The organism is Streptacidiphilus alkalitolerans, assembly GCF_042511045.1.
Classification (GTDB): Bacteria; Actinomycetota; Actinomycetes; order Streptomycetales; family Streptomycetaceae; genus Streptacidiphilus; species Streptacidiphilus alkalitolerans.
This window is the reverse complement of the sequence record NZ_JBHEZX010000025.1, coordinates 1-106,312: the sequence shown is the minus strand read 5'-3', so window position 1 is coordinate 106,312 and position 106,312 is coordinate 1. Positions and strand designations below refer to the sequence as shown.

Annotated in this window: 100 protein-coding genes, 5 tRNA genes and 1 pseudogene; 76 read left to right on the top strand and 30 right to left on the bottom strand. The window is 71.6% G+C overall.

The genetic code is table 11. The features are described 5' to 3' along the window. The 8 genes from ACEZDG_RS35640 to ACEZDG_RS35605 all read right to left on the bottom strand — a co-directional run. Positions 1-414: GTP-binding protein (locus ACEZDG_RS35640; RefSeq protein WP_380518408.1), on the bottom strand; the 414-nt coding region annotated here is incomplete at its 3' end. After that, complete coding sequence (locus tag ACEZDG_RS35635) at positions 395-1,057, bottom strand: DUF742 domain-containing protein (protein WP_380518405.1); 663 nt, start codon at positions 1,055-1,057, stop codon at positions 395-397. The genes ACEZDG_RS35635 and ACEZDG_RS35640, both read right to left, overlap by 20 nt. 87 nt (positions 1,058-1,144) lie before the next feature. Further along, complete coding sequence (locus ACEZDG_RS35630) at positions 1,145-1,558, bottom strand: roadblock/LC7 domain-containing protein (RefSeq protein WP_370084116.1); 414 nt, start codon at positions 1,556-1,558, stop codon at positions 1,145-1,147. 11 nt (positions 1,559-1,569) lie between these two features. Continuing rightward, positions 1,570-4,578 carry a sensor histidine kinase gene (locus ACEZDG_RS35625; protein ID WP_380518403.1) on the bottom strand — a complete coding sequence of 1,003 codons (3,009 nt, stop codon included), beginning with the start codon at positions 4,576-4,578 and terminating at the stop codon, positions 1,570-1,572. A gap of 370 nt (positions 4,579-4,948) precedes the next feature. Further along, complete coding sequence (locus ACEZDG_RS35620; RefSeq protein WP_380518400.1) at positions 4,949-5,560, bottom strand: GTP-binding protein; 612 nt, start codon at positions 5,558-5,560, stop codon at positions 4,949-4,951. Then, a complete protein-coding gene (locus ACEZDG_RS35615) occupies positions 5,541-5,987 on the bottom strand; it encodes a DUF742 domain-containing protein (RefSeq protein WP_380518395.1) in 447 nt (148 codons plus the stop codon). Before ACEZDG_RS35615 ends, ACEZDG_RS35620 begins: the two co-directional genes overlap by 20 nt. A gap of 86 nt (positions 5,988-6,073) precedes the next feature. After that, entirely contained in the window at positions 6,074-6,496 is a 423-nt protein-coding gene (locus tag ACEZDG_RS35610; RefSeq protein ID WP_034090093.1) for a roadblock/LC7 domain-containing protein, read from the bottom strand. A 5-nt stretch (positions 6,497-6,501) separates the two neighbouring features. After that, on the bottom strand, positions 6,502-9,801 hold the full coding sequence (locus ACEZDG_RS35605; RefSeq protein ID WP_415860289.1) for a sensor histidine kinase: 3,300 nt from the start codon (positions 9,799-9,801) through the stop codon (positions 6,502-6,504). 778 nt (positions 9,802-10,579) lie between these two features. On the opposite strand from ACEZDG_RS35605, the gene ACEZDG_RS35600 reads away from it, so the two are divergent. The 12 genes from ACEZDG_RS35600 (at position 10,580) to ACEZDG_RS35545 (ending at position 18,387) form a co-directional block, all read left to right on the top strand. After that, positions 10,580-10,780: a hypothetical protein gene (locus ACEZDG_RS35600; RefSeq protein WP_380518388.1), complete on the top strand. Its 201-nt coding sequence runs from the start codon at positions 10,580-10,582 to the stop codon at positions 10,778-10,780. A 110-nt stretch (positions 10,781-10,890) separates the two neighbouring features. Continuing rightward, positions 10,891-11,673 carry a fumarylacetoacetate hydrolase family protein gene (locus ACEZDG_RS35595; RefSeq protein WP_380518385.1) on the top strand — a complete coding sequence of 261 codons (783 nt, stop codon included), beginning with the start codon at positions 10,891-10,893 and terminating at the stop codon, positions 11,671-11,673. Continuing rightward, on the top strand, positions 11,666-13,177 hold the full coding sequence (gene gltX, locus ACEZDG_RS35590; protein ID WP_380518383.1) for a glutamate--tRNA ligase: 1,512 nt from the start codon (positions 11,666-11,668) through the stop codon (positions 13,175-13,177). Before ACEZDG_RS35595 ends, gltX begins: the two co-directional genes overlap by 8 nt. Positions 13,178-13,181: 4 nt before the next feature. After that, on the top strand, positions 13,182-13,919 hold the full coding sequence (locus tag ACEZDG_RS35585; RefSeq protein WP_380518380.1) for an HAD family hydrolase: 738 nt from the start codon (positions 13,182-13,184) through the stop codon (positions 13,917-13,919). 77 nt (positions 13,920-13,996) lie between these two features. Continuing rightward, positions 13,997-14,068: transfer RNA gene (locus ACEZDG_RS35580), tRNA-Gln, on the top strand. Positions 14,069-14,079: 11 nt separating this feature from the next. Further along, a tRNA-Glu gene (locus ACEZDG_RS35575) sits at positions 14,080-14,152 on the top strand. A 24-nt stretch (positions 14,153-14,176) separates the two neighbouring features. Continuing rightward, positions 14,177-14,252 (top strand) — tRNA-Glu (locus ACEZDG_RS35570). A 78-nt stretch (positions 14,253-14,330) separates the two neighbouring features. Next, a tRNA-Glu gene (locus ACEZDG_RS35565) sits at positions 14,331-14,403 on the top strand. A 142-nt stretch (positions 14,404-14,545) separates the two neighbouring features. After that, positions 14,546-14,617 (top strand) — tRNA-Gln (locus ACEZDG_RS35560). 61 nt (positions 14,618-14,678) lie between these two features. Continuing rightward, a complete protein-coding gene (locus tag ACEZDG_RS35555; RefSeq protein WP_380518378.1) occupies positions 14,679-15,407 on the top strand; it encodes an ABC transporter ATP-binding protein in 729 nt (242 codons plus the stop codon). Beyond that, complete coding sequence (locus ACEZDG_RS35550) at positions 15,404-17,116, top strand: DUF6297 family protein (RefSeq protein WP_380518375.1); 1,713 nt, start codon at positions 15,404-15,406, stop codon at positions 17,114-17,116. The genes ACEZDG_RS35555 and ACEZDG_RS35550 overlap by 4 nt, the downstream gene beginning before the upstream one ends. A 35-nt stretch (positions 17,117-17,151) precedes the next feature. Continuing rightward, positions 17,152-18,387, top strand: a complete 1,236-nt coding sequence (locus tag ACEZDG_RS35545; protein WP_380518372.1) for a glycosyltransferase family 39 protein — start codon at positions 17,152-17,154, stop codon at positions 18,385-18,387. 65 nt (positions 18,388-18,452) lie between these two features. Here the strand turns inward: ACEZDG_RS35545 and ACEZDG_RS35540 are convergent, their stop codons facing one another. Further along, the gene (locus tag ACEZDG_RS35540; protein ID WP_380518370.1) at positions 18,453-19,166 is read right to left on the bottom strand and encodes an IclR family transcriptional regulator; all 714 of its coding nucleotides are present in this window, start codon (positions 19,164-19,166) and stop codon (positions 18,453-18,455) included. 159 nt (positions 19,167-19,325) lie between these two features. Here ACEZDG_RS35540 and leuC point away from each other — a divergent pair, with 159 nt between their 5' ends. From leuC to ACEZDG_RS35520, 4 genes are all read left to right on the top strand, one after another. Beyond that, positions 19,326-20,750 (top strand): 3-isopropylmalate dehydratase large subunit, encoded by a 1,425-nt coding sequence (gene leuC / locus ACEZDG_RS35535; RefSeq protein ID WP_380518368.1) that lies wholly within the window; start codon positions 19,326-19,328, stop codon positions 20,748-20,750. Between the two features lie 4 nt (positions 20,751-20,754). After that, on the top strand, positions 20,755-21,351 hold the full coding sequence (gene leuD / locus ACEZDG_RS35530) for a 3-isopropylmalate dehydratase small subunit (protein WP_380518365.1): 597 nt from the start codon (positions 20,755-20,757) through the stop codon (positions 21,349-21,351). Between the two features lie 182 nt (positions 21,352-21,533). Beyond that, positions 21,534-21,812 carry an SCO5555 family protein gene (locus ACEZDG_RS35525; RefSeq protein ID WP_380518362.1) on the top strand — a complete coding sequence of 93 codons (279 nt, stop codon included), beginning with the start codon at positions 21,534-21,536 and terminating at the stop codon, positions 21,810-21,812. Positions 21,813-21,943: 131 nt separating this feature from the next. Further along, positions 21,944-22,681 (top strand): HU family DNA-binding protein, encoded by a 738-nt coding sequence (locus tag ACEZDG_RS35520; protein WP_380518361.1) that lies wholly within the window; start codon positions 21,944-21,946, stop codon positions 22,679-22,681. A gap of 133 nt (positions 22,682-22,814) precedes the next feature. Here ACEZDG_RS35520 and ACEZDG_RS35515 read toward each other — a convergent pair whose 3' ends face one another. Together ACEZDG_RS35515 and cofC are read right to left on the bottom strand one after the other, a co-directional pair. Continuing rightward, entirely contained in the window at positions 22,815-23,018 is a 204-nt protein-coding gene (locus tag ACEZDG_RS35515; protein WP_380518359.1) for a hypothetical protein, read from the bottom strand. Positions 23,019-23,027: 9 nt separating this feature from the next. Further along, the gene (gene cofC, locus ACEZDG_RS35510) at positions 23,028-23,672 is read right to left on the bottom strand and encodes a 2-phospho-L-lactate guanylyltransferase (protein ID WP_380518357.1); all 645 of its coding nucleotides are present in this window, start codon (positions 23,670-23,672) and stop codon (positions 23,028-23,030) included. Positions 23,673-23,791: 119 nt separating this feature from the next. Between cofC and ACEZDG_RS35505 the strand changes: the two genes are divergently transcribed. The 3 genes from ACEZDG_RS35505 (at position 23,792) to ACEZDG_RS35495 (ending at position 26,822) form a co-directional block, all read left to right on the top strand. Further along, entirely contained in the window at positions 23,792-24,571 is a 780-nt protein-coding gene (locus ACEZDG_RS35505; protein ID WP_380518355.1) for a lysophospholipid acyltransferase family protein, read from the top strand. Next, on the top strand, positions 24,568-25,572 hold the full coding sequence (locus ACEZDG_RS35500) for an NAD(P)H-dependent glycerol-3-phosphate dehydrogenase (RefSeq protein WP_380518353.1): 1,005 nt from the start codon (positions 24,568-24,570) through the stop codon (positions 25,570-25,572). The genes ACEZDG_RS35505 and ACEZDG_RS35500 overlap by 4 nt, the downstream gene beginning before the upstream one ends. Positions 25,573-25,658: 86 nt before the next feature. Beyond that, entirely contained in the window at positions 25,659-26,822 is a 1,164-nt protein-coding gene (locus ACEZDG_RS35495) for a D-alanine--D-alanine ligase family protein (protein WP_380518351.1), read from the top strand. Between the two features lie 4 nt (positions 26,823-26,826). On the opposite strand, the gene ACEZDG_RS35490 is transcribed toward ACEZDG_RS35495, so the two are convergent. Both ACEZDG_RS35490 and ACEZDG_RS35485 read right to left on the bottom strand, forming a co-directional pair. After that, positions 26,827-27,345 carry a DUF3515 family protein gene (locus tag ACEZDG_RS35490; RefSeq protein WP_380518349.1) on the bottom strand — a complete coding sequence of 173 codons (519 nt, stop codon included), beginning with the start codon at positions 27,343-27,345 and terminating at the stop codon, positions 26,827-26,829. A gap of 19 nt (positions 27,346-27,364) precedes the next feature. Continuing rightward, complete coding sequence (locus tag ACEZDG_RS35485) at positions 27,365-27,598, bottom strand: Lrp/AsnC family transcriptional regulator (protein WP_380518347.1); 234 nt, start codon at positions 27,596-27,598, stop codon at positions 27,365-27,367. A gap of 198 nt (positions 27,599-27,796) precedes the next feature. Here ACEZDG_RS35485 and ACEZDG_RS35480 point away from each other — a divergent pair, with 198 nt between their 5' ends. The 3 genes from ACEZDG_RS35480 to thiD all read left to right on the top strand — a co-directional run bounded on the left by ACEZDG_RS35480 (position 27,797) and on the right by thiD (position 30,694). After that, positions 27,797-28,762, top strand: a complete 966-nt coding sequence (locus tag ACEZDG_RS35480) for a thiamine-phosphate kinase (protein WP_380518345.1) — start codon at positions 27,797-27,799, stop codon at positions 28,760-28,762. Between the two features lie 78 nt (positions 28,763-28,840). Next, positions 28,841-29,866, top strand: a complete 1,026-nt coding sequence (locus tag ACEZDG_RS35475; protein WP_380518342.1) for an ATP-dependent 6-phosphofructokinase — start codon at positions 28,841-28,843, stop codon at positions 29,864-29,866. Positions 29,867-29,890: 24 nt separating this feature from the next. After that, the gene (gene thiD, locus ACEZDG_RS35470; RefSeq protein WP_380518340.1) at positions 29,891-30,694 is read left to right on the top strand and encodes a bifunctional hydroxymethylpyrimidine kinase/phosphomethylpyrimidine kinase; all 804 of its coding nucleotides are present in this window, start codon (positions 29,891-29,893) and stop codon (positions 30,692-30,694) included. A 144-nt stretch (positions 30,695-30,838) separates the two neighbouring features. Here the strand turns inward: thiD and rpmB are convergent, their stop codons facing one another. Beyond that, a complete protein-coding gene (gene rpmB / locus ACEZDG_RS35465; RefSeq protein ID WP_084717743.1) occupies positions 30,839-31,024 on the bottom strand; it encodes a 50S ribosomal protein L28 in 186 nt (61 codons plus the stop codon). Positions 31,025-31,293: 269 nt separating this feature from the next. Between rpmB and ACEZDG_RS35460 the strand changes: the two genes are divergently transcribed. From ACEZDG_RS35460 to mutM, 10 genes are all read left to right on the top strand, one after another. Then, positions 31,294-32,961 (top strand): DAK2 domain-containing protein, encoded by a 1,668-nt coding sequence (locus tag ACEZDG_RS35460; protein ID WP_380518337.1) that lies wholly within the window; start codon positions 31,294-31,296, stop codon positions 32,959-32,961. A gap of 54 nt (positions 32,962-33,015) precedes the next feature. Further along, positions 33,016-35,196, top strand: coding sequence for an ATP-dependent DNA helicase RecG (gene recG / locus ACEZDG_RS35455; protein ID WP_380518336.1), 2,181 nt, complete (start codon positions 33,016-33,018; stop codon positions 35,194-35,196). A gap of 118 nt (positions 35,197-35,314) precedes the next feature. After that, positions 35,315-35,830, top strand: coding sequence for a hypothetical protein (locus ACEZDG_RS35450; protein ID WP_380518335.1), 516 nt, complete (start codon positions 35,315-35,317; stop codon positions 35,828-35,830). Positions 35,831-35,880: 50 nt separating this feature from the next. Beyond that, the gene (rsmD, locus tag ACEZDG_RS35445) at positions 35,881-36,495 is read left to right on the top strand and encodes a 16S rRNA (guanine(966)-N(2))-methyltransferase RsmD (protein WP_380518426.1); all 615 of its coding nucleotides are present in this window, start codon (positions 35,881-35,883) and stop codon (positions 36,493-36,495) included. A 27-nt stretch (positions 36,496-36,522) separates the two neighbouring features. Next, complete coding sequence (gene coaD / locus ACEZDG_RS35440; protein WP_380518423.1) at positions 36,523-37,005, top strand: pantetheine-phosphate adenylyltransferase; 483 nt, start codon at positions 36,523-36,525, stop codon at positions 37,003-37,005. Positions 37,006-37,061: 56 nt separating this feature from the next. Next, positions 37,062-38,168: a DivIVA domain-containing protein gene (locus ACEZDG_RS35435; RefSeq protein WP_380518333.1), complete on the top strand. Its 1,107-nt coding sequence runs from the start codon at positions 37,062-37,064 to the stop codon at positions 38,166-38,168. A gap of 255 nt (positions 38,169-38,423) precedes the next feature. Further along, positions 38,424-38,981 (top strand): YceD family protein, encoded by a 558-nt coding sequence (locus ACEZDG_RS35430; protein ID WP_380518331.1) that lies wholly within the window; start codon positions 38,424-38,426, stop codon positions 38,979-38,981. A gap of 2 nt (positions 38,982-38,983) precedes the next feature. After that, entirely contained in the window at positions 38,984-39,157 is a 174-nt protein-coding gene (gene rpmF / locus ACEZDG_RS35425) for a 50S ribosomal protein L32 (protein ID WP_380518329.1), read from the top strand. A gap of 19 nt (positions 39,158-39,176) precedes the next feature. Then, positions 39,177-39,944, top strand: coding sequence for a ribonuclease III (gene rnc / locus ACEZDG_RS35420; RefSeq protein WP_380518420.1), 768 nt, complete (start codon positions 39,177-39,179; stop codon positions 39,942-39,944). A 7-nt stretch (positions 39,945-39,951) separates the two neighbouring features. Then, positions 39,952-40,818 (top strand): bifunctional DNA-formamidopyrimidine glycosylase/DNA-(apurinic or apyrimidinic site) lyase, encoded by an 867-nt coding sequence (gene mutM / locus ACEZDG_RS35415; RefSeq protein ID WP_380518327.1) that lies wholly within the window; start codon positions 39,952-39,954, stop codon positions 40,816-40,818. Positions 40,819-40,825: 7 nt separating this feature from the next. Here the strand turns inward: mutM and ACEZDG_RS35410 are convergent, their stop codons facing one another. After that, entirely contained in the window at positions 40,826-41,899 is a 1,074-nt protein-coding gene (locus ACEZDG_RS35410) for an aldose epimerase family protein (RefSeq protein WP_380518324.1), read from the bottom strand. A gap of 97 nt (positions 41,900-41,996) precedes the next feature. On the opposite strand from ACEZDG_RS35410, the gene ACEZDG_RS35405 reads away from it, so the two are divergent. After that, positions 41,997-43,031 carry a LacI family DNA-binding transcriptional regulator gene (locus ACEZDG_RS35405; RefSeq protein WP_380518322.1) on the top strand — a complete coding sequence of 345 codons (1,035 nt, stop codon included), beginning with the start codon at positions 41,997-41,999 and terminating at the stop codon, positions 43,029-43,031. Between the two features lie 17 nt (positions 43,032-43,048). Here ACEZDG_RS35405 and ACEZDG_RS35400 read toward each other — a convergent pair whose 3' ends face one another. The 6 genes from ACEZDG_RS35400 to ACEZDG_RS35375 all read right to left on the bottom strand — a co-directional run bounded on the left by ACEZDG_RS35400 (position 43,049) and on the right by ACEZDG_RS35375 (position 49,719). After that, the gene (locus tag ACEZDG_RS35400; RefSeq protein WP_380518319.1) at positions 43,049-44,077 is read right to left on the bottom strand and encodes an ABC transporter permease; all 1,029 of its coding nucleotides are present in this window, start codon (positions 44,075-44,077) and stop codon (positions 43,049-43,051) included. Continuing rightward, positions 44,074-45,045: an ABC transporter permease gene (locus tag ACEZDG_RS35395; RefSeq protein ID WP_380518316.1), complete on the bottom strand. Its 972-nt coding sequence runs from the start codon at positions 45,043-45,045 to the stop codon at positions 44,074-44,076. The genes ACEZDG_RS35400 and ACEZDG_RS35395 overlap by 4 nt, the downstream gene beginning before the upstream one ends. Then, positions 45,042-46,670 (bottom strand): sugar ABC transporter ATP-binding protein, encoded by a 1,629-nt coding sequence (locus ACEZDG_RS35390; RefSeq protein WP_380518313.1) that lies wholly within the window; start codon positions 46,668-46,670, stop codon positions 45,042-45,044. The genes ACEZDG_RS35395 and ACEZDG_RS35390 overlap by 4 nt, the downstream gene beginning before the upstream one ends. A gap of 101 nt (positions 46,671-46,771) precedes the next feature. Beyond that, positions 46,772-47,884 (bottom strand): ABC transporter substrate-binding protein, encoded by a 1,113-nt coding sequence (locus tag ACEZDG_RS35385; RefSeq protein WP_380518310.1) that lies wholly within the window; start codon positions 47,882-47,884, stop codon positions 46,772-46,774. A gap of 285 nt (positions 47,885-48,169) precedes the next feature. Further along, the gene (locus ACEZDG_RS35380) at positions 48,170-48,868 is read right to left on the bottom strand and encodes a hypothetical protein (protein WP_380518307.1); all 699 of its coding nucleotides are present in this window, start codon (positions 48,866-48,868) and stop codon (positions 48,170-48,172) included. Positions 48,869-48,882: 14 nt separating this feature from the next. Then, positions 48,883-49,719, bottom strand: coding sequence for a CAP domain-containing protein (locus ACEZDG_RS35375; RefSeq protein WP_380518304.1), 837 nt, complete (start codon positions 49,717-49,719; stop codon positions 48,883-48,885). Between the two features lie 142 nt (positions 49,720-49,861). Here ACEZDG_RS35375 and ACEZDG_RS35370 point away from each other — a divergent pair, with 142 nt between their 5' ends. The 4 genes from ACEZDG_RS35370 to ftsY all read left to right on the top strand — a co-directional run bounded on the left by ACEZDG_RS35370 (position 49,862) and on the right by ftsY (position 55,898). Further along, positions 49,862-50,143 (top strand): acylphosphatase, encoded by a 282-nt coding sequence (locus tag ACEZDG_RS35370; RefSeq protein ID WP_380518301.1) that lies wholly within the window; start codon positions 49,862-49,864, stop codon positions 50,141-50,143. Positions 50,144-50,500: 357 nt separating this feature from the next. Continuing rightward, complete coding sequence (locus ACEZDG_RS35365) at positions 50,501-50,704, top strand: hypothetical protein (protein WP_380518298.1); 204 nt, start codon at positions 50,501-50,503, stop codon at positions 50,702-50,704. Between the two features lie 233 nt (positions 50,705-50,937). Further along, positions 50,938-54,630, top strand: coding sequence for a chromosome segregation protein SMC (smc, locus tag ACEZDG_RS35360; RefSeq protein WP_380518296.1), 3,693 nt, complete (start codon positions 50,938-50,940; stop codon positions 54,628-54,630). 95 nt (positions 54,631-54,725) lie between these two features. Beyond that, positions 54,726-55,898 (top strand): signal recognition particle-docking protein FtsY, encoded by a 1,173-nt coding sequence (gene ftsY, locus ACEZDG_RS35355; protein WP_380518294.1) that lies wholly within the window; start codon positions 54,726-54,728, stop codon positions 55,896-55,898. A gap of 67 nt (positions 55,899-55,965) precedes the next feature. Here ftsY and ACEZDG_RS35350 read toward each other — a convergent pair whose 3' ends face one another. Further along, positions 55,966-56,505 (bottom strand): DNA primase, encoded by a 540-nt coding sequence (locus ACEZDG_RS35350; RefSeq protein ID WP_380518290.1) that lies wholly within the window; start codon positions 56,503-56,505, stop codon positions 55,966-55,968. Positions 56,506-56,932: 427 nt separating this feature from the next. On the opposite strand from ACEZDG_RS35350, the gene nsdA reads away from it, so the two are divergent. From nsdA to ACEZDG_RS35330, 4 genes are all read left to right on the top strand, one after another. Further along, positions 56,933-58,393 (top strand): transcriptional repressor NsdA, encoded by a 1,461-nt coding sequence (nsdA, locus tag ACEZDG_RS35345; RefSeq protein WP_380518287.1) that lies wholly within the window; start codon positions 56,933-56,935, stop codon positions 58,391-58,393. 366 nt (positions 58,394-58,759) lie between these two features. Beyond that, on the top strand, positions 58,760-60,109 hold the full coding sequence (locus ACEZDG_RS35340; protein ID WP_380518284.1) for an ammonium transporter: 1,350 nt from the start codon (positions 58,760-58,762) through the stop codon (positions 60,107-60,109). Further along, positions 60,106-60,444: a P-II family nitrogen regulator gene (locus tag ACEZDG_RS35335; protein ID WP_380518281.1), complete on the top strand. Its 339-nt coding sequence runs from the start codon at positions 60,106-60,108 to the stop codon at positions 60,442-60,444. Before ACEZDG_RS35340 ends, ACEZDG_RS35335 begins: the two co-directional genes overlap by 4 nt. Before the next feature lie 117 nt (positions 60,445-60,561). Next, the gene (locus ACEZDG_RS35330) at positions 60,562-63,066 is read left to right on the top strand and encodes a [protein-PII] uridylyltransferase (protein ID WP_380518278.1); all 2,505 of its coding nucleotides are present in this window, start codon (positions 60,562-60,564) and stop codon (positions 63,064-63,066) included. Here the strand turns inward: ACEZDG_RS35330 and ACEZDG_RS35325 are convergent. Next, positions 62,982-63,542: a serine O-acetyltransferase gene (locus ACEZDG_RS35325; RefSeq protein ID WP_380518276.1), complete on the bottom strand. Its 561-nt coding sequence runs from the start codon at positions 63,540-63,542 to the stop codon at positions 62,982-62,984. The genes ACEZDG_RS35330 and ACEZDG_RS35325 overlap by 85 nt on opposite strands. 207 nt (positions 63,543-63,749) lie before the next feature. Between ACEZDG_RS35325 and ffh the strand changes: the two genes are divergently transcribed. The 3 genes from ffh to ftsH are packed head-to-tail and all read left to right on the top strand — an operon-like array spanning position 63,750 to position 67,854. Next, positions 63,750-65,300 (top strand): signal recognition particle protein, encoded by a 1,551-nt coding sequence (gene ffh / locus ACEZDG_RS35320; protein ID WP_380518274.1) that lies wholly within the window; start codon positions 63,750-63,752, stop codon positions 65,298-65,300. Between the two features lie 37 nt (positions 65,301-65,337). Beyond that, complete coding sequence (locus ACEZDG_RS35315; RefSeq protein ID WP_380518272.1) at positions 65,338-65,868, top strand: GNAT family N-acetyltransferase; 531 nt, start codon at positions 65,338-65,340, stop codon at positions 65,866-65,868. A 60-nt stretch (positions 65,869-65,928) separates the two neighbouring features. Next, a complete protein-coding gene (gene ftsH, locus ACEZDG_RS35310) occupies positions 65,929-67,854 on the top strand; it encodes an ATP-dependent zinc metalloprotease FtsH (protein WP_380518270.1) in 1,926 nt (641 codons plus the stop codon). A 4-nt stretch (positions 67,855-67,858) separates the two neighbouring features. On the opposite strand, the gene ACEZDG_RS35305 is transcribed toward ftsH, so the two are convergent. Next, positions 67,859-68,755 carry a class I SAM-dependent methyltransferase gene (locus ACEZDG_RS35305; protein WP_380518267.1) on the bottom strand — a complete coding sequence of 299 codons (897 nt, stop codon included), beginning with the start codon at positions 68,753-68,755 and terminating at the stop codon, positions 67,859-67,861. A 186-nt stretch (positions 68,756-68,941) separates the two neighbouring features. Here ACEZDG_RS35305 and proS point away from each other — a divergent pair, with 186 nt between their 5' ends. From proS to ACEZDG_RS35215, 18 genes are all read left to right on the top strand, one after another. Continuing rightward, positions 68,942-70,354, top strand: a complete 1,413-nt coding sequence (proS, locus tag ACEZDG_RS35300) for a proline--tRNA ligase (RefSeq protein WP_380518265.1) — start codon at positions 68,942-68,944, stop codon at positions 70,352-70,354. 286 nt (positions 70,355-70,640) lie between these two features. Continuing rightward, a complete protein-coding gene (locus ACEZDG_RS35295) occupies positions 70,641-71,246 on the top strand; it encodes a hypothetical protein (protein WP_380518262.1) in 606 nt (201 codons plus the stop codon). 194 nt (positions 71,247-71,440) lie between these two features. Beyond that, positions 71,441-71,890, top strand: coding sequence for a 30S ribosomal protein S16 (gene rpsP, locus ACEZDG_RS35290; protein WP_380518260.1), 450 nt, complete (start codon positions 71,441-71,443; stop codon positions 71,888-71,890). 2 nt (positions 71,891-71,892) lie between these two features. Then, entirely contained in the window at positions 71,893-72,132 is a 240-nt protein-coding gene (locus ACEZDG_RS35285; protein ID WP_380518259.1) for an RNA-binding protein, read from the top strand. 122 nt (positions 72,133-72,254) lie between these two features. Further along, entirely contained in the window at positions 72,255-72,815 is a 561-nt protein-coding gene (rimM, locus tag ACEZDG_RS35280) for a ribosome maturation factor RimM (RefSeq protein ID WP_380518257.1), read from the top strand. 11 nt (positions 72,816-72,826) lie between these two features. Continuing rightward, a complete protein-coding gene (gene trmD / locus ACEZDG_RS35275; protein WP_380518255.1) occupies positions 72,827-73,651 on the top strand; it encodes a tRNA (guanosine(37)-N1)-methyltransferase TrmD in 825 nt (274 codons plus the stop codon). 161 nt (positions 73,652-73,812) lie between these two features. Next, positions 73,813-74,163, top strand: a complete 351-nt coding sequence (gene rplS, locus ACEZDG_RS35270) for a 50S ribosomal protein L19 (protein WP_380518253.1) — start codon at positions 73,813-73,815, stop codon at positions 74,161-74,163. Between the two features lie 37 nt (positions 74,164-74,200). Further along, positions 74,201-74,950, top strand: coding sequence for a signal peptidase I (gene lepB, locus ACEZDG_RS35265; protein WP_380518251.1), 750 nt, complete (start codon positions 74,201-74,203; stop codon positions 74,948-74,950). Beyond that, positions 74,934-75,902: a signal peptidase I gene (gene lepB / locus ACEZDG_RS35260; RefSeq protein ID WP_380518249.1), complete on the top strand. Its 969-nt coding sequence runs from the start codon at positions 74,934-74,936 to the stop codon at positions 75,900-75,902. The genes lepB (ACEZDG_RS35265) and lepB (ACEZDG_RS35260) overlap by 17 nt, the downstream gene beginning before the upstream one ends. A gap of 30 nt (positions 75,903-75,932) precedes the next feature. Next, positions 75,933-76,952 carry a signal peptidase I gene (lepB, locus tag ACEZDG_RS35255; protein WP_380518246.1) on the top strand — a complete coding sequence of 340 codons (1,020 nt, stop codon included), beginning with the start codon at positions 75,933-75,935 and terminating at the stop codon, positions 76,950-76,952. 139 nt (positions 76,953-77,091) lie between these two features. Further along, complete coding sequence (gene lepB / locus ACEZDG_RS35250) at positions 77,092-77,805, top strand: signal peptidase I (protein ID WP_380518243.1); 714 nt, start codon at positions 77,092-77,094, stop codon at positions 77,803-77,805. A gap of 16 nt (positions 77,806-77,821) precedes the next feature. Then, positions 77,822-78,340, top strand: a complete 519-nt coding sequence (locus ACEZDG_RS35245; protein WP_380518240.1) for an NUDIX hydrolase — start codon at positions 77,822-77,824, stop codon at positions 78,338-78,340. 13 nt (positions 78,341-78,353) lie between these two features. Further along, positions 78,354-78,680: a DUF2469 domain-containing protein gene (locus ACEZDG_RS35240; RefSeq protein WP_034090139.1), complete on the top strand. Its 327-nt coding sequence runs from the start codon at positions 78,354-78,356 to the stop codon at positions 78,678-78,680. A 162-nt stretch (positions 78,681-78,842) separates the two neighbouring features. Further along, positions 78,843-79,214, top strand: coding sequence for a YraN family protein (locus ACEZDG_RS35235; RefSeq protein ID WP_380518236.1), 372 nt, complete (start codon positions 78,843-78,845; stop codon positions 79,212-79,214). A 1-nt stretch (position 79,215) separates the two neighbouring features. Then, a complete protein-coding gene (locus ACEZDG_RS35230) occupies positions 79,216-80,829 on the top strand; it encodes a YifB family Mg chelatase-like AAA ATPase (RefSeq protein ID WP_380518233.1) in 1,614 nt (537 codons plus the stop codon). A gap of 41 nt (positions 80,830-80,870) precedes the next feature. Then, positions 80,871-82,013, top strand: a complete 1,143-nt coding sequence (gene dprA, locus ACEZDG_RS35225; RefSeq protein ID WP_380518230.1) for a DNA-processing protein DprA — start codon at positions 80,871-80,873, stop codon at positions 82,011-82,013. 446 nt (positions 82,014-82,459) lie between these two features. Then, complete coding sequence (whiG, locus tag ACEZDG_RS35220) at positions 82,460-83,302, top strand: RNA polymerase sigma factor WhiG (RefSeq protein WP_380518418.1); 843 nt, start codon at positions 82,460-82,462, stop codon at positions 83,300-83,302. A 120-nt stretch (positions 83,303-83,422) separates the two neighbouring features. Then, entirely contained in the window at positions 83,423-83,992 is a 570-nt protein-coding gene (locus ACEZDG_RS35215; protein ID WP_380518415.1) for a TetR/AcrR family transcriptional regulator, read from the top strand. Between the two features lie 77 nt (positions 83,993-84,069). Here ACEZDG_RS35215 and ACEZDG_RS35210 read toward each other — a convergent pair. Further along, positions 84,070-84,510 (bottom strand): annotated as a pseudogene (locus tag ACEZDG_RS35210) (peptidoglycan DD-metalloendopeptidase family protein); the annotation flags it as partial. Between the two features lie 444 nt (positions 84,511-84,954). Between ACEZDG_RS35210 and rpsB the strand changes: the two are divergent. From rpsB to rlmN, 7 genes are all read left to right on the top strand, one after another. Next, positions 84,955-85,884 (top strand): 30S ribosomal protein S2, encoded by a 930-nt coding sequence (gene rpsB, locus ACEZDG_RS35205; protein ID WP_380518228.1) that lies wholly within the window; start codon positions 84,955-84,957, stop codon positions 85,882-85,884. 141 nt (positions 85,885-86,025) lie between these two features. Then, positions 86,026-86,862: a translation elongation factor Ts gene (gene tsf / locus ACEZDG_RS35200; protein WP_380518226.1), complete on the top strand. Its 837-nt coding sequence runs from the start codon at positions 86,026-86,028 to the stop codon at positions 86,860-86,862. A 170-nt stretch (positions 86,863-87,032) separates the two neighbouring features. Then, positions 87,033-87,788 (top strand): UMP kinase, encoded by a 756-nt coding sequence (pyrH, locus tag ACEZDG_RS35195; protein ID WP_380518224.1) that lies wholly within the window; start codon positions 87,033-87,035, stop codon positions 87,786-87,788. Positions 87,789-87,863: 75 nt separating this feature from the next. Then, positions 87,864-88,421: a ribosome recycling factor gene (gene frr, locus ACEZDG_RS35190; protein ID WP_380518222.1), complete on the top strand. Its 558-nt coding sequence runs from the start codon at positions 87,864-87,866 to the stop codon at positions 88,419-88,421. A gap of 110 nt (positions 88,422-88,531) precedes the next feature. Continuing rightward, a complete protein-coding gene (locus tag ACEZDG_RS35185) occupies positions 88,532-89,680 on the top strand; it encodes a phosphatidate cytidylyltransferase (RefSeq protein WP_415860288.1) in 1,149 nt (382 codons plus the stop codon). Positions 89,681-89,968: 288 nt separating this feature from the next. Beyond that, positions 89,969-90,322, top strand: coding sequence for a DUF805 domain-containing protein (locus tag ACEZDG_RS35180; RefSeq protein ID WP_380518220.1), 354 nt, complete (start codon positions 89,969-89,971; stop codon positions 90,320-90,322). A gap of 106 nt (positions 90,323-90,428) precedes the next feature. Further along, positions 90,429-91,553 carry a 23S rRNA (adenine(2503)-C(2))-methyltransferase RlmN gene (gene rlmN / locus ACEZDG_RS35175; RefSeq protein WP_380518217.1) on the top strand — a complete coding sequence of 375 codons (1,125 nt, stop codon included), beginning with the start codon at positions 90,429-90,431 and terminating at the stop codon, positions 91,551-91,553. A gap of 40 nt (positions 91,554-91,593) precedes the next feature. On the opposite strand, the gene ACEZDG_RS35170 is transcribed toward rlmN, so the two are convergent. From ACEZDG_RS35170 to ACEZDG_RS35155, 4 genes are all read right to left on the bottom strand, one after another. Beyond that, entirely contained in the window at positions 91,594-92,718 is a 1,125-nt protein-coding gene (locus ACEZDG_RS35170; RefSeq protein ID WP_380518215.1) for a hypothetical protein, read from the bottom strand. Then, a complete protein-coding gene (locus ACEZDG_RS35165) occupies positions 92,697-93,542 on the bottom strand; it encodes an ABC transporter ATP-binding protein (protein ID WP_380518213.1) in 846 nt (281 codons plus the stop codon). The genes ACEZDG_RS35170 and ACEZDG_RS35165 overlap by 22 nt, the downstream gene beginning before the upstream one ends. Before the next feature lie 130 nt (positions 93,543-93,672). Further along, positions 93,673-95,049: an aspartate aminotransferase family protein gene (locus ACEZDG_RS35160; protein WP_380518210.1), complete on the bottom strand. Its 1,377-nt coding sequence runs from the start codon at positions 95,047-95,049 to the stop codon at positions 93,673-93,675. Further along, positions 95,046-95,519: an Lrp/AsnC family transcriptional regulator gene (locus ACEZDG_RS35155; protein WP_380518410.1), complete on the bottom strand. Its 474-nt coding sequence runs from the start codon at positions 95,517-95,519 to the stop codon at positions 95,046-95,048. The genes ACEZDG_RS35160 and ACEZDG_RS35155 overlap by 4 nt, the downstream gene beginning before the upstream one ends. Positions 95,520-95,693: 174 nt before the next feature. On the opposite strand from ACEZDG_RS35155, the gene ACEZDG_RS35150 reads away from it, so the two are divergent. After that, a complete protein-coding gene (locus ACEZDG_RS35150) occupies positions 95,694-97,130 on the top strand; it encodes a gamma-aminobutyraldehyde dehydrogenase (RefSeq protein ID WP_380518208.1) in 1,437 nt (478 codons plus the stop codon). Positions 97,131-97,172: 42 nt separating this feature from the next. Here the strand turns inward: ACEZDG_RS35150 and ACEZDG_RS35145 are convergent, their stop codons facing one another. Continuing rightward, a complete protein-coding gene (locus tag ACEZDG_RS35145) occupies positions 97,173-98,831 on the bottom strand; it encodes a PucR family transcriptional regulator (RefSeq protein WP_380518206.1) in 1,659 nt (552 codons plus the stop codon). A gap of 210 nt (positions 98,832-99,041) precedes the next feature. Here ACEZDG_RS35145 and ACEZDG_RS35140 point away from each other — a divergent pair, with 210 nt between their 5' ends. The 6 genes from ACEZDG_RS35140 (at position 99,042) to ACEZDG_RS35115 (ending at position 106,003) form a co-directional block, all read left to right on the top strand. Next, positions 99,042-100,571: a gamma-aminobutyraldehyde dehydrogenase gene (locus tag ACEZDG_RS35140; RefSeq protein ID WP_380518204.1), complete on the top strand. Its 1,530-nt coding sequence runs from the start codon at positions 99,042-99,044 to the stop codon at positions 100,569-100,571. A gap of 42 nt (positions 100,572-100,613) precedes the next feature. Next, the gene (locus ACEZDG_RS35135) at positions 100,614-102,008 is read left to right on the top strand and encodes an NAD(P)/FAD-dependent oxidoreductase (RefSeq protein ID WP_380518202.1); all 1,395 of its coding nucleotides are present in this window, start codon (positions 100,614-100,616) and stop codon (positions 102,006-102,008) included. A 209-nt stretch (positions 102,009-102,217) separates the two neighbouring features. Further along, positions 102,218-102,679, top strand: coding sequence for a hypothetical protein (locus ACEZDG_RS35130; RefSeq protein ID WP_380518199.1), 462 nt, complete (start codon positions 102,218-102,220; stop codon positions 102,677-102,679). Between the two features lie 121 nt (positions 102,680-102,800). Next, on the top strand, positions 102,801-104,324 hold the full coding sequence (locus ACEZDG_RS35125) for a CoA-acylating methylmalonate-semialdehyde dehydrogenase (RefSeq protein ID WP_380518197.1): 1,524 nt from the start codon (positions 102,801-102,803) through the stop codon (positions 104,322-104,324). Positions 104,325-104,450: 126 nt separating this feature from the next. After that, complete coding sequence (locus tag ACEZDG_RS35120; RefSeq protein WP_380518194.1) at positions 104,451-105,101, top strand: LmrA/YxaF family transcription factor; 651 nt, start codon at positions 104,451-104,453, stop codon at positions 105,099-105,101. Between the two features lie 56 nt (positions 105,102-105,157). Continuing rightward, entirely contained in the window at positions 105,158-106,003 is an 846-nt protein-coding gene (locus ACEZDG_RS35115) for an MBL fold metallo-hydrolase (protein ID WP_380518192.1), read from the top strand. Positions 106,004-106,312 lie beyond the last annotated feature (309 nt).

Here is a 106,312-nt window from a genome sequence, read left to right as displayed (position 1 = left end):
TCCGCTGTTTTCGAAGTAGTCGATGGCGGGGAAGCAGTCGGCGAGGCGTCGGGTGTCGACCAGGACGACGGCGCCGATGGCGCCGCGGACGAGGTCGTCCCACATGAACCAGAAGCGGTCCTGGCCGGGGGTGCCGAAGAGGTAGAGGATCAGGTCCTCGTCCAGGGTGATCCGGCCGAAGTCCATGGCCACCGTGGTGGTGGTCTTCCCGGCGACATGGCTGAGGTCGTCGATGCCGGCCGAGGCGCTGGTCATCACCGCTTCGGTGCGCAGCGGGTTGATCTCGGAGACCGCCCCGACCAGGGTGGTCTTGCCCACCCCGAAGCCGCCGGCCACGACGATCTTCGCTGAGGTGGTCGTGCGGCGGGCTCCGTTGGCAGCCGGTGGGGCGGGCCTAGAGCTTGCGAAGTCCACTGAGCACCCTTTCGAGCAGTGTCACGTCTGGCGTGCCACCGGATTCGCCTCCGGCGGCCGGTTGGTGGATCGCCACCAGGCCGGATTCGGCCAGGTCGGCGACGAGGATGCGGGCCACGCCGAGCGGCATGGAGAGCAGAGCCGAGATCTCGGCCACGGACTTGATGTCCTGGCAGAGATTGCAGATCCGCTGGTGCTCGGGGAGCAGCGAGACGATCCGCTCCGGCGCCGCGGTGGTGGAGACCAGCGCCTCGATGGCGAGCTGGTAGCGGGGACGGGTCCGGCCGCCGGTCATGGCGTACGGACGGATCAGCGGCTCCTCGTCCGGCTCGGGCTCCTGCGGCGGCTGGTGCTTCCAGTCGTCCGCGTAGGACGGCCGGCTGGGGTAGCCGGATCCGGTGCCGCTGGTGGTGGGCGCGTTCGGGGCCGGGTTGGCCGTGCCGCCGTTGGCGTACGGGTTGTCCTGGTAGCCCGGGGAGGGCTGGCTGCCGTAGCCGTGCCGCTGGTCCTGCTCATGGCCGTAGCTGCCCGCGTAGTTGGGCGCGGGCGGGTAGCCGCCGCCGCCCGGACCACCGAACGCGTCGTGGCCTGTACCGGGATAGCCGGTGCCGTACTGGCCGTTCTGGTCCTCAGGCGGTGTCACGGTTCCTCCTCACAGTGGAGCGACAGGTGCGTTGTGGCTCTTGCTGGTGGTACGTGGTGCGTGTCGGCCGGTCGGTGGAGCAGTCGTTCAGTGGAGCAGGCTGCCCTGGAGCTCGGCCCGGAGGGCCGGGGTGAGCACCGTTCCGGCGCGGTCGACCAGGAGGGCCATTTCGTAGCCGACCAGGCCGATGTCGCTGTCGGGTGAGGCGAGGACGGCGAGGGAGGAGCCGTCGGAGACGGCCATGATGAACAGGAAGCCGCGTTCCATCTCGACGACGGTCTGGGTGACCCGTCCGCCCTCGAAGATGCGTGAGGCGCCCTGGGTGAGCGAGGTCAGCCCGGAGGCCACCGCGGCCAGCTGGTCGGCACGGTCCCGGGGGAAGCCCTCGGACATGGCGAGCAGGAGGCCGTCGGCGGAGACCACCACCGTGTGCGACACCCCGGGGGTGTTGTCCACGAAGTTGGTGATCAACCAGTTGAGGTTCTGTGCCGCCTGGGACATCTGACTCACTGCTAACGCTCCGGGTGGTTCGGGCTGCCGAAGAGATCGGCGCCGCCGTGCTGGTCGGGGGAGGGTGCGTCGCCCGCGTTGTGTCCCTGCTGGATGCCGCGGCGCAGGTTGGTGAGCCGGCCGCGGACCTCCTCGGGGGATCGGGACAGCTGGGGCGACGCGGCAGGTGCGGCCGTGCTGGGCTCCGCGACATTGCCGGGGAGCAGGTTCTGCCGCGGCACGCGGCGGGGGAGTCCGGCCGGGGTGGTTCCCCCGGTGGCGGGCTCGGCAGCGGTGGCCGCGGGCGCGGTGGGGACGGGAGCGGACGGCGCGGCCTGAGCCTGGTCGTCCTCCTCCTCGCGGGCCCCGGTGAACCAGTTGGGACGTTCGCCGGCTTCCCGGTCGCCGATCGCCCGACCGCCGCCGAGGGCTTGGCCGGGACGGCGGGTGGGGAGCGTGCCGAACGACCCGTTGGCGGCCGGAGCGGGCGCGGAGGACGGCCGCTGAGGCAGCGCGGGCGGTGTAGTGGAGGCGGGTCGGGGTGCGGGGGGCTGGGGGGCCACGGGCGCCTCGGAGGCGGGTGCGGGGGCGGGGGCGGACTGCGGGGGCTCCGCGTAGTACGGGTGACCGTACTGGGGCTCGGCCTCGGGCTGGTACTGCTGGTACTGCTGGTGTTCGTACTGCTCCGCGCCGTACTGCTGCTGGGCTCCGTACCCCTGGGCGGGGTAGGGGTCCTGGGACGCGAAGGGGTCGGGGGTGGGGTACGCGGCCGGGTACGGGGCCTCGGGGTAGCCCTGCTGGGGACCGCCGAAGGCCTGGTCGAAGGCCCGCTCGTCGAACTCCGGGACGTACGGCTCGTAGGGCTCGGCCTGGTACGGCTCCTGGTAGCCCTGCGCCGGGGCCTGCTGCTCGGCCGCCGCCTGCTGGGCCGCCGCCTGCTGGGCCGCCGCCTCCTGGGCCGCGGGCTCCAGCGCCGCCTGCTCGCGCCGCTGGCCGAGTCGCATGGTGCGCTGCATCAGGTCGGGGCCTGCGCCGACCTCGGCCACCGGGCGCTCGTAGCGGCTGTCGTCGAAGCCCAGCTCGCTCGCGGTGCGGTCGTCCGGGTCGGCGTAGGTGCCGTTCTCGGGCTCCCCGTAGATCCGGGAGACGGTGAACTGCTCCTCCGGCTCGGAGATCCGGGGCACCTGGGTCAGGTGGTCCGGGACCATGACCAGCGAGGTGGTCCCGGCGGACTCGCCGGACGGGCGGAGCTGGACCCGGATGCCGTGCCGCTCGGCCAGCCGGCCGACCACGAACAGGCCCATCTGCCGGGAGACCGAGGCGTCCACGGTCGGCGGGTCGGCCAGCTTGCTGTTGATCGCGGCGAAGTCCTCGGCGGTGAGGCCGATGCCCTTGTCGTGGATCTCGACCAGCACCCGCTGGTCCGGCAGCCGGGTCGCGGTGACCCTGACCCGGGTCTGCGGGCTGGAGAAGGTGGTGGCGTTCTCCAGCAGCTCGGCCAGCAGGTGGACCATGTCGGTGACGGCGGGGCCGATCACATCGGTCTCGGGGATCCCGCTCAGCTCGATCCGCTCGTACTGCTCCACCTCGGAGGCCGCCGCGCGCAGCACGTCCACCAGCGGGATCGGGTCGGCCCACTCGCGTCCGGCCGACTCGCCGGCCAGGACCAGCAGGTTCTCGCCGTTGCGGCGCATACGGGTGGCCAGGTGGTCCAGCTTGAACAGGCTCTCCAGCTGGTCCGGGTCCGCCTCGTTGTTCTCCAGCTCGGTGATCAGCCCCAGTTGGCGTTCGATCAGGCCCTGGGAGCGGCGGGAGAGGTTGGTGAAGATCGCGTTGACGTTCCCGCGGAGCAGGGCCTGCTCGGCGGCGAGCCGGATCGCCTCGCGGTGGACGTCGTCGAAGGCGCGGGCGACCTCGCCGATCTCGTCGCGCCCGGTCAGCGGGATCGGCTGGACCGTGGTGTCGACCCGTTCGGGGTCGGTCTTGGAGAGCTTGCGGACCAGGTCCGGCAGCCGCTCGGCGGCGATGTCCTGGGCGCTGTCGCGCAGGGTGCGCATCCCGCGGACCATGGAGCGGCCCATCAGGTAGACCAGGATCCCGGCGACCAGCATCAGCGCCAGGGCCTCGGCGGTGATGGTCAGCGCCTGCCGGTCGGCGTCGCTCTGGGCCTGCTTGGCGTCGGCGACGATCTGGTCGGTGACCGTGGTCTCCACCTTGCGGATCTGCTTGATGCGGACCGTGGCGGTGTCGTACCAGGACGGGGCGGTGATGCCCGAGGACTTGAGCGACTTCGCGCCGATCATGCCGACCAGGGTGTTCTCCTGGGCGTCGATGTCCTGGCCGATGACGGTCTTCTTGTAGAGCGCCACGTCGGCGGGCACGCCGGCGAGCTGGAACTGCCCCACGGTGGTCGCCGTGAGCCGGTTGGCGACCTGGATCGCGACGGCCAGGTCGGCCGGCATCTTGTCGTACATCAGCGCGATGGTGACCAGGTTGCGCTCGGTCGCCGTGGATTCCTTCTCCAGGGAGAGCGTGTAGAGCTCGCGTCCGCGGCTGTTGAGGTTCTTGTCGCCGAAGCCGAGCTCGTTGTCCAGGCCCAGCAGACCCAGGTAGATGTTGGAGTACAGCACCTCGGTGTCGACCGGGTCGAAGGTCTTGCTGCGGACGTCGTTGCCCTTGCTGCGCAGGTCCCCGAGGCTCTTGGTGACCTGGCTGTTGAAGGCGCCCAGGTCGGTGGTGATCTGCAGGTCCGGCTTCACCTTCGCGGCGTCGACGTTCATGAGCGCGATGTCGGTGTTGGTCTGCTTGCGGGCGGCCAGCAGACCCGCGTCGTTCTGGATGCCCTGCATCTGCGGGATGACCGCGAGGTCGCGCTCGGTCTGCATGTCGTCGGCCACGGTGGTGGCGTCGCGGACCAGGATCGCCACCTTCTCGTTCTGGGCGGCGGCGTCGGCCAGGTCCAGCTGGTCCTTGACGCGCAGCCCGGCGAAGGCCATGGCGGTGAGCACCGGGACGAGCACGATGGCTGTCAACCGGGTGGGCACCCGCCAGTGGCGGAAGCCCCAACGGGAGCCTCCGTCGTCCACGGGGAGGGGAACGGCCTGCCTCGGTCCGGGGTCTGCCTGCTTCTGCCTCACTCGACAACAACCTCTCGGCCGGGCGGCCATTTCTGAACGTGCTACTGATCTGCGCGGATCGCAGGAATTTCAGCACGTACGCGGTGTACGGGCCAAACACCTGTGCCAGGTCCACGTCCTGACGATAAATCGGACATAAAGCCCCACCTGCGGCGAATGCCCACTCTTTGCTCAGCGCAGTGTGCACATCCGCTCACAAGGGGTGAAACTTGTGCAGGAATTACGTGTTGAAATGTTATGCAAACGGGCCTCGGAGCCGCCCGTTTCAGCGCAGCCGTGCCAGCAGCGCGTGCTCGACCAGGGTGATCAGTGCGGATTTGGCGCTGTCTCTGCGTCGGGCGTCGGTGGTGATGACGGGGGTGTCGGGGCCGAGTTGGAGTGCTTCGCGGACTTCTTCGGGGTTGTGGGTCTGGTTTCCGTCGAAGGCGTTGAGGGCGACGACGAAGGGGAGTCCGCTGTTTTCGAAGTAGTCGATGGCGGGGAAGCAGTCGGCGAGGCGTCGGGTGTCGACCAGGACGACGGCGCCGATGGCGCCGCGGACGAGGTCGTCCCACATGAACCAGAAGCGGTCCTGTCCCGGGGTGCCGAAGAGGTAGAGGATCAGGTCCTCGTCCAGGGTGATCCGGCCGAAGTCCATGGCCACCGTGGTGGTGGTCTTCCCGGCGATGTGGGTCAGGTCGTCGATGCCCGCGCTGGCCGAGGTCATCACGGCCTCGGTGCGCAGCGGGTTGATCTCGGAGACCGCCCCGACCAGGGTGGTCTTGCCCACCCCGAAGCCGCCGGCCACGACGATCTTCGCCGAGGTGGTGGCCCGCCGGGCGGGCGCGGGTGGCGTCGGCGCGAAGGGCGCCGCGGGCCTAGAGCTTGCGAAGTCCACTGAGCACCCTTTCGAGCAGTGTGACGTCCGGCGTGCCGCCGTTCTCGACGGCTGCGGCCGGTTGGTGGATCGCGACCAGGCCGGCTTCGGCCAGGTCGGCGACGAGGATGCGGGCCACGCCGAGCGGCATGGGCACCAGCGCGGAGACCTCCGCGACGGACTTGACCTCACGGCACAGCTGCACGATCCGGGCGTGCTCGGGGAGCAGCGACCCGGCCCGGTCGGCGTTGGCCGTGGTGGAGACGAGTGCTTCGATCGCCAGTTGGTACCGGGGTCTGGTCCGGCCCCCGGTCATCGCGTACGGACGCACCAGCGGCTGCCGGGCCGGATTCTGCGGACCGCCGTGCGGACCGCCACCGTGCGAACTGCCGTAGGAGTTGCCGTACGCGTTGCCGTACGGACCGGTGGAGCCTTGGGGCGGGGTCATCTGTCCTCCTTGAGCTGCAGCGGTCCGTCGTGCCACTCCGCGGCTGGCTGGTCGTGCGTGAGGGGGTGGTGGTGCGGTGGCGCCGATCAGTGGAGCAGGCTGCCCTGGAGCTCGGCCCGGAGGGCCGGGGTCAGGACGTCCCCGGCGCGGTCGACCAGGAGGGCCATTTCGTAGCCGACCAGGCCGATGTCGCTGTCGGGTGAGGCGAGGACGGCGAGGGAGGAGCCGTCGGAGACGGCCATGATGAACAGGAAGCCGCGTTCCATCTCGACGACGGTCTGGGTGACCCGTCCGCCCTCGAAGATGCGTGAGGCGCCCTGGGTGAGCGAGGTCAGCCCGGAGGCCACCGCGGCCAGCTGGTCGGCACGGTCCCGGGGGAAGCCCTCGGACATGGCGAGCAGGAGGCCGTCGGCGGAGACCACCACCGTGTGCGACACCCCGGGGGTGTTGTCCACGAAGTTGGTGATCAACCAGTTCAGATTGTGTGCCGCTTGGGACATCTGGCTCATCTGAGTCAACGCTCCTGGGGGTTGCTGCCGTACGGGCCACCGCTCTGGTTCGGTTGGTTGGCCTGGTTCGGAGTGGCCTGGTTGTGGTTGTCGCTACCTGCCTGACGGCCCTGCTGGATGCCGCGGCGCAGGTTGGTGAGCCGCCCGCGGACCTCCTCGGGAGAACGGGAGACCTGGGGCTGCGGGCCCTCGGCCGGGGTGGACTCGGCCATCCCGGGCACCAGGTTGGCCTGCGGCACCCGGCGCGGCAGCCCGGACGGAAGGACTCCGCCGGCGCTGGGCTCGCGCACCTGCTCGGCCCGGCGCCAGACCTCGTCGTTCGCCGACGCCCGCCACGGTCCCGCGGCGGTGGCGCCGGAGGGCACGCCCTCCGCGGTGCCGCGCTGCGGCACCGGACGCTGCGGGGGAGCACCGAACGGGGCCCGGTCGGCGCCGGACGGCGCCGGCACGGCCGAGGTGGACGGCCGCTGCGGCTGGTACGGCTGCGGCCGGCCCGGAGCCTGCTGCTGGGGCGCCTGCGGCGGCTGTGCGGACTCCTGCCCGTACACCTGCACCGCGCGCATCCGGTCGGCCCGCCCGCTGCGGAACCAGTTGGACTCCATCGCCTCGAAGATCGGCGAGCTGCCGGCCCCGGCCTCGGCCGGCGGCAGGGCCCGGGTCAGCGGGTGGTTCGCCAGGTCTTGAGACTGCGGAGTCTGGGACTGCGGAGCCTGCGGCTGCGGAGCCTGCGGGAACTGCTGCGGCGGGAACTGCTGCTGCGGCGGCATCGGCTGCTGCTGCGGGGGCCTGCCCTGCGGCGGCTGGGGCGCCTGCGGACGCTGCGGGGCGAACTGCTGCGGCTGCTGCGGCGCGGGCCGCGGCGGGATCGGCCGGGCCGGCTCCTCGTCGAAGTGCGGCCGGGCGAACTGGGCGGTGCTGTCGGCGCTGCCCAGGGCGTCCGCGGGCTGCGGACGGCCGAGCGGCGAACCGTGCTGCGGCTGCTCGGCCCACAGGGTGCGCTCGTCCAGCGGGCCGGTCGGCTGCGGGGCCGCGGGCGCCGTCGGGGCCTGCGGGCGCTGCGGCTCCTGCGCCTGCACCGGCTGCGGGGCGGGCTGCGGCGGCTGGGGTGCCTGCGGACGGCGCGGGCCGCCCTGCTGGCCGCCCATCGGCGAGGAGCCCTGCGGCAGTCCGGGGGCGTTGCCGCGGCGCGGCAGGCCGGGCTGCTCGGGCGACTGCGGGGGCAGCGAGGGACGGCCGGGGGCCTGCGGCACCGCGCCGCGCTGCTGCTGACCGCGGACCGGGGGAGCGCCCTGGCCCTGCTGCATCGAGCCCTGCATGGCGCTCTGCGGTCCCTGCGGACCGCCGGGAACGCCGCCCTGGGGACCGCCCTGCGGGCGCTGCTGGCCGGGGGCCTGCGCACCGCCGCGGCGCTCGGCCGCGTTGGTGACGTCCACCGGCAGCATGACCAGCGCGGTGGTGCCGCCGGAGTCGCTGGGGCGGAGCTGGATCCTGATGCCGTGGCGGAGCGAGAGTCGACCGACCACGAAGAGGCCCATCCGGCGGGAGACGGAGACGTCCACCACCGGCGGGTTCGCCAGCCGCTCGTTGATCTCGGCCAGGTCGTCGGGGGAGAGGCCGATGCCGGTGTCGTGGATCTCGACCAGCACCCGGCCGTCGGGCAGCGCGTGCCCGGTGACCCGGACCCGGGTCTGCGGGCTGGAGAACGAGGTCGCGTTCTCCAGCAGCTCGGCGAGCAGGTGGACGAGGTCGTTGACGACTCGTCCGGCCACGTCCGCGGTCGGCACCGAGGCCAGTTCGATCCGCTCGTACTGCTCCACCTCGGAGGCGGCGGCACGGAGCACGTCGACCAGCGGGACCGGACGGGTCCACCGGCGGCCCGGGTCCTCACCGGCGAGGACCAGGAGGTTCTCACCGTTGCGGCGCATACGGGTCGCCAGGTGGTCCAGCTTGAAGAGGCTGGCCAACTGGTCCGGGTCGGCCTCGCGGCTCTCCAGCTCGGAGATCATCGACAGCTGACGCTGGATCAGGCCCTGGGAGCGGCGCGAGAGGTTGGTGAACATCGCGTTGATGTTGCCTCGGAGCAGGGCCTGCTCGGCGGCCAGGCGCACCGCCTGCGCGTGGACCTGGTCGAACGCGCGGGCCACCGAGCCGATCTCGTCCGTGGTGTTGATGCCGATCGGGGCGACCGAGGTGTCGACGTCCTGCGGGTCCGACTCGGAGAGGATCCGGACCAGTTCGGGCAACCGGTGCTCGGCGACGTCCTCGGCGGCGGACTGCAGCGTGCCCAGGGTGCGCACCATGGAACGGGCCACGATGGCCGCGCCGATCACCGCGACGAGCAGGACCAGGGCGATCAGGGCCGCGTTGATGATGGCGTCCTGCTGGGCGGAGCTGCGCAGCGAGAGCACCTTGCTGTTCAGCTGCTGGACCAGGATCGACTCGTCCGCGTTCATGTTGGTGATCTGGGTGGTCGCCTCGGCGTTCCAGTCGTTGTACGTGGGGGGAGCGCTCGAACCTCCCCAGCCGTCGGTGGCGTTCACCACGCCCTTGACCACGAGACCGGCACGGGTGACGTTGATCGCGTTCAGCCAGGCGCCGTCGAGGTTGTTGGCCCTGGTCACGCCGTAGAGGCCCTCGAAGGTCGCCTTGGTGCTGTCGGCGCTGGCACTGGCCGAACGCACGAACGCCCGGTCACCGGGGCTGAGCTGGGTGGGGCCGTGACCTGCCTTGATCGACCGGTCGTTGGTGGCAAGACCGGCCGCGATGACGGCGCGGACGACCGACTGGTCGTCCTTCCACTTGGAGAACTCCTGCAGCGACCGGGTGGCCTGGACCAGCTCCGAGTTGGAGGAGGCCAGCGCGAGGTCCTGGCTGAGTGCCAGCAGCGGCTGGATCAGGTTCTCGTACGCCTGGACCGTCGGCTCCGCCTCGGTGCCGGTCTTGGCGTTGCTGAACGCGTCGGTCCGGATCTGGTTCAGCTGGTTGAGCTTGGTCTCGATGTCGGTGATGTCGGCGCCGTCGGCCGGCAGGGTCGACTTGTCGAGCGACTCCACCAGCTTGGTGAACGCGGTCTGCCGGGTGTCGGTGGTCTTCTGGTCCTGGGTGATCTCGTCCGAGTCGGCCGACTGGGTGTACATCACCGTGCCGGCCATCTCGTCGCGCTCGGCCTGCAGCGCGGTCGCGAGCAGCGTCGCCGCCTGGGCGACGTTACCCAGCTGGGCGACCCGCCCCAGCTGGTCCTGGGTCTGCAGCGAGGACTGGATGCGGAAGCCACCGAGGACGATGGCCGCGACCACGGGCAGCACCAGCAGCGCCGTCAGCCTGGTCCGGATACGCCAGTTGTTCAGGGCGTAGCGCTTCGCGCCGGAGACCCGAACCGGGGCGACGCGTCCTATTCGGGCCTGCGCGGCGTCCGCCGATCTCTGTCGGCTGTTCGTCGCGCTGTCCCGACCGGTCTCGATTGGGGGAGTCGCCGATGACTGCTGGCGAACGGCTGCTTCGCGGTCCGCCGGGTCGCCCGGGCCGCCGCCACCCCTCTTGATACGTCCCTGCACTAGCGTCGCAACCTCTGGACCAGGCGCCCCCCGCGAGAACGCGGACAGGACGGTGTCGAGTTTCGGGCGGGCAAGGGTCCTTGCTGTGGACCCTGTTGAGTGCCCGTGTGCCGCCTTTGGAATGGGCCCCGGCGCTGGCAGTGGCGCAGTGGAGGGGTGGCCTCCGGCGGTCCGTGGAATTTCAGCACAGTGCCGGACCAGCAACAAGGGGCGACACAGGGTAGTCAGTTCAGCTACTCTCTGCATCACCCCCTTGACAGATTGTGCTTCATTCCCCCTGGAATACTGCACCTTTCGGACAGCTGACTGATCCTTGCACTCCAGGGAAGGTGACGCCCCGTGATGATTTTGTCCACTCTGTACGAGATGTCGGATTTTCGATGCAGAGCACAATGTCGTAACTGTCGGAACTCACTGCCATATAAGTGACCAAAATCACAGAGGGGGAGGTAGTGCGAGGGGGCTCGTATGTGGAATGAGATCCTGATGAGCAACCTGTCCGAGCTTCTGCCCCTGTGAGGTAGTCCGCGTGTCCACCAAGACGACGATGAGTTCCCGTCCGACCGCCAACCCGCGTCGGACCACTCTCGCCTCCCTGCCCGCCGACGGGGCCCCGGCCCCGCACAGCTCCGCCGTCGACGGGGCCGAACTGCCGCGGCAGACCGCCAACCCGCGCCGCACCAACCTCATGGTGGCCCCGATCCGGGCGGCCGTCCCCGAAACGGTCTGAGACGTACCTTCCAAGGGGCCCTGCCGGAATCCTTCCGGCAGGGCCCCTTCGGTGCCTGCGGATAGGCTGGCCGCATCCAGTCCGCGAGTTCCGAGGGGACAGCAGCCACCGTGCGTATCGCCAGGTTTTCCAGCGAGGGGACCGTTTCCTTCGGCGTCGTCGAGGGCGACGCCGCCCAACCCGAGACGTTGACCCTGCACGTCCTCTCCGGGCACCCCTTCGGCGAGCTGCAGCCCACCGGCCAGGTGCTCCCGGTCAAGGAGGTCCGGCTGCTGCCGCCGATGCTGCCCAACAAGATCGTCGCGGTGGGCCGCAACTACGCCGCCCACGCCGCCGAACTGGGCAACGAGGTCCCCGAGGTCCCGCTCACCTTCTTCAAGCCCTCCACCGCGGTGATCGGCCCCACCGAGAACATCGCCTACCCGCCGTTCTCCGAGGACGTCCAGTACGAGGCCGAACTGGCCGTGGTGATCGGCCGGATGTGCCGCGAGGTGCCGCTGGAGCGGGTCCCCGAGGTGGTCTTCGGCTACACCTGCGCCAATGACGTCACCGCGCGCGACGTGCAGAAGCGCGAGGGCCAGTGGGCCCGGGCCAAGGGCTTCGACACCTCCTGCCCGCTCGGCCCGTGGATCGAGACCGAGCTCGACCCGGCCGACCTGGCCATCACCTGCACCGTCAACGGCGGACTGCGCCAGGCCGGACGCACCTCGCAGATGGTGCGCTCGGTGGCCGAGCTGATCGTCCACATCTCCGAGGCGATGACCCTGCTCCCCGGGGACGTCATCCTCACCGGCACCCCCGCGGGCGTCGGACCCCTGAACATCGGCGACGAGGTCGCCGTCTCCGTCGAAGGCATCGGCACTCTCACCAACAGGGTGATCAAGCGTGGCTAACACCGTCAGCGACCCCGACCCGGCCGTCCGGGTCCGGTTCTGTCCCTCCCCGACCGGGAACCCGCACGTCGGCCTGGTCCGCACGGCTCTCTTCAACTGGGCCTTCGCCCGCCACCACGGCGGCAAGCTGGTCTTCCGGATCGAGGACACCGACGCGGCCCGCGACTCCGAGGACTCCTACGACCAGCTGCTCTCCGCGATGCGCTGGCTCGGCTTCGACTGGGACGAGGGCCCCGAGATCGGCGGCCCGCACGCCCCTTACCGGCAGTCGCAGCGGATGGACGTCTACGCCGACGTGGCCGCCAGGCTGCTCGCGGCCGGACACGCCTACTACTGCTACTGCTCCACCGAGGAGCTGGACGCCCGCCGCGCCGCGGCCCGCGCGGCCGGCAAGCCCTCCGGCTACGACGGCCACTGCCGCGCGCTGACCGCCGAGCAGGTCGCCGGGTACCGGGCCGAGGGCCGCGCGCCGATCGTCCGCTTCCGGATGCCCGAGGGCGCGATCACCTTCACCGACCTGGTGCGCGGCGAGCTGACCTTCACCCCGGAGAACGTGCCCGACTACGGCATCGTCCGGGCCAACGGCGCTCCCCTCTACACCCTGGTCAACCCGGTGGACGACGCGCTGATGGGGATCACCCACGTGCTGCGCGGCGAGGACCTGCTCTCCTCCACCCCGCGGCAGATCGCGCTCTACGCCGCGCTCGCCGAGATCGGCGTGGCCGACGGCCCGGCGCCGCGGTTCGGGCACCTCCCCTATGTCATGGGCGAGGGCAACAAGAAGCTGTCCAAGCGCGACCCGGAGGCCTCGCTCAACCTCTACCGCGAGCGCGGCTTCCTGCCCGAGGGCCTGCTCAACTACCTGGCGCTGCTGGGCTGGTCGCTGGCCGAGGACCGGGACCGCTTCTCCATGGCGGAGCTGGTCGAGGCCTTCGACATCGGCAAGGTCAACGCCAACCCGGCCCGGTTCGACCTCAAGAAGGCCGAGGCGATCAACGCCGAGCACCTGCGCGCCCTGGCCCCGGCCGAGTTCGTCCGCCGGCTGGTGCCGTACCTGGTCGCCTCGGGCCACTTCGCTCCGGAGGGCCCGACCGACGCCCAGCTGGACCTGCTGATCGCCGCCGCGCCGCTGACCCAGGAGCGGATGGTGGTGCTCGGCGAGGTCTCCGGCATGCTCGGCTTCCTCTTCACCGCCCCCGAGGACTTCGCCCTCGACCCGGCCGACGCCGAGAAGGTGCTCACCGCCGACGCCCGCCCGGTGCTGGCCGCCAGCATCGACGCGCTGGACGCGCTGGAGGGCTTCGACCCGGACGAGATCCAGGCCGCCCTGCGCGCCGCCCTGGTCGAAGGGCTGGGCATCAAGCCCAAGTTCGCCTTCACCCCGCTCCGGGTCGCGGTCACCGGCCGCCGGGTGTCGCCGCCGCTGTTCGAGTCCATGGAACTGCTCGGCCGGGACGAGACCCTGCGCCGTCTGCACGCGGCCCTGGACGGCCTGACAGACTGACCGCATGGGGATAGCCAGGCTGCTCTGGGACATTGACGACACGCTCTTCGACTACACCACGGCAGAACGCCTCGGCGTCCTCCAGCACCTCTCCGACGAGGGCCTGCTCAGCGAGTTCGACTCGCCCGAGCGGGCCCTCTCGCTGTGGCAGCAGGACATGGAGTACGCCTACGCCCGCTTCCTGGCCGGGGAGCTGGGCTTCCTCGAGCACCGCAGGGAACGGGTCCGGCTCTTCCTGGGGAGGACCGGCCGCTCGCTCCCCGACACCCGGGCCACCGACGCCTGGTTCGGCCGCTACGTCCGCTGCTACGAGGACCACTGGCGGATCTTCCCCGACGTGCTGCCGGTGCTGGACGCCCTGCGGCACCGCTACCGGCACGGCCTGCTCTCCAACTCCTCGACCCCGCACCAGCACCGCAAGCTCAAGAAGCTGGGCCTGCGCCGGCGCTTCAGCTCACTGGTCTGCTCGGACGAGATCGGCTGCGCCAAGCCCGCCGCCGAGGCCTTCGCGGCCGGCTGCGCGGGCCTGCGGCTGCCCGCGGACCAGGTCGCCTACATCGGCGACAAGCTCACCACCGACGCCCTCGGCGCCCTCGGCGCGGGGCTGCTCCCGGTGTGGATCGACCGGCCCGCGACCGACCCGGAGCCGGCCCCGTCCGGCGTCCACCGCATTCACACCCTCGCTGACCTGCCGGGACTGCTGGAAGTTATCGATTTTGGTGCGGTGCCCCCCATCGGGTAATGTTCTTCTTGTTGCGCCGCCCGGGAGGGACGGTGAGAGAACCAGAAACTCTCATCAAGATCACCTGGACAGGCCGATGGGGTATGGTGTAATTGGCAGCACGAGTGATTCTGGTTCATTTAGTCTAGGTTCGAGTCCTGGTACCCCAGCGTAAGATCTCGCCCCCGTTGTGTAGCGGCCTAGCACGCTGCCCTCTCACGGCAGTAGCGCCGGTTCGAATCCGGTCGGGGGTACGCAGTACAGAAGCAAGGCACCAAGCCCCCGTTGTGTAGCGGCCTAGCACGCTGCCCTCTCACGGCAGTAGCGCCGGTTCGAATCCGGTCGGGGGTACCAGATCCTCCACCCTCTCCATCGGATCGACGAGTCTTCGGACGGAGTCTCCGAGGCGACGAAGCAGGATCACCAAAGCTTGCCCCCGTTGTGTAGCGGCCTAGCACGCTGCCCTCTCACGGCAGTAGCGCCGGTTCGAATCCGGTCGGGGGTACGTGAGGACAGCAGGCCCCCGGCTCCGGTCGGGGGCCTGCTGCGTTCCCCTTCATTCCCTCGTCGAGTGTTATTGATCATGGTCCTGATCAGGTACTGTTCTCCACGGAGCGTCCATCCCTGAGACCGGGGTGGATTTTCTTTGGGGTATGGTGTAATTGGCAGCACGAGTGATTCTGGTTCACTTAGTCTAGGTTCGAGTCCTGGTACCCCAGCAGGTCAGTAAAGCGAAGGCCCGAGAGGGCCTTTTCGTGTTTTGAGAGGCCGGCAGCGCGCATGGCAAAGGGCAAGAAGGTCGCACGTCCACCCCTGCTGGCGCTCAGTCAGGTCAGCCGCCACTACGGCGGCAGGGTCGCGCTGCAGCCGATCAACTTCAACCTCGCCGCGGGCGAGTGCGTCGCCCTGGTCGGCCACAACGGCTCCGGCAAGTCGACCATGCTGCGGCTCGCGGCCGGCCGGGACACCCCCACCAGCGGCACGGTCAAGCTCGACGGCGTGGTCATGGACGAGAACGATCCCCGGGTCCGCGCCCGGCTCGCCGTGGTCGGCGATCTCTCGGCCTGCTACCCGGATCTGACGGTCCGTGAACACCTGGCCCTGGTCGCCGTCTCGCACGGCGTGGAGGAGCCGCTGACCTGGGTCGACCGCGCCCTGGCCGACCGCGGCCTGGCCGAGCACGCCGAGGCGCTGCCCAACTCGCTGTCCTCAGGACAACTCCAGTCGCTGCTGCTGGCCTGCGCCCTGGTCCGTCCGCGCGACCTGCTGATCCTGGACGAGCCCGAGCAGCGGCTCGACCCCGGCGCCCGGCAGCGCCTCGCCGACCTGCTGAAGGCCGAACTCGCCGACGGCGTCGCGGTCCTGCTGGCCACCCACCACCCGGACCTGGCGATGCACGTCGCCGACCGGGTGCTGCTGCTGGAGGACGGCGCGCTGCTGGCGCAGGGCGCCCCCGAGGCCGTACTGCCCACCGCGTTCCCCGGCCTGGCGGCGGGGAGCACCCGGTGAGCATCGCCGACGGAGCCCCGCAGGAGGAGCGGGAACTGTCCCCGGAAGCGGATCCGGAGAAGGAGCCGCAGCCGGAACCCGAGGCCTGGGCCGACGACTGGACCGGCGACACCCTCGCCCTGCTGCGCGCCCTGCGCGCCCCGCACCGCCGCTCCCGGGCCGGCCAGATCGGCTATGTCGTCTACGTCGGCGTGATGATGGTGCTGACCTGGGGCGGCCTGCTCTCGATCGGCGCGTTCGCCAACGCCTCGATGGGCGCCGACTACACCGGGCACGACGCCCAACTGCTGGCCGCGCTCCCGTCCGGGGTCTGTGCGCTCGGCCTCGGACTGATCCTGGTGGTGGCCAGGGACGCGCTGTGGCGCGGCCCGGTGGTCGCCCCCCGGGCCACCGTCGACTGGCTGCTGAACCAGCCGGTCCGGCCGGGCCCGGTGCTGCGGCCGTGGTTCTGGATCTCCTGTGCCATCGCGCTGGTGCCCGGGCTGCTGGCGGCGGCCGGGGCCGGGGTCGCGCTCGGACTGATGGACAGGACCGGCTTCCTGCCCGCCTTCGGCTGGGCGCTGATCGGCGGCGTCTGCGTACCGCTGCTGGCGACCTGCTGCGGGGTGGCCGTGGAGCGCTACGAGGGCGCCGCCCGCTTCGTCCGCCGGGTCTCGCCGCTGGTGGCGCTGCTGGTGCTGCTGCTCGCTGTGCAGAGCGTGCTCGGTTGGACCGGCCACGGCAACTCCACGCTGGAACTGGCCGAGATGTGGTCCGGGCCCTGGGGTTGGGCCGCGCTGGTCGGGCTGACCCCGACCACGGCCGCCGTCTCCGGCGGCTGGCTGGCGCTGGTGCCGCTGCTGCTGCTCACCGCGGTGGCCCTGGTGCTCGGCTACCGGGGCGCGGCCGGCATCCGGCTGGGCAGCCTGCGGGAGCGGGCCCGTACCGCGGCCGGGGTCGCGGCGGCGCTGCGGACCGCCGAACTGCGCTCGGCGCGGATGGTGCTGGCGCAGAACCAGCAGAGCGGGCGCCGGGCCCGGCTGCGGATCCCGCCGCCCAGCCGGGCCTGGCTGGCCGTGCCCTGGCGGGACGCCACCGCGCTGCTGCGCGCCCCGTCCAGGATCGGCCGCGCGGTGCTGTTCTCGGTCCCGGCGCTGCTGCTGGTCCCCGCCGTCGCGGCGGCCAGCGGGGTCGACCGGCTGCTGCTGACCGCGGTGACCGTCTCCTTCGGCTACCTCGCCGCCGCGCAACTCGCGGAACCGGCCCGGGTCGAGGCGGACGACCCGCGCCGGGCGGGCTGGTCCCCGTACCCGTACGGCGAGCTGATGCTGCGTCACGCGGTGGTCCCGGCGCTGTCCGCGGTGCTGCTCGCGGCGCTCGGGGCCGGTGTGGCCGCCGCGCTGGGGGCCGGGGCCGCGGTGTGGCTGGCCCCGGTGGCCGCGCTGCCGCTGACGGCCGCCGCCATGGTGAACGCCTGCCGCGGGCCCTCCCGGGTGGAGCTGATGTACACCCCGACCGGGATGGGCAGCATGGGCCCGTTCATCTTCCTGGCCTGGTACGCCGCCGGGCCGGTGACCCTGGTCCCGGCGCTGGCCTTCGCGCTCGGCCTCGGCCACGGCCCGAGCGCGGTCACCGGCGTGTTCTGGTGCCTGCTGTTCGCGGGCGTCCTGTTCTACTGGTCCTACCAGCGCGCGCTGACCCTCTCCGGCCGGCACCGGCCCAAGGACTGAGTCCAGGAGCCTCCGATGACCTATCTTCTTGTCGTGTGATAGACGCAGCCCTGTCCGCGACCCGAACCACCGGAACGGGTCGGGGGGAAGCAGCCCCGGCCCCCACCCACCGGTCCGAAGCCCTGCGGAGCGCCCTGCGGGACGCCGTTCCCGCGCTGGTCGGTTATGCCGCCGTGCGGATGGTCGGCCTGGCGCTGGCCCTCTGGTACGCCGCCGGGCACGACAAGCAGACCCTGGTCCGGCTGGGTACCTTCTGGGACGCGGGCTGGTACGTCCGCATCGTGCAGACCGGCTACAGCGTCGGCGACGGCTTCATCGGGATGCACAACATCCCCTACTCGCCGCGCGCGTTCTTCCCGCTCTTCCCCTGGCTCGCGGACATGGTCCGCTGGGTGCTCCCGGTCAGTCCGGGGACGGCGCTGGTGCTGGTCTCCACGCTGGCCTCGCTCGCCGCGGCCTGGGGGATCTTCGCGGTGGGCCGGGTCTGCTACAGCCGCAGAGCCGGGACCATCGCCGCGGTGCTGTGGGGGGTGCTGCCGCTGGCGGTGCTGGAGAACACCGCCTACTCCGAGGCCCTGTTCACCGCCCTCTCGGCCTGGACCCTGTACGCGGTGCTGACCCGCCGCTGGCTGACCGCGGGCCTGCTGTGCCTGCTCGCCGGCCTGAGCAGGCCCAGCGCCATGGCGCTGACCGCGGCGGTGGGCCTGGCCGCGCTGGTGGAACTGGTCGCCTGCCTGCGCGGACGCGGCTCCGGGCACTGGGCCCGGCCGCTGCTGGCCGGTCTGCTATCGCCGCTGGGGTGGGCCGGCTACATGCTCTGGACCGGCTGGGTGCTCGGCTCCTGGGGGGCCTACTTCCACATCCAGCAGGCCTGGGCCACGACCTTCGACGGCGGCGGGACCAGCCTGCACTGGTTCGAGGACCTGCTGTTCGGCGGCCGTGCGGTCTCCGGGATCCCGCTGTCGGACGCGGTGATGGCGCTCACCCTGGCCGGCTACCTGGTGCTGTTCGTGATCACCCTGGTGCACCGGCAGCCGCTACCGCTGCTGGTGTTCAGCACCGTGCTGCTGGTGATCGACCTGGGCAACGCCTCGCCCGCCCCGCCGTTCGCCCGCTTCCTGCTGCCGGCCTTCCCGCTGCTGTACCCGCTCGCGGTCTCGCTGGGCCGGCTCCGCTCGCTGCGCACGCTCGCGGTGGTGCTGGGCTCGGCGACGCTGCTCTCCGGGCTCTACGGGGTCTTTGTGCTGTTCCTCGGCGGGGCGCCGGGCTGAAGGCCCGTACGACCGCGGGGCCCGTCCTGTTGGTCAGGACGGGCCCCGCGGTCGTCGGTGGTCGCTCAGGCCCGGCGCAGCGCCTCGGTCAGCCGCCCGGCGGCCTCGATGATGGACTGGGCGTGCAGCCGCCCCGGGTGCCGGGAGAGGCGCTCGATCGGTCCGGAGACCGAGACCGCGGCCACCACCCGGTTGGACGGGCCGCGGACCGGCGCCGAGACCGAGGCCACACCGGGCTCGCGCTCGCCGATCGACTGGGCCCAGCCGCGCCGCCGGACCCCGGACAGGGCGGTCGCGGTGAACCGGGCCCCCTGCAGGCCGCGGTGCAGCCGCTCCGGCTCCTCCCAGGCGAGCAGCACCTGCGCGGCCGAACCGGCCTTCATCGGCAGGGTGCTGCCGACCGGTACGGTGTCGCGCAGGCCGGAGAGCCGTTCGGCGGCGGCCACGCAGATCCGCAGATCGCCCTGACGGCGGTACAGCTGGGCACTTTCGCCGGTGACGTCGCGCAGGTGCGTCAGCACCGGTCCCGCGGTCGCCAGCAGTCGGTCCTCGCCCGCCGCCGCGGAGAGTTCGGAGAGTCGGGGGCCGAGAATGAAACGGCCCTGCATGTCACGGGTCACAAGTCGGTGGTGTTCCAACGCGACGGCCAGCCGGTGCGCGGTGGGCCGCGCGAGACCGGTGGCTGCCACCAGCCCGGCCAGGGTCGCGGGGCCTGACTCCAGCGCGCTCAGCACCAGAGCAGCCTTGTCGAGAACGCCGACGCCACTAGAGTTGTCCATGCGCTGATATTGCAGTCTCAGATCGCGAGACGCAAGTTCATTCTTCTGGGATCTGCGCCACTCTTGGCTCAAGCAGCCCGGGAGCATCGCCGCAGGGCACCGTCGCGGGCGGCCAAAACGACACGTAGACCGACATAGTTGCCGGTCGGAGGGATTGTGATGGGACGCACACTCGCGGAGAAGGTCTGGGACGACCATGTCGTCAGGCGCGCCGAGGGCGAGCCGGACCTCCTCTTCATCGATCTGCACCTGCTGCACGAGGTGACCAGCCCGCAGGCCTTCGACGGGCTGCGGCTGGCCGGCCGCAAGGTCCGCAGGACCGATCTGACCATCGCCACCGAGGACCACAACACCCCCACCCTGGACATCGACAAGCCGATCGCGGACCCGGTCTCCCGGATCCAGTTGGAGACGCTGCGCGCCAACTGCGCCGAGTTCGGGGTGCGACTGCACTCGCTGGGCGACGTGGAGCAGGGCGTGGTGCACGTGGTCGGCCCGCAGCTGGGCCTGACCCAGCCGGGCACCACGGTGGTCTGCGGCGACTCGCACACCTCCACCCACGGCGCCTTCGGCGCGCTGGCGTTCGGCATCGGCACCAGCCAGGTCGAGCATGTGCTGGCCACCCAGACCCTGCCGCTGGCACCGTTCAAGACCATGGCGATCACGGTCGAGGGCGAGCTGCGGGAAGGCGTGACCGCCAAGGACCTGATCCTGGCGATCATCACCCAGATCGGTACCGGCGGCGGCCAGGGCTACGTCCTGGAGTACCGCGGTTCGGCGATCCGCAGCCTCTCCATGGAGGCCCGGATGACCATCTGCAACATGTCGATCGAGGCCGGCGCCCGGGCGGGCATGATCGCCCCGGACCAGACCACCTTCGACTACCTGGAGGGCCGCGACCACGCCCCCAAGGGCGCGGACTGGGACGACGCCGTCGCCTACTGGAAGACCCTGGCCACCGACCAGGACGCGGTCTACGACGCCGAGGTCTTCATCGACGCCGACGCGCTGACCCCCTTCGTGACCTGGGGCACCAACCCCGGCCAGGGCGCCCCGCTGGGCGCCAACGTGCCCGACCCGGCTTCGTTCGAGGACCCGCAGGAGCGGGTCGCCGCCGAGAACGCGCTGCGCTACATGGGCCTGACCGCCGGCACCCCGCTGCGCGAGGTCTCCGTGGACGCCGTGTTCGTCGGCTCCTGCACCAACGGCCGGATCGAGGACCTCCGCGCCGCCGCCGCGATCGTCGAGGGCCGCAAGGTCGCCGACGGGGTGCGGATGCTGGTCGTCCCCGGCTCGGTCCGGGTCGCCCTGCAGGCGATCGAGGAGGGCCTGGACAAGGTCTTCACCGCCGCCGGAGCCGAATGGCGGCACGCGGGCTGCTCGATGTGCCTGGGCATGAACCCGGACCAGCTGGCGCCGCAGGAGCGCTGCGCCTCCACCTCCAACCGCAACTTCGAGGGGCGGCAGGGCAAGGGCGGGCGCACCCACCTGGTCTCCCCGCAGGTGGCCGCCGCCACCGCCGTGCTGGGCCACCTGGCCTCGCCGTCCGACCTGTCGACCGCCCGTGCGACCGTGGAGGTCTGAGCACATGGACAAGTTCACCACCCACACCGGCCGGGTCGTCCCGCTGCGCCGCAGCAACGTCGACACCGACCAGATCATCCCGGCGCACTGGCTGAAGAAGGTCACCCGCACCGGTTTTGAGGACGGCCTCTTCGAAGCCTGGCGGAAGGACGAGAACTTCGTCCTCAACCAGCCGCAGTACGCCGGGGCCAGCATCCTGGTCGCCGGGCCCGAGTTCGGGACCGGATCGTCCCGCGAGCACGCCGTCTGGGCGTTGGAGAACTACGGCTTCCGGGCCGTCATCTCCTCCCGCTTCGCCGATATCTTCCGGGGCAATTCGCTGAAGAACGGCCTGCTCACGGTCATTCTGCCGGCCGAGACGGTGGAGCGGATCTGGGCCCTGGTCGAGGCCGACCCCACCGCCGAGGTCACGGTTGACCTGGAGGCCCGCGAGGTCCGGGCCGAGGGCATCAGCGAGCCCTTCGAGTTGGACGAGAACGTCCGCTGGCGGCTCCTCAACGGGCTGGACGACATCAGCATCACGCTCGCCCAGGAGGCGGAGATCGTCACCTACGAGGCGAACCGTCCGGCCTTCAAGCCGAGCACCCTCCCGGTCGCCTGAGCGAACCTCAGCAGCACCCCCGGAACACGGTTGAGAGAACGTCACCAACCGTTCCGCCCACGGCCTCCCGCCCCGGTCAGACGACCTGGACGGGGGGCCGTTGCCATGTCTGATGTGACTCTGTGTAAGGTTGAACCAAGTCTGCGGAGGGCGTAATCCACCGCAGATGGCACAATCAGTACATGAGCCCGACCGTCCCTCCCTCCCAGGAGCCCCCCGTCGGGGGCCCCGGGGAGCCCTCGGAGGTCGAGCTTTACGCGCTTGTGGCCGCACGGCTGAAGGAGGCGCACGCCCGAGTGCGTGCGCTGGACGTGTCGGACGGCACCCGGGCATCGCTCGTCCGTTCGTTGCTCCTGGTAACCGAGGCGGCGAAACGCGATCTCCCGGAAGCAGCACGGAGGTTGGGCCGGTTTGTGGACGAGCTCGACAGTGGGGTCCCCCCGCTGCCGAAGGCGCCCTGAAAGCCGAACCCATTGCGACACAAGGGTGATTCGGACGTTTGGTATTTGAATTGCCGCATATACATGCCTAACGTGCGAAAAGCCCGGATGAAACAGAATCGTCCGGGCACTGGGTTTCCGAAGGGGAAGACGTGAACAAGGCGCAGCTTGTTGAAGCGGTGGCCGAGCAGCTGGGTGGCCGTAGGGCCGCCGCAGAAGCAGTGGACGCTGTGCTCGACACCATCGTCCGTGCCGTGACTGCCGGGGACCGGGTATCGGTCACTGGTTTCGGCACTTTTGAGAAGGTCGACCGCTCAGCGCGGTTCGCCCGCAACCCGCAGACGGGTGAGCGGGTCAAGGTCAAGAAGACGGCGGTTCCGCGGTTCCGCCCCGGCCAGGGCTTCAAGGACCTGGTCAGCGGCTCCAAGAAGCTGCCGAAGACCGGTCCGTCGGTGAAGAAGGCCCCCAAGGGCTCGCTCACCCCCGGCAAGAGCGGGATGACCGCGCCGGCCGGCTCCCCGGCCGCCAAGAAGGCCGCGGCGAAGAAGACCACGGTCAAGAAGGCCACGGCCACGGTCAAGAAGGCAGCTGCGGTCAAGAAGACCACCGCCGCCGCTGCCGCGAAGAAGACCACCACCACGCCGGTGAAGGCAGCGGCCAAGACGACCGCGGCGAAGACCACGGCCGCCAAGCGGACCCCGGCGAAGAAGGCCACCACGGCCAAGAAGACCTCCGCGGCGGTCAAGTCCCCCGCGAAGAAGACGGTCACCGCCTCGGCGAGCCGTCCGGTCGCGAAGAAGGCCCCGGCCAAGAAGGCCGCCACCACGGCCGTGAAGTCCACGGCCACGGCGAAGAAGGCCGCCACCAAGCGGGCCGTCAAGAAGGCCTGAGGCACCGCAGGACACGCAGGACACGCAGGACACGCAAGGCGCTGGCGTACGGGCCGGACGGCGGGAGCGATCCCGCGGTCCGGCCCGTCCGTCGTCGGGCCGTCAGCAGGCCCTCAGCGGGCTGTCTGCGGGCTCAGAAGGTCTGCAGGGTGAGGAACACCACGCGGCGGTCCGCGCCCTCGCCCTCGGTCTCGATCCGCAGCCGCTGCCCGGGCCGCAGCAGCAGCAGCCCGCCGGCGTCGAAAGCGGCGCTGCCGAACGGCAGCGGGGTGCCGTCGTCGAGCAGCACCGAACCGCTGCGGGTGTCGGGGGAGTACGTGAACGCGGTCGCCTGCATGCGCTCAGATTAGCCAGGTGAGAGCCGGACCAGGCCGGCCAGGGCCGAGGTGCGCGGTCCGGTGCCGAGCCGCAGCGCGGCGCGGAGGTCGTCCGGGGTGTCCACGTCGCGCCGCACCGAAGGGACGTCGGCCAGGGTCAGCTCATGGGCGCCGGAGGCCGCGTGGCGCAGCCGCGAGCCGCCCTCGAAGCGCGGGGCCAGCGCCAGCCCGGGCCCGGCGCCGAGCAGGGTGGTGCCGACCAGTTGGGTGTCCGCCAGGAACGCCCGCGGATACCCCGCCGCGGCGCGCAGCACCCGGCCCAGCTCCTCGGCCCGCAGCGCGGGCAGATCGGCCGACATCGCGGCCACCCGGCCCTCGCCGTAGCGGGCGCCGGCCAGCCCGGCGCCGTGCGCCAGCGCCGCGTTGAGCCCGGCCCCGGGCGGGTCGGGGACCAGGTCGGCGCCCAGCGCCACGAGTTCGGCCCCGGCCGCGGCGTCGTCGGTGACGACCAGCACCCGGGCCACCTCGGGACAGTCCAGCGCAGCCGCCACGGTGTCCAGCGCGAAGGCCAGGGCCAGCTCCGGCCGCAGCGCTCCGGCGGCCTCGGCCAGCCGGCTCTTGGCCCGCGCCAGCGGCTTCAGCGGTACGACCAGGGTCCAGCTGGGAAGGCTCACAACACGTCATTCTGCCCTCTCCGCGGACCTCCGGGCGGGGGTGCCTCGACAGCCCGTCCGGGGCAGGGGGACACTTGTACGGTTCGGATCAGGTGAGTTTTGTGCAAGGAGGAGTGCGCGTGCCAGGCAGGAGTACGAAGGCGGCCCGTCGCAGATACGGCTTCTGGTACCGCCTCGCAGCGGCCATCGGCAAACCGCCGCTGTTCCTGCTGACCAAGCGAGACTGGCGGGGAATGGAGAACTTCCCGGAGACGGGCGGCTTCCTGACCGTGGTGAACCACAACTCCTATCTGGACCCGCTGGTCTACGGCCACTTCCAGTACGACTCGGGCCGTCCGGCCCGGTTCCTGGGCAAGTCCGGGGTGTTCAAGGTCCCGGTCATCGGCCGGATCCTGCACGGCGCGGGCCAGATCCCGGTCTACCGCGGCTCGGCCGACGCCGCGCACGCCTTCCGGGCGGCGGTGGCGGCGGTGGAGCAGGGCGAGTGCGTGGCGTTCTACCCGGAGGGCACCCTCACCCGCGACCCCGGGCTGTGGCCGATGACGGCGAAGACCGGCGCCGCCCGGGTCGCGCTGATGACCGGCGCACCGGTGATCCCGGTGGCCCAGTGGGGCGCGCACGAGATCATCCCGCGCTACGCCCACGGCGGGAAGGGCGACCGCAGGTTCCAGCCGTTCCCCCGGCACACCGTGCAGGTGCTGGCGGGCCCGCCGGTGGACCTCAGCGCCTTCGCCGACCTGCCGATCACCGGACCGGTGCTGCGCGACGCCACCGAGGTGATCATGGACGCGATCACCGCCCTGCTGGAGGAGTTGCGCGGCGAGAAGGCACCCCCCGTACGCTACGACGTGCAGCGCGCCGCGAAGGAGCAGCGCCAGGAGAGGGAGGCCGGTCGGTGACGACCCGTTGTGCCGTGTTCGGAACCGGGGCCTGGGGCACCGCCTTCGCCATGATCCTGGCCGACGCGGGCTGCGAGGTCTCGCTGTGGGGCCGCCGCCCCGAACTGGTCGACGCCATCAACGCCGGCCGCCGCAACCCGGACTACTTCCCGCACCTGGAACTCCCGCCGGGCATCACCGCGACCAGCGATCCGGCCGAGGCCGCCGACGGCGCCGAGTTCGCCTTCCTGACCGTGCCCTCGCAGACGCTGCGGGCCAATCTGGCGGTCTGGTCCGGGGTGATCGCCCCGGAGACGGTGCTGGTCAGCCTGATGAAGGGGGTCGAACTCGGCACCGCCAAGCTGATGAGCGAGGTGATCGCCGAGGTCGCCGACGCGGCCCCGGAGCGGATCGCCGTGGTCTCCGGGCCCAACCTGGCCGGCGAGATCGTCCGCCGCCAGCCCGCCGCCAGCGTGGTCGCCTGCAAGGACGAGACGGTCGCCAAGCGGATCCAGGCGGCCTGCCACACCGGCTACTTCCGCCCGTACACGGTGGCCGACGTGGTCGGCTGCGAACTGGGCGGCGCGGTGAAGAACGTGATCGGGCTCGCGGTCGGCATCGCCGACGGGATGGGCCTCGGCGACAACACCAAGGCCTCGCTGATCACCCGCGGCCTGGCCGAGACCACCAGGCTGGGCCTGGCCATGGGCGCCGACCCGTACACCTTCGCCGGGCTGGCCGGGATGGGCGACCTGGTCGCCACCTGCTCCTCGCCGCTGTCCCGGAACCACACCTTCGGCACCAACCTGGGCCGGGGCATGACGCTGCAGCAGACCATCGCGGCGACCAAGCAGACCGCGGAGGGAGTCACCTCCTGCGAGTCGGTGCTCGACCTGGCCCGGCGGCACGGGGTCGACATGCCGATCACCGAGACCGTGGTGGAGATCGTGCACGGCGGGAAGCCGCCGCTGGTCGCGGTCAAGGAGCTGATGTCGCGTTCGGCGAAACCCGAACGCCGCTGAAGAGGGCCCGGCCCGCTGGGTGCCACGCCGTGTTCGACCGGGGCGCAGCGCAACCGCCAGGTCCGAACGGTAGTCTCCATGGGGATATGAGCACTGAGCCCTCCTCCCCAGTCCCGGCTGCCGCTCCCGCCGCAGTCAGCAAGCCGCGTGTGGCGATCGTCTTCGGCGGTCGCAGTTCCGAGCACGCCATCTCCGTGTCCACCGCCGGAAGCGTGCTGCGGGCCATCGACCGCACGGCCTACGAGGTGCTGCCGATCGGCATCACCACCGACGGCCGCTGGGCGCTGACCGCCGACGAGCCGTCCCGGATGGCGATCACCGACGGCCGGCTCCCCAGCGTCGACGACATCGCCGAGTCCGCCGACGGCCAGGTCAACCTGCCGGTGAACCCGGTGGCCCGGGGCGAGGTCGTCTACACCGAGCCGGGCGCGGTGCCCAAGGCCCTCGGCGAGGTGGACGTGGTGCTGCCGCTGCTGCACGGCCCCTGGGGCGAGGACGGGACGGTCCAGGGCCTGCTGGAGCTCTCCGGGGTGCCGTACGTCGGCTCCGGCGTGCTGTCCAGCGCGGTCGGCATGGACAAGGAGTACACCAAGCGGGTGCTGAGCTCGTTCGGCCTGCCGGTCGGCCCGTACACCGTGGTCCGGCCCCGGGAGTGGGCCGACGAGGCGCGGCGCCCGGAGGTCCGGGCCAGGATCGCCGAACTCGGCTTCCCGGTCTTCGTGAAGCCGTCCCGGGCCGGCTCCAGCATGGGCATCACCAAGGTCTCCGACCCCGCGCTGCTGGACGCCGCGATCGAGGAGGCCCGGCGGCACGACCCCAAGCTGATCGTCGAGGCCGGCCTGGTCGGCCGCGAACTGGAGTGCGGAGTCCTCGAGTTCGAGGACGGCCCGAGGGCCAGCCTGCCGGCCGAGGTGCTGGTCGGCGAGGGCTACGACTTCTACGACTTCGAGGCCAAGTACATCGACTCCAGCGATGTGCAGATCCCGGCCGCGCTGACCGCCGACGAGACCGAGCGGCTGCGGACCCTCGCGGTCGAGGTGTTCGAGGCGCTGGCCTGCGAGGGCCTGGCCCGGGTCGACGTGTTCCTGCTGGCCGACGGCTCGTTCGTGGTCAACGAGATCAACACCATGCCGGGCTTCACTCCGATCTCGGCCTACCCGCGGATGTGGGAGGCCACCGGCGTCCCGTACCCGGAGCTGATCGACCGGCTGATCCGCGCCGCGCTGCGCCGCAGCACGGGGCTGCGCTAGCGCGTCAGACGCAGGCGAAGGGGCGGTCCCGCACAACCGGGTCGGCCTTCAGGACCGCCCCGGCCAGCAGGCCCACCGGCGACTGGCCGCCCGCGTACGCGGCGGGCAGGGTCAGTTCGACCGTCGCCTGCTGCCGGACCGTGGTGAAGCGGAAGCCGCCCCCGGCGGTCTGCTCCGACACCCAGCACACCCCGCCGCTCTCCTCGATGTCCGCGTTCAGGTCGTAGGCGGGGGAGTGCGGGTCGAGGACGGCCGCCGTGCCGACCCCGCAGCGCAGGGTGATCGCCGGGTTGCCCCAGGCCGCCGTGTTCGCCGACTCCGGCGTGGTGTCGCGGAGCTTCCGCCCCTGCAGCGTGGCGGGCAGCGCCGCCTTCAGCGCGGCGCACTGCTCGGCGGTGCTGCCGGTCGTGACCGGGGCGGCCACCCTGACGCTGCCGCCGCCGGAGCAGCCCGCCAGGGCCAGCGCCGCCAGCAGGGCGGTGGCGGGCAGCAGCGCACGGCGTATCGGCGGATTCTGGGTCACCGCACGATCGTAGAGGCCGCTACAGATGGACCACCGGGCAGGTCAGGGTTCTGGTGATGCCCTCGACCTGCTGGATCTGGGCGAGCACCAGTCGGCCCAGGTCGTCCACGGTCCTGGCCTCGGCGCGGACGATCACGTCGTAGGGCCCGGTGACGTCCTCGGCGTGCAGCACCCCGGGGATCTCGGCGATGACCTGGGCGACCGAGGTCGCCTTTCCGACTTCGGTCTGGATCAGAATGTATGCCTGTACCACAGTGGGACCTTCCGGCGGCTCGGTGCGGAGATCGTGCGAGGGCTGTGGTTCCCCGCTTCGGCACCCCACAATCCCCCTCATGGCGCCGGATTCGCGGCGTGGACAGAGCGAGGGGACGCAGTACCGCGCAGGCGGAGGGCGTACGCTGCGCGCGGGACCTGAGAATGTTGCTGATGTCGGAAGGCCGGAAGGACACACATGCAGGGCACCGTCGGTGAGCTCGGCGAGTTCGGACTGATCCGCGAGCTGACCTCCAGGCTGCCGCGGACCGCTGCCGTGGAGCTCGGCCCCGGCGACGACGCTGCCGTGGTCTCGGCCCCCGACGGCCGGGTGGTCGCCAGCACCGACGTCCTGCTGGAGGGACGGCACTTCCGCCGCGACTGGTCCACCGCCTACGACGTGGGCCGCAAGTCCGCCGCGCAGAACCTCGCCGACATCGCCGCCATGGGCGCGACCCCGACCGCGCTGCTGCTCGGCCTGGTCGCCCCGGCCGAGCTCCCGGCCACCTGGGTGCTGGAGCTGATGGACGGCATCAGGGACGAGTGCCAGGTGGCCGGGGCGGCCGTGGTCGGCGGGGACGTGGTCCGCGGCGACACCATCACCGTGGCCATCACCGCGCTGGGCGACCTGCAGGGGCGGGCACCGGTGACCCGCTCCGGCGCGCGTCCCGGGGACGTAGTCGCGGTGACCGGCTGGCTCGGCTGGTCGGCGGCCGGGTTCACCGTGCTGTCCCGGGGCTTCCGCTCGCCGCGGGCCTTCGTCGAGGCGCACCGCCGCCCGGAGCCGCCGTACCACGCGGGTCCGGCCGCCGCGCAGCTCGGCGCCACCTCGATGATCGACGTCAGCGACGGCCTGGTGGCCGACCTGGGGCACGTCGCCGAGGCCAGCGCGGTCCACATCGACCTGCGGGCCGCCGACTTCGACGTCCCGGCGCAGATGGCCGACATCGGCCAGGCGGTCGGTGTCGACCCGCTGACCTGGGTGCTCTCCGGCGGCGAGGACCACGCCCTGGTCGCCACCTTCCCCCCGGACACGCACCTGCCCTCGCGCTGGCGCATCGTCGGCGAGGTCACCCGGCCGGCCGGGCTGTCCCGGACCGGCACGGTCACCGTCGACGGCGCCCCGTGGGACCGGGCCGGCGGCTGGGACCACTTCGGAGCTTGATCCACTGCTTCGGCCGACCGCGTGTCAGTGGTTGGGACGAACCAACATATAGCGGTGGTTTCTGCTTAGGCTTGGAGCATGCGAATCGGCGTGCTGACCAGTGGCGGAGACTGTCCCGGACTCAACGCGGTGATCCGCTCGGTCGTGCACCGGGCGGTCGCCGACCACGGTGACACGGTGGTCGGCATCGAGGACGGCTTCCTCGGCCTGATCGAGGGCCGCAGCCGCCCGCTCGCGCTGGACGACGTGCACGGCATCCTGACCCGGGGCGGCACCGTCCTCGGTTCGGCCCGGGTGGCCAGGGAGCGGATGCGGGACGGGGTCTCCCGCGCCGCCGAGCTGGCCGCGAACCTCGGCATCGACGCGCTGATCGCCATCGGCGGCGAGGGCACGCTGACCGCCGCCCAGCTCTTCAGCGACGCCGGGCTGCCGGTGGTCGCCGTCCCCAAGACCATCGACAACGACATCGACGCCACCGACGTGACCTTCGGCCACGACACCGCCGTCCACGTCGCCACCGAGGCCATCGACCGGCTGAAAACCACCGCCGAGTCACACCAACGGGTGATGGTGGTCGAACTCATGGGCCGTCACACCGGCTGGATCACCCTGCACGCGGGCATGGCCGGCGGCGCCCACGGCATCCTCATCCCCGAACGGCCCTTCGACGTCGAGGAGGTCTGCCGGATGGTCGAGGAGCGCTTCGCCCGCGGCAAGAAGTTCGCCATCGTCGCGGTCGCCGAAGGCGCTCATCCGCTGCCCGGCACCATGCGCTTCGCCCACGGCGAGACCGACGCCTTCGGCCACCAGACCTTCGGCGGCATCGGCACCCGGCTGGCCGGGGAGGTCGCCCAGTGGCTCGGCAAGGAGTCCAAGCCGGTGATCCTGGGCCATGTGCAGCGCGGAGGGACGCCCACGGCGCTGGACCGGGTGCTCGCCACCCGGTTCGGCTGGCACGCCGTGGAGGCCGTCCACAAGGGCGCTTACGGCCATATGACGGCGCTGCGCGGCACCGAGATCCGGCTGGTGCCCATCGTGGACGCGGTGACCCGGCTGAAGACCGTCCCCGAGGACCGCTGGATCGAGGCCGAAGCGGTGCTCTGAACGGCGATCTGTAGATTGACTGGCATGTCGACCCCCACCACCGCCCCGCCCCGGGTGCTCACCGTCGCCGGCTCCGACTCCGGCGGCGGCGCGGGCATCCAGGCCGACCTCAAGACCATGCTCGCCCTCGGCGTCCACGGGATGAGCGTGATCGCCGCCGTCACCGCGCAGAACTCGGTCGGCGTCCAGGGCTACTGGGAGCTCCCCGCCGAGGCGGTGCGGGCCCAGTTCCGCAGCGTGGTCGACGACATCGGCGTCCAGGCGGTGAAGACCGGGATGCTGGCCTCGGCCGAGTTGGTCGAGACCGTCGCCGAACTGCTCGGCGGCGTCGACGCCCCGGTGGTGGTCGACCCGGTGGGGGTCTCCAAGCACGGCGACGCCCTGCTCGCCGTCTCCGCGGTCTCGGTGCTGCGGGACCGGCTGCTGCCGGCGGCCACCGTCGCCACACCCAATCTGCACGAGGTCGAGCAGCTCACCGGCCTGGTGGTGACCCGCGAGGCCGAGATGTCCGACGCCGCCAAGGCGCTCCAGGACCTCGGTCCGGCCTGGGCCCTGATCAAGGGCGGCCACCTGGACGGCGAGGCCGCCGACCTGCTGCGCGGCCCGGACGGCTCCGAGCGGTGGTTCCGCGCCCCGCGCTACGACAACCAGCACACCCACGGCACCGGCTGCACCCTGGCCAGCGCCATCGCCTCGGAGCTGGCGCTCGGCCTGACCGTCCCCGAGGCGGTCGCCGCGGCCAAGGAGTACATCACCGGCGCCATCGCCGGCGGCTTCGCGCTCGGCGCGGGCATCGGCCCGGTCGACCACGGCTGGCGCTGGCGCTAGCGCCGACCGGCAGCGTCCGGGCACAGCAAGAGCCCGGTCCACCGTGAGGTGGACCGGGCTCCTGGAAGCCTGAGCTAGGTGGCCGCGTCAGCGCGACACCGGATCACCCTCGCATCGGCGAGGCAGGCATCGCGCAATTACCGACTAACGCGAAACCTTGCCGGCCTTGATGCACGAGGTGCAGACGTTGAGCCGCTTCGGCGTACGTCCGACCACAGCGCGCACCGTCTGGATGTTGGGGTTCCAACGACGACGGGTACGGCGGTGTGAGTGGGAAATACTGTTGCCGAAGCCCGGCCCCTTGCCGCAGACGTCGCAGTTGGCAGCCACGGGAGTCACTCCAAAGACTTCAGATGCACTTACGTTGACAACCCCGGTGGCGCGGAGGCCGTGGTAGCGACAGAGCTGTTGGGCGACTGCGCTGCTACCGAGGGGTGGCCCGGAGGGATCCGGGCAACCGGAGCAGCATACATCGGCTTACTCCGTACAACGAAACTACCACGGAGACCCGGATAGCTCCGCATCCTGCTGGGGCGGAGGGTACGGATAACCTGCCCAGGAAGCCTCGCCGCAACGCGCGTACCCAAGGAGACACCCAGGTGCTGGACACCCTCGACGCTCCCGCCGTCCGCACCTGGTGCCGCCTCTCCCTCGCCGCCCTCGGCGAAGCCCGCGAGGAGATCGACGCGCTGAACGTCTATCCGGTCCCGGACGGCGACACCGGCACCAACCTCTACCTCACCGTCGAGTCCGCCGCCGAGGAGGTGGACGGCCTGTTCGGCGCCGACCGGGCCGCCCCCTCGCTGCCGCAGGCGCTGCGGGCGATGGCCCACGGCGCGCTGCTGGGCGCCCGCGGCAACTCCGGGGTGATCCTGGCCCAGCTGCTGCGCGGAGTCGCCGCCGCCCTGAGCGTCGGCCCGGCTGACGGCCCCGCCCTCGGCCGGGCCCTGCGCCGCGCCGCCGACGCCGGGTACGAGGCCGTGGCCAAACCGGTGGAGGGCACGGTGCTGACGGTCGCCGCCGCCGCGGCCGAGGCCGCCGAGGCCGTCACCCGGCTCGACCCCGGCGTCGCCCTCTCCGCCGTCGCCGAGACCGCCTACGAGGCGGCCCGGGTCGCGCTGGCCCGTACCCCGCTGCTGCTGGAGGTGCTCGGCCGGGCCGGCGTCGTGGACGCCGGCGGACGCGGCCTGGTCACCGTCCTCGGCGCGCTCGCGGACGCGGTCAGCGGGCACACCCCGATGGGCCCGCTGGCCCGGGCCGGCAAGGACCCGCTGCCGGCCTGGGCCGCCGAACCCGCCCTGTCCCACGCTTCCCACGCCGATGCGCACCTCGCCGAGGCGGGCGGCCCCGGCTACGAGGTGATCTACCTGCTGGACGCGGCCGACGACGCGCTGCCCGCGCTCCGCGCGGCGTTGGCCGCCCTGGGCGACTCCCTGGTCGTGGTCGGCGGCGAGGGCCTGTGGAACGTCCATGTGCACGTGGACGACCCCGGCGCGGCCGTGGAGGCCGGGATCGAGGCAGGCCGGCCGCACCGGATCAGGATCACCCACTTCGCCAGCGCCGCCGCCTCCGCCGCGGTGAACCCGGACGCCGACGCCGCCCCCGGATCGCGCGGGGTGGTCAGCGTGGTGCACGGTGAGGGCCTCGCCGGACTGTGCGCCGCCGCCGGGGCCACCGTGCTGCACGCCGACCCGGACCATCCGCCGTCCAGCACCGAACTCGCCTCGGCGATCCGCCGGTCGCACGCCAGCGAGGTGGTGCTGCTGCTCAATGACGCCGAACTGCGGGCGGCGGCGGGCGCCGCGGCCGAGCAGCTGCGCAAGGAGGGGGTGCGGGTCGCCGTCATCCCCACCCGCTCCCCGGTGCAGGGCCTGGCCGCGCTCGCGGTGCACGAGCCCGCCCGGCGCTTCGACGAGGACGTGGTGGCGATGACCTCCGCCGCCGGGGCCACCCGCTACGCCGAACTCGCGGTCGCCGAGGGGGAGTCCTGGACCATGGCCGGGGTCTGCCAGGCCGGCGACGTGCTCGGCCTGATCGACGGCGATGTCGCGGTGATCGGCAGCGGGACCGGCGAGACCGCCGCCGTGGTGCTGGACCGGATGCTCGCGGCCGGCGGCGAGATGGTCACCCTGATCCTCGGCGAGGGCGTCCCGGACGAGGTCGCCGAGCAGCTCACCGCCCATGTGCGCAGGGCGCATCCGGTGGTCGACACCGTGGTCTACCGCGGCGGGCAGCCGCTGCTGCCGCTGCTCATCGGAGTGGAGTGACCGGGAATGTCGGTCCTGTGGTGTAGAGCTGGTTGCCGGAAGGGAGGGTACTGAATGTCCACGCTCGACGAACCCCTGAAGAAGCTGGTCGGGGGGACCACCGCCAAGGTCCTCGCCGACAGCCTCGGCCTGCACACCCACGGCGACCTGCTGCACCACTACCCGCGCCGCTACGTCGAGCGCGGCGAGCTGACCAGCCTGGACGAGCTGGAGCTGGACGAGCACGTCACGGTCATGGCCAGGATCGAGAAGACCGAGGTCATCCCGTTCAAGGGCCGCAAGGGCAACCGGCTGCAGGTGGTGGTCACCGACGGCCGGGGCCGGCTCACCCTGGCCTTCTTCAACCAGGCCCACCGCGCCCACGAGCTGCGCCCGGGCCGGCAGGGCATGTTCGCGGGCAAGGTCGGCGTCTTCAACCGGGTCCGCCAACTCGCGAACCCCGACTACCAGTTGATGGACGATGAGGACGCCGGCCCGGCCGAGGACTTCGCCGGGCGGCTGATCCCGGTCTACCCGGCCTCGGCCGCGATGCCCTCCTGGAAGCTCTCCAAGGCCGTCGACGTGCTGCTCGGCAGCCTGGACTGGGAGCTGGTGCAGGACCCGCTGCCGGAACCGCTGCGCGAGGGCCGCGGACTGCTGCCGCTGCGGGACGCGCTGCAGGGGATCCACCGCCCGCGCAGCCAGGCCGACCGGATCGCCGCCCAGTCCCGGCTGAAGTGGGACGAGGCCTTTGTGCTCCAGGTCGCGCTGGCCCAGCGCCGGGCCGCCGACTCGGCCCAGCCCGCCGTCCCCAGGATCCCCCGCGACGGCGGGGTGCTGGACGCCTTCGACGCCCGGCTGCCGTTCACCCTGACCGAGGGCCAGCAGAAGGTCACCGCGGAGATCTTCTCCGACCTGGCCCAGGACCACCCGATGCACCGCCTGCTCCAGGGCGAGGTCGGCTCCGGGAAGACCATGGTGGGCCTGCGGGCCATGCTCGCGGTGGTGGACACCGGGGGGCAGGCGGCGATGCTGGCGCCGACCGAGGTGCTGGCGCAGCAGCACCACCGGTCGATCGTGGAGATGATGGGGGATCTGGCCGAGGGCGGGATGCTGGGCGGGTCGGAGCAGGGCACCAAAGTGGCGCTGCTGACCGGCTCGATGGGCGTTCCGGCCCGGCGGCAGACGCTGCTCGACCTGGCCGTCGGCGACGCCGGGATCGTCATCGGCACCCATGCGCTGATCGAGGACAAGGTCCAGTTCCTCGACCTCGGCCTGGTGGTGGTGGACGAGCAGCACCGCTTCGGCGTCGAGCAGCGCGACGCGCTCCGGGCCAAGGCCGAACGCCCGCCGCACCTGCTGGTGATGACGGCCACTCCGATCCCGCGCACCGTGGCGATGACCGTCTTCGGCGACCTGGAGACCTCGGTGCTGGACCAGCTCCCGGCCGGGCGCTCGCCGATCGCCTCCCATGTGGTCCCGGCGCTGGAGCGCCCCAACTTCCTGGCCCGGGCCTGGGAGCGGATCCGCGAGGAGGTCGGCAAGGGACACCAGGCGTATGTGGTCTGCCCCCGGATCGGTGACGCCGAGGACGAGAAGAAGGCCAAGGCCAAGGGCCGGCCGCCGGAGGGCGAGGACCGCCGTCCGCCGCTGGCGGTGCTGGACGTCGCCGCCGAGCTGTCGGCAGGCCCGCTGCAGGGCCTGCGGGTCGAGGTGCTGCACGGGCGGATGCAGCCGGACGCCAAGGACGACGTGATGCGCCGCTTCACGGCCGGCCGGCTGGACGTGCTGGTGGCGACCACGGTGATCGAGGTCGGCGTCAACGTCCCCAACGCCACCGTGATGGTGATCATGGACGCCGACCGCTTCGGCGTCTCCCAGCTGCACCAGCTCCGCGGCCGGGTCGGCCGCGGCTCGGCTCCCGGGCTGTGCCTGCTGGTCAGCGAGATGCCGGGGGCCAGCGCCGCCCGGCAGCGGCTGGACGCGGTGGCCGGGACCCTGGACGGCTTCGAGCTCTCCCGGATCGACCTGGAGCAGCGCCGCGAGGGCGATGTGCTGGGCCAGGCCCAGTCCGGGGTCAGGTCCTCGCTGCGGGTGCTCTCGGTGCTGGAGGACGAGGAGGTGATCGCCGCCGCCCGGGAGGAGGCGGTCCGCCTGGTCGCCCTCGACCCGGGTCTCGAGGGGCAGCCGGGGCTGCTGGGCGCCCTGCGCAGCCTGCTCGACGCGGACCGCGCCGAGTACCTGGAAAAGGGCTGAGGAAAGGCCCGGACGGGCGTTCCCCGGCCCCGGAAATGTCAGTGCCGCGCGCGACAATCGAAGGTGTTCAGGACGCCGCCCGACCAGGGCGTTCCCACCGGACACTGGGGGCACTCGCATGGCATTCCGTCACCTCAACGAACTCCCGCTCGGCGACAAGGTCTTCCGGATCGAACTCACCAGTGACGACGACCGCGAGGTCGTGATCACCCTCACCGGCTGGCGCGAGGGCCATCCGGACCGCCCGCTCGCCTCCGGCCAGTTCCGGCTGCCGGTGGAGGACGTCGCCTCGCTGCGCATCGCGCTGAACCGGGCCCTGCGGGCCCTGGCGATCGTCGCCGACGTCTCCGAGCCCATTCCCGACCGCGACGTGCTGCGCGAGCTCTACCCCGGGCACGGCGCCCCCTGGGTGCCGGTGCACGAGGAGGAGCTGGTCCGGCGCTTCCACGAGAACGAGACCGTCGCCCGGATAGCGGCCCGCTTCGGCCGCACCCCTGACTCGGTCCGCACCAAGCTGCGCGAACTCGGCCACGACCCGCGCCGCCCGGAGTACTGCCCGCCGGACGGCTGCCTGTCCTGGTCCCGCTACGCCTCCCCGACGCTGCTCGGGGCGGCTCCGGTGACCGAGGGGTAGCCGGACGCCGGGCGGTCGCCCTGCTCCGCTGCGGATAGCGTGGAGGGTGACTGCCCACACCACCAGCGAGGACCGTACCCATGACCCGCGTGATCGCCGGATCTGCCCGTGGCCGCCGGATGGCCGTACCCCCCGGCGAGGGGACCCGCCCCACCTCCGACCGGGCCCGCGAGGGCCTGTTCTCCACCTGGTCCTCGCTGCGCGGCTCGCTGGCCGGGGCGCGGGTGATCGACCTCTACGCCGGCTCCGGCGCGGTCGGCCTGGAGTCGCTGTCGCGCGGCGCCGCGCAGGCGCTGCTGGTCGAGGGCGACCCGGCCGCGGTGAAGACGATCCTGGCCAACGTCCGCCACCTGGCGCTGCCGGGTGCCGAAGTGCGTTCGGGCCAGGTGGAGAAGGTGGTCGCCGGCGCGGCTCCGGGGCAGCCCTACGACATGCTCTTCGCCGATCCGCCGTACCAGTTGGGCGACCCGGAACTGCGCGAGATCCTGATCACACTACGGGCTGGGGGCTGGCTCGCGGACGGCGCTTTCGCCACGGTGGAGCGCAGCACCAGGGGCGGGGAGTTCGCCTGGCCCGAGGGCTTCACGGCGCTGCGGGAGCGCCGTTACGGCGAGGCCACGCTCTGGTACGGTCGCGCCGCCGCCAATGACGTCGGGAGTGAATGAGGCATGTCCGTGGAGCAGAAGACCGTCATCCGTCGTGCTGTCTGTCCGGGTTCCTTCGACCCGATCACCAATGGGCACCTGGACATCATCGAGCGGGCTTCGCGGCTCTACGACGTGGTGCACATCGCGGTTCTGATCAACAAGTCCAAGCAGGGCCTGTTCTCGGTCGAGGAGCGGATCCAGATGATCGAGGAGGTCTCCGCCCCGTACGGCAACGTGCTGGTGGAGTCGCACCACGGCCTACTGGTGGACTACTGCCGGGACCGGGACATCCCGGCGATCGTCAAGGGCCTGCGCGCGGTCAGCGACTTCGACTACGAGCTGCAGATGGCGCAGATGAACATCGGCCTGTCCGGGGTGGAGACCCTGTTCGTGCCGACCAGTCCGACCTACAGCTTCCTGTCCTCCTCCCTGGTGAAGGAAGTGGCCGCGTACGGCGGCGATGTGTCCCATCTGGTCCCGGAACTGGTGCACCGCCGACTGGTGGCAAGGATCGCCGAACGCCGGTAGCAGTAGAGTGCAGCTTCCAGTCCATTGCTCCCCCGGCCCCGAGAATGTGAGCTCAGGTGGACGTGCAGCAGAAGCTCGACGAGATCACCTCGACGGTCGAGAACGCCCGGTCGATGCCGATGTCGGCATCCATCGTGGTCAACAAGGCCGAACTGATCGCCATGCTGGCGGAGGTCAGGGAGGCCCTGCCGACCGAGCTCGCCCAGGCGCAGCAGACGGTCCAGCAGGGTGACCAGGTGGTCGAGGAGGCCCGCCGCGAGGCGGACCGGATCGTCCAGGAGGCGCAGAACGAGCGGGCCAGGCTGATCTCGGGCACCGAGATCGCCATGCACTCGCAGGCCGAGGCGGACCGGATCCTGGCCGAGGCCAGGTCCGAGTCCGAGGAGGAGCGCCGCGAGGCCGACGACTACGTCGACAGCAAGCTGGCCAACTTCGAGGTGGTGCTCACCAAGACCCTGGGCGCCATCGGCCGCGGCCGGCAGAAGCTGCGCACCGGCGGGGCCCCGGTCGAGGGCGAGGACGGCGAGGAGTTCGCCCAGGACGCCTTCCGCTCGCCCAGCCCCGAGGTGGACGAGTACGTCGATGTGAAGCTCGCCGCCCTGGAGACCGCGCTCAGCAAGACCCTGGACGCGGTCGGCCGGGGCCGGGACAAGCTGCTCGGCAAGGCCCCGATCGACGACCTCGGCGCCTACCTGGCCGCCGCGGACCAGGCCTCGGGCATCGACCAGGGCGCCCAGCGCGAGGCCGCCGTGGCCGCCGAGCTGGCCCGGGCCGGACTGCTCCCGCAGGACCAGCAGCAGCCGCAGCAGCAGTCGCAGCAGTTCGCGCCGGAGGAGCCGCAGTACTGGCAGCCGGTGGAGGTGGACGCCAACGGCTACCCGGCGGCGCCCTACCAGGACCTGCAGCAGCAACAGCAGTACGACGCCTACGGCCAGCCCATCCCGCCGCAGCCGCAGTACGACCCGTACGGCTACCAGCCGCAGCAGGCGCAGCCCGAGCCGCAGTACGACCCGTACTACCAGCAGCAGCCGCAGCAGCAGTACGACGCCTACGGCCAGCCGGTTCCGGTGCCGCTGCCGCACCAGAGCCTGGACGAGACCAGCTTCTTCGACACCGGGTTCATCGACGTCAGCAAGCTCCGCGAGCTCGGCGGGAACCACTGATCCGGGGGTGATCCGGGGGCCGGGACCGCGCGAGTTGGGTTGCGGTCCCGACGTCCGGTAGTCTGACCTCTCCGGCCTGTTCAGTGCCGGGGGTTGTCGGCTGCCCCGAACGTCTCGCACGTTCGTCGCCGACGAGCAGATCGTTTCGCAGTCGTCGCCACGACGCGCCGTAGAGAGCAGGAAACCCTGAACCGCCTCGACCACCGTGACCCGCTTGTGTTTGACACACATGAGCTGGGACGTCGGCCTGGTTCGATGCGCAAGGTTCCCCGCTCCCTCCCGGCGCCGGAGGGCCTCGGCATCGAGGTGATCGGCGTCCCCGAAGGAAGCACTGTCGAGCTGGACCTCCGTCTGGAGGCCGTGGTGGAGGGCGTGCTCGTCACGGGCACGGTCGAAGCAGACCTCGAGGGTGAGTGCGTGCGGTGCCTGGAGCCGGTCGAGCAGCAGCTCGAAGCGGACTTCCAGGAGCTGTACTACTACCCCGAGGCCGATATGGACCGCTTCGGTCCCTCGACCAAGAACGACGACGACGAGGACGAAGAAGCTTCCCGACTCGAGGGCGACCTGTTCGACCTCGAGCCGGTGCTGCGTGACGCGGTGGTGCTCGCACTGCCGCTGCAGCCGGTGTGCCAGGAAGACTGCCTGGGCCTGTGCTCCGAATGCGGGGCGCGGCTCACGGACGACCCGGACCACCACCATGAGGCCGTCGACCCCCGGTGGGCGGCTCTAGAGGGACTCTCGGCACTCGGATCTGAGGCCGGAAGCGAAGACAGCGGTACCCGTGAGGGTGCTGCCGAGAACCAGGAGAAGTAGCCGTGGCTGTTCCGAAGCGGAAGATGTCGCGCAGCAACACGCGCCACCGCCGTTCGCAGTGGAAGGCTGCGGTCCCCGCCCTGGTGGCTTGCGACCGCTGCCACGAGCCCAAGCTGGGCCACATCGCGTGCCCGAGCTGCGGCACGTACAACCGCCGTCAGGTCATCGCGGTCTGATCGGCTGGTGACCAACACGATGTCAGCGTCTGCGCTGCAACACGCCGACACCGGGTACGCCGTCCTGGAGGGGCGGCTCGGGTACACACTCGAGCCGGCCCTTCTGGTACGTGCGCTCACCCACCGCTCGTACGCGTACGAGAACGGTGGCCTGCCCACCAACGAGCGCCTGGAGTTCCTGGGCGACTCGGTGCTGGGTCTGGTGGTGACGGACACGCTGTACCGGATCCACCCCGACCTCCCGGAGGGCCAGCTCGCGAAGCTGCGCGCCGCGGTGGTCAATTCGCGTGCCCTCGCCCAGGTGGCGCGCGGCCTCGAACTCGGCTCGTTCATCAGCCTCGGGCGCGGTGAGGAGGGCACGGGCGGACGTGACAAGTCCTCCATCCTCGCCGACACCCTTGAGGCGATCATCGGCGCCGTCTACCTCGACCAGGGCCTGGCCGCGGCCGACGAGCTGGTGCACCGGCTGTTCGACCCGCTGATCGAGGAGTCCTCCAGCCTCGGCGCCGGTCTCGACTGGAAGACCAGCCTGCAGGAGCTCACCGCCTCGGTCGGCATCGGCGTTCCCGAGTACGTCGTCTCCGAGTCGGGCCCCGACCACGAGAAGACCTTCATCGCCGCCGCGCGCGTCGCCGGTGAGGACTACGGGACCGGCGACGGCCGCTCCAAGAAGGAAGCGGAGCAGAAGGCCGCGCAGAACGCCTGGCACTCCATCCGCGAGAAGCACGGTCTGACCGACCCTCCGGCGGCGCCGGAGCAGACGGCGACCACACCCGCGGAGGGCTGACCCCCCGGTGCCCGAGCTGCCCGAGGTCGAGGTGGTACGCCGCGGTCTCGACCGCTGGGTCAGCGGGCGCACGGTGGGTTCGGTCACCGTGCTGCACCCCCGGGCGGTGCGCCGCCACGCGGCCGGCTCCGAGGACTTCGCCGCGCAGCTCGCCGGACGGACCCTCGGTCCGGCGCAGCGCCGCGGCAAGTACCTCTGGCTGCCGATCCCCGGCACCGGCTCCTCGCTGCTCGGCCACCTCGGGATGAGCGGCCAGCTGCTGATACAGCCCGAGGACGCCCCGGCCGAGACCCATCTGCGGGTCCGGCTCCGCTTCGCCGACGACACCGGCACCGAGCTGCGCTTCGTGGACCAGCGCACCTTCGGCGGGCTCGCGGTCGAGGACGCCGATCCCAGTGACCCGGACGCGGCTCCGCTGTCGCTGGCGCACATCGCCCGCGACCCGATGGACCCGCGCTTCGACGACAACGCCTTCCTGTCCGCGCTGCGGAGGCGCAGCACCGGCGTCAAGCGGGCGCTGCTGGACCAGACCCTGATCAGCGGCGTCGGCAACATCTATGCCGACGAGGCGCTGTGGCGCGCCAAGCTGCACTACGAGCGCCCGGCCGACACCCTCTCCCGGGCCCAGGCCGCGCTGCTGCTGGCCTCGGCCCGCGAGGTGATGGCGGCGGCCCTGGCGGTCGGCGGCACCAGCTTCGACAGCCTGTATGTGAACGTCAACGGCGAGTCCGGCTACTTCTCCCGGGCCCTGGACGCCTACGGCCGGGAGAACGAGCCCTGCAACCGCTGCGCCACCCCGATGCGCCGGGCCGCCTGGATGAACCGCTCCAGCTACTTCTGCCCGCGCTGCCAGCGGCTGCCCCGGCCCCGCTGACCCGCCGTCAGCTCCCGAAGTCCAGCACCGTGGCCGAGCGGTACTCCTCGCCCGGCCGCAGCACCGTCGACGGATAGTCCGGGCGGTTGGGGGAGTCGGGGAAGTGCTGGGTCTCCAGGGCGACGCCGGAGTAGCGGCCGTAGGCCCGTCCGGACGGGCCGGTGAAACTGCCGTCCAGGGTGTTGCCGGTGTAGACCTGGATGCCGGGCTCGGTGGTGGAGAGCTTCAGCGTCCGTCCGGAGGCGGGGTGGCGCAGCACCGCGACCCGGCGCGGATTGCTGGTCCGGCCGCCGTCCAGGGCCCAGCAGTGGTCGTAGCCGCCGGCGATCCGCAACTGCTCGTCCTCGGCGCCGATCCGCTCGCCCAGCGGCCGGGCCGAGGTGAAGTCGAAGGGTGTCCCGGCGACCGGGGCGGGGCCGCCGCCGAGCGGTCGCAGCTGCGGGTCCACCGGCAGGTACGCGGCGGCGGCGAGGGTGAGTTCATGGTCGAGCACGCTGTCGGCGCCCTCCCCGGCCAGGTTGAAGTAGGAGTGGTTGGTCAGGTTGACCACGGTGGGCGCCTCGGTGTCGGCCCGGTAGTCGATCCGCAACTGCCCGGCCGCCAGGGTGTAGCGCACGCTGGCCCGCAGCGTCCCGGGGAAGCCCTGGTCGCCGTCCGGGCTGGTCAGGCTGAGTTCGACGCCGCCGGCCAGGGGTCGCGCGGTCCACAGCCTGGTGTCGAAGCCCTGCTCGCCGCCGTGCAGGGAGTTGGGGCGGGGCTGGTCGCTGAGCGGGACCAGGTGCACCCGGTCGTCCAGCCGGAAGCGCCCGGCGGCGATGCGGTTGCTGTAGCGCCCGATGGTCGCGCCGAAGTAGGGTGCGCGACCGAGGTAGCCCGTCAGGTCGCGGTGGCCCAGGGCGATGTTCGCGGTTCTGCCGGAGGAGTCGGGGACGTGCAGGGCCTGCAGGATCGCACCCAGGGTGAGGACGGAGGCGGTGAGGCCGGTACCGTCCGTGAGGGTCCACCGGTGTACCGGTGAGCCGTCGGGGAGGGTTCCGTAGTCGTCGCGGACTGGTGTGGATGACTGGGCTGGAGAGAGCACGGGCAGGACTCCTGATCCGATATTCTAACGTTGTAACGCAGCAGCTGATGCCGCCGTGGCCTCAGAGCCTGATCGGGTAGGACGAAAGGTCGACTCAATGGCCGGACGAATGGGCGGATCGACCGCACCGAGGCTCAAGGACGTGGCCGAGGCCGCCGGGGTGTCGGTGAAGACCGTGTCCAACGTGGTGAACGGCTCGGTGCACGTCGCCGAGGAGACCAGGGCCCGGGTCCAGCAGGCGATCGACTCGCTTGGCTACCACCCCAATGTGATGGCCAGGCGGCTGCGCACCGGGCGCAGCGGGGTGATCGCGCTGGCTTTCCCCGAGCTGCCCTCGCCGTACTTCGCCGAACTGGCGGTCGAGGTGATCGCGGCAGCCCGGCGGCACGGCTGCACCGTGCTGATGGACGACACGGCCGGCGACCCCGGCGCCGAGCTGCGGATCGCCTCGGGCCTCGGTGACCCGATGATCGACGGGGTGATCCTCAGCCCGCTCGGCCTGGACCAGGCCGAACTGGTCTCCAGGGAGCGCCCGATCCCGCTGGTGCTGCTCGGCGAGGCCGACTTCGGGCCGGTCGCCGACCGGGTGCACATCGACAATGTCGCCGCCGCCCGCGCCGCCACCCAGCACCTGATCGACCAGGGCTACCGCCGGATCGGGGCGATCGGCTGGCAGGACCCCAGCCCCCGGGCCACCGCTCAGCAGCGCCTGCTCGGCTACACCCAGGCCCTGGAGGGGGCCGAACTGCCGGTGGAGCAGGCGCTTTTCCCGCCGGTCCGCTCCTACTTCCGCCCGGACGGCGCGGCGGCGATGCGCAGGCTGCTGAAGCTGCCGGACCGCCCGGAGGCGGTGTTCTGCTTCAACGACCTGATGGCGCTGGGCGCCATGCGGGCCGCGCACGAGGCCGGGCTCCGGGTTCCCGAGGACATCGCCCTGGTCGGCTTCGACGACGTGGAGGAGGCCGAGTACGCGATCCCCTCGCTGACCACCATCGCGCCGGACAAAACGAAGATCGCCGAGGCGGCGGTCGGCGCCCTGCTGGACCGGATCGCCAACGGCTACACCGAGCCCAGCCGCATGATCACCCCGGGCTTCCGACTGGTGGTCAGGGAGAGCAGCCGCCGTCGCTGACGCCTGCGGGGCCCCGCTCAGTTGAGCCGCCGGGCTCGGCTGAGCAGGGTCTGCAGCAGCACCACCACGGCCAGGAACGCGCCGTTGACGGTGTCGGTGAAGGCCGACCCGTACTGCGAGAAGTAGTGGTCGATCAGATTGTGGATGACCGCGAGCAGCAGCACCCCGCAGACCGTGCCGCCGATCGAGCCGGCGCCGCCGGTGAGCAGCGTCCCGCCGATCACCACCGAGGCGATGGCGGTGAGTTCGTAGCCGACGCCGATGGTGGTGACGCCGGATCCGAGCCGGGAGCCGGCCAGTGCGCCGGCGGTGCCGGCCAGGGTGCCGGAGAGCAGGTAGACCAGCACCTTGGCGCGGGCCACCGGCAGTCCCATCAGCACCGCGGCGTTCTGGTTGCCGCCGAGCGCGGTCAGGGTGGCGCCGAACCTGGTCCTGGTGAGCAGCAGCGCGCCGAGCCCGAACAGCGCGGCCACGATCAGCACCGGCGTCCAGACCCCGGCGCCGAGGTTCCGGAAGGCCGAGTGCTGCGGGATCAGATAGGTGGTCGAGCCCTCGTCGGTGAGCGCCTGCAGCAGCCCCCGGGCCCCGAGCAGTCCGGCCAGGGTGACGATGAACGGCGCCATCCCGGCCCTGGCCACCAGCAGGCCCTGCACCGTTCCCCAGAGCGCGCAGACCGCGATCGGCAGCAGGATCGCCAGCCAGGTCCCGGTCTGCGCGCCCCTGGCGGCGAGCACGCCGCCGAGCGCGTAGAGCGAGCCGACCGATAGGTCGATCCCGCCGGTGGTGATCACAAAGGTCATCGCCAGCGCCAGCAGCCAGACGAAGGCGTTGTTGCCGAGGATGCTGCTGATGTTGGACCAGGTGGGGAAGGTGCTCGAGGTCGCCGAGGCGATCACGCAGACCAGCACCAGGACGGCCAGCGCCCCGCGGCGCTGGATCTGTCCCGACAGCCGTTCGAGTCTGGTGGCCGGTTCGGCGCCGCCCTTCGACGGCGGGGCGTCCGGGGCGGGTGTCGCGGCAGTGCTGCGCGCGGTGGTGGAGCTCATCGGGTACCACGCTCCCGTGAGGCGTAGACGGCGAAGCAGATGATGGCCGCTTCGACCAGCTGGGTGTACGAGGGGGGAACGTTGTGCTGGTTCAGCACCGCGCTGATCAGCTGCATGAACAGGGCTCCGGCGACGGTGCCGGCCACCCGGACCTTGCCGCCGCTGAGCGGGGTGCCGCCGACCACCACCGCGGTGATCGCGCTCAACTCCATGCTCAGGCCCTGGTTGGCGGGGTCGGCCTCGGCCCCGTGGCCGACGATCAGGATCCCGGCCAGCGCCGAGAGCACCCCGGAGACCACGTAGACGGTGACCAGCACCCGGCGCACCGGCAGTCCGGAGAGCCGTCCGGCCTGGCGGTTGTCGCCGATCGCGACCAGCTGCCGGCCGAAGGTGGTGCGCCGCACCACCAGGCCGACCAGCACCGCCGCCAGCAGCGCGATCCAGGCCATCAGCGGCACCCCGAGCAGGCTGTTCTCGCCCAGGGCCAGCAGATTGGGGTCCATGATCGGCTTCGCGGAGGAGCCGTTGACCAGCTCGGCCAGCCCGCGCACACCGATCATCAGCGACAGCGTCGCCACGATCGGCTGCACTCCGGCGAAGGCCACCATCGCCCCGGCCACCAGGCCGGAGACCGCGCCCAGCGCCAGTGCCAGCGGGATCGCCATGCCCAGGCCGTAGCCGAGGTAGAGCGGGACCACCGCGGCGGACAGCGCGATCACCGCGCCGACCGAGAGGTCGATCCCCTCGGTGCCGATGACCAGGGCCATGCCCAGCGCCACCAGCAGCGTCGGAGCCAGCTGGAACAGCTGGACCCTGGCGTTGCCGGACGACAGGAAGGTGGTGTCCAGGGACACCGCGATCACCAGCAGCAGCACCAGCGCCGCGTAGACGCCGTACTCCTGGAGCAGGTGCAGCAGTCGGGGCCGGTCGAGCACCGGCCCGCCGCGTTCCGCAGTGGTGCTGCTCAACGGTCGTTCTCCTCAGCTGAGGCGGTGACAGGTGACGGGTCGTCGACGGGGCCGGTGGCGAGGGCGGCCAGCAGGGCCGGCTCGGTGACCTGGTCGCCGTCCAGACGGCCGACCATCCGGCCCTCCTTGAGCACCAGCACCCGGTCCGAGCCCTCGATCAGCTCCTCCAGCTCGGAGGAGATCAGCACCACCGCCATGCCCTCGGCGGCCAGTTCCTCGATCAGGCCCTGCACCTCGGCCTTGGCGCCGACGTCGATGCCGCGGGTGGGCTCGTCCAGCAGCAGCACCTTGGGGTTCATGCAGAGCCAGCGGGCCAGCAGCACCTTCTGCTGGTTGCCGCCGGACAGGTCGCTGACCTTCTGCTCCGGGCTGGAGGCCTTGATCCGCAGCCGGTCCATGAACAGCTTCACCACCGCGTCCTGCTTGGCGGTGGAGACCACCCCGCCGCGGGACAGCCGGGGCAGCGCGGCCAGCACGATGTTCTCCCGCACCGACAGGCTGGGCACGATCCCCTCGACCTTGCGGTCCTCGGGCAGCATCACCACCCCGGCCCTGATCGCCGCGGCCGGGCTGCGGTGCCGCAGTTCGGCGCCGTCCACGGTGACCGTCCCGGCGTCGCTCGGCAGCGCGCCGACGATGGCCTTGGCGGTCTCGCTGCGCCCGGAGCCGAGCAGTCCGCCGAGCCCGAGCACTTCGCCGGCCCGGACGTCCAGGTCGACCCCGTGCAGCCGGTGACGGACGGTCAGATCCCGTGCGCTGAGCACGGGTTCGCTGTTGTCGCGGGTGTGCTCGGTGCTGCCGAAGGCGGTCGTACCGCCCCGCTTGACCTCGGACATCTCCCGGCCCAGCATCAGCGAGACCAGCCGCAGCCGGTCAAGACCGGCCATCTCGCCGGTGTGCACCACCTGGCCGTCCCGCATCACGGTGACCCGGTCGCAGATCCGGTACAGCTCCTCCAGCCGGTGGCTGACGTAGACCACGGCGATGCCCTGGGCCCGGAGTTCGCGGATCACCCCGAACAGGGTGTCCACCTCGCGCGGCTCCAGCGAGGAGGTGGGCTCGTCCATGATTACGACCCGGGCGTCGATGCCGACCGCCCGGGCCAGCGCGACCATCTGCTGGGCGCCGAGGCCCAGCGTGTGCAGCGGACGGCCGACATCGGCGTGCACGCCGTAGCGGGCCAGCACCTCGGCGGCCTCCCGCAGCATCCGGCGCTGGTCGATCAGGCCGAAGCGGCGCGGTTCGCGGCCCAGGAAGAGGTTGCGGGCCACCGACATCAGCGGGACCAGGTTCACCTCCTGGTAGATCGTGGAGATCCCGGCCGCCTGGGCCTCCAGCGGGCTGTGGAACGCGAACTCCGCGCCCCCGAGCCGCATCTCGCCCGCGTCCGGGCGGTGCACGCCGGTGACCACCTTGATCAGGGTGGACTTGCCGGCGCCGTTCTCGCCGATCAGCGCGTGCACCTCGCCGGCCCGCAGGCTGAAGTCGACGCCGCGCAGGGCGTGCACCCCGGCGAAGCTCTTGCTGACGCCGGAGACCTCAAGTACGGGCGCGGCTGCGGGATCGGGCGCCGGGTCGGGCGCCGGGTCGGGCCCGGGTATCTCGGTGGGTGGTGTCTGCGGCACCGGGTGCCTCCTTGCCGTCGTGGTCGGCCGTCGTGGTCGTGCGGGAGCGCCCGCGCCGCGGGGAGCCGTCCCCGGGGCGCGGGCGGTGTCGGCCGCCCGGGTCAGTAGACGAGGCCCTGGGCCAGTGCGTCCTTGGCGTTGGCCGTGGTGAAGTGGTTGTCCTTGATGATCACCTTGGGCTGGACCCCGGTGGTCCCGAAGAAGTCCTGCAGCGACTGGAAGGCCAGCGGGCCGAACCGCGGGTTGGTCTCGATGTCGGCGGCCAGCTGGCCCGCGACGATATCCTGCACCGCCTGCTGGATCCCGTCGATGGACACCACCTTGATGTCCTTGCCGGGGGTCTTCCCGGCCGACTTGATGGCCTGCAGCGCGCCCAGCGCCATGCCGTCGTTCTCGGCGTAGACGGCGGTGATGTCCGGGTGGGCCTGGAGCATCTGCTCCATCACCTTCTGGCCGTCGGTCTGGTCGAAGTTCGCGGTCTGCGAGGCGACCACGGACAGGTTCGGGTACTTCGCCGCGAGCTGGTCGGTGAAGCCCTTGGTGCGGTCGGTGGAGACGTTGTTGCCCGGGGTGCCGGAGAGGATGGCGACCTTGCCGGTGCCGCCGGTCGCGGTGGCCACGTCGTCGGCGGCTATCTGGGCCTGGCCGTAGAAGTCGGAGCCGATGAAGGCGATGAAGTCGCTGCACGCGGTGCCGGTGACGCTGCGGTCGATGGTCAGCACCGGGATCTTCTTCGCCTTGGCCTGCGCCAGCGCCGGGCCGAGGCCGTCCGAGTTCTCCGGCGCCACGATCAGCACCTTGGCGCCCTGCGCGATCATGTCCTCGATCTGCGAGTTCTGGGCGTTGACGTCGGCGTTGGCGTTGCGCTCGATCAGCTTCACGCCCAGCGACTTGGCCTGGTCCTCGATCGACTTGGTCTCGGTGGCCCGGAACGGGTTGCTGGTGGACTCGGACTGCGAGAAGCCGACCACGGTCTTGCCGTCGGTGATGTTCAGCGCCGGGATCCCGCCGTTGTAGGTGGCGGCGGTGCAGCCGGGTCCGGCACTGGCCGACGGGGTGACGACCTGTTGCGCGGCGGCGGTGTTGGCGGCCGAGGCCGAGCCGGTCGAGCCTGCGGCGGTGGTGCTCGCCTTGGTGCAGGCGCTGGCGGTGAAGCAGAGGACGGCGGCCAGGGCGGCGGCCGGTGCGGCCTTGCGCAGCGTGGTGGCGTTCATGCGCCGATCACATCCTTGTGAGGGTGGGGGAGGGAGGCCGGGCGGGAGGCTCATTCCAACGATGTAACGGGGACATTGAGACATCAGTCCCAGGGCGTGTCAAGAGTTTTGGTCGGCATCTGGGGAGTTCTGTTTCAGTCCGAGGGCACAGATGGTCGCCCTTGGGGGTCCGGACCTGCACAGGTGTCATTATGTTGACTGAACACCGTCGAATCCGGTCGTTCCTGTGGACTCTTGACGTGTTCTGTTGGAAGTGCCTGAATAGGCATTACAACGATGTGCAAGTCACACAGCGATCGGTGTCTGCTCGATCCACCACTCGCCGGCGCCGCTGGCGAGCCTGCGTGCCCGTTCCCGCTCCGCCTCCGCCCGGGTCAGGAACACCGACGTGGGGGTCGCCGGCCCGGCCGCACCGGGAAAGTCGCCAAGACGGAACATCAGCACATAGACATAGCGATACCTGGTCCTGGCGACGGCCTCGACAAGCTCCTCCAGTGAGGCGGCCCTGCTGGTCAGGCCGCCGTCGACACCGAGGAGCACCTGGTCCGACCAGGGCGGCCGCCCCTCCTCGACCGCGCTCGAGAAGGGGCTCGGCTCAAGATCGCCGCCGAGGTCCTCGTACCAGCCGAAGGCGCCGCTGACCACGAAGTCGGGGCTTCCCCCGGTTTCCAGGACCAGGATCCGGTCGTCGCCGGTCGGAGTCGGTGCGACCTGCTCGCGGATCCCCGCGGCCTCCTCGGCGGTGGCGCAGCGGACCACCAGGCCGTGGTAGTCCTGACGCAGCTTCATCGCCCGCACGGGCTTGAAGAGCAGGTCGACACGCGTCGGCTCGCCGGACCGGCCGTCGGCCCCCTTCCGGCTGCGCAGCAGCGTCTGGCCGTGGCTGACGGTCTGCGCCCACAGGCTGAACCGCCGGGTCGAGCGGAACAGCTCCCGACCGGGGGCGAAGGCCTGCTCGGTGTTGAACCACCGGCTCGATTCCATGTCCCGCTGTCGCCTCAGAAGCCGAAGTCCTGGGTCCACCAGGGGCCGCCGGTGGTGGCGTAGTACACGCCGACGCCCAGGGAGTGGTAGGTGCAGTTGAGGATGTTGGCGCGGTGGCCCGGGCTGTTCATCCAGGCGGTCATCACATCGTCCGCGGTCTGCTGGCCCATGGCGATGTTCTCGCCGCCGAGGTTGGTGATGCCCAGGACCTTGGCGCGGTCCCACGGGGACTTGCCGTCGGGGTCGGTGTGGTCGAAGAAGTTCCTGACCGCCATCTCCTGGCTGAAGTTCTGGGCGAGGGTGTCCAGCGGCTTGGACGCGGTCAGCGCGCCGCAGCCGTTCTTCGCGCGCTGGGCGTTGACCAGGTCCAGGATCTGGCTCTGGGCCGAGGCGATCAGCGCGTCGGTGGTCCTGCTCACGAGCGTCGCGCTGCCGGACGCGCTCGGCGCGGCCGTGCTCGGGGTCGGCGTGGCCGTGGCCTTGCTGGGGGACGCGGTGGCCGTGGGCGTCGGCTTCGGGGTGGTGGAGGGGCGCGGGCTGCTCCCGCCGCCCGTTCCGCCGGTCCCCAGCGGGGCGCCCGCGCCGCCGGTGGCGTCGGGCCGCGCGGTGCCGGTGGCGCTGCGGTGGGCGACCGGGGTGTGCCCGGCCGGGTCGCCGGCCACCACCACGCTCGCGGGCACCCCCGGCGGCAGCGGCAGCACGCCGCTGAACACGCCGCCCGCCCCCGCGGCCAGCGCCGTGCAGCAGACCGCGAGCACGACCCGCGGGCCCCGCTTGCGCTTCCGCCTGCTCGGCCCCGATCGGGCGGTGCGGCGGTGCGAGGCGGGGCTGCTCTGTGCGTGACGTGGCATGGCTGCCGCTGTCCCTTCCTGGCCCCCCGACCGAAGACTGGCCATCGTCGTTCACCCGGACGGGTGATGCAGGGGAGCGTAGGGCATAACCGGGGGGACGCGCGGGCCCGCGGGGCAACGTGCTGGTGAGAGACTCGTGGACATGGGTGACGAGGTCCGGATGACCGCCTGGGTGCGCGGTGCGGTGCAGCAGGTCGGCTTCCGCTGGTGGACCAGGTCACGGGCGCTTGAGCTCGGGCTGCTCGGCTACGCGTCCAATCTGGGCGACGGACGGGTGCAGGTGGTGGCCGTGGGCGGCCGGGAGCAGTGCGAACGCCTGCTGGAACTGCTGCGGCACGGCGACACGCCCGGCCGGGTCGACGGGGTCACCGAGATATGGGGCGGGTCGCCGGACGACGGCTACCAGGGCTTCGCCATCCGCTGACCCCGGCCGACCCGCGCGCCGGCCGCCGCCGATCCGCATCCGAACCGTGGCGGATCCTTGCCGCAGTCATATGGTTGCGCTCGCGGCCATACCGTGGTTGACTCCGCTCCGAGCGGTGATCCACCGCCACAGCGCGTAGCGTGACGAATCCGCTGCCCTGCGCTGTGGGAAGGGTTGCACGCTGTGATCGTGTTGACCCTTTTCGCGTTTGGTGAGACGCTGGAAGCCCGCGCACTCGCACGTACAGTCCAAGGCGTTCGGCCCCGAAAAGCCTGACAATGACTGCCCTCCGGGTGCGTACCACAACCACGACCCCACCTTAAACGGTCGGTCACTCAGCGTGGAGGACCATCCATCATGGCAAAGGCGCTTCTCGGTTACGTCGGCGGCCCCGACCCGCGCGTGCTCTCCGAGATGCGACGTCTTCAGCAGCGAGTCCAGGACCTGGAATCCGAGCTCACCCGGATGCAGGCCGAGAACGACGCGCTGTCGTCCGTCGCTGACCACGAGCAGCTGCTTCGCAGCATCGACGTACCCCAGCCGGTACCCGCCTACTCCTGATCTTCTGTCAGTCCTCGGTCCGCAAGCCGAGGACTGTCCCGGATCCGGCGGGCGGCATCGCCACAGAGATAGTGCAAGGGACGCCCACCGTGGCGTCCCTTCGTCATTTTCGCGTCACCCCGCATACCCCCGCCCGGTAACCCCTCGTTCCTGGCATGCCCGCTCCCCCCGCAGGTGAAACCCGCGCGCCGGGTCCACCGGTGCCGGCGGCGGGCCCGGATAGAGTGCCAAGCGTGCATCTCAAGAGCCTCACGCTGCGCGGATTCAAATCCTTCGCGTCCGCGACCACTCTGCGCTTCGAACCCGGGATCACCTGCGTCGTCGGACCCAACGGCTCGGGCAAGTCCAACGTGGTCGACGCGCTGTCCTGGGTGATGGGCGAGCAGGGCGTGAAGTCGCTGCGCGGCGGCAAGATGGAGGACGTCATCTTCGCCGGGACCAGCGGGCGCACCCCGCTGGGCCGCGCCGAGGTCGCGCTGACCATCGACAACAGCGACGGCGCGCTGCCGATCGAGTACAGCGAAGTCACCATCTCCCGGACCATGTTCCGCAACGGCGGCAGCGAGTACGCGATCAACGGGAACACCTGCCGGCTGCTCGACATCCAGGAGCTGCTGTCCGACTCCGGCATCGGCCGCGAGATGCACGTCATCGTCGGCCAGGGCCAGCTGGACTCGGTGCTGCACGCCGACCCGATGGGGCGCAGGGCGTTCATCGAGGAGGCGGCCGGGGTCCTCAAGCACCGCAAGCGCAAGGAGAAGGCGCTGCGGAAGCTGGACGCGATGCAGGCCAACCTGACCCGGGTGCAGGACCTGGTCAACGAGCTGCGGCGGCAGCTGAAGCCGCTGGGACGGCAGGCCCAGATCGCCCGCAGGGCCGCCACCATCCAGGCCGACCTGCGCGACGCCCGGCTGCGGCTGCTCGCCGACGACCTGGTGACGCTGCGTCGAGCGGTGGAGGAGGAGGTCGCCGACGAGATGGCGCTGCGGCTGCGCCGGGCCGGGGTCGAGCAGGAGCTCACCGCACTGCAGCAGCGGGAAGCGGTGCTGGAGGCGCAGGTCGCCCAGCTCGGACCGCGGGTCGAGCAGGCCCAGCAGACCTGGTTCGCCCTGTCCTCGCTGGCCGAGCGGGTGCGCGGCACCATCGGCCTGGCCGAGGCCCGGGTCCGGCACGCGCAGAATCCGGGCACGGAGGAGCGGCGCGGACGCGATCCGGAGGAGATGGAGCGCGAAGCGGCCCGGATCCGCGAGGAGGAGGCCGAGCTCAAGGAGGCCCTGGAGGAGGCGCAGTACGCGCTCGCCGAGACGGTGGAGCTGCGGGCGGAGCTGGAGCGCTCGCTCGCGGCCGAGGAGCAGCGGCTGCGCGCGGCGGCGCGGGCGCTCGCCGACCGGCGGGAGGGGCTGGCCCGGCTCCAGGGCAAGGTCGCGGCGGCGCGGTCGCGCGCGGTGGGCGCGGGCGAGGAGATCGGACGGCTCGCCGAGGCACGGGACGGCGCGCGGGAGCGCGCGGAGGCCGCGACCGAGGAGTACGAACTGCTCAAGGCGCAGGTCGACGGCCTTGAGGCGGGGGACGAGGAGGCGGAGGCGCAGCTCCGCGAGGTGCGGACGGCGCTGGCCGGGGCCGAGGAGGCGCAGTCGCGGGCCCGGGAGGAACTGGCGGCGGTGGAGCGGGAGCGGGCCGGGCTCTCCGCCCGCCGGGAGGCGCTGGCGCTGGGGCTGCGCCGCAAGGACGGGACCGGCGCGGTGCTGGCCGCGGGGGAGGGCGGCGGCCTCGACGGGGTGCTCGGGCCCGCGGCCTCGCTGCTCCGGGTCCGCCCCGGCGCGGAGGCGGCCGTCGCCGCGGCCCTCGGCCACGCGGCCGACGCCGTCGCGGTCACCGGCCTGCCCGCGGCCGTCGCCGCGCTCCAGCACCTCCGCGCCACGGACGCCGGCCGGGCCGGCCTTCTGGTCACCGTCGGTGAGGCCGCCCCTGCGGGGGTCGGTGACGGAGCGTCACCATCGGCCCCCGCCGAGGGCCCGCTCGCGGCCCGGGCCGCCGCGGCGGCGGTGACGGGGCCGGCCGGTCTGGTCCGAGTGCTGCGGGAGCTGCTCGGCGGATATGTGCTGGTGGAGACGCTCGCCGAGGCGGAGGCGCTGGTCGCCGGGCACCCCGAGCTGACGGCGGTGACCGCCGAGGGCGACCTGGTGGGCAGCGGGTTCGTCTACGGCGGCTCCGCCGCCGCGCCCAGCCTGCTGGAGACCCAGGCGGCCGTGGACGAGGCGCACGCGGCGCTGGACGCGCTGGCCGGGCGGCGCGAGGAACTGGCCGCGGGCCTGGAGCAGGCCACCGCGCGGCGCGGCACGCTGGCCGCCGAGGCCGAGGCGCTGGCCGCCCGGCGCCGGGCCGCCGACAAGGAGAAGTCCGCCGTGGCCCAGCAGCTCGGCCGGCTCGGCGGCCAGGCCCGCGGGGCGACCGAGGAGGCCGACCGGCTGGCCGCCGCCGCGGCGAAGGCCGAGGCGGCCCGGGAGCAGGCCGAGGCCGACCTCGCCGAGCTCTCCGAGCGGCTGCTGGTCGCCGAGGAGGTCCCCGCCGACGAGGAACCGGACACCGGCGTCCGGGACCGACTGAACGAGGAAGCCGCCCGCTCCCGGCAGACCGAGATGGAGGCCCGTCTCTCCGTCCGTACCCACGAGGAGCGGGTGCGCGGCTTGGCCGGCCGCGCGGACTCGCTGGACCGGGGCGCCCGCGCCGAGCGCGAGGCCAGGGCCCGTGCCGCCGCCCGGCAGCAGCGGCTGCGCCAGGAGGCGCAGGTGGCCTCGGCCGTCGTCGACGGCAGCCGGCAGCTGCTGGCGTTCGTGGACTCCTCGCTGCGGGCCGCCGCCGACGAGAAGCTGTCCGCGGAACAGGGCCGGGCCGAGCGGGAGACCGAGCTGACCGCCGAACGCGCCCGCAGCCGCGCGCTCAAGACGGAGCTGGACCAGCTCACCGACTCGGTCCACCGCGACGAGGTGCTGCGCGCCGAGAAGCGGCTGCGGATCGAGCAGTTGGAGGCCAGGGCGCTGGAGGAGCACGGCATCGAGGCGGACGGACTGCTCGCCGAGTACGGCCCGGACCAGCTGGTCCCGCCCTCGGCCCCGGCCGACGGCGAGGAGCCGGAGGCGGACCCGCGTCCGTACCACCGCGCCGAGCAGGAGAAGCGGCTGCGGGCGGCCGAGAAGGCGTACACCCAGCTCGGCAAGGTCAACCCGCTGGCGCTGGAGGAGTTCGCGGCGCTGGAGGAGCGGCACCAGTTCCTCAGCGAGCAGCTGGAGGACCTGAAGAACACCCGCCGCGACCTGCTCACCGTGGTCAAGGAGGTGGACGAGCGGGTGGAGCAGGTGTTCACCGCCGCCTACCACGACACCGCGGCCCAGTTCGAAGGGGTCTTCTCCCGGCTGTTCCCGGGCGGCGAGGGCCGGCTGGTGCTGACCGACCCGGAGAACATGCTGACCACCGGCATCGACGTGGAGGCCCGGCCGCCGGGCAAGAAGGTGAAGCGGCTGTCGCTGCTCTCCGGCGGCGAGCGCTCGCTGACCGCGGTGGCGCTGCTGGTGTCCATCTTCAAGGCCCGCCCCAGCCCGTTCTACGTCATGGACGAGGTCGAGGCGGCGCTGGACGAGACCAACCTGCGGCGGCTGATCGGCCTCATGGAGGAGCTGCGGGACAGCTCCCAGCTGATCGTGATCACCCATCAGAAACTCACCATGGAGTGCGCCGACGCCCTCTACGGCGTGTCCATGCGCGGGGACGGCATCTCCCAGGTCATCAGCCAGCGGCTGCGGGACGAGCCCCGCCGCCCCCCGCGCCGGATCCTGCCCGCCCAGCCCACCGGCCCCGCCGAGCCGACCGGCCCCGCGGAGCCGACCGGTCCCACCGGCCCGGCGCCGGCTCAGCCGTCCAGCGCGTAGGCCGCCCGTCGGACGCGTCTATTCAGTGACAAAAGTCCCCGGTTCCTGCGGCTTCTGCCGTACCCGCACGCCTGTCCCTGATACTGGGTGGCGTCATGGAATACATCATCATTGCCGTAGTCATCGCCGTCGCCCTCATCGGAGCAGCCGCCGGTCTCGTCGTCACCGGCAGGCGCCGCAAGGAGCTGCCACCGCCGCCGGCCGCCCCGCCGCAGGTCGGGGCGCCCACCGCCGAGCCGTCCGGGCAGCCCTCCGCCGAGCCCTCCGCCGAGCCGGGACCCGTGGTCCAGGCCGAGCCCGGGCCGGTCGCTGGGCCGCCGCCGCTGGACGTCCCCGAGCCCACCGCGGGACGCCTGGTCCGGCTGCGCTCACGGCTGTCGCGCTCGCAGAACTCCATGGGCAAGGGCCTGCTCGCCCTGCTCTCCCGGGACCACCTCGACGAGGACACCTGGGAGGAGATCGAGGAGGTGCTGCTGGTCGCGGACGTCGGCGTGGCCCCGACCCAGGAGCTGGTCGAGCGGCTGCGGGCCCGGGTGAAGGTGCTCGGCACCCGCTCACCGGACGAGCTGCGCACCCTGCTCCGCGAGGAGCTGACCACCCTGGTCGACCCGACCATGGACCGCACCCTGCACACCGCCCGGCACGAGGACGAGCAGCCGCCGCGCCCGGCGGTGGTGCTGGTGGTCGGCGTCAACGGCGTCGGCAAGACCACCACCAGCGGCAAGCTGGCCCGGGTGCTGGTCGCCGACGGCCGGACCGTGCTGCTCGGCGCGGCCGACACCTTCCGCGCCGCCGCCGCGGACCAGCTGCAGACCTGGGGCGAGCGGGTCGGCGCCCGTACCGTGCGCGGCCCCGAGGGCGGCGACCCGGCGTCGGTGGCCTTCGACGCGGTCAAGCAGGGCATCGCCGAGGGCGCGGACACCGTGCTGGTGGACACCGCCGGGCGGCTGCACACCAAGACCGGTCTGATGGACGAGCTGGGCAAGGTCAAGCGGGTGGTGGAGAAGCACGGCCCGGTGGACGAGGTGCTGCTGGTCCTGGACGCCACCACCGGCCAGAACGGCCTGGTGCAGGCGAAGGTCTTCGCCGAGGTCGTGGACATCACCGGCATCGTGCTGACCAAGCTGGACGGCACCGCCAAGGGCGGCATCGTGGTCGCGGTGCAGCGCCAGCTGGGCGTCCCGGTGAAGCTGATCGGCCTGGGGGAGGGCGCGGACGACCTGGCGCCGTTCGACCCGGCGGCCTTCGTGGACGCGCTGATCGGCTGAGCCGACCGTCGCCGACGAGCAAGGCGGAGGAGCCGCCGTCCCGGACCGGGAGGGCGGCTCCTGCCGTTCAGTGCCGTCCGACCAGCTCGGCCACACCCCGGTGGCAGGCGTAGGCGAGGGTCCCCAGCAGCAGCCGGGCCTCCGGCGGCCGGGCCGCGGTCTCCGCGGTGGGGCGGCGCAGCCAGCGGGTCGTCGGCGTCGGCGGCGCGGGCACGGACGAGCCCGCGCCGTGGCAGGCGAGGTCGAGGTGGGCGTCGTCCCAGCCGGTCTTGTAGAGCAGGTCGGGCAGGGTCTCCGCGGTGTGCGGGGCGACCAGGAACAGGGCCCGGCCGCCGGGCCCCGCCAGCACAGGACCGGGCCTGACCCCCATCCGCTCCAGCCGGACCAGCGCCCGGCAGCCGACCGGCTCGGGCACGTCGAGCACGTCGAAGCCCAGCCCGGTCACCAGCCGCAGCTCGGACCCGTCCAGTTCCACCGTCCAGCCCCAGTGCCGGGTGTACTCGGCAGCCGTCTGGGCCGATCGTTGCTGCCCCCGGCTGGCGCGGGCACGCCCACGCGGGCCGGGCGACCGGCCGCTGAAGATCGGGTTGCCGAACAGGATGTCCAAGTCCACTCACCACCAACCGAATTTGAGTACCGATGGTTACGCCACGGGGCGCGACCAGGAGCGCGGAGTTGTGACCGGGCGCGTGATTGACGTCTCCACGCCCCCCGATCTGATGGGAATTCCGGAACCCGTTGCCGGGGCGTCATGGATAGGGGAAGGTCGTATCCAGATCCAGTGAAGCGCGCCGAGGAAGCCTCACGTTCACTCGTAGGGGTGGCGAAGGGTGGCGTTTCCGGGGGCTGACTCCCCCGAACGGCCGAAAGCGCGCTACGTTCGCTCCGCAGGCTGGTGATGTCGCGTCTCGGCGGTTATGCCAGAGGCAACCGGCTTGCAGGCAACGATCTCTGACGGATCGAAAGATCACGGGTCGTACGGATCCGACGATCCACGGTGCAGTAGCGGGCAAGCTCGGGATGGGGGCGTTCCGGTGGGCGAGAAGCAACCCAACGAGCAACTGACGGCGTGGTTCGTCAGAAGCGGTTGGTCCAAGGGCGAGTTGGCGCGCCAGGTCAACCGGCGGGCCCGGCAGATCGGCGCCAGCCACATCAGCACCGACACCTCGCGGGTGCGTCGCTGGCTGGACGGCGAGAGCCCGCGCGAACCGATTCCGAAGATCCTCTCCGACCTGCTCTCGGAGCGCTTCGGCTCGCTGGTCACCATCGAGGACCTGGGGCTCAAGGCCGTCCCCAACCTGACTCCGGGATCGGGGGTGGACCTCCCCTGGAACGGCAGCCAGACGGTCCAGTTGATCTCCGACTACTCCCGCAGCGACCTGATGCTCAACCGCCGCGGCTTCCTCGGCACCTCGCTCGCACTGACCGCGGGGTCCGCGCTGATCGAGCCCATGCAGCGCTGGCTCACCCCGGCCCCGGGCGGACTGCCGACCCCGGCCCTCGCCGCCGCCCGCGCGGGCCGGGCGCCGACCGGCCGGATCTCCCCGCCGGAGCTGGCTCTGCTGGAGTCCACCGTGCGGATGTTCCGCCAGTGGGACGCCCAGAACGGCGGCGGCCTGCGCCGCAAGGCCGTGGTGGGCCAGCTGCACGAGGTCTGCGACCTGCTGCAGGAGACCTACCCGGCCGACGTCACCCGCCGGCTGTTCCAGACCACCGCCCAACTGGCGCACCTGGCCGGCTGGATGTCCTACGACATAGGGATGCACCCCAGCGCGCAGAAGTACTACGTACTCGCGCTGCACGCCGCCAAGGAGGCGGGGGACCGGCCCTTCGGCGCGCTGATCCTCTCCGACATGTGCCGGCAGATGATCCACCTCAACCGCAGCAACGACGCCCTGGAACTGGTGCACCTGGCCCAGTACGGCAGCCGCGACACCGCCACGGCCCGGACCAGCGCGCTGATGCACGCGCTGGAGGCCCGCGCCTACGCCAACCTCGGCGAGGTCAACAAGTGCTACCGGGCGGCCCGGCTGGCCGAGGACTCCTTCTCGGACATCAGCGTCCCGGTGGACCAGGAGCCCGACTGGATCACCTTCTTCTCCGAGGCCGAGCTCAACGCCGAGAACGCCCACTCCTACCGCGACCTCAGCTACCACGCGGGCCGCAGCGACGTGTACGCGCTGCAGGCGCAGCCGGTGATGGAGCGGGCGGTGGAGCTGTTCGCCCAGGATCCGGACCACCAGCGCTCCTACGCGCTCAACCTGATCGGCATGGCCAGCGTCCACCTGCTGCAGCGGCAGCCGGAGGAGGCGGCGGCGTCCGCCCAGCAGGCGGTGGACATCGCCATCAGGATCCGCTCGGAGCGGGTCAACACCCGGGTCCGCAAGACCACCGCGGCGGCGGTGGGCGAGTTCCGCGACGTGGCCGAGGTGACCCGGCTGCGCGAGCGGGTCAGCCAGGAGCTTCCCGAGTACACCCGCAACCAGGCGGTCTGACCGGCGGTCCGCGGCGACCGGCGGACAGCGTTTTTCAGCCAGCGAAGGCCCCCGGAAATCCCTGCTCCGACCGCGGAAACCCTCCACACTCGGCTCCCCCATGCCAGGTCTGCGTGACGGTTTCCGCGGTCGGTCATTATTCGCCCCGACGGCATCGCAGGGCGTCAGGGTAGCGGTACGTATGCGTTCCGGTTCGAGTGTTCACTTGCGCGTAACACCGCTGTCAGCTTCGTCACGGCCGCGAAACATGGTCAGGCATCGGCCGAAACCGCCCTCCGTCAATCTCCTCATCAATAGCTGACGCCTCCGGGGGCACGGGACGGATACCCGGAGGACGGAGCAGCTCAACACTCGAGGAGACGCCGAATGCCTAGCGGCTTCAGCGGCGGGGACACCGCTTTTGTACTCATAAGCGCGGCACTGGTCATGTTGATGACGCCGGGCCTTGCGTTCTTCTACGGCGGCATGGTGAGGGTGAAGAGCGCCCTCAACATGCTGATCATGAGCTTCATCGCGCTCGGGATCGTCACGGTCCTGTGGGTGCTGTACGGCTACTCGCTCAGCTTCGGGACGGACTCGTTCCACGGCCTCATCGGCAACCTGCACATGTTCGGCATGCGCAACATCGGCATGAACGAGCTGAGCGGAACCATCCCGGTCTTCGCGTTCGCCGCCTTCCAGCTGATGTTCGCCGTCATCACGCCGGCCCTCATCAGCGGCGCGATCGCCGACCGTGCCAAGTTCTCGGCCTGGGCGCTCTTCCTCGCGCTCTGGGTCACCATCGTCTACTTCCCGGTCGCGCACTGGGTGTTCTACTTCAACGGCGGCCAGGGCGGCTGGCTCGGCGACCGGATGCACGTGCTGGACTTCGCGGGTGGGACCGCGGTCCACCTCAACGCCGGTATGGCGGGTCTGGCCCTGGCCTTCGTGCTCGGCAAGCGGGTCGGGTTCAAGAAGGACCCGATGCGTCCGCACAGCCTCCCGCTGGTGATGCTGGGCTCCGGTCTGCTGTGGTTCGGCTGGTTCGGCTTCAACGCCGGCTCCGCCCTGGCGGCGAACGGCCTGGCCGGCATCGCCTTCATGAACACCCAGATCGCCACCGCTGCCGCCATGATCGGCTGGCTGGCCTACGAGAAGATCCGGCACGGCTCGTTCACCACGCTGGGCGCCGCCTCCGGCGCCGTCACCGGCCTGGTCGCGATCACCCCGGCCTGTGCCTTCATCAGCCCGCTCGGCTCGATCGGCCTCGGCCTGTTCTCCGGTGCGCTCTGCGCCTGGGCGGTCAGCCTCAAGTACCGCTTCGGCTTCGACGACTCGCTCGACGTGGTCGGCGTGCACGCGGTCGGCGGCGCCACCGGCGCCCTGCTGATCGGCCTGCTCTCCACCGGCCACGCCGGCTCCCCCTACGCCGGCCTGTTCTACGGCGGCGGCTTCACCCAGCTCGGCCGTCAGGCCCTGGGCGTCGCGGTGGTCGGTGCCTACTCCTTCGTCCTCGCCTACATCATCGGCAAGGCGATCGACAAGACGATGGGCTTCCGGGTCTCCGAGGACGTCGAGGTCGCCGGCATCGACCAGGCGGAGCACGCCGAGTCGGCCTACGACTTCAGCGCGGTGGGCGCGGCCCTGTCGAAGGCCCTGGTGTCGGTCGGCGCTCCCGCCGAGGACGAGGCGACGGAGGCCGACTCGGCCGACGCGGGAACGAAGGTTGAGGCATGAAGCTGATCACCGCGGTCATCAAGCCGCACCGGCTGGACGACGTGAAGGAGGCCCTGCAGGCCTTCGGCGTCCACGGACTCACCGTCACCGAGGCCAGCGGCTACGGCCGGCAGCGCGGCCACACCGAGGTCTACCGGGGCGCGGAGTACACCGTCGACCTGGTGCCGAAGGTCAGGGTCGAGATCCTGGTCGAGGACGACGACGCGGAGGGCCTGATCGACGTGCTGGTCAAGGCCGCCCGTACCGGCAAGATCGGTGACGGCAAGGTCTGGAGCGTCCCGGTGGAAACCACCGTCCGGGTGCGCACCGGTGAGCGCGGACCTGACGCACTGTAGTAATCGTTACCTGTGACACCAGGCAGTACAGGCAACAATGGCATCTCGCAAGGGGCGGGGGGGCCGGGCTGAAGCCCGGCTCCCCCTTCCGGCGTTCTTCACTCCTCGGGAGCACCGTTGACGGATCGGCAGCAGGCAACGTCCGGCCAGGACTCCACCGACCCGGCCCCCACCGGCAGCGTCCCTGGCGGCACCGGGTACGCCGCCCAGCGGCTGCACCTGCTGCGCGAGGACGGCCGGGTGGGCACCGCCCGGCGCACCGCCCTGGCCGAGCTGACCGACCGCTGGCTGGCGGGCCTCTTCTCCACCGCCGCCGACGGCCTCACCGGCGTCGCCCTGGTGGCGGTCGGCGGCTACGGGCGCGGCGAGCTCTCGCCGCGCAGCGACCTCGACCTGCTGCTGCTGCACGACGGCCATGTCGGCGGCGGCAAGGGCCGGGCCGTCCCCGCCCTGGCCGAACAGCTCTGGTACCCGGTCTGGGACAACGGCATCGCACTGGACCACTCGGTCCGCGACCTCTCCACCGCCCGCAAGGTCGCCGCCGACGACCTCAAGGTCCAGCTCGGCCTGCTGGACGCCCGGCACATCGCCGGCGACCCGGGCCTCACCGCGGGCCTGCGCTCGGCGATCCTGGCCGACTGGCGCGCCGACGCCGTCAAACGCCTGCCCGAGCTCCATGAGATGTGCCGGGAGCGGGCCGAGCGCCACGGCGAGCTGGGCTTCCTGCTGGAGCCGGACCTCAAGGAGGCCCGCGGCGGGCTGCGCGACCTCACCGCGCTGGACGCCGTCGCCGCGTCCTGGATCGCCGACGCCCCGCGCACCGGCCTGGCCGAGGCGGGGGCCAGGCTGCGGGACGTCAGGGACACCCTGCACCTGGTCACCGGACGGGCCACCGACCGGCTCAGCCTGCAGGAGCAGGACCAGGTCGCGCTGGAGCTGGGCGTCCTGGACGCCGACATCCTGCTGCGCCAGGTGTACGAGGCGGCCCGCACCGTCGCCTACGCCTCGGACGTCACCTGGCGCGAGGTGGACCGGGTGCTGCGGGCGCGCAGCGGCGGCCGGGTCCGCCGCACCGTCCGCTTCGGCTTCGGGTCGAGCACCGCCACCCGCAACACCGCGGCCAGGGGCGGCGCCGACCGCAGTCCGCTCGCCGAGGGCGTGGTCGAGCAGGACGGCGAGGCGGTGCTGGCCCACGCCGCCCGTCCGGCCGCCGACCCGGTGCTGCCGCTGCGGGCCGCCGCCGCGGCGGCCCAGGCCGACCTGCCGCTGGCCCCGGCCACCGTCCGCCGCCTGGCCGCCGAGACCCGGCCGCTGCCGGTGCCCTGGCCGGACGAGGCCAGGGACCAGCTGATCACCCTGCTCGGTGCGGGCGAGAGCGCGGTCACGGTGTGGGAGGCGCTGGAGTCCGAGGGGCTGATCGCCCGGATGCTGCCGGACTGGGACCGGGTCCGCTGCCGTCCGCAGCGCAACGCGGTGCACCGCTGGACCGTCGACCGGCACCTGGTGGAGACGGCGGTACGGGCCGCCGCGATGACCCGCCGGGTGGCCCGCCCCGACCTGCTGCTGATCGCCGCGCTGCTGCACGACATCGGCAAGGGCTGGCCGGGCGACCACTCCGAGGCCGGCGAGGTGATCACCCGTGACGTCGCGGTCCGGCTGGGCTTCGCCAAGCCGGACGTGGAGACGCTGGCGCTGCTGGTCAGGCACCATCTGCTGCTGGTGGAGACGGCGACCAGGCGGGACCTGGACGACCCGGCCACGGTGGCCGCGATCACCTCGGTGGTCGGCAGTACCGGGGTGCTCGAACTCCTGCACGCGCTGACCGAGGCCGACGCGCTGGCCACCGGACCGGCCGCCTGGAGCAGTTGGCGCGCCGCCCTGGTCGCGGACCTGGCCGAGCGCGCCGCCGCCGCCCTGGACGGCGAGCACGGAGCGTCCGAGACCGTGTCTCCCGAGCCCTCGGCGGAGGAGGAGCGGCTGGCGGTGGAGGCGGCCAGGACCAACGGCCCGGTGCTCTCCGTCCACGCCGAGGCCGAGCGTCCGGCGGATCCCGGCAGCGAGCCGATGGGCGTCACCCTCACCCTGGCCCTGCCGGACCGCCCCGGGGTGCTGCCCACCGTCGCCGGGGTGCTGGCACTGCACCGGCTGACGGTCCGTTCGGCCGCGATCCGCGAGCTCGACCCGATCGGCGCGGGGCCGGTCCTGGCCCTGACCTGGCAGGTCGCCGCCGAGTACGGCGAGGTCCCGGAGGCGGCCAGGCTGCGCGCCGACATCCGCCGGGCCCTGGACGGCGGCATGGACGTCACCCGCCGGCTGGCCGAACGCGACGCCGCGGCGCCGCGCCGCCGGGGCATCGCCGCCCCGCCGCCGCGGGTCAGCGTGGCCCAGGGCGGCTCGGCCAGCGCCACCGTGCTGGAGGTCCGCGCCCATGACGCGCCGGGGCTGCTGCACCGGATCGGCCGGGCCCTGGAGGACACCGGCGTCCGGGTCCGTACGGCCAGGATCTCCACCCTGGGCGCCGACGCCGTCGACGCCTTCTACGTCACCGGACCCGACGACCTTCCGCTGCCGCCGTCCCGGGCCACCGAGGTGGCCCGCAGCGTGGAGCGCGCCCTGTCCTGAGCATCCTGGTGATCGTGCGGACTCTGCGGCGCAGGCAGCGCCGGAGTCCGCACGCCGACCTGGCGTGCGGGCGCTCCGGCCCAGATCTCCCAGGGGCCGGTGGACCGGGTGAGCACCGCGTTGGCGCCGACCACGGTGCCCCGCCCCACGGTCAGCACCCCCTGCTTGCACAGCACCTTCGCGCCGGAGCAGAGCACCGCCCCGTCCTCGACCACGATCCGCTCCATCAGGCTCTGCTGCTGCGGCACCCAGGGATCGGCCCGCCCGAGGGTGACCCCGTTGTAGAGGGTGACGTCGTCGCCGATCGTGGTCCACGGGTGCATCACCAGGCCGAAGCCCCGGTGGAAGACCTTCAGCCCGGTGCCGATCTCGACGGCGGCGGGCACCTCCACCCCGTAGAGGGCCAGTGCTTCCTGGACGGCGCGGCGCAGCAGCGGATGGCGGCGGCGCTGGATCAGTGAGGCGACGAGTGACATGGGTCCCATCGTGCTCACCGCGGCCCTGCCGCCACCGCAGCCACGCCCCGTCGTCAGCCGATCGAATGAGCGGCTGCGGCATGGCGGGCACGCCGGGCGGCAGCCCGGCAGCGGACCGGGCCGGGTGGAGACCGCACTGGGTGGGGGCGGATACCCTGGGGGGCGACTACTCCATCCGTTCCCGAGCCACGAGGACCCGCGACCGACGTGTTCGATACCCTTTCCGACCGCCTCGCAGCGACGTTCAAGAACCTCCGTGGCAAGGGCCGGCTGTCCGAGGCGGACATCGACGCCACCTGCCGCGAGATCCGCATCGCCCTGCTGGAGGCCGACGTCGCGCTTCCGGCGGTGCGCGCGTTCATCAAGCAGGTCAAGGACCGGGCGCTCGGCGCCGAGGTCTCCGGTGCGCTGAACCCGGCCCAGCAGGTCATCAAGATCGTCAACGACGAGCTGGTGAACATCCTCGGCGGGGAGACCCGTCGGCTGCGCTACGCCAAGACCGGCCCGACCGTGATCATGCTGGCCGGCCTCCAGGGCGCGGGCAAGACCACGCTGGCCGGAAAGCTGGGCCACTGGCTCAAGGAGCAGAAGCACACCCCGCTGCTGGTCGCCTGCGACCTGCAGCGCCCCAACGCGGTCACCCAGCTGAGCGTGGTGGCCGAGCGGGCCGGGGTCGCGGTCTACGCCCCCGAGCCCGGCAACGGCGTCGGCGACCCGGTCAAGGTCGCCAAGGACTCCATCGAGTACGCCAAGCAGAAGCAGTACGACGTGGTCATCGTCGACACCGCCGGACGCCTGGGCATCGACGAGGAGCTGATGCGGCAGGCCGCCGACATCCGCGCCGCGGTCAACCCGGACGAGGTCCTCTTCGTCGTCGACGCGATGATCGGCCAGGACGCGGTCACCACCGCGCAGGCCTTCCTCGAGGGCGTCGACTTCACCGGCGTGGTGCTGTCCAAGCTGGACGGCGACGCCCGCGGCGGCGCCGCCCTCTCGGTGGCGCACCTCACCGGCCGTCAGATCATGTTCGCCTCCAACGGCGAGAAGCTGGGCGACTTCGACGCCTTCCACCCGGACCGGATGGCCTCGCGCATCCTCGGCATGGGCGACATCCTCAGCCTGATCGAGACGGCCGAGAAGACCTTCTCCCAGGACGAGGCCGCCAAGATGGCCTCCAAGCTGGCCAGCAAGGGCGGCAAGGAGTTCGGCCTCGGCGACTTCCTGTCCCAGCTGGAGCAGGTCTCCAAGATGGGCTCGCTGTCCAAGCTGCTCGGGATGATGCCGGGCATGGGCCAGATGCGCGAGCAGATCGCCAACATCGACGACAAGGACGTGGCCCGGGTCGGCGCGATCATCAAGTCGATGACCCCGACCGAGCGCGAGGACCCGAAGATCATCAACGGCTCGCGCCGGGCCCGTATCGCCAAGGGCTCGGGCGTCCACGTCTCCGAGGTCAGCAGTCTGGTGGAGCGCTTCTTCGAGGCCCGCAAGATGATGTCGGCGATGGCCGGCGGCCGTGGCATCCCCGGGATGCCGGGCATGCCCGGGATGGGCGGCGGCGGTGCCCGCAAGGGCAAGCAGCAGAAGCAGGCCAAGGGCAAGCAGAAGTCCGGCAACCCGCTGAAGCGCGCCGCGGAGCAGAAGGCCGCGCTGGAGCGCAAGGCCGAGGGTCCGCAGGACTCCAGCCCGTTCGGTCCGGGCGCGGCGAAGCTGCCGGAGAACTTCGAACTCCCCAAGGAGTTCAAGGACCTGCTCTGAGGACGGCGTTCCGCTCGCATGCGCCATGATGTTGCGCATGCGAGTGGAGATCCGTGCCCCCAGACTGTCCGACGCCACCCTGTACGCCGCGGCCGTCCGCCGCTCCGCCGAGCACGTCGGCCGCTGGAACCCGGTGGAGCCGGACGGGCTGGTGGACCTGGTGCGCCGTCAGGGCGAGTCGCTGCGCACCTTCCTCTTCGTCAACACCGAGGACGGCGGCCTGGTCGGCAGCTGCAATGTCGCCAATATCGTCAAGGGCCGCTTCTGCAACGGCAGCCTGGGCTACAACTCCTACCTCCCCTACAACGGCACCGGCCGGATGACCGAGGGGATGCGGCTGGTGGTGGACCGCTGCTTCACCCCGGAGAGCATCGGCGGCCTGGGCCTGCACCGGCTGGAGATCAACGTCCAGCCGGAGAACCACCCCTCGATCGGGATGGCCAAGCGGCTCGGCTTCCGGCACGAGGGCTACACCCCGCGGATGCTCTACCTGCAGGGCGGCTGGCGCGACCACGAGCGCTTCGCCCTCACCGCCGAGGAATGGCCGGGGCTCCAGCCGAATCCCTAAAGGCCTACCGGCGGGCCCGCACGGTGGATTGACGATGCATATGTCCGTATTGTCGCAAGGGTGACTACTCCTGTGCCGCCTCGCGAGAACCCGGACCAGCTGTGGCGGTCGGAGGGCACCCCGCCGCAGCCCCCGCCCACCCCGCCGCGGCGCAGCCCCCGCGGCGGCTGGATCCGGATGGCGCTCACCGCCCTGGTGGTGTTCCTGCTGGTGGACACGCTGCTGAACGTCCTCGGCGGGGGCGGGAGCACCAGCGTCACCTACACCGAGTTCACCAAGCAGCTGAACGCCGGTCAGGTCTCCGAGATCTACGCCAAGGGCGACAGCATCCAGGGCAAGCTCAAGGCCGCCCAGCCCAAGCCGGACAACGGCAAGGGCAGCTACACCGACTTCCGCACCCAGCGCCCGGTCTTCGCCGACGACAAGCTCTGGACCACGCTGACCGACAAGGGCGTGGTGGTCGACGCCGAGCCGGTGGTCCAGCAGCGCAGCTTCCTGGCCAATCTGCTGATCTCGCTCGCGCCGATGCTGCTGCTGGTGCTGCTCTGGATCGTCATCGCTAGGCGGATGGGCAGCGGCGGGATGGGCGGCCTGACCCGGAAGGCGCCCCCGAAGCCGGTCGCCCTGGACGCACCGGGGACCCGGCGCACCACCTTCGCCGACGTGGCCGGCATCGACGAGGTGAAGGCCGAGCTGACCGAGGTGGTCGACTTCCTGAAGCGGCCGGAGGCCTACCGGAAGATGGGTGCCAAGATGCCCAGGGGCGTCCTGCTCGCCGGCCCTCCGGGGACCGGCAAGACCCTGCTCGCCCGCGCCGTCGCCGGGGAGGCCGGGGTGCCGTTCTTCTCGGCCTCCGCCTCCGAGTTCATCGAGATGATCGTCGGCGTCGGGGCCTCCCGGGTCCGCGAGCTGTTCACCGAGGCCCGCAAGGTCGCCCCTTCGATCATCTTCATCGACGAGATCGACACCATCGGCCGGACCCGCGGCGGCAATGCCATGGGCGGCCACGACGAGCGCGAGCAGACGCTCAATCAGATCCTCACCGAGATGGACGGCTTCTCCGGCTCCGAGGGCGTGGTCGTGCTGGCCGCCACCAACCGGGCCGAGGTGCTGGACCAGGCGCTGCTGCGCCCCGGCCGCTTCGACCGCACGGTCACCGTCAGCCCGCCGGACCGGGCCGGGCGCGAGGCGATCCTGCGGATCCACACCCGCGAGGTCCCGCTGGCCGAGGACGTCGACCTGGAGCAGGTGGCCAGGACCACCCCCGGGATGACCGGCGCCGAGCTGGCCAACCTCGCCAACGAGGCCGCGCTGCTCGCGGTGAAGCACGGCCTGAGCGAGGTCGGCCCGCGCGAGTTCTCCGGCGCCCTGGAGAAGGTCCAACTGGGCGCCGTCCGCTCGCTGGTGATGCCGGACGAGGAGCGCCGGCGCACCGCGTACCACGAGTCGGGCCACGCCCTGCTGGGGATGCTGCAGCCGGGCGCCGACCCGGTCCGCAAGATCACCATCGTGCCGCGCGGCCGGGCCCTCGGCGTCACCCTGTCCACCCCGGACGCCGACCGCTACGCCTACACCGAGGAGTACCTGCGCGGCCGGATCATCGGCGCGCTCGGCGGGATGGCCGCCGAGCAGGTGGTCTACGGGGTGGTCACCACCGGCGCCGAGAGCGACCTGGAACAGGTCACCAGCATCGCCCGGGGGATGGCGGGCCGCTGGGGGATGAGCAGCCTGGTGGGCAGGCTCACCGCGATCCCCAGCGACGCCCAGGGCGCCTACGGCCTCTCCGCCGCCCCGGCCACCCTGGACGCGGTCGACGGCGAGGCCCGCCGCATCGTCGCCGAGTGCTACGAGGAGGCCTGCCGCAAGCTCACCGAGTACCGCCCCAAGCTGGACGCCCTCGCCGACGCGCTGATGGAGCACGAGACCCTGGACGAGGAGCACGCCTACCGCGCGGCCGGCCTGCCCCGCACCGCCAAGGCCCTCTGACGGCTCATCTGCTCCGTTCCGGGATCCGCTCGGGGATCCGCTCCGCGAGGGTGTAGCGGAAGACGTTGAGCATCCGTACCGAGCCGTCCTCGCGCCGGTACGGGTGCAGCGCCTCGGTGATCTCCTTCTCCACCTGGCGCGGCCCGGAGTAGTCCGCCGCCGCGTCGAAGACCCCGGTCGAGAGCAGGCCGCGCACCGCGCTCTCCAGGTCGGAGTAGGCGAACGGGCAGAGCACCCGGCCGCCGCCGACCAGCCGCATCCCGGCCCTGGCCACCATCTGCTCCACCGCCCCGGGCCCGCTCAGCGCGAACGGCGCGTACGGGTCGCGCCGGAGCGGGTCGGCGAGCCGGCGGGCGACCCCCAGCACGGCCGCGCTCTCGCAGCGTTCCGGCGGGCCCCAAGTGGCCAGCGCGACGCAGCCGCCGGGGGCGGTCAGCCGGGCGGCGTCCCGGACCAGGGCGAGCGGGTCCGCGGTGCAGGACAGGTGCTCGAACGCGGTCACCAGCGAGTGCGCGGCCGGACGCGCCCCGGCGCCGGCCCCGGCCCCCGTCCCGGCTCCGGTCTCCGGGGACAGGTCCCGGTAGACATCGCTCAGCACCCGTAGTGAGCGGTCCTGCGCCAGGGAGCGTAGTTCCGCCTCCGGCTCCAGGCCGACCACCTCCGCGCCGCGTCCCGCGGCCAGCAGCAGGGCCAGCCCGGACCGGCAGCCGAGACCGAGCACGCTGGTCGCGGGCCCGACCTCCAGCCGGTCGTACACCGCCTCGTAGAGGGGGACGAGCATGCGTTCCTGGATCTCGGCCCAGTCGCGCGCCCGCTGCCACGCCCGGGTGCGCCCTGCTGTTCCACCGTCCGTGCCCATGGCGGCACCCACCGTAGTGCTCGCCACCGATGCGGAAGCCATCACCCGGGGCTCCTTCGTTCCATTCCCGCCGCGGACGTGAGGGGCGCCCGCGCTGAGTCACGCCGGGTCGCCGCGCGATAGCGGTCCGTCCCGGACTGACACCAGCCAACTCCGACTGCGGCCGGGAGTCCAGAGCCCGAAGGTATTGATTACGGTTCGCGCCCGTGTGCCCCGTACCATCGGCGCATGGCAAAAGCTCCCGTTCTCACGCCCCAGGCGGACGATTTCCCGCGCTGGTACCAGGATCTGATCAGCAAGGCCGAACTGGCCGACAACGGTCCGGTGCGCGGCACCATGGTCATCCGACCGTACGGCTACGCGCTGTGGGAGCGGATGCAGCAGGAGATGGACGCGCGCATCAAGAAGGCGGGCGCACAGAACGCCTACTTCCCGATGTTCATCCCGCAGTCCTACCTCACCCGCGAGGCCGAGCACGTCGAGGGCTTCGCCCCCGAGCTCGCGGTGGTCACCCACGGCGGCGGCAAGGAGCTGGACGAGCCCATCGTGGTCCGCCCCACCTCCGAGACCATCATCAACGAGTACTTCTCCAAGTGGGTGCAGAGCCACCGCGACCTGCCCCTGCTGATCAACCAGTGGGCCAACGTGGTCCGCTGGGAGCTGCGTCCGCGGATCTTCCTGCGCACCACCGAGTTCCTCTGGCAGGAGGGCCACACCGCCCACGCCACGTACGAGGACGCCCGCGCCTACGCCTCGCGGATCCACACCGAGGTCTACGGCGACTTCATGACCAACGTCCTCGGCATCGACGTGGTGCTGGGCCGGAAGACCGCCAAGGAGCGCTTCGCCGGCGCGATCAACACGCTCACCCTCGAGTCGATGATGGGCGACGGCAAGGCGCTGCAGATGGGCACCAGCCACGAGCTGGGCCAGAACTTCGCCAAGGCGTTCAACACCCAGTTCCTCTCCAACGGCAGCGAGCGCGAGTACGTCTGGCAGACCTCCTGGGGCACCTCGACCCGGATGGTCGGCGGCCTGATCATGTCCCACGGCGACGACAGCGGCCTCCGGGTGCCGCCGCGGCTCGCGGCCACCCAGGTCGTGGTGCTGGCGATCAAGGGCGACGAGCCGGTGATCGCCAAGGTCCGCGAGATCGGCACCGCGCTGGAGGCGGTCGGGATCCGCGTGGTCGTGGACGACCGCACCGACACCCCGTTCGGCCGCCGCGCGGTGGACTGGGAGCTCAAGGGCGTCCCGCTGCGGATCGAGGTCGGCCCGCGCGACCTGGAGGCCGGCACCGCGATGCTGGCCCGGCGGATCGCCGGCGGCAAGGAGCCGGTCGCGGTGGACTCGCTGGCCGCGATCGTCCCCGGCCTGCTGGAGGACGACCAGGCGCTGCTGCTGCGCCAGTCCCGCGAGCGCCGCGAGTCGCGCACCGTGGACGTCGCCGACCTCAACGAGGCGGTCGAGGCCGCGGCCACCGGCTGGGGCCGGATCTCCTGGGCCGAGCTCGGCCCCGAGGGCGAGCGCAAGCTGGCCGAGCAGGGGGTCTCGGTGCGCTGCATCGTCGCCGAGGACGGTTCCGTCCCGGCGACGGACGACCAGCCCGGCAATATCGCGATCGTCGCCCGGGCCTACTGACCGGCGGAGGGATGCTGTCGGCGGCTCCGGTCGTCCCACCGGCTGAGACGGCAGACAGACATTATGCGTAGGAAACCCGGTTCACCATTCCTTCACAGAATGGTCGGACCGGGTTTCCCTTTGACTGCCCCGTCAGCCAAACACCTTTGCTGACCAGCAAGATGACTGACCGTCAGGGTCCCGCTCCGGATCGTCGCCAAAACCGGCCCGGCGGCAGGTTTCTATGCGCGTCCACGACAACCCGTGGATCCCGGAACAACGGGGAGCGCTGCCTCGTTGGCGTAGCGTGAGCACGACACAACAACCACTGGTCCTCGCGGCCGAGCTGGCCCTCGCCTGGGGCGACATCCAGCGCCACCACTCCGACCTGCCCAGTCTCGCGGCCCCGGAATCGCTGATCGGCGAGTCCTCATCGGCCTGTGGTACCGAGCTGGGCTTTGAGCGCCTGCTTCACGAGGCTGCCCACGGACTCGCCGCCGCGCGCGGCATCCGTGACACCTCGCGTGCAGGGCGCTACCACAACCGCCGCTTCCTGGCCCTCGCCGACGAACTCGGCCTGGACCACTCCGCCGATCCGCATCCGAGCAGCGGCTTCTCGCTGGTCACGATGCGTGCGGAGACCCGCGAGCGGTACGCCGACACTATCGCCAGGCTGCAGCTCGCCCTCGGCGCGCACGCGGCTGCCACCAGCGGTCCGGTCCAGGACCGGGCGCGCAACTTCCGGGGTCCGGCCACCCGGCACGGCTCCTCCGGCGGAGGTGTGCGGGTCAAGGCCGTCTGCGACTGCGGACGCAACGTCCGGGTCGTCCCCTCGGTGCTGGCCCAGGCCGCCATCGTCTGCGGCAACTGCGGCCAGCCCTTCCGGATCGCCGAGGTCCCGCCGCGCGGTTAGCCGGCAGGGCAGCACTCCCCCCAGTGGTGGGAGTCTGCCCTGCTGAGCTATGGCACAATGGACAGCTGAGTACTCGGCAGCCGAGCAGGACCCCTCTCTCCTCCGGCTGACGTGTCCGTCGAGCAGCCTGCAGCCGCAACCCCACGTGGAATGCGCGGCTGCTCACCCACGTCAAATCCAGGAGAACCACTCCCGTGGCAGTCAAGATCAAGCTTAAGCGTCTCGGTAAGATTCGCGCCCCGCACTACCGCATCGTCGTCGCCGACGCCCGCACCAAGCGTGACGGTCGCGCGATCGAGGAGATCGGCATCTACCAGCCGACCTACGACCCCTCGATCATCAAGGTCGACAACGAGCGTGCGCAGTACTGGCTGAGCGTCGGCGCCCAGCCGACCGAGGCCGTCCTCGCGATCCTCAAGCTGACCGGTGACTGGCAGCAGTTCAAGGGCCTGCCGGCCCCGGCGCCGCTCAAGGTCGCCGAGCCCAAGGTCACGGACTTCTCGCACCTGTTCGCGAAGGCCGTCGCCGGCTTCGAGGACTCCACCACCGGTGTCGCGATCACCCCGAAGGCCAAGAAGTCCGACAAGAAGGACGAGGCCGACGCCGCTCCCGCGGCTGACGCTGCCGCGTCCACCGAGTCCTGATCATGCTCGAGGAAGCCCTCGAGCACCTGGTGAAGGGCATCGTCGAGAATCCGGACGAGGTCCAGGTGCGTTCGCGAGAACTGCGCCGGGGCCGCATCCTCGAGGTGCGTGTGCACCCCGAGGACCTCGGCAAGGTCATCGGCCGAGGCGGTCGCACGGCGCGTGCTCTGCGCACCGTGGTCACCGCCCTCGGCGGCCGCAGCGTCCGGGTCGACCTGGTCGACGTGGACGGCATGCGCTAGCCACAGGTACAGAGCCTTGGGCACCACCTCGGGGCCGGTCGGGACATTCGTGTCCCGACCGGCCCCGAGTCTTTTTCCATCGTTACTCACTCCATCTTTTACTCACTAGGAGAGCGATCACCGTGCAGCTCGTCGTGGCCAGGATCGGCCGTGCCCACGGCATCAAGGGCCAGGTCTCGGTGGAGGTGCGCACCGACGAGCCGGAGACCCGGCTCGCCCCCGGCGCTGTGCTGACCACCGATCCGGCCACGGCCGGCCCGCAGCTGACCGTCGCCGACGCGCGCTGGCACAGCGGCAGGCTGCTGCTGAGCTTCAAGGGCGTCGCCGACCGCACCCGCGCCGAGGGCCTGCGCGGCACCCTGCTGATCGCCGAGGTCGACCCGGAGCAGACCCCGGCGGACCCGGAGGAGTACTACGACCACCAGCTGGTCGGCCTGGCGGTGTTCCTGGCCGACGGCACCCCGGTCGGCGAGCTGACCTCGATCGCCCACCTGCCGGCCCAGGACCTGCTGACGGTCACCCGGGAGGACGGCACCGAGGTGCTGGTGCCCTTCGTCACCGAGATCGTCCCGGAGATCGACCTCAAGCAGAAGCGCGCGGTGCTCACCCCGCCGCCCGGCCTGCTCGACCCCGCCGCTGCGGTGGTCGACTCGGTCCGCGACGACGCCGACGCGTCCGAGTAGGGGCTCCCGCTGTGCGCATCGACGTCGTCACGATCTTCCCCGAGTACCTGGAACCGCTGAACGTCTCCCTGGTCGGCAAGGCCCGCGCCCGGGGCGTGCTGGACGTACGGCTGCACGAGCTGCGCGAGCACACCAGCGATGTGCACCGCACCGTGGACGACTCCCCGTACGGGGGTGGCCCCGGCATGGTGATGAAGCCCGAGCCCTGGGCCGCCGCCCTGGACCGGGTGGTCGGTTCGGCCGGTCCGCAGGACGGCCTGGTGCCGACCCTGGTGGTGCCCACCCCCAGCGGGCGCCCGTTCACCCAGCAACTGGCCCAGGACCTGGCCGAACGCCCTTGGCTGGCCTTCGCCCCGGCCCGCTACGAGGGCATCGACCGCCGGGTGATCGAGGCCGCGGCGGAGCGGATGCCGGTGGTCGAGGTCTCCATCGGCGACTACGTGCTGGCCGGCGGTGAGGTCGCGGTGCTGGTGATCGTGGAGGCGGTGGCCCGGCTGCTGCCGGGCGTCCTCGGCAACGCCGAGTCGCACCAGGACGACTCCTTCGCCCCCGGCCGGATGACCGACCTGCTGGAGGGCCCGGTCTACACCAAGCCGGCCGAGTGGCAGGGCCGCGCGGTCCCGGAGGTGCTGCTCAGCGGCAACCACGGGAAGATCGCCCGCTGGCGCCGGGAGCAGGCCTTCGCCCGCACCCTCGCCGTGCGTCCGGACCTGGTGCGGCGCTGGGAGCGGAGCGCGATGGACAAGCACGACCTGCGGGCGCTGGCGGAGTTGGGCGTGCTCTGGGACGAGGCCGAGGGACGGTTTAGGCGCACCGCGGTTGATGTGGAACAATAGGCGATTGCTGCCTGTCCTCGGCCGCTCGTCCACCTCGCGGTGGAGCGGGTAGGCCCGGTGCCCCTGCCACGGGGGAGACATCGCCAACCGAGCGGCACACAGCGCACCCCTTTCAGACAACGTTCCGTGGGTGGCCCGTGGCGCCTGCGATGGAGACAATCATGAGCAACCTGCTCAGTGCTGTCGACGCGGCTTCGCTGCGTACCGACATCCCGGCGTTCCGCCCCGGCGACACCGTCAACGTCCACGTCCGCGTCATCGAGGGCAACCGCTCCCGGGTCCAGCAGTTCAAGGGCGTCGTCATCCGCCGCCAGGGCGACGGCCTGCGCGAGACCTTCACGGTCCGCAAGGTCAGCTTCAACGTCGGCGTGGAGCGCACCTTCCCGGTGCACACCCCGATCGTCGAGAAGATCGAGGTCGTCACCCGCGGCGCCGTCCGTCGCGCCAAGCTGTACTACCTGCGCGAGCTGCGCGGCAAGGCTGCCAAGATCAAGGAGAAGCGCGACCGCTGATCCCATTCCCGCGGTGGTGACTTAAGCTGCTGCGGCGATGGATACACAGCAAGCGCCAGAGGACCGCGACTGCGCCACCGACCCTGACGGTCGGGAGGCGGAGCCGCGGTCCTCTGCTGTCCGCCGGCCCTGGCGCGGCCTGCTGCGCGACACCCTGCTGCTCGGCGGGGCCTGCGCGCTGGTGCTGGTGCTGGTGAACCTCTTCGTGGCGCAGCCGTTCGGCATCCCCAGCGGCTCCATGGAGGGCGGGCTGCGGATCGGCGACCGGGTTGTCGTCGACAAACTGGCGTATCGATTCGGCAGCCAACCGCAGCGCGGTGACGTGGTGGTCTTCGACGGGCGCGGCTCCTTTGTCGACCCGGGCGCGGCGGACCCGGGGCAGAGCGCGGGGGAGGGCTCCGGCGACGACTTCGTGAAGCGGGTGATCGGCGTCGGCGGGGACACCGTCGTCTGCTGCGACACCCGGGGCCGGTTGAGTGTGGACGGTGTGCCGCTGGACGAGAGCGGGTACCTCTTTCCCGGTGACGCCCCCTCGGCCGTGCCGTTCTCGATCAAGGTCCCCGAAGGCCGCCTGTTCGTCCTGGGCGACCACCGCTCCGACTCCCGCGACTCCCGGGACCACCTCGGCGACCCCGGCGGTGGGTTCGTTCCGGTCGACAAAGTGACTGGCCGGGTCGACTGGGTGGTCTACCCGGTCGGGCACTGGCGCTCGTTGGACCGTCCGCAGGCGTTCGCGGTGCTGGCGTCGGAGCTGCGGAAGGGCGTCGGCCGTGGGCAGCAGGGGTAAGCACAAGCAGCAGCCGGTCCGCGAGCCCGCGACGGAGGACGCCGGCGCGGGGGGCGGCGACCGGGCCGGCCGGGGGCGCGCCGACCGCCGCCGCGCCGCCAAGCGCGCCCAGCGCCGCCGCAAGCGCTCACTGCTGCGCGAGATACCCCTGATCATCGTGGTCGCCCTGGGGATCACGCTGATGCTGCAGACCTTCCTGGTCCAGGTGTTCTCCATCCCCTCGGGCTCGATGCAGACCACGATCGGGATCGGCGACCGGGTGGTGGTGAACAAGCTCTCACCCTGGTTCGGCGCCAAGCCGCAGCGCGGTGACGTGGTGGTCTTCAACGACCCCGACAACTGGCTGAAGGACGACCCGGTCCCGAAGAGCGGCCCGGTGCTCGGCGCGGTCAAGAGCGCCTTCACCTTCGTCGGCCTGCTGCCCTCGGACCGGGACCTGATCAAGCGGGTGATCGGGGTGCCGGGCGACACCGTCCGCTGCTGCGACAGCCAGGGGCGGCTGCTGGTCAACGGCAAGCCGCTGGACGAGCCCTACGTCTTCGCGGGCAACCCGCCGTCCCGGATCACCTTCAATGTCACCGTCCCGCCGGGGAAGCTCTGGGTGATGGGCGACCACCGGGACGTCTCGGCGGACTCCCGCTACCACATGGGCGACGCCACCGGCGGATTCGTCCCGGAGAAGGACGTGGTCGGCCGGGCCGTGGCGATCATCTGGCCGGTGGCGCACTGGGGCACGCTGCCCTCGCAGTCGAAGCAGGCCGCCGCGGACGGGACCCCGCGCGGCTCCCCGGCCGGGACCGCTGCCCCGCCGTCAGGTCAAAGTCTTCGTCAAGTATCGTCCGCAGCAGCCCTGGGACCGCTTCCAGGGGAACTTCCGCTCGTTATGGGTTTGGCTGCGACTGCGTCCCGCCTCGTCGGACGCCGACGCAGGCGCAAATCCGAGCGGACGTGAACCGTCCGCATGGCGACAGAGGGAGACGAAGTGGGGGATCTGGTGATCGGGCCCAACTCGGGTGTCGGTGAGCCCGAGGACTCGGCGGAGGACCGTACCGTGGAGTCCGTGGACGACACCGGGCGCGGAGACGCAGGCAGTGACCGGGACGCGCGATCGGCGGCGGCCCCCGGACGGGACGACGTGGACGACCTGCTGGACCAGGACCCCGTCGGCGAGGCCGGCCCGCTCAAGGCGGGAAAGCAGAAGAAGCAGCGCTCCTTCTGGAAGGAACTGCCGATCCTGATCGTGGTCGCGCTGGTCCTGGCGCTGCTGATCAAGACCTTCCTGGTGCAGGCCTTCTCGATCCCCTCCGGGTCGATGGAGAACACCCTCCAGGTCGGCGACCGGGTGCTGGTGGACAAGCTCACCCCGCACTTCGGCGACAAGCCCTCGCGCGGCCAGGTCGTGGTCTTCCACGACCCGGGCAACTGGCTCTCGGACGAGCCCACCGCGGCGCCGAACAGCAACTCGGTGATCCGGGGCCTGCAGGACGTGCTCAGCTGGATCGGGCTGATGCCGTCCGCCAATGAGAAGGACCTGATCAAGCGGGTCATCGCGGTCGGCGGGGACACCGTCAGCTGCAACGGCACCGGTCCGGTCTACGTCAACGGCAAGGCGCTGACCGAGCCCTACATCTACCCCGGCGCGACGCCCTGCGGCGACAAGAACTTCGGCCCCTTCAAGGTCCCCGCCAACTCGATCTGGGTGATGGGCGACCACCGCAACGACTCGCTGGACTCCCGCTACCACATGGACGAGCCCGGCGGCGGCTCGGTGCCGGACAGCTTCGTGGTCGGCCGGGCCATCGTGGTCGCCTGGCCGTTCTCGCACGCGTCCACCCTGCCGATCCCGGACACCTTCACCCAGCCGGGCATCACCACCCAGGCCGGCGGCCCGCTGGTCGCCGCGATGGTCAACGCGCCGGGCGCGGCCGGACTGATCGGCGCCCTCCCGCTGACCTGGCTCTACCGGAAGGGCCGGCTCCGCCGACTGCGGCGGCAGTCCTGACCCGGACTGAGCTGGACTGACCTGGACGCATTCTTGACCTGAAAGCCCTTGCGAAGGCCGCGGTACCGACCAGTAATCTGCTGGGACGTCCTGCGGCCTTCGGTCTGCCCAGGTTCAACGTACGGGTGGAAGAGGCGACATGTCGGCACGGCGGGCACGGCTGAGCGGGGTACTGCAGGCGATCGGGATCACCGTCGGGCTGATCGGCCTGGTCGGCGGGTTCGTGCTGCTGGCGCTGCAGTACCGGCCGTACTCGGTGCCGACCGACTCCATGGTGCCGACCGTGCAGCCGGGGGACGTGCTGCTGGCGCACCCGGTCAAGGGCAGCCGGGTCGGACGCGGCGACGTCATCGTCTTCAAGGACCCGGTGTGGGGGACCTCGGCCGAGGTCAAACGGGTGATCGGGGTCGGCGGCGACACCGTGGCCTGCTGCGACAGCAAGGGCCGGGCCACCGTGAACGGGACCCCGATCGACGAGCCCTACCTGTCCTCGGCCGGCGCCCCTGAGGTCGGCGCCACCCGGTTCAGCTCCACCGTCCCGGCCGGGCGGCTGTTCCTGATGGGCGACAACCGCTCGGTGTCGCTGGACTCCCGCAGCCACCTCACCGACTTCGGCGGGACGGTGCCGCTCTCCGGGGTGATCGCCCGGGTGGAGGGGACGGTGTGGCCGCTCGGCCGGGCCGGCACGATCGACCGCACCAGCGCCTTCGACTCCCTGCCGGGGCCCCGGGCCACCGCCCACGGCCCGCTGGCCGCGCTGTGCTACGCGATCATCGGCGGTGCGGCTCTGGTGTTGCTGACCGCGGCGGCGGGTACGGTCGAGGGATGGATGCGGAAACGCCGCAGGTCGTGAGCGCGAGGAGGTGCGGATGACGGTGCTGCGCCGCAGGGCCGCACGGGTACTGCTGCTGGACCCGGCCGACCGGATCCTGCTGCTGCACGGCTTCGACCCGCTGGTGCCGGGCCGGCACTGGTGGTTCACCCCCGGCGGAGGAGTGGAACCGGGCGAGGAGCTCGCCGAGGCCGCCCTGCGCGAGGTCGCCGAGGAGACCGGGATCAGGGACGTCGCCCTGGGCCCGCTGGTCGCCCGCCGCAGCAGCGCCTTCAGTTTCGACGGCCGCGACTTCGACCAGGACGAGTGGTACTACCTGGCCAGGACCGCCACCACCGCGCTCGACCCGTCCGGCCAGACCGAGCTGGAACTGCGCACCGTGGACGAGCTGCGCTGGTGGCCCGCCGCGGAGCTGGCAGCCACCGCGGAGACCGTCTACCCGGAGGGCCTGGGGCCGCTGCTGGCGGCCCTGCTCGACGGCGGAGCACCGGACAGTCCGGTACGGCTACCGAGCCCCACCCAGTGGTCCACAATGGACGAACGTACGCACAGCTGAGGGGAACGTGGGGATGAGTGCCGAGGACCTCGAAAAGTACGAGACCGAGATGGAGCTCAAGCTCTACCGGGAGTACCGCGACGTCGTCGGGCTGTTCAAGTTCGTGATCGAGACCGAGCGCCGCTTCTACCTCACCAATGACTACGAGCTGCAGGTGCACTCGGTCCAGGGCGAGGTGTTCTTTGAGGTGTCCATGGCTGATGCCTGGGTCTGGGACATGTACCGACCGGCTCGCTTCGTCCGCAAGGTCAGGGTGCTGACCTTCAAGGACGTCAATGTGGAGGAGCTTGCCAAGAGCGACCTGGAACTCCCGTCCGACGAGGCCGGCTTCGGCCCCTGATCGGCGGACGGGGGCCTGGCGTCCACCTGTCAACACTCCGCCATCCGGATCACCCCTCCGGGTGGCGGAGTTTTCCACACCCCCCGAGCTGTCCACAGCGCCCGCTGAGCCGCTGGCCCGAGACCTCCGAACCCGGCAGATTGCCGAGCGGAGGTGATCGTGATGACCGCACGCACACAGGCCCTCGGCCGCTACGGCGAGGACGCCGCAGCCCGCCATCTCGCCGCAGCCGGACTCACCGTGCTGGACCGCAACTGGCGCTGCCGCGAGGGCGAGCTCGACATCGTCGCCCTGGACGGCGACACCCTCGCCGTCTGCGAGGTCAAGACCCGTACCGAGCACGGCTTCCAGACCCCGGCCGAGGCCGTCGACCCGGTCAAGGCCGCCCGGCTGGCCCTGCTCGCGGAACGCTGGCTGGCCGAGCGCTGGCAGGCCCCGCCGCCCCCGGGCGGGGTCCGCATCGACCTGGTCGGCGTGGTGCACGGGCCGCGCGGCGCGGCCCGGGTCGAGCACCTCCCCGGGGCGGTGGGCTGAGATGGCCTTCGCCCACACCGGCTCGGTGGCCCTGCTCGGGGTCGACGGCGTGGTGGTCGAGGTCCAGGCCGACCTGGAGCCCGGCGTCGCCGCCTTCACCATCGTCGGCCTGCCCGACAAGGCGCTCAGCGAGGCCAAGGACCGGGTCAGGGCCGCGGTGGTGAACTCCGGCGAGAAGTGGCCCCAGCGCAAGCTCACCGTGGGCCTGTCGCCCGCCTCCGTGCCCAAGAGCGGCAGCGGGTTCGACCTGGCCATCGCCTGTGCGGTGCTCGCCGCCGCCGAGCGGCTGGATCCCGCGGCCATCGCCAAGCTGCTGCTCATCGGCGAGCTGGGGCTCGACGGCCGGGTCCGCCCGGTGCGCGGGGTGCTGCCCGCGGTGCTCGCCGCCGTGGACGCCGGCTACGACCAGGTGGTCGTCCCCCGGCAGACCGAGGCCGAGGCGGCGCTGGTGCCCGGGGTCACCGTGCACGGGGTGCGGACGCTGCGTCAGCTGATCGCCCTGCTCAGCGGCCAGCCGTCGGCCGAGGAGGACGCCGACACCGACGCCGACCGGGCCCGCGACCTGCCCGACAACGCCCTGGCCGGGCTCTCCCTGCCCGGCCTGGGCGTCCGCAGCCGCGCCGACGAGGCCGACCTCCGCGACCTGGCCGACGTCGCCGGCCAGTACGAGGCGCGCCGCGCCCTGGAGATCGCCGCCGCCGGCGGCCACCACCTGTTCCTGAAGGGTCCGCCGGGCGCCGGCAAGACCATGCTGGCCGAACGCCTCCCCGGCATCCTCCCGCCGCTCACCCGGCAGGAGGCGCTGGAGGTCACCGCCGTGCACTCGATTGCCGGGCTGCTCCCGGCCGGGCGCCCGCTGGTGCGGGAGGCCCCCTACTGCGCCCCGCACCACTCCACCACCATGCCCGCCATCGTCGGCGGCGGCAGCGGCCTGCCCCGCCCCGGCGCGGTCTCGCTGGCCCACCGCGGCGTGCTGTTCCTGGACGAGGCCCCGGAGTTCCCGGTCCGGGTGCTGGAGGCGCTGCGCCAGCCGCTGGAGTCCGGCGAGGTGGTGGTGGCCCGCTCGGCCGGATCGCTGCGGCTGCCCGCCCGGTTCCTGCTACTGCTCGCCGCCAACCCCTGCCCCTGCGGCCGCTGGTCCCGGCGCGACGAGCAGTGCGACTGCACCCCGACCATGGTCAGCCGCTACCAGAACCGGCTCTCCGGGCCGCTGCTGGACCGGGTCGACCTCCGGGTCGAGGTGGACGCCGTCACCCGGCTGGAACTCCTGGACCGGGACGCCACCGCCGAGACCACCGCGGTCGTCGCGGCCCGGGTGCTGGCCGCCAGGGAGCGGGCCGCGGCCCGGCTGGTGGACACCCCCTGGCGCACCAACGGCGAGGTCCCCGGCCATGAGCTGCGGACCAGGTGGCGGCTGGTGCCCGGCGCGCTCCAGGACGCCGAGCGTGACATGGAGCGCGGCTTCCTCACCGCCCGCGGCCTGGACCGGGTGCTGCGCGTCGCCTGGACCACCGCGGACCTGGCCGGGCTCGACCGCCCCGGCCGCGACGAGGTCCGCACCGCCCTCGCCCTCCGTACCGGCTTCAACCGCGGCCTGCCCGGGCCCGGTCGCTGACGGCTCCTCCGTTTCCCTTTTACGTTCCGAGGCAGGTGCTCTTGCTGACCGATCCCCTTGTCGCGCCGACCCGTACCGTCCCGGACGACGAACGCCTGGCCAGAGCCGCCCTCAGCCGGATCGTCGAACCCGGCGACGAGGGCGCCGGGCTGCTGCTGCAGCGCTGCGGACCCATCGAGACCGCCGAGCGGCTGGCCCGCGGCCGTGACCTCCCGGAACGGCTGCGCCGCAGGGCCGAGGGCTACCAGGCCCGCGCCGCGGTGGCGAACCCGGCCGCCGACCTGGAGCGGGCCGCGCGGATGGGTGCCCGGTTGGTCTGCCCCGGCGACCGGGACTGGCCGACCCAGCTCGACGACCTCGGCCCCATCACGCCGACCGCGCTCTGGGTCCGCGGCGACGCCTCGCTGCGACTGCTGGCGCTGCGCTCCGTCGCCATGGTCGGGGCACGCTCCTGCACCGCCTACGGCGCCCGTGTGGCGGCCGAGCTGAGCGCCGAACTCGCGGACGCCGCTTGGGTGGTGGTGTCCGGCGGCGCCTTCGGAATCGACGCCGCCGGACACCGGGGCGCACTCTCCGCGACCGGTATCACCGTCGGCGTGCTGGCCTGCGGGGTCGACGAGATCTACCCGCGCGGGCACGCCACCCTGCTCGCCCGGATCGCCGAACAGGGGCTGCTGGTCAGCGAACTCCCGCTGGGGGCGCACCCCACCAGGCCCAGGTTCCTGCTTCGCAACCGGGTCATCGCCGCCCTCACCAGGGGCACCGTCGTGGTCGAAGCCGCCCGCCGCAGCGGCGCGCTGAGCACCGCGCGGCACGCCCGGGATCTGAACCGCCTGGTCATGGGCGTGCCGGGGCCGGTCACCAGTGAACTCTCGACCGGGGTGCACGCGTTGCTGCGCTCCGGCGCGGCGCTGGTCACCGACGCCGCTGAGATCATCGAGATGGTGGGCGGGATCGGCGTGGATCTGGCCCCGACGCGCCGGGGGCCGATGCTTCCTCGGGACGCGCTCGGCCGCGACACGCTTGAGGTGCTGGAGGCGATCCCGGCAGGTCCGCTGGGCGCCCCGGTGGAGCGGCTGGTCCGGGCGTCCGGGCTGCCGCCGGACGCGGTGCTGCAACGCCTCTACGAGCTCGGCTCGCTGGAACTGGTGGAGCGCTGCGGCTCACACTGGAGACTCGTCTGAACGTTCGCGCGCCGTCACCGCGACCCACCTGATCGAGCGAGCGCCCGTTGTGCATAGCTCTCGGAGAGCACTCGGTCACGCTACGCTCACAACCGCTCGGCCGAACGCGGCCGATGGATCAGCAGAACGGCACTAGACGACGAATGCCCACGTACTCGAGCTTCCCCGGGGAAGAGCCCCGCGCCGCCGGCGAGCGCCCACGACCGGCGCGCACCCGACGGGTGGCAACCCAGGGCGAGGCCCAGTACATCCCCGGGGCGCGCACCCGTACCCCGACCCCGCCCGCGCCCGCGCTCACCGCGACCGTCCCCCACCCGGCCACCCAGACCCCGCCGCCCGCCGCGCCGCCCGCCGCGCCGCCGTCGGTGCCGCGCCCCGCCGCGCCTGAGGCCGGGGTCGAGGCCGAGGCCAGGTCCGAGGCTGGGGTCGGGTCCGGGTCGGGGCCGATGTCTGGGTCCGTGCCTGGGCCCTCCACCGAACCCGAGCCCGGGCCCGAGCCGGCCGTCGCGGCCAAGGTGTCCCCGCCGTCCCGGCGTGCCCTGGACGACCTATGGCGCGCCTACAAGGCGTACGGCGACCCGCGGCTGCGGGAGCAACTGATCCTGCACTACTCGCCGCTGGTCAAGTACGTGGCCGGCCGGGTCGGGGTGGGCCTGCCCGCCAACGTCGAGCAGGCGGACTTCGTCTCCTCCGGAGTGTTCGGACTCATCGACGCCATCGAGAAGTTCGACCCGGAACGCGCCATCAAGTTCGAGACCTATGCCATCAGCCGCATCCGCGGCGCGATCATCGACGAACTGCGTGCGCTGGACTGGATCCCGCGCTCGGTCCGGCAGAAGGCCCGGGCCGTCGAACGCGCCTACGCCACCCTGGAAGTCAGCCTCAAGCGGACCCCGAACGACCCCGAGGTCGCCGCCGAGATGGGCATCGCCCTGGACGACCTGCACACCATCTTCAGCCAACTCTCGCTCGCCAATGTCGTCGCCCTGGACGAACTGCTGCACCCCGGCGGGGAGAGCGGCGACGGGGTCAGCCTGGTGGACACGCTGGTGGACAACACCGCGGACAACCCGGTGGAGGTCGCCGAGGGCCGCGAGCTGCGCCGGCTGCTGGCCCGGGCCATCAACACCCTCCCCGACCGGGAGAAGACGGTGGTCAGCCTCTACTACTACGAGGGCCTGACCCTGGCCGAGATCGGCCAGGTGCTCGGTGTCACCGAGAGCCGGGTCAGCCAGATCCACACCAAGGCCGTGCTGCAGCTCCGCGCCAAGCTCTCCGACGCCCGCTGACGACCGCGGCCTGCTGAGACCAAGGCCTGCTGACGACCGCGGCCTGCCGCCGACCGCGGCCCGGCCCCTCCACCGGTCTGTGTCTATGCTGTTGGCGTGCCGAAGATCCGAGCTGCCACTCTGGCCGAGCATCGCCAACTCCAGCGTGACGCCCTGCTCGAGGCGGCCCGTGCCCTGCTCGCCGAGGGCGGGATGGAGGCGCTGACCTTCCCCGCCCTGGCCGCCCGCACCGGCCTGGCCCGCTCCTCCGTCTATGAGTACTTCCGCTCCCGCGCCGCCGTGGTCGAGGAGCTGTGCGCGGTGGACTTCCCGTCCTGGGCGGCCGAGATCGCGGACGCGGTCGCCGTCGCCGAGAGCCCGCAGCAGCGGGTGGAGGCCTACGTCCGGGCGCAGCTGGCCCTGGCCGGCGACCCCCGCCACCGCGCCCTGGCCGCGATCTCCGCCGGTGAGCTGGACGACGCCGCCCGCGAGCGGATCCGGGCCTCGCACGGCCAGTTCGTCGGCCTGGTGGTCAGCGCGCTCGCCGACCTGGGCCACCAGCAGCCGGGCCTGACCGCAGGGCTGGTCCAGGGCGTGGTCCAGGCCGCGGTGAAACGGCTGGAACTGGGCGCCGCCGAGGACTCCGCCGTCATCATCGAGGCCACCGTCGCGCTGGTGCTGCGCGGCGTGACGGACGCCGCCGCAGGCTGAGGCCGCAAGGGCCCGGCGGGTCGCAGCGGCAGCAGCCGGGCCCGCACCGGCCCCAGCAGGGCCAGCGGATCGAGGTAACGGCGCCCCCGCAGCAGCCCCCAGTGCAGGCAGCTCCGCGGGCAGTGCCCCGCCTCGCCGACTGCCTCGCCAGCCGCTTCGCCGACTGCCTCGACCGTGCCGAGCACCTGCCCCGCCGTCACGGCCGCTCCCTGCTTCAGCACCGCCCGCACCGGCTGGTACGTGGTGCGCAGCGGCGGCTCCCCGGTGCCGGGATGGGTCACGGTCACCACCCCCACGCCCGCGATCACCCCGGCGAAGGTCACCGTCCCGCCCCGCACCGCCCGGACCGGGGTGCCGACCGGCGCGGCCAGGTCGACGCCCCGGTGCCCGGCGAGCCAGGGCTCCGGCGGCGGGTCGAACCGCTTCAGTACGTCCGACAGCGAGCCGCCGGTCGGCAGCGGCGGCGGTCCGAGCACTGAGGCGTGGGCACGCTGCCCCGGCGGTCCGAGCACGGTCATGGTGATCCCCAGGGCGAGGCCGAGGAGCAGCAGCAGGGCCCGCCTGCCGTCGGGCAGCGGGGGGCGGTCGGAGAGCCGGTCGGAGAGCGGTGGCAACAGGTTCGGCAACAGGTTCATACGGCGACTCTCCCCGTCCCGCCGGCCCCGTGGGTCCGGTCCGCCCCGGCCTGTGGACAACTCGGAGGGTGTGCAGAACTCCGTCACCCGGACGGGTGAGAAGGCGCTGCCGGCAGCGGAGGTCGCCCGGTGTCCGGCGATTCCCGTACACTTCACTCGCGGCCCGGCGTGCTGGGTCGACTTCGCACGCCCTGCCACCGGTGTTTCGGCTCGATTCCGCCGCCCGGTGAAGTGCCACTCGGTCCGTCAAGGCCCGGCACGGTCAGAGCGTCAGGCGTGACGGCCCACCGGCCGCCGCGGACAACCGAGAAAACTAGGAGCACGGCCATGGCCGTCGTCACGATGCGGGAGCTGCTTGAGAGCGGCGTCCACTTCGGTCACCAGACCCGTCGTTGGAACCCGAAGATGAAGCGCTTCATCTTCACGGAGCGCAACGGCATCTACATCATCGACCTGCTGCAGTCGCTGAACTACATCGACCGCGCCTTCGAGTTCGTCAAGGAGACGGTCGCCCACGGCGGCAGCGTCCTCTTCGTCGGCACCAAGAAGCAGGCCCAGGAGGCCATCGCCGAGCAGGCCACGCGCGTGGGTATGCCCTACGTCAACCAGCGCTGGCTCGGTGGCATGCTCACCAACTTCCAGACCGTCTACAAGCGCCTTCAGCGGATGAAGGAGCTCGGCGAGATCGACTTCACGGATGTGCCCGGTTCGGGTCTCACCAAGAAGGAGCTCCTGGTCCTGGAGCGCGAGCACACCAAGCTCGAGAAGACCCTCGGCGGTATCCGCGACATGCAGCGCGTGCCGTCCGCCGTGTGGATCGTCGACACCAAGAAGGAGCACATCGCCGTCGGCGAGGCTCGCAAGCTGAAGATCCCGGTCGTCGCGATCCTGGACACCAACTGCGACCCCGACGAGGTCGACTACAAGATCCCCGGCAACGACGACGCCATCCGCTCGGTCACCCTGCTGACCCGCGTGATCGCCGACGCCGTGGCCGAGGGCCTGATGGCCCGCTCGGGTGCCGCCAAGGGCGACGCCAAGGTCGACTCGGCCGCCGACCAGCCGCTGGCGGACTGGGAGCGCGAGCTGCTCGTCGAGGGCGAGAAGAAGGCTGACGAGGCTCCGGCCGCCCCGGCCGCTGCCGAGGTCGAGGCTCCCGCCGCCGAGGCCACCGAGGCTCCGGCCGAGGCTGCCGCCCCCGTCGCCGACGCCGAGGTGCCCGCCGAGGCCCCCGCCGCCGAGGCCGACCAGGCCTGACGACTTCAGGGCGAGGGGTACGTACGGCGGCACCCGCCGGGGTACCCCTCGCATCGTGTCCGGTGTCCGAGGCCCTGACCAGGGCCTCGGACACCGGTCCGACCACCTCAGACCGACACACGCGAGAAGGACTGAAGAAGAATGGCGAACACCACCGCCGCGGACGTCAAGAAGCTCCGTGAGCTCACCGGCGCCGGAATGATGGACTGCAAGAAGGCGCTGGACGAGGCCGAGGGCAACGTCGACAAGGCCGTCGAGCTGCTCCGCATCAAGGGTCAGAAGGGCGTCGCCAAGCGCGAGGGCCGTGACGCCTCCAACGGCGCCGTCGTCTCCCTGCTCGAGGGCGGCAACTCCGGCGTCCTGGTCGAGCTGAACTGCGAGACCGACTTCGTCGCCAAGGGCGGCCGCTTCGTGGAGGTCGCCAACGCGCTGGCCGCCCACGTCGCCGCGACCTCCCCGGCCGACCTCGACGCCGCGCTGGCCAGCGAGATCCAGCCCGGCAAGACCGTCCAGCAGTTCGTGGACGAGGCCAACGCGGGCCTGGGCGAGAAGATCGTCTTCCGTCGCTTCGCCCAGTTCACCGGTGGCGCGTACGTCGCGGCGTACATGCACCGCACCGACCCCGACCTGCCGCCGGCCATCGGCGTGCTGGTCGAGCTCGACCAGGAGAACGCGGAGATCGCCAAGGACGTCGCGCAGCACATCGCCGCCTTCGCCCCGAAGTTCCTCTCCCGCGAGGACATCCCGGCCGAGGCGCTGGACGCCGAGCGCCGCATCGCCGAGGCCACCGCCCGCGAGGAGGGCAAGCCCGAGGCCGCCCTGCCGCGCATCGTCGAGGGCCGGGTCACCGGCTTCGTCAAGGAGAACTCGGTTCTCGAGCAGGCGTTCGCCAAGGACAGCAAGAAGACCGTCCAGAAGGTCCTGGACGAGGCCGGCGTCAAGCTGGTCCGCTTCGCCCGCTTCCGCGTCGGCGCCTGACCTTTCGAGGTCTGCGGTGGACGCCCGATCGGGGCGTCCGCCCATACGATGTGAGTCGTGAATACGTCGAGGAGGCCATTGCCGTGCAGGCACCCGTTCCGGTGCCTGCGGTAGTGGCCTCCTCTCGTACGCGTGCTCGCACCAGTTCATGCACCACAGCAGAGGAGTCGATGCAGATGACCGCCGAAGCCGCCGAAGAGGGTCCGCGTCGTCGCGTACTGCTCAAGCTTTCCGGTGAGGCGTTCGCCGGCGGGGGCGGTCTGGGGGTCGACCCGGACGTCGTCCATGCCATCGCCCGTGAGATCGCCACCGTGGTCCGCGGCGGCACCGAGGTCGCCATCGTGATCGGCGGCGGCAACTTCTTCCGCGGTGCCGAACTGCAGGTGCGCGGCATGGACCGGGCCCGCTCGGACTACATGGGCATGCTCGGCACGGTGATGAACTGCCTGGCGCTGCAGGACTTCCTGATGAAGGAAGGGATCGAGACCCGGGTCCAGACCGCCATCACCATGGGCCAGGTCGCCGAGCCGTACCTGCCGCTGCGGGCCGTGCGGCACCTGGAGAAGGGCCGCGTCGTGATCTTCGGCGCGGGAATGGGCATGCCCTACTTCTCCACCGACACCACCGCCGTGCAGCGCGCCCTCGAGGTGCACGCCGAGGTGCTGCTGATGGGGAAGAACGGGGTGGACGGGGTCTACGACTCCGACCCCAAGACCAACCCGGACGCGGTCAAGTTCGACACCCTGGAATACTCCGAGGTGATCGCGCGGGACCTCAAGGTCGCGGACCTCACCGCGATCACGCTCTGCAAGGACAACGACCTTCCCATCCTGGTCTTCGAACTGCTCGCCGAGGGCAATATCGCCCGTGCCGTGCGCAGTGAGAAGATCGGCACATTGATCTGCGGGGAGTCGGCCCAGCGCTGACCCTCCCCGGTACACGCGTACGTAGTGCCCGCACCGCAGGAGTCGAGACCGGGTAGCACCGGACAGGAGCACATTGTGATCGAAGAGACCCTCCTTGAGGCCGAGGAGAAGATGGAGAAGGCCGTCGCCGTCGCCAAGGACGACTTCGCCGCGATCCGTACCGGCCGTGCGCACCCGGCGATGTTCAGCAAGATCGTCGCTGAGTACTACGGCGCGGTGACCCCGATCAACCAGCTGGCCTCGTTCTCGGTGCCGGAGCCCCGGATGGCGATCGTCTCGCCGTTCGACAAGACCTCGCTCCGGGTCATCGAGGAAGCCATCCGCAACTCGGACCTGGGCGTCAACCCGTCCAATGACGGGTCGATCATCCGGGTGAACTTCCCGCAGCTCACCGAGGAGCGCCGGCGCGAGTACATCAAGGTCGCCCGGACCAAGGGCGAGGACGCCAAGATCTCCATCCGCGCGGTGCGCCGCAAGGCCAAGGAGATCCTGGACAAGCTCAGCAAGGACGGCGAGGCCGGCGAGGACGAGGTGCGCCGCGCCGAGAAGGAGCTCGAAGACGTCACCGCGCGCTATGTGGCGCAGGTGGACGAACTCCTCAAGCACAAGGAAGCCGAGCTCCTCGAGGTCTGATGAACGACGACTCCTTCTGGGGGCCCGCTGCCGGCAACGGTGGCGCGGCGGCCCGAGCGCAGGGCCGCGGGATACCCCCTGAGGGAGGTCTTTCCGCAGGCCCCGGAAATATGGACGCCACCACGGTGATGCCGCCGGTGGTCGACGGACCGGTTCCCCCGCACTGGGGGGGACCGGCCGTCGGCCACTCGCAGCAGTCCCCGCTGCAGCCTGGCCCGGGTATGGCGCAGACTCACCCCATGGCCACCGAGCAACCCGCACCGGAGGGTTTTTCCGGACAAGCACCCGGCTCCACGCCGGGCGTCGAGGAGCCGGCCGCCACCCGCCTCAGCGGGCCGCTGTTCCGCGACGACCCCGAGGCGCCGCCGATGTCCCCGCAAGCCCCGTTCCCCGACCCCGTCGGGGGTACGGTTCCCGCGCCCCCGCCCGCTCCTCCCGCCGCCCCCAAGGGCGGGCGCGACCTGCGGGCCGCCATCGGGGTCGGCCTCGGTCTCGGGGTGGTCGTGGTGGCCTCGCTCTTCATCGTGAAGTGGCTGTTCGTCGGGGTGGTCGCCGCTGTCGTGGTGATCGGCATGTGGGAGCTCACCAGCCGCCTCTCGGAGAGCAAGGGCATCCGGGTCCCCCGGCCGCCGCTGGCCGTGGGCGGGGCAGCCATGCTGGTCGCCGCTTATCTCGGCGGACCCGAGTCCGCGCTGATCGCGTTCGCGCTGACCTGCCTGGCGGTCCTGGTCTGGCGGATGAGCGAACCGCCGGAGGACTACCTGCGGGATGTCACCGCCGGCATCTTCACCGCCTTCTACGTCCCCTTCCTGGCCACCTTTGTGATGCTGCTGCTGGCCGCGGACGACGGCCCGCGCCGGGTGGCGCTGTTCCTGGTGCTGACCGTCTGCAGCGACACCGGCGCCTACGCGGCCGGATCGCGCTTCGGCAAGCACAAGCTCGCCCCCCGGATCAGCCCCGGCAAGACCCGCGAGGGCCTGGTCGGCGCGGTGCTGCTGTGCATGCTGGTCGGTGCGCTCGGGATGGACCTGATGATCGACCAGGGCAGCTGGTGGCAGGGCCTGGTGCTGGGCGCCTGCGTCGCCGTCAGCGCGACCCTGGGCGACCTCGGCGAGTCGATGATCAAGCGCGACCTCGGCATCAAGGACATGGGCACGCTGCTGCCCGGCCACGGCGGCCTGATGGACCGGCTGGACTCCCTGCTGCCCACCGCCCCGGTGGTCTGGCTGGTCCTGGTCGGCTTCGTCGGCGCCGGCTGAACCCGCCCCGATCGTCAAAAGGCCCGGCCCCGTGAGGGGCCGGGCCTTTTACGCGGAACGGCGGCCAAATCCCTTGCGATGGAGAGAGTCTGACCGGTAGTCACCCGCAGCGGGGGTGGGCGTTTCGAAAATACTCGCAATTATCGTCAGTGCTTTAGTCCAGTATGAGCTGAAATGCTATGGCTGGGCTCTTTTGTAAGCCGCTTGACCAGCACTTATGCGTGCCCTACATTCTGCCTTGATTGATCGGCGATAACGTTGGCCCGCCCGGGCCGCAAGGGGTGTGCAGTGAACTGGTATGTGTCGTGCGTCAAGAACTACTTCGGTTTCGGCGGCCGGGCCCGGCGCCAGGAATACTGGATGTTCACCCTGTTCCATGTGATTTTCCTGGTCGCCCTTTTTGTGATAGGCCTCGTCATCCACACGCAGATTCCCTACTTCGTCTACGGGATCGCGCTCCTCATTCCCGGGCTCGCGGCGTCATTCCGCCGCCTGCATGACACCGGGCGTTCGGCGTGGTGGCTCCTCATCGCTCTGGTCCCGTTCGGCGCCATTGCCCTCCTGATATTCATGGTCTCCGAGGGCCAGGCCGCCGAGAACAAGTTCGGCCCGAACCCCAAGCTCGCCCCGGCCCTCGGCTGACAGCCGGGCGCAACGTCGCAGGAGGCCGGACCCATCGGGGTCCGGCCTCCTGCGCGTGATCGGGAGGTCCGCAGCCGCTCGGGCGACCTGCGACACTGGAGGCATCATGCCTAAGCCCATTCCCGGTGAACTCACCTTTGTCGCGCCGCGTGGCGCCAAGCCCCCGCGCCACCTCGCCGACCTGACGGCGGCCGAGCGCCGCGAGGCGGTCGCCGAGCTGGGCGAGAAGCCGTTCCGTGCCGACCAGCTCTCGCGCCAGTACTTCTCCCGCCTGTCGGCCGGACCGGACGAGTGGACCGACATCCCCGCCGCGTCCCGGGCCAAGCTCGGCGAGGCGCTGCTGCCCGAGCTGATGTCGGTGGTCCGCAATGTCTCCTGCGACGACGACGCCACCCGCAAGACCCTGTGGAAGCTCTTCGACGGGGTGCTGGTCGAGTCGGTGCTGATGCGCTACCCCGACCGGGTGACCATGTGCATCAGCTCGCAGGCCGGCTGCGGCATGAACTGCCCGTTCTGCGCCACCGGCCAGGCCGGGCTGACCCGCAACCTCTCCACCGGGGAGATCGTCGAGCAGATCGCCGCCGGAATGCGCTCGATCAAGAACGGCGAGTTCGGCTCGGACGGCTCCGGCGAGGCCGGCGCGGTGCGGCTGAGCAATGTGGTCTTCATGGGCATGGGCGAACCGCTGGCCAACTACAAGCGGGTGATCGCCGCGATCCGCCGGCTCACCGACCCGGCTCCGGGCGGCTTCGGCCTGTCCCAGCGCGGCATCACCGTCTCCACGGTCGGCCTGGTCCCGGCGATCAACCGGCTCGCCGACGAGGAGATGAGCGTCCGGCTCGCGGTCTCGCTGCACGCGCCGGACGACGAGCTGCGCGACACCCTGGTCCCGGTGAACACCCGTTGGCGGGTGGCCGAGGTGCTGGACGCGGCCTGGGCCTACGCCGAGCGCTCCGGGCGCCGGATCTCCATCGAGTACGCGCTGATCAAGGACATCAACGACCAGGCCTGGCGGGCCGACCTGCTGGGACGGCTGCTCAAGAACCACCGGGCGCACGTCAACCTGATCCCGCTGAACCCGACCCCCGGCTCCAAGTGGACCGCCTCCCGCCCGGAGGACGAGCGGGAGTTCGTCCGCCAGCTGAAGCTGCACGGCGTGCCGGTCACCGTCCGGGACACCCGGGGCCAGGAGATCGACGGCGCCTGCGGCCAGCTCGCCGCCGCGGGCTGAGCCCGAGGCCGGGCCGCCCCCTGAGGCGAGGCCGCGCCGCTCAGCGGAGCAGCGCGGCGGCGGTCAGGGCCGCGGCTCCCGCGCCCGCGCCGAGCAGCACCACCACCGCCGCGCCGGTGCGCAGCGCCCAGGAGCGCAGGTAGACGCTGCCCGCCGCGCCCATCCGGCGCAGCGAGGCGTACGCCGCCCGCCGGCTGGTGACCAGCTCGGCCAGCCGGGTCACCAGCGCGCCGAGCACGCATCCGGCCAGCAGCACGGTCTCGATCAGGGCCGGGGTCCCGGCCGAGCCGTGCTCGTCGGCGAGCCGGACCAGGACGACCGCGCCCAGCGCCGCGCAGACCGCGAACACCGCCAGCGGCGTGCCCAGCCGCCAGGCGTCCGCCTGCAGCCCGCGCCCGGCCAGCAGCCGGACCGCCCGGGGCCGGCCGACGGCGAGCAGCCAGCCGGCCGCGTACAGCAGGGCCGGGACGGTCACCGCGATCCCGACGAAGCCCACCAGCCAGCCGGTCCAGATCGCCAGGCTTCCGCCGGCGTGCAGGCCGGCGCTCAGCATCGCGGCTCCGGCCAGGGGCAGCGCCAGTGCCACCGCCAGGTAGGGGACGGTCGGCCGGGGCTGGGGCCGGTCCGCGCCGTCGCTGGGCAGCAGGTCCGCGGGGCGTACGGCGGCGGCTGCGGCGAGGCCGCCGAGCAGCGGGACGGTCGCCAGCAGGGTGGTGGTGCCGGCCGCGGGCAGCCCGGTGCTGGTGCCGAGGGCCGGGTCCAGCCGGGTGCCGGGCAGCAGCTCCAGCCAGTGGGCCCGCAGCACCAGGAATCCGGCCAGGGCCAGCAGCGCGCCGAAGGCGCAGGCCAGCGCGGTCTCCCCGGCCAGCAGCAGGCGCAGCCGGACCGGTCCGGCGCCGGCGGCGACCAGCCCGGCCATGCGTTCGGGCCGCTGCAGCGGCAGCGAGCGGGCCCAGCCGGCCGAGAGGTAGCCGAGGGCGGCGAGCGCCGGCAGGCACCAGAGCAGCCGGTCGACGGACGCGCCGGAGCCGGCCGGGTCGGTCAGCGCGCGGCCGAGGGCCCGCAGCAGCAGGGCGGTGACGGTGGCCGCGGCGACGGCGGTGAGCAGCCAGCGCAGCAGGTCGGCACTGCGGTAGCCGCGGGCTAGACGGAGGTAGGGGAGCACTGCTCGGCACCTTCCTCACGCACGTCCGGAACCGGCTCGACGGCCTGCTCAACAGCCTGCTCAACAGCTTGCTCGACGGCCTGCCCAGCTGCCGGGTCGACGGCCTGCGCCGGCCGCACGGCCATCGCCGGGCGGACCAGGACCGGTGCGGAGATCCTGCCGTCGGACATGGTGGCGACCCGGTCGGCATAGCGGGCGAGGCCGGGGTCGTGGGTGGCCAGGACCAGGGTGATCCGGTGCGACCGGGACGCGGTGACCAGTATCCGCAGCACCTGGTCCCGGTCCGCGCGGTGCAGCGGCGCGGTGGGCTCGTCGGCGAAGACCACGGTCGGACGGTGGGCCAGGGCGCGGGCGACGGCGATCCGCTGGCGCTGGTCCTGGCGCAGGTCTGCGGGCCGCAGCCGGGCGCAGTCGGCCACGTCCAGGCGTTCCAGCCATTCGGCGGCGGCGGTGGCGGCGGCCTTGCGCGGCGCTCCGGCCAGCAGCAGCGGCAGGGCCACGTTCTCCCGCGCGGTGAGCTCGGGCACCAACCGGGGCTCGGGTCCGACGTAGCCGAAGCGCTCCCGGCGCAGCCGCTCCCTGGCGGCGCGGCCGAGGGTATGCACCGGGGAGCTGTTGAACCAGACCTCCCCCTCGTCGGCCGGGGAGAGCCCGCTGAGGCAGTCGATCAGGGTGCTCTTGCCGCAGCCCCTGGGCCCGGTGACGGCCAGTACCTCGCCCTCCCGTACGCCGAGCGAGACACCCCGCAGCGCGGGCGTGCCGCGGTGGGACTTCAGCAGTGCCCGTGCCCACAGCACGTCGTTGTCCGGCGGGGCGATGGTCACTGCCGTCCTCCAGGTCGTGATGATGGCTCACAGACTAGAACGAGTGATCAGCGTACGGGACACCACTGGGCGGCTCCGACATATCGGTGTCGGAGCCGCCCAGGTGGCGGAGGGTGCGTCAGAGAGCTTCCTACATGCGGTTCCAGGCCTCGGTGAGCACGGTGCGCAGGATGCCCTCGATCTCGTCGAAGGTCGACTGGTCCGCGATCAGCGGCGGCGAGAGCTGGATGACCGGGTCGCCGCGGTCGTCGGCCCGGCAGTACAGGCCGTTCTCGTAGAGCGCCTTGGAGACGTAGCCGTAGAGGATCCGCTCGCACTCGTCGTCGCTGAAGGTCTCCTTGGTGACCTTGTCCTTGACCAGCTCGATGCCGTAGAAGAACCCGTTGCCGCGGACGTCGCCGACGATCGGCAGGTCGTGCAGCTTCTCCAGGGTGGCCCGGAAGGCGTCCTCGTTCTCGAGGACGTGCTTGTTCAGGCCCTCGCGCTCGAAGAGGTCCAGGTTGGCCAGCGCCACCGCGGAGGAGACCGGGTGGCCGCCGAAGGTGTAGCCGTGCAGGAAGGTGTTGTCGCCCTTGTAGAACGGCTCGGCGATCTTGTCCGAGATGATCGCCGCACCGATCGGGGAGTACCCGGAGGTCATGCCCTTGGCGCAGGTGATGATGTCGGGGATGTAGTCGAACTTGTCGCAGGCGAACATGGTGCCGAGGCGGCCGAAGGCGCAGATGGTCTCGTCCGACACCAGCAGCACGTTGTACTGGTCGCAGATCTCGCGGACCCGCTGGAAGTACCCGGGCGGCGGCGGGAAGCAGCCGCCGGCGTTCTGCACCGGCTCCAGGAACACAGCGGCGACCGTCTCCGGGCCCTCGAACAGGATCTCCTGCTCGATCTGGTCGGCGCACCAGCGGCCGTAGGCCACCGGGTCGTCGCCGTACTGCGGGGCGCGGTAGATGTTGGTGTTGACCACCTTGTGGGCGCCCGGGACCAGCGGCTCGAACGGGGCCTTGAGGGCCGGCAGGCCGGTGATCGACAGGGCGCCCTGCGGGGTGCCGTGGTAGGCCACCGCGCGGGAGATCACCTTGTACTTGGTGTGCTCGCCGGTGAGCTTGAAGTACTGCTTGGCCAGCTTCCACGCGGTCTCGACGGCCTCGCCGCCACCCGTGGTGAAGAAGACCTTGTTGAGGTCGCCGGGGGCGTAGTCCGCCAGCCGCTCGGCGAGCTCGATGGCGTTGGGGTGCGCGTAGCTCCAGATCGGGAAGAAGGCCAGCTTCTCGGCCTGCTTGCGGGCGACCTCGGCCAGCTCGGCGCGGCCGTGGCCGGCCTGGACCACGAACAGGCCGGCCAGGCCGTCCAGGTACTTGCGGCCGTTGGAGTCCCAGATGTACGCACCCTCGCCGCGGACGATGGTGGGAACCGGGTTGTTCTCGTACGAGGACATCCTGGTGAAGTGCATCCAGAGATGGTCGTAGGCGGTCTTCGAAAGGTCCTTGGTGGCCGGGTCGGCGCTCATCGGGTACCCCAGGTGTAGGTCTGTTTCCGTAGCTTCAGATAAACGAAGCTTTCGGTTCTCCGCACGCCGGGCAGCGCGCGGATGCGCTTGTTGATCAGTTCGAGGAGGTGTTCGTCGTCCTCGCAGACCAGCTCGGCCAGCAGGTCGAACGAGCCTGCGGTCACGACGACGTAGTCCACCTCGTCCATGGCGGCCAGCGCGTCCGCGACCGGCTCCATGTCGCCCTCGACGTTGATGCCGACCATCGCCTGCCGGGTGAACCCGACGGTCAGCGGGTCGGTGACGGCGACGATCTGCATGACGCCCTGGTCGAGGAGCTTCTGCACCCGCTGCCGTACCGCGGCCTCGGACAGGCCCACGGCCTTGCCGATGCTTGCGTACGGCCGCCGGCCGTCCTCCTGGAGCTGCTCGATGATCGCCTTTGACACGGCGTCGAGGGGAACACTGCCGTTCCGTTCACGGTTGGCCACGTCCGCCACCCTGCCTCATCGCGCGCTGGTTAGCAAGGGAATCCGTCGTGATTGGATGAAAAACGTGCTGATTCCATTGTTCTTACAGCGTGGACCTGCCGATAACCACCGCGACGGGGCTAGGCTGGGCAGCGCCGGGTACGCCGGCGAGCTGGAAACCGAGGAGAGGTCCCCGTGAGCGAGCTTCAGACGCTGCGCAACTACATCAACGGCGCGTTCACCGACGCCGCCGACGGTCGCACCACCGAGATCGTCGACCCGACGACCGGTGAGGTGTACGCCACCGCGCCGCTCTCCGCCGAGGCCGACGTGGACGCGGCGATGAGCGCCGCCGCCGCCGCGTTCGAGTCCTGGCGGGACACCACGCCCTCGGTACGCCAGTTGGCCCTGCTGAAGATCGCCGACGCGGTCGAGGCGCGGGCCGAGGAGCTGGTCGCGGTCGAGTCCAAGAACACCGGCAAGCCGCTGGCGATGACCGCCTCGGAGGAGATTCCGCCGATGGTGGACCAGATCCGCTTCTTCGCGGGTGCGGCCCGGCTGCTGGAGGGCAAGTCCGGCGGCGAGTACATGGAGGGCCTCACCTCCTTCGTCCGCCGCGAGCCGGTCGGCGTCTGCGCCCAGGTCGCGCCCTGGAACTACCCGATGATGATGGCGGTCTGGAAGTTCGCCCCGGCCATCGCCGCGGGCAACACCGTGGTCCTCAAGCCCTCGGACACCACCCCGGCCTCGACCGTGCTGCTCGCCCAGATCATGGGGGAGATCCTGCCGGCCGGCGTCTTCAACGTGGTCTGCGGCGACCGCGACACCGGCCGCCTGATGGTCGAGCACGCGGTCCCGGCGATGGCCTCCATCACCGGCTCGGTCCGGGCCGGCATGCAGGTCGCGGCCTCGGCCGCCAAGGACGTCAAGCGGGTGCACCTGGAGCTGGGCGGCAAGGCCCCGGTCGTGGTCTTCGAGGACGCGGACATCGCCTCCGCCGTCGAGGGCATCTCGGTGGCCGGCTACTTCAACGCGGGCCAGGACTGTACCGCCGCCACCCGGGTGCTGGTGCACCAGGACATCCACGACGAGTTCGTGGCCGCGCTGGCCAAGGCCGCCGCCGACACCAAGACCGGGCAGCCGGACGACGAGGACGTGCTCTACGGCCCGCTCAACAACGCCAACCAGCTGGCCCAGGTCAGCGGCTTCATCGAGCGCCTCCCGGCGCACGCCAAGGTCGAGGCGGGCGGCCACCGGGTCGGCGAGGTCGGCTACTTCTACGCCCCGACCGTGGTCTCCGGCCTGAACCAGGACGACGAGATCATCCAGAACGAGGTCTTCGGCCCGGTCATCACCGTGCAGAAGTTCGCCACCGAGGCGGAGGCCATCGCCAACGCCAACGGCGTCGACTACGCCCTCGCCTCCTCGGTCTGGACCAAGGACCACGCCCGGGCGATGCGGCTGGCCAAGCGGCTCGACTTCGGCTGCGTCTGGATCAACACCCACATCCCGCTGGTCGCGGAGATGCCGCACGGCGGCTTCAAGAAGTCCGGCTACGGCAAGGACCTCTCCGCCTACGGCTTCGAGGACTACACCCGGATCAAGCACGTGATGACGTCCATCGAGGGCTGACCCCGGCGACCGTGCGGCGGTGGCGGCCCCTGCCCGGGGGCGCTACCGCCGCACCGCGTCCAGCGCCAGCAGCGCCACATGCAGCGACAGGCAGGACTCGACCTGGTCCAGGTCCACCCCCAGCACCCGCTCCACCTTGTGCAGCCGGTCGTAGAACGAGGGCCGGGACAGGTGCGCCGCGTCCGCCGCCGCGGACTTGTTGCGGCCCTGCTCCAGGTAGACCCGCAGCATCTGGATCAGCTGGCTGCCGTGCTCGGCGTCGTACGCCAGCAGCGGGCCCAGCTCGCGTTCCACATAGGTCTGCAGCCGGGCGTCGTCGCGCAGCAGGTGCAGCAGACCGCGCAGCCGGACGTCCGGCAGCCGGTAGTACGAGGCCGACCGCGCGCCCGACGCCGGGGCGTCGTGCAGCGCGGCGTCGGCCACCTGGGTGGCCTCGACCAGGGTGCGCCGGGCGTCCCTGACCGCGCCGACCGAGGAGCCCACGGCGATCACCGGCTCCGGCTGCTCCGCCTCCAGCAGCAGCCGGCGCAGCGAGGACGCGAAGCCGTCCAGCGCGCTGTGCTCGTCGTCGCGGGCGCCGAGCGACACCAGCAGCCCGACCGCCTCGTCGTCCAGCGCGCCGACCAGCGCGGTCAGCCGCTTCTCCCGCACCGCGGCGGCGGCGGTCTCGGTGAAGTCCCGCAGCCGGGCCTGCGCCTCCAGCGCGGCCGGGGCGCTGCCGCGCCGCATCCGCAGCACCACGCCGACCAGCCGCCGCCCCTCCAGCGGGACGCCCAGCGCCGAGGCCCGCAGCGCCACGTCCGAGACCGTCAGCGCATGGGTCAGGATGCCGGACAGCAGGGTGCGGTGGGTCTGCCGCTCCAGGCTCTCCCGGTCGCGGACCAGCAGCCGGTTCAGCGCCAGGGTGGCGGCGGCACGCTCCAGCAGCATGGTGTGGCGGTGCGAGGCCTTCTCCGGCGCGACGTCCTCCTGCGCCGAACTGGGCGTGCCGAGCAGCAGCAGCCGCCCCCAGTCGTGCCCGCGCGCCCCCACCGCGGTGACCAGCCAGCCGGTGCGCGGATCGTGCCCGGTGCGGCCCTTCGGCCGGACCCCGCGCGAGCGCGACTCCCAGCCCGCCAGCAGCACCTGGGCGTTCTGGCCGCCGGTGTCGTAGGCCAGCACCTGGTGCGACAGGTTCTCCAGCACCACCGGGGCGCCGGCCATCCGGGACACCTGCTGCACCACCTCCACCGGCTCGGCGCCCTCGACCGCCAGCTCGTTGAAGGTCTGGTGGATCTCCTCGGACGAGCGCAGCTCCTCCAGCTGGGCGTTCACCACCAGCGCGTGCACCGCCTCGGTCACCGCGACGAAGCGCAGCTCCCGGCGCAGCACGATCAGCGGCAGCCCGCGCTGCTCCGCGGCGTGCACCAGGGCCCGCGGCAGGTTGTCGAAGTAGCGCCGCCCGAACTCCACCACCAGTCCGGCCACGCCCACGTCGGCCAGCTCCCGGACGTACCTGGCCAGGCCCTCCCGGTCCTCGGGCAGGGCGATCCCGGTGGTCAGGATCAGCTCGCCGCCCTGGAGCGTCCCGGCGATGTCGGCCAGCTCGCTGACGTGCACCCAGCGGACCGGGCGCTCCAGGTGCTCCCGGCCGGCCACCACCTCGGGGAGGCCGCGGCTGACCACGTCCAGATCGAGGACACGGGCGACGGTGGGGAACAACGGGACCTCCTGGAACAGCGGTGGGCTCCCTTCATAGTGTCAGCCGGATCCGACATGCGGGCAACGAGGTGTCGGGTTTCACGGCCTTGGCAGGGTGTAATGCCAGTAACGATCTGCCTTGCGGCCTGTTGCTTGCCCGACCCGTCCGAACCGGGGCATCGTACGCAGAGTGGGCACCCCCGCCCTGTACGGACCTCGCTGGAGGAACCCATGGACCAGTCCATCGTCGGCACCCGCTTCGACGCCGGGGCCCAGTACCTCGGCGGAGCGCTGCGCGAGGGCACGGGCGCGGAGACCTTCGACGTCACCAACCCGGCGGACGGCAGCCTCGTCCAGCGGGTGCGGCTCGCCTCCACCGCGGACGTGGACGACGCCGTGGCCGCCGCCAGGGCCGCCTTCCCGGAGTGGTCCCGGTCCACCCCCGGCGCCCGCTCCGACGCGCTGACCAGGCTCTCCGGCATCCTCGCCGAGCGCGCGGAGGACTTCGCCCGGGTGGAGAGCCTGCAGACCGGCAAGCCGATCAAGCTCAGCACCGAGTTCGACGTCCCCGGCACCATCGACAACACCGCCTTCTTCGCCGGCGCAGCCCGCAACCTGGAGGGCAAGGCCTCCGGCGAGTTCTCCGGCGACCACACCTCCTCGATCCGGCGCGAGCCGATCGGCGTGGTCGGCTCCATCTCGCCGTGGAACTACCCGCTGCAGATGGCAGGTTGGAAGATCCTCCCGGCCATCGCCGCGGGCAACACCATCGTCCTCAAGCCGGCCGAGCTGACCCCGCTGACCTCGCTGATGTTCGCCCAGGCCTGCACCGACGCCGGGATCCCGGACGGTGTCGTCAATGTGGTCACCGGCGCGGGCCGGGTCGCGGGGGAGTACCTGGTCGGCCACCCCGACGTGTCGATGGTCTCCTTCACCGGCTCCACCGGGGTCGGCAAGCGGGTCGGCGAGGTCGCCGTCCAGGGCGTCAAGCGCACCCATCTGGAGCTCGGCGGCAAGGCCCCGTTCGTGGTCTTCGACGACGCCGACCTGGAGGCCGCCGTGCACGGCGCGGTCGCCGCCTCGCTGATCAACACCGGCCAGGACTGCACCGCCGCCACCCGTGCCTACGTCCAGCGCCCGCTGTTCGACGCCTTCGTCGAGGGCGTGGCCGAACTGTTCGAGCTGGTCCGGCTGGGCGACCCGTTCAACCCGCAGACCGACCTCGGCCCGCTGGTGTCGCTGCGTCAGCGGGACAGCGTGGCCGGCTTCGTCGAGCGCGCCCGCGGCTACGGCGCCACCGTCGCGGCCGGCGGCTACGCCCCGGAGAAGGGCCACGACGGCAGCGACCTCACCCTCGGCGCCTACTACCGCCCGACGCTGATCACCGGGATCGGCCAGGACGCCGAGGTGGTGCAGAGCGAGATCTTCGGCCCGGTGCTGGTCGCCCTCCCGTTCGACAGCGACGAGGAGGGCATCCGGCTCGCCAACGACACCCCGTACGGGCTGGCCGCCTCCGCCTGGACCCGCGACCTGTACCGCTCGCTGCGCGCCACCCGGGAGATCCAGGCCGGCTGCGTCTGGGTCAACGACCACATCCCGATCATCAGCGAGATGCCGCACGGCGGCTACAAGGCGTCCGGCTACGGCAAGGACATGTCGCAGTACTCGCTGGACGAGTACACCCAGGTCAAGCACGTGATGCAGGACATCACCGCAGTGGCCCGCAAGGACTGGCACCGCACGATCTTCGGCGACCGCTAACCCACTACCGCACCTGAGGGTGCATCAGAGAGCAGTGAGACTATGGATTCGGCCCATTCCCTTGCCGACGTCCAGTACAGCTCGTTCTGGCTGTCCGACCCGAGTCGGCCCGAACCCCTGCCCGCCCTCGTCGGCGACACCAGCTGCGACCTGCTGGTGGTCGGCGGCGGCTACTCCGGTCTGTGGACCGCGCTGATCGCCAAGGAGCGCGACCCGTCGCGCGACGTGGTCCTGGTCGAGGGCCAGCAGGTCGGCTGGGCCGCCTCCGGCCGCAACGGCGGCTTCTGCGCGGCCAGCCTCACCCACGGCTTCTTCAACGGCCTGGAGCGCTGGCCCGAGGAGATCCGCACCCTGGAGCGCCTCGGCCAGGAGAACCTGCAGGCCATCGAGGACGCGGTCAAGCGCTACGGCATCGACTGCGACTGGGAGCGCACCGGCGAGATGGACGTCGCCACCGAGCCCTACCAGGTCGAGGAACTGCGCGAGGGCGCGGCGACCATGGCCGAGTACGGCATCCACGCCGAGTTCCTGGACACCGAGGCGATCCGCGAACAGGTCGCCTCGCCGACCTTCCTCGCCGCGATCTGGGACAAGGACGGCGTGGCCATGGTCCACCCGGCCAAACTGGCCTGGGGCCTCAAGCGGGCCTGCCTGGAACTGGGCGTCCGGATCTTCGAGCACACGCCCGCCACCGACCTCGCCGAGAGCGGCCCCGGCATGGCCGTCCGCACCCCGTACGGACGGGTCTTCGCCGGGCATGTCGCGCTCGGCACCAACATCTTCCCCAACCTGGTGAAGCGGGTCCGCCCCTACCTCGCCCCGGTCTACGACTTCGCGCTGATGACCGAGCCGCTGACGGACGAGCAGCTCGCCTCGGTCGGCTGGCAGAACCGCCAGGGCCTCGGCGACTCCAGCAACCAGTTCCACTACTTCCGGATGTCCGCCGACAACCGCATCCTCTGGGGCGGCTACGACGCGATCTACCACTACGGCGGCAAGGTCCGCGCCGAGTACGACCACCGCCCGGAGACCTACGAGAAGCTCGCCGAGCACTTCTTCACCGCGTTCCCGCAGCTCGAGGGCATCAAGTTCAGCCACGCCTGGGGCGGCGCGATCGACACCTGCAGCCGCTTCTCGGCCTTCTTCGGCACCGCCCACAAGGGCCGGGTCTCCTACGCCCTGGGCTTCACCGGCCTGGGCGTCGGCGCCACCCGCTTCGGCGCGGAGGTGATGCTCGACCTGCTGTCCGGCGAGAAGACCGAGCGCACCGAACTGGCGATGGTCAAGAGCAAGCCGATCCCGTTTCCGCCCGAGCCGGTGAAGTGGATCGGCATCGGCCTCACCAAGTGGTCCCTGGACCGGGCCGACCACAACGAGGGCAGGCGCAACCTCTGGCTCAAGGCCATGGACGCGCTGGGCCTCGGCTTCGACAGCTGAGTCCCGGTCCGAACGTGCTTCGCGGCGCGCACCCCACTACCGGGTGCGCGCCGCTTTCGTTGCTTTACGCCCCTTCTCGCCCCGAGCTCCCCCACCCGGTCTGAGGATGTTGGCCCTATCCGTGTAAGAGCGGACGCACAAGTCGCTCTCTCTTGTTACCGGCGAGTCAGATACCGGCCGCCGCAGGCAGGACGTGGAGGACGAGGGCTATGGGAAGCATGGAAGCGAGGGACGCGGTGGAGTGGCTCAGTGCCGCCGCGCCGGATCCCGAGGCGTGCCGCTGGGAGTGGGAGCGCAGCACCTTCGGGATCGTCCTGCTCCCGGCGGGACGGCTCTGGGACGTACTGATAGTCCCGGGCGAACTGGGGCGGCTCACCGTCGACGTGCTGCTGCGCCTCGAAGCCGAGCCGGGACCGGTCCTGGCCGACTTCGGCGACTTCAGGGTCGGCTTCTTCGTCCCGCCCGGGACGGCGGCCCGCTGGGTCGGCACCGGGGTGCGCACCGCGGGCCAGGGCACCTGGCTGGCCGTCCCGTACCCCGGACGGGCCGGCCGCGGACTGCGCTGGCTGGTTCCCCCGGACGGCAGCGGTGTGCTCAACGACCCGGTCATGCTGGAGCTCGCCATGCACGAGGCGGCAGCCCTGCTGACCGGCGACGATGACGAGATGTAAGGACGAATCGGCTTTCCCCGACAACCTGTGGATTGAGGCCGGCCTGCTTCCGCAACAGAATGTGTACAGCGCGGCACCCGCTCGTGAGACCCTGTGCCCCGCCCGGACTCGGAGGCAGACGTTGAGCAAGCACATCACCCACTGGATCGGTGGCACCCAGGTCGCCACCGCCGGCAGCGCCCCGCGCCGCGGTGACATCTTCGACCCGGCCACCGGCCGGGTCACCGGCCAGGTCGACTTCGCGACCATCGCCGAGGTCGACGCCGCGGTCAGCAGTGCGGTCGGCGCGTTCGCCTCCTGGCGCAACGCCTCCATCGCCAAGCGCACCACGGTGCTGTTCAACTTCCGCGAGCTGCTGAACGCCCGCAAGGACGAGCTGGCCGCGATCATCATCTCCGAGCACGGCAAGGTGCACTCGGACGCACTGGGCGAGATCGCCCGCGGCCAGGAGGTCGTCGAATACGCCTGCGGCATCCCGCAGCTGCTCAAGGGCGGTTTCACCGAGCAGGCCTCGACCGGCGTCGACGTCTACTCGATCCGCCAGGCCCTCGGCCCGGTCGCGGTCATCTCGCCGTTCAACTTCCCGGCGATGGTCCCGATGTGGTTCTTCCCGATCGCCATCGCGGCCGGCAACACCGTTGTGCTCAAGCCCTCCGAGAAGAACCCCTCGGCGGCGCTCTTCATCGCCGGGCTGTGGCAGGAGGCCGGGCTGCCGGACGGCGTCTTCAACGTGGTGCACGGCGACAAGGTCGCGGTCGACCGGCTGCTGGAGCACCCCGACATCAAGTCCGTCTCCTTCGTCGGCTCCACCCCGATCGCCCGCTACGTCTACGAGACCGGCACCCGCTACGGCAAGCGCGTCCAGGCCCTGGGCGGCGCCAAGAACCACATGCTGGTCCTGCCCGACTCGGACCTGGACCTGGCCGCCGACTCGGCGATCAACGCCGGCTTCGGTGCGGCGGGCGAGCGCTGCATGGCGGTCTCCGTCCTGGTCGCGGTCGAGCCGATCGCCGACGAGCTGGTCGACAAGATCAAGCAGCGGATGGCCACGCTGAAGGTCGGCCCCGGCTGCAACGGCGACTCGGACATGGGCCCGCTGGTCACCGGCGTGCACCGGGACAAGGTCACCTCCTACATCGACTCCGGTCTCGCCGACGGCGCCGAACTGGCCGTCGACGGCCGCAAGCACCCGATCACCGCCGCCGACGCCAACGGCACCGTGACCACGGACGGCTTCTGGCTCGGCCCGACCCTGTTCGACCACGTCAAGCCGGGCATGTCGGTCTACAACGACGAGATCTTCGGCCCGGTCCTGTCGGTCGTCCGGGTCTCCTCCTACGAGGAGGGCCTTGAGCTGATCAACAGCAACCCGTACGGCAACGGCACCGCGATCTTCACCAACGACGGCGGAGCGGCCCGCCGCTTCCAGAACGAGGTCGAGGTCGGCATGGTCGGCATCAACGTGCCGATCCCGGTCCCGGTCGCCTACTACTCCTTCGGCGGCTGGAAGGCGTCCCTCTTCGGCGACAGCCACGCCTACGGCCCCGACGGCATCCACTTCTTCACCCGCGGCAAGGCCGTCACCTCACGCTGGCTCGACCCGAGCCACGGCGGCATCAACCTGGGCTTCCCCACCAACGCCTGACGCCCGGCTTTTTTGGAGCCATGCCCGGACGGGGCCCGGCCCGGCTGCGACTTCCCCCGTCGCAGCCGGGCCGGGCCTTTCCTTTGCTCCTTGACTATATAGACCAGTCGGTCTAGTTTGAACGCCATGGCCACCCCACGCACCGAGACCCGGTCCCGGGTGCTGCGCACTGCGGCAACCCTCTTCCGTCGGCAGGGCTACCACGCCACCGGGCTGAACCAACTCCTCGCCGAGAGCAGCGCCCCCAAGGGATCGCTCTACTTCCACTTCCCGGGCGGGAAGGAACAGCTCGCAGCGGAGGCGGTGCTGCTCTCGGCCCGTGACCTGGGCACACAGATGGGCGAGGCGATGGACGCCGCGTCGGCGGCCGCCTCACCGTCCGGTGCTGGTGCTGAAGCCGCTGCTGCTGCTATCGCCGCTCTGGGAAACCTGTTCGCCGAATCCCTGGAGAGCTCCGGCTACCTGGAGGGGTGCCCCATCGCCACGGTCGCCCTGGAGACCGCCTCGGCGAACGCCGACATCCGATCCGCCTGCGCCCGCTCCTACGCCGCCTGGCAGACGGGACTGGCCAAGCGGATGCGGGGCTGGGGCGTGCCGCAGGACGAGGCCGACCCGCTGGCTGAACTGGTCCTGGCCGGCCTACAGGGAGCGCTGCTCCTGGCGCGGGTCCGTCAGGACGCGGCGCTGGTACGGCAGATCGCGGACCGGCTCGGCGCGCAGGTGGCTGCGGCGGCCACGGCGGCTACGGCAACAGGTTCAGCAACGCGCGACAACTGAGCACACCCAGCACACCAGACACTCCAGGCACTTCAGTCGAGAAGAGGCGTCCCATCATGCGTGTGCACCACCTCAACTGCGGCTCCATGCGCCAGATCCCCCCTGAGCAGTCGGACAGCGAACTGCTCGTGCCGGCCCGCGCTGTCTGCCACTGCCTGCTCATCGAGGCGGAAGACGGCCTGGTACTGGTCGACACCGGCTTCGGTACCAACGACCTGCGGCATCCGGAGCGGGCGCTCGGCCCGGACTTCCTGGGCCGGGCGGAACCCCTACTGGATCCGGGGGAGACGGCAGCCCAGCAGATAGTCCGCCTCGGCTTCGACCTGCGGGATGTGCGGGACATCGTCCTGACTCACCTCGATCTCGACCACTCGGGGGGTGTCCCGGACTTCCCACAGGCCCGAGTGCACGTCCATCAGGCGGAGGTCGACGCGGGACTGACCCAGCACGGGCAGCACCCGGAAGACCGGATCCGCTATCGCGCGGAGCACTGGAACCACGGACCGCAGTGGGTGACCTACGAGAAGACGGGCGGTGAGCCCTGGTTCGGCTTCGACGCGGTACGGGAACTCAAGGGACTGCCGCCCGAGATCCTGCTCGTGCCACTGGCTGGGCATACCGCAGGCCACTGCGGCGTCGCAGTCCAAAGAGACGATGGCGGCTGGCTGCTCCACGCCGGCGACGCGTACTACTACCACGGTGAACTCGACCCGGTCGCTCCACGACCCCATCCGATGCTGGACATCCTGGCCACCGCGACGGAGGTGGAACGCCCGCTCCGCCTGGGCAACCTCGCCCGGCTCCGGGAACTGGCCCGCGACCACGGGGACCAGGTCTCGATCGTGAGCGCACACGATCCCTGGGAGTTCGCTCGGTTTGACACTGCCGGAGGAGCTGCGTAGTGTCCTTCGAGTTGCCCTACGCACATATGGGTGCGACGAACCCCCTGATCAGATGGCATGACCCTTCTTTGGCATGCGGTTTATCAGGAAAGCGGCGGAATTGGCTTGCACAGAGAAATTCCGCTAGAGTTTCACTCGTCGGAACGGGCCGGAAACGGCCTGATACGATGAAAAAGAAGTACGAACGAACGAAGCGCCCGGAGGGTCGGTGTGAAAGCCGCCTGAAGGAAGTGTCCGTTCCTTGAGAACTCAACAGCGTGCCAAAAGTCAACGCCAAATGTTGATACCCCGTCCGCCCGCATCATGTGG

What these genes read in the sequence shown, in the direction of transcription:
- ACEZDG_RS35630 (WP_370084116.1), bottom strand. Translation starts at nt 1,558, where the DNA reads ATGTCCCAGGCGGCACAGAACCTCAACTGGTTGATCACCAACTTCGTG.
- ACEZDG_RS35615 (WP_380518395.1), bottom strand. Translation starts at nt 5,987, where the DNA reads ATGACCCCGCCCCAAGGCTCCACCGGTCCGTACGGCAACGCGTACGGC.
- ACEZDG_RS35610 (WP_034090093.1), bottom strand. Translation starts at nt 6,496, where the DNA reads ATGAGCCAGATGTCCCAAGCGGCACACAATCTGAACTGGTTGATCACC.
- ACEZDG_RS35585 (WP_380518380.1), top strand. Translation starts at nt 13,182, where the DNA reads ATGGGGATAGCCAGGCTGCTCTGGGACATTGACGACACGCTCTTCGAC.
- ACEZDG_RS35555 (WP_380518378.1), top strand. Translation starts at nt 14,679, where the DNA reads ATGGCAAAGGGCAAGAAGGTCGCACGTCCACCCCTGCTGGCGCTCAGT.
- ACEZDG_RS35540 (WP_380518370.1), bottom strand. Translation starts at nt 19,166, where the DNA reads ATGGACAACTCTAGTGGCGTCGGCGTTCTCGACAAGGCTGCTCTGGTG.
- leuC (WP_380518368.1), top strand. Translation starts at nt 19,326, where the DNA reads ATGGGACGCACACTCGCGGAGAAGGTCTGGGACGACCATGTCGTCAGG.
- leuD (WP_380518365.1), top strand. Translation starts at nt 20,755, where the DNA reads ATGGACAAGTTCACCACCCACACCGGCCGGGTCGTCCCGCTGCGCCGC.
- ACEZDG_RS35525 (WP_380518362.1), top strand. Translation starts at nt 21,534, where the DNA reads ATGAGCCCGACCGTCCCTCCCTCCCAGGAGCCCCCCGTCGGGGGCCCC.
- ACEZDG_RS35515 (WP_380518359.1), bottom strand. Translation starts at nt 23,018, where the DNA reads ATGCAGGCGACCGCGTTCACGTACTCCCCCGACACCCGCAGCGGTTCG.
- ACEZDG_RS35495 (WP_380518351.1), top strand. Translation starts at nt 25,659, where the DNA reads ATGAGCACTGAGCCCTCCTCCCCAGTCCCGGCTGCCGCTCCCGCCGCA.
- ACEZDG_RS35480 (WP_380518345.1), top strand. Translation starts at nt 27,797, where the DNA reads ATGCAGGGCACCGTCGGTGAGCTCGGCGAGTTCGGACTGATCCGCGAG.
- ACEZDG_RS35475 (WP_380518342.1), top strand. Translation starts at nt 28,841, where the DNA reads ATGCGAATCGGCGTGCTGACCAGTGGCGGAGACTGTCCCGGACTCAAC.
- thiD (WP_380518340.1), top strand. Translation starts at nt 29,891, where the DNA reads ATGTCGACCCCCACCACCGCCCCGCCCCGGGTGCTCACCGTCGCCGGC.
- recG (WP_380518336.1), top strand. Translation starts at nt 33,016, where the DNA reads ATGTCCACGCTCGACGAACCCCTGAAGAAGCTGGTCGGGGGGACCACC.
- ACEZDG_RS35450 (WP_380518335.1), top strand. Translation starts at nt 35,315, where the DNA reads ATGGCATTCCGTCACCTCAACGAACTCCCGCTCGGCGACAAGGTCTTC.
- ACEZDG_RS35430 (WP_380518331.1), top strand. Translation starts at nt 38,424, where the DNA reads ATGCGCAAGGTTCCCCGCTCCCTCCCGGCGCCGGAGGGCCTCGGCATC.
- rnc (WP_380518420.1), top strand. Translation starts at nt 39,177, where the DNA reads ATGTCAGCGTCTGCGCTGCAACACGCCGACACCGGGTACGCCGTCCTG.
- ACEZDG_RS35405 (WP_380518322.1), top strand. Translation starts at nt 41,997, where the DNA reads ATGGCCGGACGAATGGGCGGATCGACCGCACCGAGGCTCAAGGACGTG.
- ACEZDG_RS35400 (WP_380518319.1), bottom strand. Translation starts at nt 44,077, where the DNA reads ATGAGCTCCACCACCGCGCGCAGCACTGCCGCGACACCCGCCCCGGAC.
- ACEZDG_RS35385 (WP_380518310.1), bottom strand. Translation starts at nt 47,884, where the DNA reads ATGAACGCCACCACGCTGCGCAAGGCCGCACCGGCCGCCGCCCTGGCC.
- ACEZDG_RS35380 (WP_380518307.1), bottom strand. Translation starts at nt 48,868, where the DNA reads ATGGAATCGAGCCGGTGGTTCAACACCGAGCAGGCCTTCGCCCCCGGT.
- ACEZDG_RS35375 (WP_380518304.1), bottom strand. Translation starts at nt 49,719, where the DNA reads ATGCCACGTCACGCACAGAGCAGCCCCGCCTCGCACCGCCGCACCGCC.
- ACEZDG_RS35370 (WP_380518301.1), top strand. Translation starts at nt 49,862, where the DNA reads ATGGGTGACGAGGTCCGGATGACCGCCTGGGTGCGCGGTGCGGTGCAG.
- ACEZDG_RS35365 (WP_380518298.1), top strand. Translation starts at nt 50,501, where the DNA reads ATGGCAAAGGCGCTTCTCGGTTACGTCGGCGGCCCCGACCCGCGCGTG.
- ftsY (WP_380518294.1), top strand. Translation starts at nt 54,726, where the DNA reads ATGGAATACATCATCATTGCCGTAGTCATCGCCGTCGCCCTCATCGGA.
- ACEZDG_RS35340 (WP_380518284.1), top strand. Translation starts at nt 58,760, where the DNA reads ATGCCTAGCGGCTTCAGCGGCGGGGACACCGCTTTTGTACTCATAAGC.
- ACEZDG_RS35335 (WP_380518281.1), top strand. Translation starts at nt 60,106, where the DNA reads ATGAAGCTGATCACCGCGGTCATCAAGCCGCACCGGCTGGACGACGTG.
- ACEZDG_RS35325 (WP_380518276.1), bottom strand. Translation starts at nt 63,542, where the DNA reads ATGTCACTCGTCGCCTCACTGATCCAGCGCCGCCGCCATCCGCTGCTG.
- ACEZDG_RS35315 (WP_380518272.1), top strand. Translation starts at nt 65,338, where the DNA reads ATGCGAGTGGAGATCCGTGCCCCCAGACTGTCCGACGCCACCCTGTAC.
- ACEZDG_RS35305 (WP_380518267.1), bottom strand. Translation starts at nt 68,755, where the DNA reads ATGGCTTCCGCATCGGTGGCGAGCACTACGGTGGGTGCCGCCATGGGC.
- proS (WP_380518265.1), top strand. Translation starts at nt 68,942, where the DNA reads ATGGCAAAAGCTCCCGTTCTCACGCCCCAGGCGGACGATTTCCCGCGC.
- ACEZDG_RS35285 (WP_380518259.1), top strand. Translation starts at nt 71,893, where the DNA reads ATGCTCGAGGAAGCCCTCGAGCACCTGGTGAAGGGCATCGTCGAGAAT.
- rplS (WP_380518253.1), top strand. Translation starts at nt 73,813, where the DNA reads ATGAGCAACCTGCTCAGTGCTGTCGACGCGGCTTCGCTGCGTACCGAC.
- lepB (WP_380518251.1), top strand. Translation starts at nt 74,201, where the DNA reads ATGGATACACAGCAAGCGCCAGAGGACCGCGACTGCGCCACCGACCCT.
- lepB (WP_380518243.1), top strand. Translation starts at nt 77,092, where the DNA reads ATGTCGGCACGGCGGGCACGGCTGAGCGGGGTACTGCAGGCGATCGGG.
- ACEZDG_RS35245 (WP_380518240.1), top strand. Translation starts at nt 77,822, where the DNA reads ATGACGGTGCTGCGCCGCAGGGCCGCACGGGTACTGCTGCTGGACCCG.
- ACEZDG_RS35240 (WP_034090139.1), top strand. Translation starts at nt 78,354, where the DNA reads ATGAGTGCCGAGGACCTCGAAAAGTACGAGACCGAGATGGAGCTCAAG.
- ACEZDG_RS35235 (WP_380518236.1), top strand. Translation starts at nt 78,843, where the DNA reads ATGACCGCACGCACACAGGCCCTCGGCCGCTACGGCGAGGACGCCGCA.
- ACEZDG_RS35230 (WP_380518233.1), top strand. Translation starts at nt 79,216, where the DNA reads ATGGCCTTCGCCCACACCGGCTCGGTGGCCCTGCTCGGGGTCGACGGC.
- whiG (WP_380518418.1), top strand. Translation starts at nt 82,460, where the DNA reads ATGTCTGGGTCCGTGCCTGGGCCCTCCACCGAACCCGAGCCCGGGCCC.
- rpsB (WP_380518228.1), top strand. Translation starts at nt 84,955, where the DNA reads ATGGCCGTCGTCACGATGCGGGAGCTGCTTGAGAGCGGCGTCCACTTC.
- tsf (WP_380518226.1), top strand. Translation starts at nt 86,026, where the DNA reads ATGGCGAACACCACCGCCGCGGACGTCAAGAAGCTCCGTGAGCTCACC.
- pyrH (WP_380518224.1), top strand. Translation starts at nt 87,033, where the DNA reads ATGCAGATGACCGCCGAAGCCGCCGAAGAGGGTCCGCGTCGTCGCGTA.
- ACEZDG_RS35185 (WP_415860288.1), top strand. Translation starts at nt 88,532, where the DNA reads ATGGACGCCACCACGGTGATGCCGCCGGTGGTCGACGGACCGGTTCCC.
- rlmN (WP_380518217.1), top strand. Translation starts at nt 90,429, where the DNA reads ATGCCTAAGCCCATTCCCGGTGAACTCACCTTTGTCGCGCCGCGTGGC.
- ACEZDG_RS35160 (WP_380518210.1), bottom strand. Translation starts at nt 95,049, where the DNA reads ATGAGCGCCGACCCGGCCACCAAGGACCTTTCGAAGACCGCCTACGAC.
- ACEZDG_RS35140 (WP_380518204.1), top strand. Translation starts at nt 99,042, where the DNA reads ATGGACCAGTCCATCGTCGGCACCCGCTTCGACGCCGGGGCCCAGTAC.
- ACEZDG_RS35135 (WP_380518202.1), top strand. Translation starts at nt 100,614, where the DNA reads ATGGATTCGGCCCATTCCCTTGCCGACGTCCAGTACAGCTCGTTCTGG.
- ACEZDG_RS35130 (WP_380518199.1), top strand. Translation starts at nt 102,218, where the DNA reads ATGGGAAGCATGGAAGCGAGGGACGCGGTGGAGTGGCTCAGTGCCGCC.
- ACEZDG_RS35120 (WP_380518194.1), top strand. Translation starts at nt 104,451, where the DNA reads ATGGCCACCCCACGCACCGAGACCCGGTCCCGGGTGCTGCGCACTGCG.
- ACEZDG_RS35115 (WP_380518192.1), top strand. Translation starts at nt 105,158, where the DNA reads ATGCGTGTGCACCACCTCAACTGCGGCTCCATGCGCCAGATCCCCCCT.